The 114,237-nt window shown below is 70.2% G+C and carries 100 protein-coding genes, 1 tRNA gene and 1 pseudogene (2 of these 102 running past the window's edge); 45 read left to right on the forward strand and 57 right to left on the reverse strand.

The genetic code is table 11. The features are described 5' to 3' along the window. The 7 genes from gyrA to dnaA form a co-directional block, all read right to left on the reverse strand. On the reverse strand, positions 1-1,243 hold the 5' portion of the coding sequence (gyrA, locus tag ACZ5ID_RS06080; RefSeq protein ID WP_468893869.1) for a DNA gyrase subunit A. 1,370 nt of this gene lie to the left of the window's left edge; only the first 1,243 of its 2,613 coding nucleotides appear in the window; the start codon lies at positions 1,241-1,243; its stop codon lies off the left edge, out of view. Positions 1,244-1,287: 44 nt separating this feature from the next. Next, positions 1,288-3,351, reverse strand: a complete 2,064-nt coding sequence (gene gyrB, locus ACZ5ID_RS06085) for a DNA topoisomerase (ATP-hydrolyzing) subunit B (protein ID WP_468893871.1) — start codon at positions 3,349-3,351, stop codon at positions 1,288-1,290. Positions 3,352-3,850: 499 nt separating this feature from the next. Then, on the reverse strand, positions 3,851-4,402 hold the full coding sequence (locus ACZ5ID_RS06090; RefSeq protein ID WP_406551081.1) for a DciA family protein: 552 nt from the start codon (positions 4,400-4,402) through the stop codon (positions 3,851-3,853). After that, positions 4,399-5,520, reverse strand: a complete 1,122-nt coding sequence (recF, locus tag ACZ5ID_RS06095) for a DNA replication/repair protein RecF (RefSeq protein WP_468893874.1) — start codon at positions 5,518-5,520, stop codon at positions 4,399-4,401. The genes ACZ5ID_RS06090 and recF overlap by 4 nt, the downstream gene beginning before the upstream one ends. 43 nt (positions 5,521-5,563) lie before the next feature. Beyond that, complete coding sequence (gene gnd / locus ACZ5ID_RS06100) at positions 5,564-6,442, reverse strand: phosphogluconate dehydrogenase (NAD(+)-dependent, decarboxylating) (protein ID WP_067162137.1); 879 nt, start codon at positions 6,440-6,442, stop codon at positions 5,564-5,566. Positions 6,443-6,560: 118 nt separating this feature from the next. After that, the gene (dnaN, locus tag ACZ5ID_RS06105; RefSeq protein WP_101389151.1) at positions 6,561-7,691 is read right to left on the reverse strand and encodes a DNA polymerase III subunit beta; all 1,131 of its coding nucleotides are present in this window, start codon (positions 7,689-7,691) and stop codon (positions 6,561-6,563) included. An 894-nt stretch (positions 7,692-8,585) separates the two neighbouring features. Further along, positions 8,586-10,379, reverse strand: coding sequence for a chromosomal replication initiator protein DnaA (dnaA, locus tag ACZ5ID_RS06110; RefSeq protein ID WP_468893876.1), 1,794 nt, complete (start codon positions 10,377-10,379; stop codon positions 8,586-8,588). 385 nt (positions 10,380-10,764) lie between these two features. Here dnaA and rpmH point away from each other — a divergent pair, with 385 nt between their 5' ends. The 9 genes from rpmH to ACZ5ID_RS06155 all read left to right on the forward strand — a co-directional run bounded on the left by rpmH (position 10,765) and on the right by ACZ5ID_RS06155 (position 17,700). Beyond that, positions 10,765-10,902 (forward strand): 50S ribosomal protein L34, encoded by a 138-nt coding sequence (rpmH, locus tag ACZ5ID_RS06115; RefSeq protein ID WP_406551077.1) that lies wholly within the window; start codon positions 10,765-10,767, stop codon positions 10,900-10,902. Between the two features lie 18 nt (positions 10,903-10,920). After that, positions 10,921-11,292 carry a ribonuclease P protein component gene (rnpA, locus tag ACZ5ID_RS06120; RefSeq protein ID WP_468893878.1) on the forward strand — a complete coding sequence of 124 codons (372 nt, stop codon included), beginning with the start codon at positions 10,921-10,923 and terminating at the stop codon, positions 11,290-11,292. Further along, positions 11,289-11,624: a membrane protein insertion efficiency factor YidD gene (gene yidD / locus ACZ5ID_RS06125; RefSeq protein WP_358833464.1), complete on the forward strand. Its 336-nt coding sequence runs from the start codon at positions 11,289-11,291 to the stop codon at positions 11,622-11,624. The genes rnpA and yidD overlap by 4 nt, the downstream gene beginning before the upstream one ends. A 3-nt stretch (positions 11,625-11,627) precedes the next feature. Beyond that, complete coding sequence (gene yidC, locus ACZ5ID_RS06130; RefSeq protein WP_468893880.1) at positions 11,628-12,896, forward strand: membrane protein insertase YidC; 1,269 nt, start codon at positions 11,628-11,630, stop codon at positions 12,894-12,896. A gap of 14 nt (positions 12,897-12,910) precedes the next feature. After that, on the forward strand, positions 12,911-13,420 hold the full coding sequence (locus ACZ5ID_RS06135; RefSeq protein ID WP_406551075.1) for a Jag family protein: 510 nt from the start codon (positions 12,911-12,913) through the stop codon (positions 13,418-13,420). A gap of 151 nt (positions 13,421-13,571) precedes the next feature. Continuing rightward, positions 13,572-14,291: a 16S rRNA (guanine(527)-N(7))-methyltransferase RsmG gene (rsmG, locus tag ACZ5ID_RS06140; RefSeq protein WP_468893883.1), complete on the forward strand. Its 720-nt coding sequence runs from the start codon at positions 13,572-13,574 to the stop codon at positions 14,289-14,291. Positions 14,292-14,570: 279 nt separating this feature from the next. Beyond that, positions 14,571-15,650, forward strand: coding sequence for a ParA family protein (locus ACZ5ID_RS06145; protein WP_468894212.1), 1,080 nt, complete (start codon positions 14,571-14,573; stop codon positions 15,648-15,650). Next, the gene (locus ACZ5ID_RS06150) at positions 15,647-16,753 is read left to right on the forward strand and encodes a ParB/RepB/Spo0J family partition protein (RefSeq protein ID WP_468893885.1); all 1,107 of its coding nucleotides are present in this window, start codon (positions 15,647-15,649) and stop codon (positions 16,751-16,753) included. Before ACZ5ID_RS06145 ends, ACZ5ID_RS06150 begins: the two co-directional genes overlap by 4 nt. 329 nt (positions 16,754-17,082) lie before the next feature. Then, positions 17,083-17,700 (forward strand): GNAT family N-acetyltransferase, encoded by a 618-nt coding sequence (locus ACZ5ID_RS06155; RefSeq protein ID WP_406551071.1) that lies wholly within the window; start codon positions 17,083-17,085, stop codon positions 17,698-17,700. Positions 17,701-17,805: 105 nt separating this feature from the next. Here the strand turns inward: ACZ5ID_RS06155 and trxA are convergent, their stop codons facing one another. The 7 genes from trxA to ACZ5ID_RS06190 form a co-directional block, all read right to left on the reverse strand. Next, complete coding sequence (gene trxA, locus ACZ5ID_RS06160; protein WP_468893887.1) at positions 17,806-18,138, reverse strand: thioredoxin; 333 nt, start codon at positions 18,136-18,138, stop codon at positions 17,806-17,808. A 53-nt stretch (positions 18,139-18,191) separates the two neighbouring features. Then, positions 18,192-19,154, reverse strand: coding sequence for a thioredoxin-disulfide reductase (gene trxB / locus ACZ5ID_RS06165; RefSeq protein ID WP_468893889.1), 963 nt, complete (start codon positions 19,152-19,154; stop codon positions 18,192-18,194). Positions 19,155-19,259: 105 nt separating this feature from the next. Next, entirely contained in the window at positions 19,260-20,231 is a 972-nt protein-coding gene (locus ACZ5ID_RS06170; RefSeq protein ID WP_468893891.1) for an anti-sigma factor family protein, read from the reverse strand. After that, entirely contained in the window at positions 20,228-20,941 is a 714-nt protein-coding gene (gene sigM, locus ACZ5ID_RS06175) for an RNA polymerase sigma factor SigM (RefSeq protein WP_468893892.1), read from the reverse strand. The genes ACZ5ID_RS06170 and sigM overlap by 4 nt, the downstream gene beginning before the upstream one ends. 73 nt (positions 20,942-21,014) lie before the next feature. Beyond that, complete coding sequence (locus ACZ5ID_RS06180) at positions 21,015-22,742, reverse strand: serine/threonine protein kinase (protein WP_468893894.1); 1,728 nt, start codon at positions 22,740-22,742, stop codon at positions 21,015-21,017. Positions 22,743-22,871: 129 nt separating this feature from the next. Beyond that, on the reverse strand, positions 22,872-25,043 hold the full coding sequence (murJ, locus tag ACZ5ID_RS06185) for a murein biosynthesis integral membrane protein MurJ (RefSeq protein ID WP_468893896.1): 2,172 nt from the start codon (positions 25,041-25,043) through the stop codon (positions 22,872-22,874). A gap of 54 nt (positions 25,044-25,097) precedes the next feature. Beyond that, complete coding sequence (locus ACZ5ID_RS06190; RefSeq protein WP_468893898.1) at positions 25,098-27,431, reverse strand: DUF6049 family protein; 2,334 nt, start codon at positions 27,429-27,431, stop codon at positions 25,098-25,100. Between the two features lie 239 nt (positions 27,432-27,670). Here ACZ5ID_RS06190 and ACZ5ID_RS06195 point away from each other — a divergent pair, with 239 nt between their 5' ends. Continuing rightward, the gene (locus ACZ5ID_RS06195; protein WP_468893900.1) at positions 27,671-29,113 is read left to right on the forward strand and encodes a CCA tRNA nucleotidyltransferase; all 1,443 of its coding nucleotides are present in this window, start codon (positions 27,671-27,673) and stop codon (positions 29,111-29,113) included. Positions 29,114-29,270: 157 nt separating this feature from the next. On the opposite strand, the gene ACZ5ID_RS06200 is transcribed toward ACZ5ID_RS06195, so the two are convergent. From ACZ5ID_RS06200 to ACZ5ID_RS06215, 4 genes are all read right to left on the reverse strand, one after another. Beyond that, positions 29,271-29,789, reverse strand: a complete 519-nt coding sequence (locus ACZ5ID_RS06200; RefSeq protein ID WP_468893902.1) for an LppU/SCO3897 family protein — start codon at positions 29,787-29,789, stop codon at positions 29,271-29,273. Positions 29,790-29,897: 108 nt separating this feature from the next. Beyond that, positions 29,898-31,151 carry an MFS transporter gene (locus ACZ5ID_RS06205; protein ID WP_468893905.1) on the reverse strand — a complete coding sequence of 418 codons (1,254 nt, stop codon included), beginning with the start codon at positions 31,149-31,151 and terminating at the stop codon, positions 29,898-29,900. An 80-nt stretch (positions 31,152-31,231) separates the two neighbouring features. Next, the gene (locus ACZ5ID_RS06210) at positions 31,232-32,314 is read right to left on the reverse strand and encodes an inositol-3-phosphate synthase (protein ID WP_101389170.1); all 1,083 of its coding nucleotides are present in this window, start codon (positions 32,312-32,314) and stop codon (positions 31,232-31,234) included. A 50-nt stretch (positions 32,315-32,364) separates the two neighbouring features. Next, positions 32,365-33,048, reverse strand: a complete 684-nt coding sequence (locus ACZ5ID_RS06215) for a PadR family transcriptional regulator (RefSeq protein ID WP_188276669.1) — start codon at positions 33,046-33,048, stop codon at positions 32,365-32,367. 375 nt (positions 33,049-33,423) lie between these two features. Between ACZ5ID_RS06215 and ACZ5ID_RS06220 the strand changes: the two genes are divergently transcribed. Together ACZ5ID_RS06220 and ACZ5ID_RS06225 are read left to right on the forward strand one after the other, a co-directional pair. Beyond that, positions 33,424-36,117 carry a transglycosylase domain-containing protein gene (locus ACZ5ID_RS06220; RefSeq protein ID WP_468893908.1) on the forward strand — a complete coding sequence of 898 codons (2,694 nt, stop codon included), beginning with the start codon at positions 33,424-33,426 and terminating at the stop codon, positions 36,115-36,117. Positions 36,118-36,213: 96 nt separating this feature from the next. Then, on the forward strand, positions 36,214-37,743 hold the full coding sequence (locus ACZ5ID_RS06225; RefSeq protein WP_468893910.1) for a glycosyltransferase family 87 protein: 1,530 nt from the start codon (positions 36,214-36,216) through the stop codon (positions 37,741-37,743). A 61-nt stretch (positions 37,744-37,804) separates the two neighbouring features. Here ACZ5ID_RS06225 and ACZ5ID_RS06230 read toward each other — a convergent pair whose 3' ends face one another. The 3 genes from ACZ5ID_RS06230 to ACZ5ID_RS06240 all read right to left on the reverse strand — a co-directional run bounded on the left by ACZ5ID_RS06230 (position 37,805) and on the right by ACZ5ID_RS06240 (position 40,468). Beyond that, on the reverse strand, positions 37,805-38,836 hold the full coding sequence (locus ACZ5ID_RS06230; RefSeq protein ID WP_365102717.1) for an alanine racemase: 1,032 nt from the start codon (positions 38,834-38,836) through the stop codon (positions 37,805-37,807). A gap of 68 nt (positions 38,837-38,904) precedes the next feature. Continuing rightward, positions 38,905-40,023, reverse strand: coding sequence for a lipid II:glycine glycyltransferase FemX (locus ACZ5ID_RS06235; protein WP_406553128.1), 1,119 nt, complete (start codon positions 40,021-40,023; stop codon positions 38,905-38,907). 124 nt (positions 40,024-40,147) lie between these two features. After that, positions 40,148-40,468, reverse strand: coding sequence for a hypothetical protein (locus ACZ5ID_RS06240; RefSeq protein WP_406553129.1), 321 nt, complete (start codon positions 40,466-40,468; stop codon positions 40,148-40,150). A gap of 271 nt (positions 40,469-40,739) precedes the next feature. On the opposite strand from ACZ5ID_RS06240, the gene rpsF reads away from it, so the two are divergent. The 4 genes from rpsF to rplI all read left to right on the forward strand — a co-directional run bounded on the left by rpsF (position 40,740) and on the right by rplI (position 42,444). Continuing rightward, on the forward strand, positions 40,740-41,030 hold the full coding sequence (gene rpsF / locus ACZ5ID_RS06245) for a 30S ribosomal protein S6 (RefSeq protein WP_067162183.1): 291 nt from the start codon (positions 40,740-40,742) through the stop codon (positions 41,028-41,030). A gap of 75 nt (positions 41,031-41,105) precedes the next feature. After that, positions 41,106-41,699 carry a single-stranded DNA-binding protein gene (locus ACZ5ID_RS06250; protein ID WP_468893915.1) on the forward strand — a complete coding sequence of 198 codons (594 nt, stop codon included), beginning with the start codon at positions 41,106-41,108 and terminating at the stop codon, positions 41,697-41,699. A gap of 43 nt (positions 41,700-41,742) precedes the next feature. Then, complete coding sequence (gene rpsR / locus ACZ5ID_RS06255) at positions 41,743-41,979, forward strand: 30S ribosomal protein S18 (RefSeq protein WP_005315025.1); 237 nt, start codon at positions 41,743-41,745, stop codon at positions 41,977-41,979. Between the two features lie 18 nt (positions 41,980-41,997). Further along, positions 41,998-42,444: a 50S ribosomal protein L9 gene (rplI, locus tag ACZ5ID_RS06260; RefSeq protein WP_067162187.1), complete on the forward strand. Its 447-nt coding sequence runs from the start codon at positions 41,998-42,000 to the stop codon at positions 42,442-42,444. A 130-nt stretch (positions 42,445-42,574) separates the two neighbouring features. Here the strand turns inward: rplI and ACZ5ID_RS06265 are convergent, their stop codons facing one another. Beyond that, positions 42,575-43,912, reverse strand: a complete 1,338-nt coding sequence (locus ACZ5ID_RS06265) for an MATE family efflux transporter (protein ID WP_468893917.1) — start codon at positions 43,910-43,912, stop codon at positions 42,575-42,577. Between the two features lie 441 nt (positions 43,913-44,353). Here ACZ5ID_RS06265 and dnaB point away from each other — a divergent pair, with 441 nt between their 5' ends. Both dnaB and ACZ5ID_RS06275 read left to right on the forward strand, forming a co-directional pair. Further along, positions 44,354-45,823, forward strand: coding sequence for a replicative DNA helicase (dnaB, locus tag ACZ5ID_RS06270; RefSeq protein ID WP_406553136.1), 1,470 nt, complete (start codon positions 44,354-44,356; stop codon positions 45,821-45,823). Positions 45,824-45,974: 151 nt separating this feature from the next. After that, positions 45,975-47,348, forward strand: coding sequence for a serine hydrolase domain-containing protein (locus tag ACZ5ID_RS06275; protein WP_468894214.1), 1,374 nt, complete (start codon positions 45,975-45,977; stop codon positions 47,346-47,348). An 83-nt stretch (positions 47,349-47,431) separates the two neighbouring features. On the opposite strand, the gene ACZ5ID_RS06280 is transcribed toward ACZ5ID_RS06275, so the two are convergent. Together ACZ5ID_RS06280 and ACZ5ID_RS06285 are read right to left on the reverse strand one after the other, a co-directional pair. Beyond that, entirely contained in the window at positions 47,432-47,884 is a 453-nt protein-coding gene (locus ACZ5ID_RS06280) for a GNAT family N-acetyltransferase (protein ID WP_468893919.1), read from the reverse strand. 40 nt (positions 47,885-47,924) lie between these two features. Next, the gene (locus ACZ5ID_RS06285) at positions 47,925-48,383 is read right to left on the reverse strand and encodes a MarR family winged helix-turn-helix transcriptional regulator (RefSeq protein ID WP_406553133.1); all 459 of its coding nucleotides are present in this window, start codon (positions 48,381-48,383) and stop codon (positions 47,925-47,927) included. A gap of 141 nt (positions 48,384-48,524) precedes the next feature. On the opposite strand from ACZ5ID_RS06285, the gene ACZ5ID_RS06290 reads away from it, so the two are divergent. Together ACZ5ID_RS06290 and ACZ5ID_RS06295 are read left to right on the forward strand one after the other, a co-directional pair. Further along, positions 48,525-49,736 (forward strand): MFS transporter, encoded by a 1,212-nt coding sequence (locus ACZ5ID_RS06290; RefSeq protein WP_468893922.1) that lies wholly within the window; start codon positions 48,525-48,527, stop codon positions 49,734-49,736. Positions 49,737-49,795: 59 nt separating this feature from the next. Beyond that, positions 49,796-50,218: a GlcG/HbpS family heme-binding protein gene (locus ACZ5ID_RS06295; RefSeq protein ID WP_468893923.1), complete on the forward strand. Its 423-nt coding sequence runs from the start codon at positions 49,796-49,798 to the stop codon at positions 50,216-50,218. Between the two features lie 62 nt (positions 50,219-50,280). Here ACZ5ID_RS06295 and ACZ5ID_RS06300 read toward each other — a convergent pair whose 3' ends face one another. Then, positions 50,281-51,135 carry a GNAT family N-acetyltransferase gene (locus ACZ5ID_RS06300; protein WP_468893925.1) on the reverse strand — a complete coding sequence of 285 codons (855 nt, stop codon included), beginning with the start codon at positions 51,133-51,135 and terminating at the stop codon, positions 50,281-50,283. A 232-nt stretch (positions 51,136-51,367) separates the two neighbouring features. On the opposite strand from ACZ5ID_RS06300, the gene ACZ5ID_RS06305 reads away from it, so the two are divergent. Together ACZ5ID_RS06305 and ACZ5ID_RS06310 are read left to right on the forward strand one after the other, a co-directional pair. Beyond that, the gene (locus ACZ5ID_RS06305; RefSeq protein WP_468893927.1) at positions 51,368-51,997 is read left to right on the forward strand and encodes an HAD family hydrolase; all 630 of its coding nucleotides are present in this window, start codon (positions 51,368-51,370) and stop codon (positions 51,995-51,997) included. A gap of 159 nt (positions 51,998-52,156) precedes the next feature. Beyond that, positions 52,157-53,287, forward strand: a pseudogene (locus tag ACZ5ID_RS06310) (globin domain-containing protein); the annotation flags it as partial. A 67-nt stretch (positions 53,288-53,354) separates the two neighbouring features. Here the strand turns inward: ACZ5ID_RS06310 and ACZ5ID_RS06315 are convergent. The 4 genes from ACZ5ID_RS06315 to ACZ5ID_RS06330 form a co-directional block, all read right to left on the reverse strand. Then, complete coding sequence (locus ACZ5ID_RS06315) at positions 53,355-53,837, reverse strand: NUDIX domain-containing protein (RefSeq protein ID WP_190092022.1); 483 nt, start codon at positions 53,835-53,837, stop codon at positions 53,355-53,357. Between the two features lie 38 nt (positions 53,838-53,875). Beyond that, positions 53,876-54,772, reverse strand: a complete 897-nt coding sequence (locus tag ACZ5ID_RS06320) for a LysR family transcriptional regulator (protein WP_468893930.1) — start codon at positions 54,770-54,772, stop codon at positions 53,876-53,878. 187 nt (positions 54,773-54,959) lie between these two features. Continuing rightward, entirely contained in the window at positions 54,960-56,108 is a 1,149-nt protein-coding gene (locus tag ACZ5ID_RS06325; protein WP_468893932.1) for a cystathionine gamma-lyase, read from the reverse strand. A gap of 10 nt (positions 56,109-56,118) precedes the next feature. Beyond that, positions 56,119-56,499 (reverse strand): phage holin family protein, encoded by a 381-nt coding sequence (locus ACZ5ID_RS06330; RefSeq protein WP_468893934.1) that lies wholly within the window; start codon positions 56,497-56,499, stop codon positions 56,119-56,121. Positions 56,500-56,549: 50 nt separating this feature from the next. Here ACZ5ID_RS06330 and ACZ5ID_RS06335 point away from each other — a divergent pair, with 50 nt between their 5' ends. The 4 genes from ACZ5ID_RS06335 to ACZ5ID_RS06350 all read left to right on the forward strand — a co-directional run bounded on the left by ACZ5ID_RS06335 (position 56,550) and on the right by ACZ5ID_RS06350 (position 58,730). Continuing rightward, complete coding sequence (locus tag ACZ5ID_RS06335) at positions 56,550-56,867, forward strand: cupin domain-containing protein (RefSeq protein WP_406553415.1); 318 nt, start codon at positions 56,550-56,552, stop codon at positions 56,865-56,867. A 151-nt stretch (positions 56,868-57,018) separates the two neighbouring features. Further along, a complete protein-coding gene (locus tag ACZ5ID_RS06340; protein WP_406553407.1) occupies positions 57,019-57,237 on the forward strand; it encodes a DUF5326 family protein in 219 nt (72 codons plus the stop codon). Between the two features lie 188 nt (positions 57,238-57,425). Then, entirely contained in the window at positions 57,426-58,196 is a 771-nt protein-coding gene (locus ACZ5ID_RS06345) for an IclR family transcriptional regulator (protein WP_468893937.1), read from the forward strand. 96 nt (positions 58,197-58,292) lie between these two features. After that, the gene (locus tag ACZ5ID_RS06350) at positions 58,293-58,730 is read left to right on the forward strand and encodes an SsgA family sporulation/cell division regulator (protein ID WP_468893939.1); all 438 of its coding nucleotides are present in this window, start codon (positions 58,293-58,295) and stop codon (positions 58,728-58,730) included. A 59-nt stretch (positions 58,731-58,789) separates the two neighbouring features. On the opposite strand, the gene ACZ5ID_RS06355 is transcribed toward ACZ5ID_RS06350, so the two are convergent. Then, positions 58,790-60,124, reverse strand: a complete 1,335-nt coding sequence (locus ACZ5ID_RS06355) for a YibE/F family protein (protein ID WP_468893941.1) — start codon at positions 60,122-60,124, stop codon at positions 58,790-58,792. A gap of 198 nt (positions 60,125-60,322) precedes the next feature. Here ACZ5ID_RS06355 and thiC point away from each other — a divergent pair, with 198 nt between their 5' ends. Next, positions 60,323-62,101, forward strand: coding sequence for a phosphomethylpyrimidine synthase ThiC (gene thiC / locus ACZ5ID_RS06360; RefSeq protein WP_468893942.1), 1,779 nt, complete (start codon positions 60,323-60,325; stop codon positions 62,099-62,101). A gap of 198 nt (positions 62,102-62,299) precedes the next feature. Here thiC and ACZ5ID_RS06365 read toward each other — a convergent pair whose 3' ends face one another. The 3 genes from ACZ5ID_RS06365 to ACZ5ID_RS06375 form a co-directional block, all read right to left on the reverse strand. Beyond that, positions 62,300-63,145, reverse strand: a complete 846-nt coding sequence (locus ACZ5ID_RS06365) for a hypothetical protein (RefSeq protein ID WP_468893944.1) — start codon at positions 63,143-63,145, stop codon at positions 62,300-62,302. Positions 63,146-63,317: 172 nt separating this feature from the next. Then, on the reverse strand, positions 63,318-64,478 hold the full coding sequence (locus ACZ5ID_RS06370; protein WP_468894216.1) for a metallophosphoesterase: 1,161 nt from the start codon (positions 64,476-64,478) through the stop codon (positions 63,318-63,320). Positions 64,479-64,638: 160 nt separating this feature from the next. Next, on the reverse strand, positions 64,639-65,817 hold the full coding sequence (locus tag ACZ5ID_RS06375) for a LacI family DNA-binding transcriptional regulator (RefSeq protein WP_468893946.1): 1,179 nt from the start codon (positions 65,815-65,817) through the stop codon (positions 64,639-64,641). A 404-nt stretch (positions 65,818-66,221) separates the two neighbouring features. On the opposite strand from ACZ5ID_RS06375, the gene hisC reads away from it, so the two are divergent. The 6 genes from hisC to ACZ5ID_RS06405 all read left to right on the forward strand — a co-directional run bounded on the left by hisC (position 66,222) and on the right by ACZ5ID_RS06405 (position 76,949). After that, positions 66,222-67,301 (forward strand): histidinol-phosphate transaminase, encoded by a 1,080-nt coding sequence (gene hisC / locus ACZ5ID_RS06380; protein ID WP_468893948.1) that lies wholly within the window; start codon positions 66,222-66,224, stop codon positions 67,299-67,301. Positions 67,302-67,759: 458 nt separating this feature from the next. Then, positions 67,760-69,268, forward strand: a complete 1,509-nt coding sequence (locus tag ACZ5ID_RS06385; protein ID WP_468893950.1) for a cytochrome ubiquinol oxidase subunit I — start codon at positions 67,760-67,762, stop codon at positions 69,266-69,268. A gap of 18 nt (positions 69,269-69,286) precedes the next feature. Further along, positions 69,287-70,288 (forward strand): cytochrome d ubiquinol oxidase subunit II, encoded by a 1,002-nt coding sequence (gene cydB / locus ACZ5ID_RS06390; RefSeq protein ID WP_468893952.1) that lies wholly within the window; start codon positions 69,287-69,289, stop codon positions 70,286-70,288. Between the two features lie 76 nt (positions 70,289-70,364). Beyond that, positions 70,365-73,886, forward strand: coding sequence for a thiol reductant ABC exporter subunit CydD (gene cydD / locus ACZ5ID_RS06395; protein WP_468893954.1), 3,522 nt, complete (start codon positions 70,365-70,367; stop codon positions 73,884-73,886). A gap of 77 nt (positions 73,887-73,963) precedes the next feature. Next, on the forward strand, positions 73,964-75,703 hold the full coding sequence (locus ACZ5ID_RS06400) for a GAF domain-containing sensor histidine kinase (RefSeq protein WP_468893956.1): 1,740 nt from the start codon (positions 73,964-73,966) through the stop codon (positions 75,701-75,703). Positions 75,704-75,869: 166 nt separating this feature from the next. Beyond that, complete coding sequence (locus ACZ5ID_RS06405) at positions 75,870-76,949, forward strand: M23 family metallopeptidase (RefSeq protein WP_468893959.1); 1,080 nt, start codon at positions 75,870-75,872, stop codon at positions 76,947-76,949. Positions 76,950-76,956: 7 nt separating this feature from the next. On the opposite strand, the gene ACZ5ID_RS06410 is transcribed toward ACZ5ID_RS06405, so the two are convergent. Next, the gene (locus ACZ5ID_RS06410; protein ID WP_468893961.1) at positions 76,957-77,835 is read right to left on the reverse strand and encodes a Cof-type HAD-IIB family hydrolase; all 879 of its coding nucleotides are present in this window, start codon (positions 77,833-77,835) and stop codon (positions 76,957-76,959) included. A 271-nt stretch (positions 77,836-78,106) separates the two neighbouring features. On the opposite strand from ACZ5ID_RS06410, the gene ACZ5ID_RS06415 reads away from it, so the two are divergent. After that, entirely contained in the window at positions 78,107-79,003 is an 897-nt protein-coding gene (locus ACZ5ID_RS06415) for an LLM class flavin-dependent oxidoreductase (protein WP_468893963.1), read from the forward strand. A 66-nt stretch (positions 79,004-79,069) separates the two neighbouring features. Here the strand turns inward: ACZ5ID_RS06415 and ACZ5ID_RS06420 are convergent, their stop codons facing one another. From ACZ5ID_RS06420 to ACZ5ID_RS06430, 3 genes are all read right to left on the reverse strand, one after another. Continuing rightward, positions 79,070-79,531, reverse strand: coding sequence for a hypothetical protein (locus ACZ5ID_RS06420; protein WP_468893965.1), 462 nt, complete (start codon positions 79,529-79,531; stop codon positions 79,070-79,072). A 52-nt stretch (positions 79,532-79,583) separates the two neighbouring features. Further along, positions 79,584-80,138 (reverse strand): RNA 2'-phosphotransferase, encoded by a 555-nt coding sequence (locus ACZ5ID_RS06425; protein ID WP_468893967.1) that lies wholly within the window; start codon positions 80,136-80,138, stop codon positions 79,584-79,586. A gap of 102 nt (positions 80,139-80,240) precedes the next feature. After that, positions 80,241-80,756 carry a PadR family transcriptional regulator gene (locus ACZ5ID_RS06430; protein WP_468893969.1) on the reverse strand — a complete coding sequence of 172 codons (516 nt, stop codon included), beginning with the start codon at positions 80,754-80,756 and terminating at the stop codon, positions 80,241-80,243. Between the two features lie 109 nt (positions 80,757-80,865). On the opposite strand from ACZ5ID_RS06430, the gene ACZ5ID_RS06435 reads away from it, so the two are divergent. Continuing rightward, positions 80,866-81,438, forward strand: a complete 573-nt coding sequence (locus ACZ5ID_RS06435) for a hypothetical protein (protein ID WP_468893971.1) — start codon at positions 80,866-80,868, stop codon at positions 81,436-81,438. 56 nt (positions 81,439-81,494) lie between these two features. Here ACZ5ID_RS06435 and ACZ5ID_RS06440 read toward each other — a convergent pair whose 3' ends face one another. From ACZ5ID_RS06440 to ACZ5ID_RS06455, 4 genes are all read right to left on the reverse strand, one after another. Further along, positions 81,495-82,436 carry a MerR family transcriptional regulator gene (locus tag ACZ5ID_RS06440; RefSeq protein ID WP_468894219.1) on the reverse strand — a complete coding sequence of 314 codons (942 nt, stop codon included), beginning with the start codon at positions 82,434-82,436 and terminating at the stop codon, positions 81,495-81,497. 270 nt (positions 82,437-82,706) lie between these two features. After that, positions 82,707-83,636 carry a metal-dependent hydrolase gene (locus ACZ5ID_RS06445; RefSeq protein WP_468893973.1) on the reverse strand — a complete coding sequence of 310 codons (930 nt, stop codon included), beginning with the start codon at positions 83,634-83,636 and terminating at the stop codon, positions 82,707-82,709. Then, a complete protein-coding gene (locus ACZ5ID_RS06450) occupies positions 83,633-85,387 on the reverse strand; it encodes an SDR family oxidoreductase (protein WP_468894221.1) in 1,755 nt (584 codons plus the stop codon). Before ACZ5ID_RS06450 ends, ACZ5ID_RS06445 begins: the two co-directional genes overlap by 4 nt. Before the next feature lie 26 nt (positions 85,388-85,413). Further along, positions 85,414-86,262 carry a M24 family metallopeptidase gene (locus ACZ5ID_RS06455; RefSeq protein ID WP_468893975.1) on the reverse strand — a complete coding sequence of 283 codons (849 nt, stop codon included), beginning with the start codon at positions 86,260-86,262 and terminating at the stop codon, positions 85,414-85,416. Between the two features lie 269 nt (positions 86,263-86,531). Between ACZ5ID_RS06455 and ACZ5ID_RS06460 the strand changes: the two genes are divergently transcribed. The 5 genes from ACZ5ID_RS06460 (at position 86,532) to ACZ5ID_RS06480 (ending at position 90,965) form a co-directional block, all read left to right on the forward strand. Continuing rightward, positions 86,532-87,578, forward strand: coding sequence for an ABC transporter ATP-binding protein (locus tag ACZ5ID_RS06460; RefSeq protein WP_468894223.1), 1,047 nt, complete (start codon positions 86,532-86,534; stop codon positions 87,576-87,578). Positions 87,579-87,594: 16 nt separating this feature from the next. Beyond that, positions 87,595-88,515, forward strand: a complete 921-nt coding sequence (locus ACZ5ID_RS06465) for an ABC transporter permease (RefSeq protein WP_468894225.1) — start codon at positions 87,595-87,597, stop codon at positions 88,513-88,515. Next, positions 88,512-89,423 (forward strand): ABC transporter ATP-binding protein, encoded by a 912-nt coding sequence (locus tag ACZ5ID_RS06470; protein ID WP_406551710.1) that lies wholly within the window; start codon positions 88,512-88,514, stop codon positions 89,421-89,423. The genes ACZ5ID_RS06465 and ACZ5ID_RS06470 overlap by 4 nt, the downstream gene beginning before the upstream one ends. Before the next feature lie 17 nt (positions 89,424-89,440). Then, the gene (locus tag ACZ5ID_RS06475; RefSeq protein WP_468893978.1) at positions 89,441-90,160 is read left to right on the forward strand and encodes an ABC transporter permease; all 720 of its coding nucleotides are present in this window, start codon (positions 89,441-89,443) and stop codon (positions 90,158-90,160) included. Between the two features lie 130 nt (positions 90,161-90,290). Beyond that, entirely contained in the window at positions 90,291-90,965 is a 675-nt protein-coding gene (locus ACZ5ID_RS06480; RefSeq protein WP_468893980.1) for a rhomboid-like protein, read from the forward strand. 122 nt (positions 90,966-91,087) lie between these two features. On the opposite strand, the gene ACZ5ID_RS06485 is transcribed toward ACZ5ID_RS06480, so the two are convergent. The 9 genes from ACZ5ID_RS06485 to ACZ5ID_RS06525 form a co-directional block, all read right to left on the reverse strand. Next, positions 91,088-91,909: an HAD family hydrolase gene (locus ACZ5ID_RS06485; RefSeq protein WP_468893982.1), complete on the reverse strand. Its 822-nt coding sequence runs from the start codon at positions 91,907-91,909 to the stop codon at positions 91,088-91,090. Then, positions 91,906-93,195, reverse strand: coding sequence for a serine--tRNA ligase (gene serS / locus ACZ5ID_RS06490; RefSeq protein WP_468893984.1), 1,290 nt, complete (start codon positions 93,193-93,195; stop codon positions 91,906-91,908). The genes ACZ5ID_RS06485 and serS overlap by 4 nt, the downstream gene beginning before the upstream one ends. Before the next feature lie 549 nt (positions 93,196-93,744). Beyond that, positions 93,745-94,680 carry a prephenate dehydratase gene (gene pheA, locus ACZ5ID_RS06495; protein WP_468893987.1) on the reverse strand — a complete coding sequence of 312 codons (936 nt, stop codon included), beginning with the start codon at positions 94,678-94,680 and terminating at the stop codon, positions 93,745-93,747. A gap of 50 nt (positions 94,681-94,730) precedes the next feature. After that, a complete protein-coding gene (gene efeB / locus ACZ5ID_RS06500; RefSeq protein ID WP_468893989.1) occupies positions 94,731-96,014 on the reverse strand; it encodes an iron uptake transporter deferrochelatase/peroxidase subunit in 1,284 nt (427 codons plus the stop codon). A gap of 23 nt (positions 96,015-96,037) precedes the next feature. Beyond that, positions 96,038-97,957, reverse strand: coding sequence for a copper resistance CopC/CopD family protein (locus tag ACZ5ID_RS06505; protein ID WP_468893992.1), 1,920 nt, complete (start codon positions 97,955-97,957; stop codon positions 96,038-96,040). 22 nt (positions 97,958-97,979) lie between these two features. Next, positions 97,980-98,438 carry a copper chaperone PCu(A)C gene (locus ACZ5ID_RS06510; protein WP_468893994.1) on the reverse strand — a complete coding sequence of 153 codons (459 nt, stop codon included), beginning with the start codon at positions 98,436-98,438 and terminating at the stop codon, positions 97,980-97,982. Further along, the gene (locus ACZ5ID_RS06515; protein ID WP_468893997.1) at positions 98,435-99,091 is read right to left on the reverse strand and encodes an SCO family protein; all 657 of its coding nucleotides are present in this window, start codon (positions 99,089-99,091) and stop codon (positions 98,435-98,437) included. The genes ACZ5ID_RS06510 and ACZ5ID_RS06515 overlap by 4 nt, the downstream gene beginning before the upstream one ends. A gap of 38 nt (positions 99,092-99,129) precedes the next feature. After that, the gene (locus ACZ5ID_RS06520; RefSeq protein ID WP_468893999.1) at positions 99,130-99,864 is read right to left on the reverse strand and encodes a YcnI family copper-binding membrane protein; all 735 of its coding nucleotides are present in this window, start codon (positions 99,862-99,864) and stop codon (positions 99,130-99,132) included. Between the two features lie 117 nt (positions 99,865-99,981). Beyond that, complete coding sequence (locus tag ACZ5ID_RS06525) at positions 99,982-100,830, reverse strand: hypothetical protein (RefSeq protein ID WP_468894001.1); 849 nt, start codon at positions 100,828-100,830, stop codon at positions 99,982-99,984. A gap of 251 nt (positions 100,831-101,081) precedes the next feature. Between ACZ5ID_RS06525 and ACZ5ID_RS06530 the strand changes: the two genes are divergently transcribed. Next, positions 101,082-101,546, forward strand: a complete 465-nt coding sequence (locus ACZ5ID_RS06530; RefSeq protein ID WP_406551722.1) for an ATP-binding protein — start codon at positions 101,082-101,084, stop codon at positions 101,544-101,546. 141 nt (positions 101,547-101,687) lie between these two features. Here the strand turns inward: ACZ5ID_RS06530 and ACZ5ID_RS06535 are convergent, their stop codons facing one another. Continuing rightward, positions 101,688-103,154 (reverse strand): aminopeptidase P family protein, encoded by a 1,467-nt coding sequence (locus tag ACZ5ID_RS06535; RefSeq protein ID WP_468894004.1) that lies wholly within the window; start codon positions 103,152-103,154, stop codon positions 101,688-101,690. A 101-nt stretch (positions 103,155-103,255) separates the two neighbouring features. Further along, positions 103,256-104,752, reverse strand: a complete 1,497-nt coding sequence (locus ACZ5ID_RS06540; RefSeq protein ID WP_468894227.1) for a PP2C family protein-serine/threonine phosphatase — start codon at positions 104,750-104,752, stop codon at positions 103,256-103,258. Positions 104,753-105,175: 423 nt separating this feature from the next. On the opposite strand from ACZ5ID_RS06540, the gene ACZ5ID_RS06545 reads away from it, so the two are divergent. Next, the gene (locus tag ACZ5ID_RS06545; RefSeq protein WP_468894006.1) at positions 105,176-105,859 is read left to right on the forward strand and encodes a bifunctional DNA primase/polymerase; all 684 of its coding nucleotides are present in this window, start codon (positions 105,176-105,178) and stop codon (positions 105,857-105,859) included. A 192-nt stretch (positions 105,860-106,051) separates the two neighbouring features. Beyond that, positions 106,052-106,702, forward strand: coding sequence for a hypothetical protein (locus ACZ5ID_RS06550; protein WP_468894008.1), 651 nt, complete (start codon positions 106,052-106,054; stop codon positions 106,700-106,702). 218 nt (positions 106,703-106,920) lie between these two features. Here ACZ5ID_RS06550 and ACZ5ID_RS06555 read toward each other — a convergent pair whose 3' ends face one another. The 3 genes from ACZ5ID_RS06555 to ACZ5ID_RS06565 all read right to left on the reverse strand — a co-directional run bounded on the left by ACZ5ID_RS06555 (position 106,921) and on the right by ACZ5ID_RS06565 (position 109,763). After that, positions 106,921-107,919 carry a DUF5926 family protein gene (locus ACZ5ID_RS06555; RefSeq protein ID WP_468894010.1) on the reverse strand — a complete coding sequence of 333 codons (999 nt, stop codon included), beginning with the start codon at positions 107,917-107,919 and terminating at the stop codon, positions 106,921-106,923. Between the two features lie 251 nt (positions 107,920-108,170). Next, a complete protein-coding gene (locus ACZ5ID_RS06560; protein ID WP_468894012.1) occupies positions 108,171-108,806 on the reverse strand; it encodes an ATP-binding protein in 636 nt (211 codons plus the stop codon). 129 nt (positions 108,807-108,935) lie between these two features. After that, positions 108,936-109,763 carry a glycerophosphodiester phosphodiesterase gene (locus ACZ5ID_RS06565; RefSeq protein ID WP_406551732.1) on the reverse strand — a complete coding sequence of 276 codons (828 nt, stop codon included), beginning with the start codon at positions 109,761-109,763 and terminating at the stop codon, positions 108,936-108,938. A 236-nt stretch (positions 109,764-109,999) separates the two neighbouring features. On the opposite strand from ACZ5ID_RS06565, the gene ACZ5ID_RS06570 reads away from it, so the two are divergent. Together ACZ5ID_RS06570 and ACZ5ID_RS06575 are read left to right on the forward strand one after the other, a co-directional pair. Further along, on the forward strand, positions 110,000-111,601 hold the full coding sequence (locus tag ACZ5ID_RS06570) for a S1C family serine protease (protein WP_468894015.1): 1,602 nt from the start codon (positions 110,000-110,002) through the stop codon (positions 111,599-111,601). A 132-nt stretch (positions 111,602-111,733) separates the two neighbouring features. Next, a tRNA-Ser gene (locus ACZ5ID_RS06575) sits at positions 111,734-111,820 on the forward strand. 119 nt (positions 111,821-111,939) lie between these two features. Here ACZ5ID_RS06575 and ACZ5ID_RS06580 read toward each other — a convergent pair. Further along, positions 111,940-113,076 carry a hypothetical protein gene (locus ACZ5ID_RS06580; RefSeq protein ID WP_468894017.1) on the reverse strand — a complete coding sequence of 379 codons (1,137 nt, stop codon included), beginning with the start codon at positions 113,074-113,076 and terminating at the stop codon, positions 111,940-111,942. 354 nt (positions 113,077-113,430) lie between these two features. Further along, positions 113,431-114,237 carry the 3' portion of a bifunctional DNA primase/polymerase gene (locus ACZ5ID_RS06585; protein ID WP_468894019.1) on the reverse strand. It continues 282 nt past the right edge of the window, so 807 of the gene's 1,089 nt are visible here — the last part of the coding sequence; its start codon lies beyond the right edge, outside the window; it ends in the stop codon at positions 113,431-113,433.

The following is a 114,237-nucleotide window of genomic DNA, read 5'->3' on the forward strand; positions in this document are numbered from 1 at the left end:
GCCGGATCAGCGCGATGACCTCGTCGATCGAGTCGAGCGCCTTGAGCAGACCGCGCAGGATGTGGGCGCGCTCCTCGGCCTTGCGCAGCCGGAACCTGGTGCGCCGGACGATGACCTCGATCTGGTGCGTCACCCAGTGGCGGATGAACGCGTCCAACGAGAGGGTGCGCGGCACGCCGTCGACGAGCGCCAGCATGTTGGCGCCGAAGTTCGTCTGGAGGTCGGTGTGCTTGTACAGGTTGTTGAGGACGACCTTGGCGACCGCGTCGCGCTTGAGCACGATGACCAGGCGCTGGCCGGTACGGGAGCTGGTCTCGTCCCGCACGTCGGCGATGCCGCCGACCTTGCCGTCCTTCACCAGGTCGGCGATCTTCTGGGCCAGGTTGTCGGGGTTGACCTGGTACGGAAGCTCGGTGACCACCAGGCACTGGCGGTTCTGGATCTCCTCGACCGCGACCACGGCGCGCATGGTGATGGAGCCGCGCCCGGTGCGGTACGCCTCCTCGATGCCCTTGCGGCCGACCACGAGGGCGCCGGTCGGGAAGTCGGGGCCCTTGATGCGCTCGATGAGCGCGTCGAGGAGCTCCTCGTGCGAGGCGTCGGGGTGCGACAGGAACCACTGGGCGCCGTCCGCGACCTCGCGCAGGTTGTGCGGCGGGATGTTGGTGGCCATACCGACGGCGATGCCGGCGGAGCCGTTGACCAGCAGGTTCGGGAAGCGCGCCGGCAGGACCGTCGGCTCCTGGTTGCGGCCGTCGTAGTTGTCCTGGAAGTCGACGGTCTCCTCGTCGATGTCCCGGACCATCTCCATGGCCAGCGGCATCAGCTTGCACTCGGTGTACCGCATGGCGGCGGCCGGGTCGTTGCCCGGGGAGCCGAAGTTGCCGTTGGAGTCCACCAGCGGCATCCGCATCGACCAGTGCTGGGCGAGGCGGACGAGCGCGTCGTAGATCGAGGAGTCGCCGTGCGGGTGGTACGTGCCCATGACGTCGCCGACGACGCGGGCGCACTTGTAGAAGCCCTTCTCGGGCCGGTACCCGCCGTCGTACATCGCGTACAGCACACGGCGGTGGACGGGCTTCAGACCGTCCCGTACGTCCGGCAGCGCGCGCGAGACGATGACGGACATCGCGTAGTCGAGGTAGGAGCGCTGCATCTCCGTCTCGAGCCCGACGGGCTCGATGCGCAGGACAGGTTCTTCCTCGGTGGGTTCAGTGGTCGCGGGAGTGTTCTCGTCGGCCATTGCTGGTTCTCAAGTCCTTTCGAAGCGGTCAGCGACGGACCGACTCAGATGTCGAGGAAGCGGACGTCCTTGGCGTTGCGCTGGATGAACGAGCGCCGCGCCTCGACGTCCTCGCCCATCAGCACCGAGAACAGGTCGTCGGCCTGGGCCGCGTCGTCCAGGGTGACCTGGCCCAGGACGCGGTGGTCGACGTCCATGGTCGTGACGCGCAGTTCCTCGGCGTTCATCTCGCCCAGACCCTTGAAGCGCTGGATCGAGTCCTCGCGGATCCGCTTGCCCGACTGCTTGCCGAGCTCCACGAGCGCGTCGCGCTCACGGTCGGAGTACGCGTACTCGAAGTCGTCCCGGCCCCACTTGATCTTGTAGAGCGGCGGGCGCGACAGGTACACGTGCCCCGCCTCGACCAGCGGCCTCATGAAGCGGAAGAGGAAGGTCAGCAGCAGCGTGTTGATGTGCTGGCCGTCGACATCGGCGTCCGCCATCAGAATGATCTTGTGATAGCGGAGCTTCTCGATGTCGAAGTCCTCGTGGACTCCGGTGCCGAAGGCCGAGATCAGCGCCTGGACCTCGGTGTTCTGCAGGATCTTGTCGATACGGGCCTTCTCGACGTTCAGGATCTTGCCTCGGATCGGCAGGATGGCCTGGTACATCGGGTTGCGGCCGGACTTCGCCGAACCACCGGCGGAGTCACCCTCGACGATGAAGATCTCGCACTTCGTCGGGTCGTTGGACTGGCAGTCGGAGAGCTTGCCGGGCAGGGAGGCGCTCTCCAGCAGGCCCTTGCGTCGGGTCAGGTCGCGCGCCTTGCGGGCGGCGACACGGGCCGTCTGCGCCTGGATGGACTTGCGGACGATGTCCGCGGCCTCGTTGGGATTGCGGTCGAACCAGTCGGTCAGGTGCTCGTGCACGACCTTCTGGACGAACGTCTTCGCCTCGGTGTTGCCCAGCTTGGTCTTGGTCTGGCCCTCGAACTGCGGCTCACCCAGCTTGACGGAGATGATCGCCGTCAGACCCTCGCGGATATCCTCGCCGGAGAGGTTGTCGTCCTTCTCGCGCAGCAGCTTCTTGTCACGGGCGTACCGGTTGACCAGACCCGTGAGCGCGGCGCGGAATCCCTCCTCATGCGTACCCCCCTCGTGCGTGTGGATGGTGTTCGCAAAGGAGTAAACGCCCTCGGTGTACTGGGAGTTCCACTGCATCGCGATCTCGGCCGAGAGCATGCGCTCCTTGTCCTCGGCCTCCACGTCGATCACGGTCGGGTGGATCAGCTCACCCTTGCGCGAGTTCAGGTACTTCACGAAGTCGACGATGCCGCCCTCGTAGTGGTACGAGACCGAGAGCGCGCGCTCCTCCTCCGACTCCTCGGCCGAGTCCGCCCCGGAGACGGCCTTGGCCGACTCCCGCTCGTCCGTGAGCTTGATGGTGAGGCCCTTGTTGAGGAAGGCCATCTCCTGGAAGCGCCGCGCGAGCGTCTCGAAGGAGTACTCGGTGGTCTCGAAGACGTCCGGGTCGGCCCAGAACGTCACCGTGGTGCCGCTCTCCTCGACCGCCTCGTGCTTGGCGAGGGGGGCGGTGGGGACGCCGAGCTTGTAGTCCTGCGTCCAGCGGTAGCCGTCGCGCTTGATGTCGACCGCGAGCTTGGTGGAGAGGGCGTTCACCACGGAGACGCCGACACCGTGCAGACCACCGGAGACGGCGTAGCCACCGCCGCCGAACTTGCCGCCCGCGTGCAGCACGGTCAGGACGACCTCGACGGCCGGCTTCTTCTCCACGGGGTGCATGTCCACGGGGATGCCACGGCCGTTGTCGACGACGCGCACGCCGCCGTCGGCGAGGATCGTGACGTCGATCGTGTCCGCGTGGCCGGCGAGGGCCTCGTCGACGGAGTTGTCGACGACCTCTTGCACCAGGTGGTGCAGGCCGCGCTCGCCCGTCGAGCCGATGTACATGCCGGGTCGCTTGCGGACCGCGTCCAGACCTTCGAGGACGGTGATGGCGCTGGCGTCGTACGAGGCGGTGACCTCGCCGTTCTGGCCGGCGGCAGCGGACGGGGTGTTCTCGTTGGGGTTGCCGGAATCGGCCACGAAGCGCCCTTTCTGGCACAGCACAGCCTTCCCCTGGGCAGGCAGGAGCAGCTGCGTCGTTCAGCGATGGTCAGCGCCGGGCGGTGCCGTTGGGGGCATCACCCGACCGCGTCATTTCGGTGGGTCCCGCGAGGAGGGCGGGATTATTGACCAGTCTACCGGTAGCGCCGACATGAATGGGGGTTTGCCGGTACCTGAGTCCGCATGTGCCGCCCTGAGCGGGCGGCGTCCGACTCCCCATATCCGAGCAGGGGCTCTAAGAGCCTCACACGGGCATTCAGCGCTTCGGCCTGTCAACCTCCGGCTACCGTGAGGGACGCCTCACCCGTACCGCCCGGTTTCCCGCCGCGCGGGGGATGCTCGGAGGATGCCGACGGGGGCCTGCGGCTGCTGGTCCCCGCCTCGGCGACGGTCCGCCTGGGGCGGTGCTTCGCGCGGGCACGCGCGCGTAGGAGAAGGGCGGCGGCACAGGGCCGAGTGCGGGGACGACGGCCCGAGCAGGCACGGCCCCGAGGGCGGGCCCTCACCCGTACGTGTCGCCCGGTCCCGTGCTTCCCGGGGCCCGCAGGCGCCCGTACCGCGTCGGCGGCCCGCCAGGCCCCAGGACCTTGATCATCCGTACCGTGCCATGACCCAGATCGGCGTTGAGCCGGGCCACCAGCTGGGGCGCGAGCAGACGCAGCTGCGTCGCCCACGCCGTGGAGTCGCACTGCACCGTGAGGACCCGCTCGTCGGGGTCCTCGTCGTAGCGCAGCGGCACGCAGTGGTTGGCCAGGTCGTCGCCGACGATCTGCGGCCAGCGGCCCATCACGCCGCCGACCGCGGCCGGGGTCTCCCAGCCGCGCTCGGTGATCAGCCGGTTGATCGCGGCGCCCAGCGGCTGCGGGTCGCGCCCGTCGGCCCGGGCGCCCGAGCGCAGGCCGCCGCCCCGGCGGGCCTGCTTCTTCTGCTGGGCCGCGGCGCCCCGCGCCTTGGCCTGCTCCTTGGCCGCGCGCAGCGCCACGCGCGCGAGGTCGACGCCGGAGGACTCGGGAACCCTGGGCGCCGGCGTCTCGTTTCCGGAGTGCTCGCTCATACCCGCGCCACCTCTCCCGAGGAGACCTCGTACCGGGCCCCGGCGAGGACGGCCGGCACATCGTCGTCCACGGCCGCCGTGACCAGCACCTGCTCGCCCGGGGCCACCAGCTCCGCCAGCCGCTCGCGGCGCCGGACGTCCAGCTCCGCGAAGACGTCGTCCAGGACCAGCACCGGTTCGTTGCCCTCGGCCCGCAGCAGGTCGTAGGAGGCGAGCCGCAGCGCCAGGGCGTAGGACCAGGACTCGCCGTGGCTGGCGTACCCCTTGGCCGGGAGCCGGCCGAGCTTGAGCAGCAGGTCGTCGCGGTGCGGCCCGACCAGGGTCACCCCGCGCTCGATCTCCTGCTTGCGTACGTCGGCGAGCGCGGCGATCAGCTGCCCGTACAGCTCCTCGCGGCCGGTCGCCTCGCCCTGCGCCGACGGCCTGTACTCCAGCGCCACCGGGCCGCCGCCGGGCGCCAGCGCCTCGTACGCCTTGTCGGCGAGCGGCTGGAGCGTCGCGATCAGGTCGAGCCGCTGGGCGAGCAGCTCCGCCCCGACCCGGGCCAGGTGCTGGTCCCACACGTCGAGCGTGGACAGGTCCATGCCGCGGCCACCGTGGCGCCGGGCCATCGCCGCCGACTTCAGCAGGGTGTTGCGCTGCTTGAGGACGCGGTCGTAGTCGGAGCGGACGGCCGCCATGCGCGGGGAGCGCGCGGTGACCAGCTCGTCCAGGAAGCGGCGCCGCTCCCCGGGATCGCCCTTGACCAGCGCCAGGTCCTCCGGCGCGAAGAGGACGGTCCGTACTATCCCCAGCACGTCACGCGGTTTGACCTGCGAGGACCGGTTGATACGGGCCCTGTTCGCCCGGCCCGGGTTCAGTTCCAGCTCGATCAGCTGGGAGCGCTCGCCCTGGGTCACGGCCGCGCGGATGACCGCCCGTTCGGCGCCCATGCGCACCAGGGGAGCGTCCGAGGAGACCCGGTGGCTGCCCAGGGTCGCCAGATAGCCGACCGCCTCGACGAGGTTGGTCTTGCCCTGGCCGTTGGCCCCCACGAACGCGGTGACGCCCGGGTCGAGCGGAACCTCGACCCGGGCGTACGAGCGGAAGTCGGCCAGCGAGAGATGCGTGACGTGCATGGTGGTGCGCCGACCTCCCCCGGCCCTGCCAACAGCCTGTGGATTACTTCTTGGACTCGACCGCGTGGCCACCGAACTGGTTGCGCAGCGCCGCGATCATCTTCATCTGGGGGGAGTCATCCTGCCGGGACGCGAACCGCGCGAACAGCGACGCGGTGATGGCGGGCAGCGGAACGGCGTTGTCGATGGCCGCCTCCACGGTCCACCGGCCCTCGCCGGAGTCCGCCGCGAAACCGCGCAGCTGGTCGAGGTGCTCGTCCTCGTCGAGGGCGTTGACCGCCAGGTCCAGCAGCCAGGAACGGATGACCGTGCCCTCCTGCCAGCTGCGGAAGACCTCGCGGACGTCGGTGACGGAGTCGACCTTCTCCAGGAGCTCCCAGCCCTCGGCGTACGCCTGCATCATCGCGTACTCGATGCCGTTGTGGACCATCTTGGCGAAGTGGCCGGCGCCGACCTTGCCCGCGTGGACCGAGCCGAACTCGCCCTCGGGCTTGAGCGCGTCGAAGACCGGCTGGACCTTCGCCACGTTCTCGGCGTCGCCGCCGTACATCAGCGCGTAGCCGTTCTCCAGGCCCCAGACACCGCCGGAGACACCGCAGTCGACGAAGCCGATGCCCTTGAGGCCCAGCTCCACGGCGTGCTTCTCGTCGTCGGTCCAGCGCGAGTTGCCGCCGTCGACGACGACGTCGCCGGGAGAGAGCAGCTCCGCCAGCTCGTCGATGGTCGACTGGGTCGCGGCACCGGCCGGGACCATCACCCAGACCACCCGCGGACCCTTGAGCTTGCCCACAAGTTCTTCGAGGCTGTGGACATCGGCGACGTCCGGGTTGCGGTCGTAACCGATGACGGTGTGGCCTGCGCGGCGAATCCGCTCGCGCATGTTGCCGCCCATCTTGCCGAGGCCGACGAGACCGAGCTCCATCACATGATCCTTTGACGTTGTGGCGTTCGTACCCGTGTCCGAGACTACGCCCGGACCCGGGTACACACCTGTGGGGTCGGCCGCTCAGACGAACGCGGCTCCGCACCGGTCGGCCAGGTCAGCCGGAGAGGCGCACCGGCATGATCAGGTACTTGTACGCGTCGTCCGCCTCGGCGTCGAGCGCGGGCTTGCCGCTCAGCAGCGCCGGCTTGGTCGAGGTGGTGAAGGAGAGCTGCGCGACCGGGGAGTCGATGGCGCTCAGGCCGTCGAGCAGGAAGGTCGGGTTGAAGGCGATCGAGATGTCGTCGCCCTCCAGGTTGGCGTCGACCCTTTCCACAGCCTGTGCGTCGTCGCTGGAGCCGGCCTCCAGGATGAGCACGCCCTGCTCGAAGCTGAGCCGGACCGGCGTGTTGCGCTCGGCGACGAGGGAGACGCGCTTGACCGCCTCGACGAAGGGCGCGGTCTCGATCACCGCGACCGAGTTGAACTCGGTGGGGAACAGCGTCCGGTACTTCGGCAGGTCGCCTTCGAGCAGGCGGGTGGTGGTCCGCCGGCCAGCGCCCTCGAAGCCGATCAGGCCCTCACCGGCGCCCGAGCCCGACAGCGCGAGCGTGACCGTGTCCCCGCTGGTCAGGGCCTTGGCGGTGTCCAGGAGCGTCTTGGCGGGCACCAGGGCGACCGCGGAGGCGTCCGGGTTCTCCGGCTTCCACAGGAACTCGCGGACCGCGAAACGGTAGCGGTCGGTGGAGGCAAGGGTGACCGTGTCGCCCTCGATCTCGATCCGCACACCGGTCAGCACCGGCAGGGTGTCGTCGCGCCCGGCGGCGATGGCGACCTGGGCGGCGGCGGAGGCGAAGACCTCACCGGGAACGGTGCCGGTCGCGGTCGGCATCTGCGGCAGCGCCGGGTACTCCTCCACAGGCAGGGTGTGGAGGGTGAAGCGGGAGGAGCCGCAGACCACCGTCGCCCGTACACCGTCTGTGGAAATCTCCACCGGACGGTTGGGGAGGGCGCGGCAGATGTCGGCGAGCAGGCGGCCGGAGACGAGCACCGTGCCGTCCTCGTCGACCTCGGCCTCGACCGAGACCCGCGCCGAGACCTCGTAGTCGAAGCTGGAGAAGCTGAGGGCGCCGTCCTCCGCCTTCAGAAGAAGGCCCGCGAGGACCGGCGCGGGCGGACGGGCCGGGAGGCTGCGGGCCACCCACGCCACCGCCTCCGCGAGAACATCGCGCTCCACCCGGATCTTCACCGGAACCGCCTCCTGCTGTTGCTGGCTCGCCCTGCTGGCTTTCGTCGTCGGCTGTATCGCCGGGGACCAGTCTGACGTACGCCGCTGACACTCGGTGCGAGTCGGGGTCAAGTCGTGCCGAGAGGTCCGGGAGCCGCCGGGCCCGAGTTGTGCACAGCCCCCACTTCGAAGCGGAATCCGAGCTAACTCTAAGTGGCAGTAGTAGTAGGGCCTGTGGAAACGGTGGATAACCCCGTTTTCGCAGGTCAGACCCGGTTTTTTGTCCACCGTGCCTGTGGGTGGAGCCGGTGGACAACTCACCGGTTCTGTGGACACGCGAAAGTTCTGCACACCCGATGCACAGGCAGGGCCTACTTCTCCCCAGAGCCGTCCCCAGCTTTACCCCGGTTCCCCACAGGCCAACCCGGCTCGTTGGTGTGACGCCTTTCACTCGACCCGGTGACGGGGGGTGTCGCGTTGCCGAACAGTGGACAGCGCTGTGGAGAAGCTGTGGGCAACGTGCCCCAGCCTGTGGGCCGCCGGTGGACAACTTTGACCACAGGCTGTGGACAGAGATTTCGTCCACAGCCTGTGGAGCACGCTCGCGCACAAATCCACAAGCACTTGACCTGGGGTGATGGAGTATCAGGGCGACAGCCTGTGGAAGCAATCTGGACAACTGAACAGTCCCCAGGGTGTGGACGGGAAAAAGTCCCCGAATCTGTGGAGAACCCCCGCTGACCGGCAGGTATTCGAACACCGGCGGCCCCGGCGAGCCGTACGCAACGGCCGCGCCGACCGTCCACAGAGGTGGGGACGACCGCCCGCGCGCGCGTGGCGGGCCGTTTCCGGGCGACGAAAAGGGCGCCCGGGACGGTGTCCCGGGCGCCCTGAGAGGCTCTGTGAGCGGTCCGCTCAGCCGTTCTTGATGCGGTTGGTGAGCTCGGTGACCTGGTTGTAGATGGAGCGCCGTTCCGCCATCAGCGCGCGGATCTTGCGGTCGGCGTGCATCACCGTGGTGTGGTCGCGACCGCCGAACTGCGCGCCGATCTTCGGCAGCGACAGATCGGTGAGCTCACGGCACAGGTACATGGCGATCTGGCGGGCCGTCACCAGGACGCGGCTGCGCGAGGATCCGCACAGGTCCTCGACGGTGAGTCCGAAGTAGTCGGCGGTCGCCGCCATGATGGCGCCGGCCGTGATCTCGGGCGCCGAGTCCTCACCGCCGGGGATCAGGTCCTTCAGCACGATCTCGGTGAGCCCGAGGTCCACCGGCTGCCGGTTGAGCGACGCGAACGCCGTCACCCGGATCAGCGCGCCCTCCAGCTCCCGGATGTTCCGCGAGATGCGGGAGGCGATGAACTCCAGCACCTCCGGCGGGGCGTTGAGCTGCTCCTGCACCGCCTTCTTACGGAGGATCGCGATACGCGTCTCCAGCTCCGGCGGCTGCACATCGGTGGTCAGACCCCACTCGAAGCGGTTCCGCAGCCGGTCCTCCAGCGTCATCAGCTGCTTGGGCGGCCGGTCGGAGGAGAGCACGATCTGCTTGTTGGCGTTGTGCAGCGTGTTGAAGGTATGGAAGAACTCCTCCTGCGTCGACTCCTTGCTCGCCAGGAACTGGATGTCGTCGACCAGGAGGATGTCCACGTCCCGGTACCGCTTGCGGAAGGTGTCGCCCTTGCCGTCGCGGATGGAGTTGATGAACTCGTTGGTGAACTCCTCGGAGCTCACGTAGCGCACCCGTGTGCCGGGGTAGAGGCTGCGGGCGTAGTGCCCGATGGCGTGCAGCAGATGCGTTTTGCCAAGGCCCGACTCCCCGTAGATGAAGAGCGGGTTGTACGCCTTGGCGGGCGCCTCGGCGACGGCCACGGCCGCCGCGTGCGCGAACCGGTTCGAGGAACCGATGACGAACGTGTCGAAGAGGTACTTGGGGTTCAGCCGGGCGTGCGGCTCGCCGGGACCGCCCGGCTGGGGCGCCGAGGAGGACGGGGGCCCGCCCATCGGACGCGGGCCGCCGCCACCCTGCTGCGGACCGCCGTGGTGCTGCTGGGACGGCGGCTCGGGGAGCTCGTGGCGCTCCGGCTTGTACGGCTGCCGCTCCTGCTGCTCGTACTGCTGGTGCTGATGCTGTTGGTGCTGCTGCTCGTACTGCGAACGCTCGGGCATCTGCGGCTGCCGGTAGTCGTGCTGCGGCTGCTGCGGGCGGGCGGTCGCGTACGGGTCGCGCTCCTGGAAGCCGCCGAGGCGCTGCTGCTGCCAGGACAGGTCCTCCTGGGCACGCGGCCAGGCGCCGGGCTCGGGGCGCTGCTGCTGGTACTCCGGATAGGCGGGGCGGACCGTCGGCAGCCCGTCGTCGGCCGGGCGGCCGTAGGAGTCGTCCTGGTAGCGCGGGGGCTGCTGCTGCGCGGACTGGCCCCCGCCGCCGGGAGGCTCGCCCACGGAGTCGTCGACGGTGATCGCGATCCGGATGGTGCGCCCGCACTCACGGCTGAGCGTGTCGCTGATCAGCGGGGCCAGCCGGCCCTCCAGGACGCGCTTGCCCCATTCGTTGGGGACGGCGAGCAGCGCGGTGTCGGCGACCAGGGCGAGTGGCTGGCAGCGCTCGATCCACTGCTTGTCCTTGGGCTCGATGCCCTGCTGGCCCTCCCCGAGGAGCTGCTCCAGCACTCGTGGCCACACTGCGGCAAGATCGGCAGGTACGTCAGCCACAAGGCACGCTCTCTCGCAGGTCCCACGAATGTGTGGTTCTCGGGACGGGATGGAAGGACAGGCAAGGACAGAAAGGAAAAGAGTCGGGGTCGAGCCACGGTAGTCGGGGCGACTGACGTGGTTCAAGTTGTTGTCCACAGGCTGTGCACAGTGGCCCCCGTGAAGGGGCTGGTTTGACCGGATGGCGTAGCCGCGCGTACCGTAACCAGGTCGAGTTGTCGATGGCTGCTGCCGCCTGCCTCCGATGGGCAAAGATCACGGTCTGTGATCGTGAAGCGGTGCACTTGGGCGTTGTACGAGCTTCGTGTATTGCGAGCTTCTCGTGGGCGCACGGTGACAGCCAGGCGATGTCCCGCCACCACCGAATCATTTCTGGAGCCCCCGAGTGAGCAAGCGCACCTTCCAGCCGAACAACCGCCGTCGCGCCAAGACCCACGGCTTCCGCCTGCGGATGCGTACCCGTGCCGGCCGCGCCATCCTCTCGAACCGTCGTGGCAAGGGCCGCGCCAGCCTGTCCGCCTAATCGCATACAGGTCATGACGTGCTGCCTACCGAGAATCGGCTGAGGCGGCGCGAAGACTTCGCGACCGCGGTACGCCGAGGACGCCGGGCCGGTCGCCCGCTCCTCGTCGTCCATCTACGCAGCGGTGCAACGGACCCGCACGCGCCTGGGGAGAGCGCTCCCCCGACGCGTGCGGGTTTCGTCGTCAGCAAGGCCGTGGGTGTAGCGGTCGTGCGCAACCTGGTGAAGCGCAGGCTTCGCCATCTGATGCGCGATCGGCTGTCCCAGCTGCCCCCCGGTAGCCTGGTGGTCGTACGAGCATTGCCCGGCGCGGGTGATGCCGATCAAGCACATCTGGCCCGAGACCTGGACGCCGCCCTCCAGCGGCTGCTGGGAGGGGGTGCGCGATGAAGTACCCGCTGCTGGCCCTGATCAAGCTGTACCAGTGGACGATCAGCCCGCTGCTCGGGCCCGTCTGCAGGTACTACCCGTCGTGTTCCCACTACGGATTCACGGCCATTGACCGGCATGGCGCGGTGAAGGGCACGGCACTGACCGCCTGGCGCATTCTGCGGTGCAACCCGTGGTCGCCAGGCGGCGTGGACTACGTCCCCGAACGCAAGCGCCCTCGTTGGCACGAGGCGCTGCGCAACGCCTGGCGCGGCAGCAAGGGCGGGCACTCCGCCGCTGAGACCGAGCCCAGCCCGGCCGCAGAGACCTCGCCCAATGCTCAAGGAGCCTGATTAGTGGACACGATTGCCAGTCTGTTCAGCTTCATCACCTGGCCTGTTTCCTGGGTCATCGTCCAGTTCCACAAGTTGTACGGCGCGATCTTCGGGCCGGACACGGGCTGGGCCTGGGGACTGTCCATCGTGTCCCTGGTGGTGCTGATCCGGATCTGTCTGATCCCGCTCTTCGTGAAGCAGATCAAGTCGACCCGGAACATGCAGGCGCTCCAGCCGAAGATGAAGGCGATCCAGGAGCGCTACAAGAGCGACAAGCAGCGTCAGTCCGAAGAGATGATGAAGCTGTACAAGGAGACGGGCACCAACCCGCTCTCCTCGTGCCTTCCCATCCTGGCGCAGTCGCCGTTCTTCTTCGCCCTCTACCACGTGCTCTCGGGCATCGCGAGCGGCAAGACCATCGGCGTGATCAACCAGCCGCTGCTGGAGAGCGCCCAGAAGGCCCACATCTTCGGCGCCCCGCTGGCCGCTAAGTTCACGGACAGCGCCCACAAGGTCGAGAGCCTCGGCGCCACGCTCACCGACGTCCGCGTGATCACCGCGATCATGATCGTGCTGATGTCCGCGTCGCAGTTCTTCACCCAGCGCCAGCTGATGACGAAGAACGTCGACCTGTCGGTCAAGACGCCGTTCATGCAGCAGCAGAAGATGCTGATGTACGTCTTCCCGGTCATGTTCGCCGTGATGGGTATCAACTTCCCCGTCGGTGTCCTCGTCTACTGGCTCACCACCAACGTGTGGACCATGGGCCAGCAGATGTACGTGATCAACCAGAACCCGACGCCGGGTTCCAAGGCGCAGGCCAGCTACCTGGAGCGGCTGAGCAAGAGCGTTGCGACCCACAACGAGGTGCGGGGCAAGCGCCGCCGGGCCGTCGTGCAGGCGATCGTGGCCAAGGGCCCGGACCGCAACGACAACGAGCGCAAGTTCATCTCCGGCCTGGCCAAGCAGGGCTTCGCGGCCCAGGCTGACGGCACCGTGGTCAAGAGCGACCCCGCGGTGGCCGAGGCGGAGGCCGCCGGCGCCAGGCGCCAGCAGCCCAAGCGCCTGACCAAGGCCCAGCGCCAGGCCGGTGCGACCGCCGCGCAGGGTGGCGGCGACGGTGAGGAGCCGGCGAAGACCTCGCTGGACAAGGGCACGTCGGACGAGGACGCCGAGGCGAAGCAGGACACGCCGCAGGCGGGCAAGCCCGCCTCCGGTACCGCACGCAGCAAGGCCCAGTCCGGACAGCGCAAGGGTCAGCAGCGGCCCAAGCACCCGTCCAAGAAGTAAGAAGGAGTCCATCCGTGACGGAAGGCACCATCCCGGCCGCCGAGGGTGTCGACACCCTGTCCCGCCTGGAGCAGGAGGGGGAGATCGCCGCCGACTACCTGGAGGGCCTGCTCGACATCGCCGACCTGGACGGCGACATCGATATGGACGTCGAGGCGGACCGTGCCGCGGTCTCGATCGTCAGCGACGCCGGCAGCCGTGACCTGCAGAAGCTCGTGGGCCGTGACGGTGAGGTGCTGGAGGCGCTCCAGGAGCTGACGCGGCTGGCCGTGCACCGGGAGACCGGTGACCGCAGCCGTCTGATGCTCGACATCGCGGGCTTCCGGGCCAAGAAGCGCACGGAACTGGCCGAACTGGGTGCCAAGACCGCGGCCGAGGTCAAGAGCTCGGGCGAGCCGGTGAAGCTCCAGCCGATGACGCCGTTCGAGCGCAAGGTCGTGCACGACGCGGTCGCCGCGGCCGGTCTGCGCAGCGAGTCCGAGGGCGAGGAGCCGCAGCGCTTCGTCATCGTCCTCCCCGCCTGAGCGGTCTGTAGTTCTCTGCCGGGGATCCCGGGGGCCCGTCCCCCGGGATCCCCGGCCTCGGCCCCGTCTGTTCGCAGACGGGGCCGATCTTTGTCAGCCTGATAGTCAAGCCACCCAGCGCGGGAAGCGCGGTACGGAAGGACGGTCCCCCGTGACGGAGGCAGCAGCAGAGCTTCCCCAGGCGCCCGAAGAGGCGCGCGCGGTATTCGGCGAGTACTTCCCGGAAGCCGTCCGGTACGCCGAGCTGCTCGCGGACGCGGGAGTCAAGCGCGGCCTGATCGGCCCGCGTGAGGTGCCCCGTCTCTGGGAGCGCCACCTGCTCAATTGCGCCGTGCTCTCCGAGGTCGTTCCGGAAGGCGTCACGGTCTGCGATGTCGGCTCCGGCGCCGGTCTGCCCGGTATCCCGCTGGCGCTGGTGCGCCCGGACCTGAAGATCACGCTTCTTGAGCCGCTCCTGCGGCGTACCAACTTTCTCCAGGAGGTCGTGGAGCTGCTGGGACTGGACCATGTGACCGTGGTGCGCGGCCGGGCCGAGGAGATGCTGGGCAAGGTGACCCCGGTGCATGTGGTCACGGCCCGCGCGGTGGCTCCGCTGGACCGGTTGGCCGGGTGGGGCGTGCCGCTGCTGCGTCCCTACGGCGAGATGCTGGCACTCAAGGGGGATACCGCCGAGGAGGAGATCCAGGGTGCGCGGGCCGCGCTCAGCAAGCTCGGTGTGGTGAACACCTCAGTGCTGCATGTCGGTGAGGGCATCGTGGACCCGCTGTCCACGGTGGTGCGGGTCGAGGTCGGGGAGAGCCCCGGCGGTGTGCGGTTCGCCACCAAGCGGGCCAAGGCCGCCAGGACCAGCCGCACCAGGCGCCGACGCTGACCCGCGGGTCCCGCCAGGGGGCGGATGCTCCATAGAAGGCGCGATACGTACGCATTTCGGAGTGTCGTAACGATCTGACCGCAGGGCGCGTGCATCGTGTTTCACGTGAAACGTCGCTCTCTGCTGCATGGAATCATCAGCCGCGGCCGTAATGCCGCGCCGCGCGACCGCAAGCCCTTGGGCGGGGCCATGGAGTCCCCCTCACGAGCTACGGAGTTGTCCACAGAGGTGGATTCATCCACAGAAGAACGGGCCTCGCTGGTTCACGACCCCGAAAGCATGGCAGGCTCTGTGCATTGCGAGCCTGAAGTCGAGGAGAGTGAATCCTTGCGGTCCGACGCCAACATCGCGGGACCGATGACCGATCCGGTCCCCGGTCCCCGTACCGAATCGGCGGGGGAGGATGTTTCACGTGAAACACCGCCCCCGATGGACGACACCCCCATCGGTCGTGCTGCCCAGCTGGCGGTGGAAGCTCTCGGCCGTGCCGGCGAGGGCCTGCCCCGGCCGGAGCAGACACGCATCATGGTGGTCGCCAACCAGAAGGGCGGCGTCGGGAAGACCACGACCACGGTCAATCTCGCCGCTTCCCTGGCACTGCACGGTGCCCGGGTTCTGGTGGTCGACCTCGACCCGCAGGGCAACGCATCCACCGCGCTGGGGATAGACCATCACGCCGAGGTCCCCTCGATCTATGACGTGCTGGTGGAGAGCAGACCGCTTTCCGAGGTCGTCCAGCCCGTCCGGGACGTGGAGGGTCTCTTCTGCGCTCCGGCGACGATCGACCTGGCCGGTGCCGAGATCGAGCTGGTGTCCCTGGTGGCACGGGAGAGTCGGCTGCAGCGCGCCATCCAGGCGTACGAGCAGCCGCTGGATTACATCCTGATCGACTGCCCGCCTTCCCTGGGACTCCTCACCGTCAACGCTCTTGTTGCCGGTGCGGAGGTTCTCATTCCCATCCAGTGCGAGTACTACGCGCTGGAGGGACTGGGCCAGCTGCTGCGGAACGTCGACCTGGTGCGGGGGCATCTCAACCCCGCTCTGCATGTCTCGACGATCCTGCTCACCATGTACGACGGCAGGACCCGGCTTGCCTCCCAGGTGGCCGACGAGGTGCGCAGCCACTTCGGCCACGAGGTCCTGCGCACGAGCATCCCGCGCTCGGTACGAATCTCGGAGGCCCCGAGCTACGGCCAGACGGTGCTCACCTATGACCCGGGCTCCAGCGGCTCGCTCTCGTATCTCGAAGCCGCCCGCGAGATCGCACTGCGCGGGGTTGGCATCAACTACGACCCGACGACGCACATCCCCGTGGGCAGTCAGAACAACCAGCACAGCATGTCGGAGGGGATCCAGTGAGTGAGCGACGTAGAGGTCTGGGGCGGGGGCTCGGTGCGCTGATCCCGGCCGCCCCGCAGGAGAAGCAGACCGCACCTTCGGTGGGGACGGCGTCCACGTCCCCGGCGGCGGTGCCGGTACTGACCGCGGAGCGCGGGGTGGCGGCGGCGAAGGTGGCCACGCTCGCGGCGCCTTCTGTTTCACGTGAAACACCGGTGCCGGTCCAGGCGCCCGAGCCCGCGGCTCCGCAGCTGAAGGCGCCCGCAGGGGCGTACTTCGCGGAGCTGCCGCTGGACTCGATCACGCCGAACCCGCGCCAGCCGCGTGAGGTGTTCGACGAGGACGCCCTCGCCGAGCTCATTACCTCGATCAAGGAAGTCGGGCTTCTCCAGCCCGTCGTCGTCCGTCAGCTGTCGCCCGAGCGCTTCGAGCTCATCATGGGCGAGCGGCGCTGGCGGGCCTGCCGTGAGGCGGGTCTGGAGCGGATCCCCTCCATCGTGCGGGACACCGACGACGACAAGCTGCTCCTGGACGCCCTCCTGGAGAACCTGCACCGCTCCCAGCTCAACCCCCTGGAAGAGGCGGCGGCCTACGACCAGCTGCTGAGGGACTTCGAGTGCACCCATGACCAGCTGGCCGACCGCATCGGCCGCTCCCGTCCACAGGTCTCCAACACCCTGCGTCTGCTCCGGCTCTCCCCGCCGGTGCAGCGCCGGGTCGCGGCCGGGGTGCTCTCGGCGGGTCACGCGCGGGCGCTGCTCTCCGTCGACGACTCCGAGGAGCAGGACCGGCTGGCACACCGCATCGTGGCCGAGGGGCTCTCGGTGCGGGCGGTCGAAGAGATCGTCACCCTGCTGAACTCGGAGCCCAAGAGCGCTGGCAAGGCGAAGGGCCCGCGCGCCGGGACCCGGCTTTCGCCGGCGCTCTCCGATCTGGCCTCGCGGCTCTCGGACCGCTTCGAGACGCGGGTGAAGGTCGACCTGGGCCAGAAGAAGGGAAAGATCGTCGTCGAGTTCGCGTCGATAGACGATCTGGAGCGGATCCTCGGCACCCTCGCCCCGGGCGAGGGGCGGGTCCTCGACAAGAGCCTCGCCGAGGAGTCCGAGGAGGGCGACGAAGCCTGATCCGGTGGCCTTCTCGCCGCTGATCAGGACGGTTGTCGTCGAGGGCGGGCTGTGTTCCGATGCATACGGGAACACGGCCCGCCCTTTGCTGTTGCGCGGTATCCGCAGCGACGTTGGGTGGATACGATGCGTTCTGGTATGGCACATCCACCTTGGGCCACTTCGGAGGGAGGGCGGGGCGCCATGCGAACGGTGAGCCGTACCCGGCTGGTGACGGCTGGGCTGGGCCTCGGGGCGTTCGGCGGGTTCGTCGGCAGCCTCCTCCGGGAACGGAGTGCACTGGCAGCCGCCCAGGGGGCGGCAGGCGAGGGAAGCGAGGAACACCCTTCATGGGGCGTCGGCTTGTACCGCTCACGCTGGACAACCTTCCGGACCTTCCCAAGCGCTGCCGCGCCTGTGTCTTCTGGGAACTCGACCCGGTCAGCGGAGAGGCAGCGATAAAGGCCGGGAGACCGGAGCTGGAGAAGGAAGCCTGGATATCGGCGGTTCTCCTGGAGTGGGGCTCCTGCGGCCGGGTCGTCTATGTCGACGAGGTGCCGGTGGGCTACGTGCTCTATGCCCCGCCCGCGTACGTACCGCGTTCCACGGCCTTCCCCACCAGCCCGGTCTCTCCTGACGCCGTGCAGCTGATGACGGCGTGGATCATGCCGGAGTACCAGGGGCAGGGGCTGGGGCGCGTGATGGTGCAGACGGTCGCCAAGGACCTGTTGCGCCGGGGCTTCAAGGCCATCGAGGCGTTCGGGGATGCCCGCTGGAGCGAGCCCGCGTGTGTGCTGCCCGCCGACCATCTGCTGGCCGTGGGCTTCAAGACCGTACGGCCGCACCCCCGGCATCCCCGGCTGCGACTGGAGCTGAGGACGACGCTCTCCTGGAAGGAAGATGTCGAACTGGCCCTGGACCGGCTGCTGGGAGCCGTCCAGAAGGAACCGGCACTGCGACCCCTGTAGAACCCACGGTGCCGCGGAATGCCACCGCGTCCGGAAACGCGAACGGGCCCGACCCTCTGGGGGTCGGGCCCGTTGCGTTGTTTCACGTGAAACAGCGGGCGGGACTTACTCGCTGATGAAGGCGTCGAGGTCGCGCAGCAGCGCGGCCTTCGGCTTGGCACCCACGATGGTCTTGGCCACCTCGCCGCCGAGGTAGACGTTCAGCGTCGGGATGGACATGACGCCGTACTTGGCGGCGGTGGCCGGGTTCTCGTCGATGTTGAGCTTGACGATCTCGATCTGCTCGCCGTGCTCCGCCGCGATGTCCTCCAGGGACGGGGCGATCTGACGGCACGGGCCGCACCACGCCGCCCAGAAGTCGACGAGAACGGGCTTGTCGCTCTTGAGGACGACCTCGTCGAAGTCGGCGTCGGTCACGTTCTTCAGGGTGCCGGCCACGGCAGCCTCCTTGCGGGGTATGGGTGAGGGGGTGGGGAGGAAAGTCGGATGGTTCAGACGGCGGTCGCGGCGGCCTTCTCGCCGTCGGCGAGCGCGGCGAGGAAGCGCTCGGCGTCGAGAGCGGCGGAGCAGCCCGTACCGGCGGCGGTGATCGCCTGGCGGTAGGTGTGGTCCACCACGTCACCGGCGCCGAAGACACCCGTCAGATTGGTGCGGGTGGAGGGAGCGGCGACCTTGAGGTAGCCCTCGTCGTCCAGGTCGAGCTGGCCCTTGAAGAGCTCGGTGCGCGGGTCGTGGCCGACGGCGATGAAGAGGCCGGTCACCGCCAGCTCGGAGGTCTCGCCGGTCTTGGTGTTGCGCAGCGTCAGATGCGAGAGCTTCTGGTCGCCGTGGATCTCCGCGACCTCGCTGTCCCAGGCGAACTTGATCTTCGGGTCGGCGAAGGCCCGCTCCTGCATCGCCTTGGAGGCGCGCAGGCTGTCCCGGCGGTGGACGATGGTGACCGACTTGGCGAAGCGCGAGAGGAAGGTCGCCTCCTCCATCGCGGTGTCACCGCCGCCGATCACGGCGATGTCCTGGTCCTTGAAGAAGAACCCGTCACAGGTGGCGCACCACGAGACACCGCGGCCCGAGAGCTTGTCCTCGTTCGGCAGTCCGAGCTTGCGGTGCTGGGAGCCGGTGGTGACGATCACGGCCTTGGCGCGGTGGACGGTGCCGGCGGTGTCCGTGACGGTCTTGATCTCGCCGCTGAGGTCGACGGCCACGATGTCGTCCGGGACGAGCTCGGCGCCGAAGCGCTCGGCCTGCGCCCGCATGTTGTCCATGAGGTCCGGGCCCATGATCCCGTCACGGAAGCCGGGGAAGTTCTCCACCTCGGTGGTGTTCATCAGCGCGCCGCCGGCGGTGACGGCGCCCTCGAACACCAGCGGCTGAAGCGACGCACGCGCGGTGTAGAGCGCGGCCGTGTAGCCGGCCGGCCCGGAGCCAATGATGATCACGTTACGGACGTCGCTCACGGGTTTCTTCCTCGTCTCTGCGGACTGCCTACTGCCTACCGGGGCCCGGTCCAGGACTCTCACCCCACCCAACGGATCCTACGGGGCGAGCATTCCCGGAGCGTCTCACCGACGGGGATAGACGTGTGTCAGCAGCAGCTTGCCCTTGGCATCCGGGCCCGCGCTCTCGCAGGCCGCGTCGACGACGTACGCCTGGACCTGTGAGGCGTCCGTGGGGTGCGGGAAGACGACCAGGTACGCCCGGGTCCCCCGGTAGTCGCCGGTCTCCGCGGCGAGCGGAGCCTGCGCGGTGCGGCCGGTGCCCGCCTGGACACAGGGTGGCACGGAGACCTCGGAGGTGAGCTTCGGTGAGTCGGACGTCACCCCGAAACCGGACTTCTTGTCGGACGGAGAAGTTCCGGCGCTCTGACCGGCGGGCTGAGCGGCCAGCAGCGTCCGCACCTGCCCGTCGAGGGCGGCGCCGGAGAGATCGGGCCCCTGCGCCTGAGGAGAGCCGATGGAGGTCCTGTCGGGATGGGCACCGTCGGACTGCTGGAGCGTCTGTACGAGGAGGACGCTCACCCCGATCGCCGCGGCGCCGAAGACTGCTCCCAGCACGGCGTTGCGGCGACGCCGGGGAGCAGGCCGACGGCCCGGGCCGGTGGAGGCCCTGGGGTGTCCGGCCGGACGGTCCACGGCCGGGGTGCCGCCGGGGACGGTTGCGGGCGATGTTTCACGTGAAACACGCGCCGCGTCGCTCTCGGCCTCCGAGCCGGACGGCGCTTTCGCCGCAGTGGACACCGCGGTCGCCCCGACGGGCACGGGCGTCCCGGTGGGCGCCGTGGCGTCGAGGAGCGCCTCGGCGGCCAGCGCCGCGTCGATCCGCCCGGCGATGTCGGCGGGCATCCGCGGCGGCCCGGGCAGGGTGCCGAGCAGTTCGCGGATCTCCGTCAATGAGTCGTGGACGTCGGCGCAGAGAGCGCATCCGTCGAGATGCCGGCGTACGGCGGCGGTCCGGGAAGGGGGCAGCAGGCCCTCGTGGAGGTCGGAGATCTCCGAGACGTCTGGGTGCTGAGCCATGTCGGCCGTGGATGTCACGTGCGCCCACCTCCGCCCTTCACAGCTGCAGGATCATGCGGTCCTGCGTCCCTTGGTCCCGACGCAGGTGGGACGGATGTCCCCGGCGTCCGGTTCCTTCCCCCGCCGGCCTCTTGGCTATCCCCGGTGTCGTCCGTATCACCGCGCAGGTGATTGAGCAGGGGTTGCAGCCGGGCCCGGCCCCGGGCGCAGCGGCTCTTCACCGTGCCCACCGGCACGTCGAGGATCTCCGCCGCCTCCGCCACCGGATAGGCCTGCATGTCGACGAGGACCAGGGCGGCGCGCTGTTCCGCCGGGAGCGTCCCCAGCGCCTTCACCAGCTGCCGCTGGAGGTCCTGGCGCTCCGCGGGGGCCTCGGCCGACTCATGGGGCTCCAGAAGGAGCTCCAGGCGCTCGGCGTCGTCGACCGGGGAGGTCTTGCGGGAGGCGGCCTTGCGGGCCCGGTCGAGGCAGGCGTTCACGGTGATGCGGTGCAGCCATGTCGTGACGGCCGACTGGCCGCGGAAGGTGTGGGCGGCGCGGTAGGCCGACACCAGGGCGTCCTGCACGGCGTCGGCGGCCTCCTCGCGGTCGCCCAGCGTCCGCAGGGCGACCGCCCAGAGTCTGTCCCGGTGGCGCCGGACCAGCTCGCCGAAGGCGTCGGGGTCACCGTCGACATGGCGCGCCAGCAGGTCCTGGTCGCTCGTGTCGCCGTATATGGCGCCGTCCAACGATGAGCCCCCCTCCCGGCACTCTCGGATTTGCCGGTCGGCCCGGGGTTCGCCGAACCCCGGGCCGACCGGATCAGCCGGTGAACTTGACGTCCGTTATGGCCTGCTTGTAACCGGAACCACTGAACTCGTCGGTGGCCGCGTAGGGCGCCGCCGTGATCCACAGAAGGACATAGCGGGTCTTGACCGGCTTCTTCGCCTTGAGAGCGGCGGAGACGCCGCTCGTCGTCGTGGTGGCGATCTGCTTCATGTCACCGACCGGTGTGCTCGGCGACAGGGAGTCCGTCGCGTAGAGCGTCAGCGTCGTGTGGTCGCCCTCGTACCGGAGCCCTATCGAGGCCGTCGACACGTCCTTCTCGGACCCGAGGTCGTAGACGATCCCGACGCCCTGCTTGAAGGGGGCGAGCCTGGGGCCGTCGACGTAGCTCTTGGAGCGCCAGTACGTGGAGGTGGCACCGTCGTAGGTGTTGCCCACGTCCTTGGCGTTCTGCGGCTTGCCGTCCGGGGCGTACTCCTCCGCGCCCCGGATGCGCAGCGGCATCGGCGCCTTCGGCTTGTCGCCCTCGCTCTTGTTCGGCTGCTGGGTCGTCCCGGACTCGCCGGAGCCCTTCTCGTGGCCCAGGAGCGAGTCCGCGAGCTGCCAGCTGCCCAGACCGAGCGCGGCGATGAGCAGCGCCGAGACGGCCCACTTGATCGCCTTGCCGGTACGTCCCTGGAGCGCGGGCGGCGGAGCCGGCACGACCTGGGTGACGGCCGGGTGCGGGCCGGCGGGCGGACGGCCGTAGGTGCCCTGCTGGTAGGTGGTGCGCTGGTACTCGGGCGGCGCGGTGAACGCGGGCTCCGGCGGGCGGATGCGCGGCATCGCCGCGACGGCCTTGACCAGCTCGTCCGGCGTGGTGCAGGCCGGTTCCTGGCGCGACGCCGTGGCGCCGTCGTTGACCAGCGCCCGCATGGCGAGCTCGGACAGGCCCCGGTGGACCCCCGCGCGCACCTGGTCGGGAGCGATGAGACCGACGCCCTTGGGCAGCCCGTGCAGGCCGTAGGCATCGCTGTCGTACGGCCAGCGCTGGGTCAGCGAGGCGTACAGCAGGGCGCCGATCGCCTCGGTGTCGGTCCGCTGGGGCGTGTCGGAGGTGATGCCGCGCAGCGCGGCGTTCACCGCGAGCCCGCGGATGCGGTACTGGCCCGAGGAGGTCCGCAGGATCGCGCCGGGGGTGAGCCGCAGATGGGCGAGGCCCTCGCGGTGGGCCGCCGCCATGGCCTGGGACACCTGGGTGACCAGCTGGTAGGCGTCGTGCGGCTCCAGCGGGCCGGCGGCGAGGAGCGCTGTCAGCTCGGTGGCGTCGGGCAGCCACTCGTGGACCACGTAGACGAGGTCGTTCTCCTCCACCGCGTCCAGGACCTGGACGAAGCGCGGATCTCCCAGGAGCGCGGACGAACGGGCAGCCGCGAGGACGGAACGCGCCCGCGGATGGTCCGCCGGGAGCAGATGGACGCCGACGGCGCGGCGGAGCTTTTCGTCCACCGCCCTCCAACTGCTGAAACCGTCCAGACGGGTGACGCACTCTTCGAGCCGATAGCGTCTGGCGAGCTTGTGGCCGCTGTGCAGCTCCGGTGTGGCGATGGAGGGCTCGGCGGGCTTTCGTTCACCGCCCGTGTCGCCGGTGCCCTGCTCCGCTGTGTCTGCCGTGTCGATGGATTCCGCCACCCCGTCGGTCGTGGCCCCGTCCGCCTTGGCGGTCAGCGGGTTGTCGCCGCTGTTGTCGGCCACGTCGACGGCAGCCGTGCTACGTTCCGCCACCGTCGTTCCTGCCTCCCCATCCGTTGCGTGCTGTCGGCCAGCCATGCAAAGTCATGCCAATTGTGCCCACAGTCCGGCGCTATGCACGACACACGGCGGCGGACGATGGTTGTGCGCGGGTCACCGGACTCAGCGTCCGAGGCGCCCGCGCACCATTCCGACCATGGAGTTGAGCTCCTCGATCCGCATCTTCTTCGCCGCGGCGAAGAAGACCCCGAGCAGTGCTGCCCCGCCCACCACGAGCGCGACCAGTGAACCGAACGCCCCCTCGCCGATCCCCTTGAGGATGACGAAGCCGAGCGTGCCGCCGATCACCGCCGCCGGGACGGCCGCCAGGGAGAGCCTCGCGTACGTACGCAGCACGCGCGCCCCGTCCAGGTCGCCGCCCAGCCGGTTGCGCAGCCGACGCCAGGCGACTCCCACACCGACGGCGTAGGCCAGACCATAGGCGCCGGCCATGCCCACGACCGCCCACTGGGCGGGCAGGACCACGTAGCAGGCGGCCGACGCGGCGGCGTTGACCCCGGCCACGATGACCGTGTTGTAGAACGGCGTCCGCGTGTCCTCGTACGCGTAGAAGCCGCGCAGGACGACGTACTGGACCGAGTACGGGATCAGGCCCAGCGCGAACGCCATGAGGATGAAGCCCATGGACCTGCTGGCCTCGGCACCGCTGGTGGAGTACAGCAGGGTGCACATCGGGACGCCGAGTGCGAGGAACATGAACGCGACCGGGACGATCGCGACCGCCGAGTTGCGCAGGCCCTGCGAGATGTCGTCGCGGACCGCGCCCGGGTCGTCGTCGTGCGCGGCCCGGGAGATGCGCGGCAGCAGGGCCGCCATCACCGAGACCGTGATGATCGCCTGCGGCATGCCCCAGATCAGCTGGGCGTTGGAGTAGGCGAGGAAGCCCGCTCCGTGCTCGGCGGAGGCCTTGCCGGCCGCCGTGGCGAGCTGGGTCACGACGAGCACGCCGGCCTGGTTGGCGAGGACGAACAGCACGGTCCACTTGGCGAGGTGGACCGTCTTGCCGAGGCCGTGGCCCTTCCAGTCGAAGCGCGGCCGGAAGCGGAAGCCGGTCTCCCGCAGGTACGGGATCATCGCCAGCGACTGGACGACCAGGCCGAGCAGGGTGCCGATCCCCAGCAGGCGGATGCCCTCCGGAGGGATCGTCTGGACACCCATCCTGGTCTCGCCGAAGGTGCCGTACACCCCGATGAACAGGCCGAACGTGCCGATCATGACGATGTTGTTGAGGACCGGGGTCCACATCATCGCGCCGAACTTGCCGCGGGCGTTGAGGATCTGCCCCATCACCACGTGCACACCCATGAAGAAGATCGTGGGCAGGCAGTAGCGGGCGAAGGCCACGGCGACGCTGTTGGCGGCCGTGTCGTCGGAGATCGTCCCCGACATGAGTTTGATCAGCAGCGGTGCCGCGAAGACGACGATGGCGACGATGACGCCGAGCGCCACCATGACGAGGGTCAGCAGCCGGTTGGCGTACGCCTCGCCGCCGTCCTCGTCGTCCTTCATCGAACGCACCAGCTGCGGAACGAAGACCGAGTTGAGACCGCCGCCGACGGTGAGGATGTAGATCATCGTCGGCAGGGTGTAGGCGACGGTGTAGGTGTCGCCGAGCAGCGAGGTGCCCAGCGCGGCCGTGATCACCAGGCTGCGGACGAAGCCGGTGAGCCGCGACACGAGCGTGCCCGCGGCCATGACGGCGCTCGACTTGAGCAGTCCGGAGGCGCGGCCACCGGACTTCTGCTGCGGCGCGGCGGGCAGCGGCTCGGGCTCCGGGGCGGCCGGGGCCGGACCGGAGGCCTGCTGGTCGCGGTAGAGGTACGCGAAGGCGTCCTGCTCGGGCGGTTCCTCGGCCGCCTGGGTGACCAGGGCGTCGACGCCCACGAACTGCGTGGAGCCGGCCGTGTCGCCGTACGGCAGACGGCGCGAGGGGCCGTCCGGCTCCGGCGGCGGGGTCTGCGCCCAGATCCGGGGGTCCGGCGCGTACGGCTGCGCCGGCGGCTGCTGGTAGAGCGGCTGCGGCTCCGCGTAGGTGCCCGGGGGCGGCGGCGGGTGCGCGGCACGGTCGTACAGCGCCTCCGTCACCGGGTCCTGGGCGTACAGATCCTGCGCCCGGTACGGATCGTTTCCGTAGGCGTCCTGGAAGTACGGGTCGGGCGCGGGCTGCTGCGGCGGCACCTGCTCGGCGTAGGGAGGCACCGGGGGCGTGTTCCCGGAGGACGCGGAGCCGCCGCCCGCGCCCTGCCCGCGGTCACCGTCGTACGGCGCGTTCATGGTTACCCCACCTCGTCGTCCCCGGCCTGGCCGGCCACGGTGCATAGCGATAGCTCAATGCTCCACTTTCTCACCCGTGCCGGGCGAGGCCCCGCTTTCCGGACCGGTGTCCGGTGTCGGGTCACTCGGCTGCCCGGGATCGTCACCGTCCGCCGCCTCCGCCGCGTCGCTCCCGCCGGTCTCCTTCAGGGCCGTCGACCGCTTGCGGTGGGTGTACATCCTGATGCCCGCGAGGACGAGCAGCAGGACACCGCCCGCGATCACCAGCATCACGGTCGGGGTGATCTCGGAGACCTTGACCGTGAACTCCATCGGATCGCCGTACGGCGTGCCGTCCTGCGTGTAGAGGCGGGCGGTCACCTGAACGGGGCCGTTGGCGTTGGCCGTGGCGGTGAACTTCACCGACTGGCTGTGCCCGCCGTCGATCTTGACCGGCTGCCCGCCGTTCGTGTCCTCGTTGGTGGTCACCTTGAGGCGGGAGGGGTTGCTCGGCTCCAGTCGCAGCACCAGATTGCCCACGGGCTGGACCAGCTGGTTCTGCACGGTGACGGCGAGCGTGGCGCTGCGCCCCGACATGGTGGCCGTGGACTTCTGGATGAGCCGCACCTCGCCGGTGAGGCCGTCCAGATAGCTCTGTACGCCCGCCCGGTAGATCACCGCTCCTTCGCGGTCGTCGCGCCAGGAGGTCGACATCTCGCGGTTGATGGCGTTGCCGAAGGGCGTGACCACCCGGTCGGGGGCGGTCAGGACGACCTTGAACTTGTCCAGGGTGCCCTGGGTGCTCTTCATGTCCTGGAAGGCCTGGACCGGCAGTTCCTGCCTGCGCAGCGATCCGGGGTACGAGGAGGAGCCGGGCACCCGGGCGGTGGCTTGCGCGTCCGGCTTGACGGTGGCGGCGGCGGTGAGGTCGAGGGGCTGGGTCCAGCGCTGCGCGCTCAGGGCACGGACCGCGCTCGCCATCGTCTGGGCCTGGCTCGCGGTCGGCATCCGCTGCGGGGCGACGACGACGCTGCGCTGCTTCTCGGTGTCCTGGAGCGTGATCGCCAGAGTCTGGGCGAGGAACTCCTGGACGGCCAGGGTGGAATTGCCGGCCCTGGACATGTCGCCCTCGAACGCGGTGGAGAGACGGGCGTCGGAGACCACGGCCGTGGTTCCGCCGCCGATGGGCCGTGCGGCCGACGGCGAGTAGCTCAGCCCGCCGGTCTCGCGGAGGCTGTCGCTGCGTGCGATCACGTTGTGGGCGCCCGCCGAGGTGGCGACATCGACGATCGAGGGGTCGACCGCGCCCTGGACCGGCCAGGCGAAGTCGACCGAGGGCGTCACATGGAGGATGGTCTCCACGGTCTTCTCGGCCACCTCGGTGGCGCCCTGGAGATGGCTCAGCGACCCGGAGACGTCCTTGCCGCGATGGGCGAGCGAGGCGAGGTCCGGGTCGGCGAACGGCAGTGCGACGACCTTCTTGCCCTGTACCGCGTCCTCGAGCCTGCCCAGCCACTCCTTGGCGACGTCCTGGTTGGTGCCGGGCACATCGGTGTCGCCGGACTTGACCCGGTAGTTGCGGGTCATCGCGTCGACGGTGGCGAGCAGATCGGGGTCGATCACCCAGGTGACCGGCAGCTCGTCGCCCAGCGAGACCATCCGCTCCAGCCGTCCGCCGGGCGCGAGCTCCGCGGCCAGCTCCTCGTCGGCGAAGACCGGGGTCTGCTGCTCGTCCGAGCCCGTCTGCGCGGTGAGGTGGGTGGACGACATCAGCGGCCACAAGTAGGTGAGCTGCGACTTCTTGCCGTCGACGGCCTCGGGCTGCCACGGCAGGAAGGTCCGCTGGCTGCCCAGGATCTGGTCGTACGGCTGGTTCACCGTCTGCCCGGAGACCGAGACGCCCAGCGGATAGACGCCGTCGCCCTCCAGGCCCAGCTTGGCGACCGGCACGGAGAGCGTGAAGTCACGGCTGATCCCGGGGGCCAGCTTCGGGAACTTGACCGTGTACTTGTCACCGACCTCCGCCCCGTCCAGGCCCTGCGAGGAGCCGCCGCGCTGGGAGGCGTCGTCGATCCCGGTCCTGCCGTTGAGCCGCTGGCCCACCCGCAGACCCACATGGGCGCTGGTGACGGCCTGCCTGCCGGTGTTGGTGACCGTGCCGGAGATCGTCAGCGTGTCGCTCTTGACGGGGGCGCTGGGGGCCATCGAGTCGAGCGTCACCTGGACGGTGCGCGAGAGCGGCGCCTTGTGCGGCGCGGTGGTACCGGTGGCGTGGGCCGCCGTGGTGGCGGCCGTACCGGACAGCAGACCGGCGATCAGGGGAGCGCCGACGAGCAGCGCCGCTGTGCGGCGCAGCCATCGGCGGGCGGGAGAGGGGCCCATCCCCTGAGAAGCTGCCGCCTCGGCCACGCGTCGCCCGTCCCTCGTCGTCGTCAGCTGTGTCGGTGGTTGTCGATTCCTGCGTCCACGCATGGTAACGAGGTGGACTGTGGCGAAGTGCCGTGGACTGCTCCACATGATCGGAAGAGTGTGCCAGGGAGCCAGGTGGGGCGGCTTCCCGGGGCTGTGCGGACCCGCGAACACCTATGGACCGGGGCGGACGGAAACGGTGACGCCCCCGGTCGGCCGGGCACGTACCCTCTTTTGTTGTGCCGAACGCCAACGAAGACAATCCCAGCGCCCTGAACCAGGTGCAGCGCCGAGCGGTCAGCGAACTGCTGCGGGTGTCCCCGGTCGCCGACGATCTTGCCCGCCGCTTCCAGGAGGCCGGATTCTCGCTCGCCCTGGTCGGCGGCTCGGTGCGGGACGCACTGCTGGGCCGGCTCGGCAATGACCTGGACTTCACGACCGACGCCCGCCCCGAGGCGGTGCTGAAGATCGTCCGCCCGTGGGCGGACGCGGTCTGGGAGGTCGGGATCGCGTTCGGCACCGTCGGCTGCCAGAAGGACGGCTACCAGATCGAGGTGACGACGTACCGCTCCGAGGCGTACGACCGCACCTCGCGCAAGCCCGAGGTGTCCTACGGCGACTCCATCGAGCAGGACCTGGTCCGCCGTGACTTCACCGTCAACGCGATGGCCGTGGCGCTGCCCGAGAAGGAGTTCGTCGACCCCCACGGCGGTCTGGAGGACCTGGCGGAGCGCGTCCTGCGCACCCCCGGCACCCCGCAGGAGTCCTTCTCCGACGACCCGCTGCGCATGATGCGGGCCGCCCGCTTCGCGGCGCAGCTCGACTTCGAGGTGGCCCCCGAGGTCGTCGCCGCGATGTCGTCGATGGCCGAGCGGATCGAGATCGTCTCCGCCGAACGCGTCCGGGACGAGCTGAACAAGCTGCTGCTGTCGGCGCACCCCCGCAAGGGGCTGCGGCTGCTCGTGGAGACGGGGCTCGCCGACCATGTGCTGCCCGAGCTGCCCGCGCTGCGGCTGGAGAGCGACGAGCACCACCGGCACAAGGACGTGTACGAGCACTCGCTCACGGTCCTGGACCAGGCCATCGCCCTGGAGGAGGACGGGCCCGACCTGGTGCTGCGCCTAGCCGCGCTGCTGCACGACATCGGCAAGCCCAGGACGCGCCGGTTCGAGCAGGACGGCCGGGTCTCCTTCCACCACCACGAGGTGGTCGGCGCGAAGATGACCAAGAAGCGCATGACCGCGCTGAAGTACTCCAACGACATGGTCAAGGACGTCTCGCGCCTGGTGGAGCTGCATCTGCGCTTCCACGGCTACGGCACCGGCGAATGGACCGACTCGGCGGTGCGCCGTTACGTACGCGACGGCGGGCCGCTCCTGGACCGGCTGCACAAGCTGACCCGCTCGGACTGCACCACCCGCAACAAGCGCAAGGCGACCGCGCTGTCGCGGGCCTATGACGGCCTGGAGGAGCGGATCGCGCAGCTTCAGGAGCAGGAGGAGCTCGACTCGATCCGCCCGGACCTCGACGGCAACCAGATCCAGGAGATCCTGGGGATCGGGCCGGGCCCGGCGATCGGCCAGGCGTACAAGCATCTGCTGGAGCTGCGCCTGGAGAACGGGCCGATGGAGCACGACGCGGCCGTCGCGGCGCTCAAGGAGTGGTGGGCCGAGCAGGGCTGAGTCGGCCCGCGGGACGTTTCACGTGAAACATGCGTCGTGGTTTCACGGGGAACCCGCACGGTGTTTCACGTGAAACATCGCGCCCCAGATACGCCGAGGGGCGGTGTTTCACGTGAGGGGTTTCACGTGAAACACCGCCCCTCTCCCGCTGCCGGGACTACTTCTTGTAGTCCTTCAGGCAGAGGGTGAAGTCCTTGCTGCCGCCGGTCTGCGTGTACTCCGAGTACTTGGTGCGGTCGCAGCCGCTGTTGTCGTCCTTCTTCTGCACGACCTTGAACTTGGCCTTGGAGTCGCCGCAGTCCACGACCTTCAGGTCCGGGTTGGTCGTGGAGTCGGGGTTGCCGATGCTCATGCAGTCGCCGACCTTGGCGGTGTCGGCGTCATGACGGCTGGAGTACCAGGCCGCGAGCGCGGCGCTGAGGACACCCACCACGACGACGATCCGGACGATCTTCTTGACGTTGCGGCGACGCGGAGGGACGGGCGCCGGCGCGTGGGGTATCCCGTCCTGGTTGAAGTACGGCGACTGCTGCGGCGGGACACCCGGCTGGCCCGGCTGGCCGTACGGTGCGCCTCCCTGCGGCTGTCCGTACGGGGCTGCGCCCTGCGGCTGTCCGTAGGGAGCGTTGGGCTGCGGCGCGTACGGGTTCTGGCCCTGGGGCGGCGGAGTGGACACGTGGGGGTTCCCCCTTGGTGAAAACAGATGATGTAGGACGCCCGTAAGGTAGCGGGCCCGGCTGACATCCCCGCTACCGGAGGGCACTCTGTGGCCCTGATGTGACACTCAGCCGCGCTGAAAGCGGGTCATAAACACCGCTACCACTGCGTAGATCACCGAGACCGTGACCACCAGGGCCACCGACTTTCCGTCAGGCGGCAGCATCAGCGCGGCAACCGCGGCGGCGCCGACGAAGGCGACGTTGAAGAGCACGTCGTAGAGCGAGAAGATCCGGCCCCGGTAGGCGTCGTCCACCGAGGACTGCACCACGGTGTCCGTGGAGATCTTCGCGCCCTGGGTGACGAGTCCCAGGACGAACGCGGCCACCAGGACGGGCCCGGGGGCGAACGGAAGCCCCAGGGCGGGTTCAAGGACCGCCGCGGTCCCCGCGCACACCGCCATCCACCGGTAGGGCCCCACCCGTGCCACCGCCCCCGGTGTCACGACGGCCGCCGCGAAGAACCCCGCCCCCGAGACGCCCACGGCGAGCCCCAGCAGTGCCAGCCCGTCGGTGGTGCCGTCGGTCCAGGCGTACCGGCACAGCATCAGCACCAGGACGGTCAGCGCCCCGTAGCAGAAGCGCATCAGCGTCATCGCGGCCAGGACACCGGCGGCCGTCCGGCGCTGTCGCAAGTGGCGCAGCCCGTCGGCGAGTCCGCGCGCCGTCGTCCCGATCGCGGCGACGATCCCGGGCCGCACCTGGACCGGGTCGGGCCCCAGCAGCCCGGGCGGCAGCCGCAGCGACCACAGGGCCGCGCACAGATAGAGGAGCGAGCCGAACAGCACGGTGGCGGCGTCCACCGGCAGCACCAGCCGCAGACAGAAGGCCAGTCCACCGCCCGCCGTGGCGGCCAGTGTTCCCGCCGTCGGGGAGAGGGAGTTGGCCATCACCAGCCGTTCTTCGTCCACGACCCGGGGCAGCGCGGCCGAGAGCCCCGCCAGCACGAACCGGTTGACGGCCGTGACGCACAGGGCGGAGGCGTAGAAGAGCGCGTCCGGCGCCGAGGCGAGCAGCAGCAGTGCGGTGCATCCGGCCAGCAGGGCCCGCAGCAGATTGCCGTAGAGGAAGACCTGGCGCCGCTGCCAGCGGTCGAGCAGGACGCCCGCGAACGGGCCCACGACGGAGTAGGGCAGCAGCAGTACGGCCATGGCCGAGGCGATCGCGGCGGGCGAGGTCTGTTTCTCGGGGGAGAAGACGACATGGGTGGCGAGCGCGACCTGGTAGACGCCGTCCGACGCCTGGGAGAGCAGTCGTACGGCCAGCAGGCGCCGGAAATTCCTCAGGCGCAGGAGTACGCGCAGATCACGCACGACGGACATGGGTGCAAGCGTCACATACGCGGAGGGTCCCCGCGCCGGCACGGCACGGGGACCCTCAACAGTCGGGTGGGAGCCGGGACTTAGCGCTCGACCTCGCCCTTGATGAACTTCTCGACGTTCTCGTAGGCCTCGTCGTCGAAGTACTGGACCGGCGGGGACTTCATGAAGTACGAGGACGCGGAGAGGATCGGGCCGCCGATGCCGCGGTCCTTGGCGATCTTCGCGGCGCGGACGGCGTCGATGATGACACCCGCGGAGTTCGGGGAGTCCCACACCTCGAGCTTGTACTCGAGGTTCAGCGGAACGTCACCGAAGGCGCGGCCCTCGAGGCGCACGTACGCCCACTTGCGGTCGTCCAGCCACGCCACGTAGTCCGAGGGGCCGATGTGGACGTTGTTGTCGCCCAGCTCGCGGTCGCGGATCTGCGAGGTGACGGCCTGCGTCTTCGAGATCTTCTTGGACTCCAGGCGCTCGCGCTCGAGCATGTTCTTGAAGTCCATGTTGCCGCCGACGTTCAGCTGCATGGTGCGCTCCAGGCGGACACCGCGGTCCTCGAAGAGCTTCGCCATGACGCGGTGCGTGATGGTGGCGCCGACCTGGGACTTGATGTCGTCACCGACGATCGGGACGCCCGCCTCGGTGAACTTGTCCGCCCACTCCTTGGTACCGGCGATGAAGACCGGAAGGGCGTTGACGAACGCGACCTTGGCGTCGATGGCGCACTGCGCGTAGAACTTCGCAGCGACCTCGGAGCCGACGGGGAGGTAGCAGACCAGAACGTCGACCTGCTTGTCCTTGAGGACCTGGACCACGTCGACCGGGGCCTCGGAGGACTCCTCGATGGTCTGGCGGTAGTACTTGCCCAGGCCGTCGTGGGTGTGTCCACGCTGGACCGTGACGCCCTTGTTCGGGACGTCGCAGATCTTGATGGTGTTGTTCTCGCTGGCGCCGATGGCGTCCGCGAGGTCGAGGCCGACCTTCTTGGCGTCCACGTCGAACGCGGCCACGAACTCCACGTCCTTGACGTGGTAGTCGCCGAACTGGACGTGCATCAGACCCGGCACCTTGCCCGCCGGGTCGGCGTCCTTGTAGTACTCGACGCCCTGCACCAGCGAGGCGGCGCAGTTTCCTACACCGACGATGGCTACGCGAACCGAACCCATTCCGGTTGCTCCCTGTGTGTTCTCGACGAAGTCCTGCGGACGCAGGGCCTTCAGTTGGCGGTGTCCTCGGACGGATCCGGCCGGGTGCTGTCCCGATGCCGGGGCAGGCCGCCCGTCTCTCCTGATGTGTGGTCCTGCTGAGCGGAGCCGGTGGCCGGGCCGGATCGCTGATCCCGCCCCGCCCGCTCGCTCTCGATGAGCTCGTTCAGCCAGCGCACTTCGCGCTCCACGGACTCCATGCCGTGTCGCTGCAGCTCAAGCGTGTAGTCGTCCAGGCGCTCGCGCGTACGGGCCAGGGAGGCGCGCATCTTCTCGAGGCGCTCCTCCAGCCGGCTGCGACGACCTTCCAGCACGCGCATCCGCACCTCGCGCTCCGTCTGCCCGAAAAAGGCGAAACGTGCCGCGAAGTGCTCGTCCTCCCAGGTATCGGGGCCGGTGTGGGAGAGCAGTTCTTCGAAATGCTCCTTCCCCTCCGCCGTCAACCGGTAGACGATCTTGGCCCGGCGCCCTGCGAGTGAAGCGGCGAGAGCGTCCTCGGGAGCGCTGCCCGGTTCCTCGATCAACCAGCCGCTCGCGACCAGCGTCTTGAGGCAGGGGTAGAGGGTCCCGTAACTGAAGGCCCGGAAGATCCCCAGTGAGGTGTTGAGCCGCTTGCGCAGCTCGTACCCGTGCATCGGGGCCTCGCGAAGCAGGCCGAGTACGGCGAATTCGAGGATGCCGGAGCGTCTGCTCACCCTTCGCCTCCTCTGTCGCCGCGGACCTTTATGCCGTGCTGATGTATCGACTCGATACATCCTGACGATAGAACGACGGGGCCTCCGCGACAAGGGGGGCCATGGTGAACGGCGTCACATCGTCAATTCATGGGAAGCAAGTTGCCTGATTTGGGGTGAACTTCGGCCCTAGGCTGGTTTTGACCGTGCGTAGTCTGTGCGGCATGCAGATCACCGGGAGCCGAGTGACGTCAGGGGGCGTCGGCGCGTACCGCGCCATCGGCATACCGGGTGCACGGCGGACGGGCCCGGCGCAGGGCTGGTCCGTCTGTCGGGGGGACCGGAACTCACCAGTCGCTTCCAGGCGCTCTCGCCTGCCCGAGGAGTAGTCGTTCGATGAGCGAGCACCGTCGCAAACCGCCGGAGTCGCAAGGCGGGGGCCGCGCGGCGGCCCGACGTGCTGCCCAGCAGCCGTCCGGCCGCCGGGCGACCCCCGACCGGGACTCGGTCACAGGGTCCCCCTCCGGCTCGTACGGAGAGCAGCGGCAGGCCAATGGGCGCGCCGAGTCCCGAAGGGCCGCCCAGCGGAGCGGACGCAGACGGGCTGACGGTCCCGGCGGCGGTGGCCCGGCCGGCCCGGGCGGGCGCCGCGGCGGATCCGGCCCCGGCGACCGGAGGCCCGGAAAGAAGCGCTTCATCGACTACCCGCGCTACAACAAGCGCGGGTGGCGGCGCTGGATGCCCTCATGGAAGCTGGTCAGCGGGCTGTGCCTCGGTTTTCTCGGCACCCTGGTGATCGCGATCGGCATCGCCTACTGGACGGTGAGCGTCCCGAATGTGGCCCAGGCCGCCCAGGCCGAGAACAACGTCTACTACTGGGCCGACGGGTCCCAGATGGTCGCGACCGGCGGCGAGGTCAACCGCCAGATCATCGCCTACGAGAAGATCCCCGCCGCCATGCGGTACGCGGTGATCTCGGCGGAGAACAAGACCTTCGAGACCGACTCCGGTGTCGACCCCCAGGGCATCGCGCGCGCCCTGGTGAACATGGCCAAGGGCGGCCACACCCAGGGTGGCTCCACGATCACCCAGCAGTACGTGAAGAACGCCCGGCTCGACGACCAGTCGCAGACCCTGACCCGTAAGTTCAAAGAGCTCTTCATCTCCATCAAGGTCGGCGCGACCAAGAAGAAGAGCGAGATCATGGCGGGCTATCTGAACACCGCCTACTACGGACGCGGTGCCTACGGTCTGCAGGCCGCGGCACGCACGTACTACAGCAAGGACGCCAAGGACCTCGATCCCAGCCAGTGCGCGTTCCTCGCCTCGCTGCTCAAGGGCGCCACCTACTTCGACCCCGCCGGCGCCACCGAGATCGACCCGGCCGCCACCCCGCAGCAGAACACCAAGAACGCCATGAGCCGATGGGCCTGGATCCTCGACGAGGAAGTGAAGGACGGCCATCTGCCCGCGGCCGAGCGGGCGAAGTTCACGACCTTCCCGATGCCCGACAAGCCCAAGAAGAACGCGCAGCTCAGCGGGCAGATCGGCTATCTGGTCAGCCTCTCCAAGGCGTACTTCGTCAACAACAACACTCAGGGCATCACCGCCAGCGACCTGGACAAGGGTGGCTACGAGATCCACACGACCTTCGACAAGAAGAAGGTCCAGGCGCTCGAAGGGGTCGTGAAGAAGGTCCGCAAGGAGAACTTCGACGCGAAGAAGCGGCCCAAGCTCGACACCTTCGTCCAGTTCGGTGCCGCCTCCGTGGACAACAAGACCGGAGCCATCAAGGCGATCTACGGCGGTGAGGACGCGACGAAGCACTTCACCAACAACGCCGATCAGACCGGTGCGCAGGTCGGCTCGACCTTCAAGCCGTTCGTCCTGGCCGCCGCCATGGAGTACGGCAAGCGCGACCCGAAGGGTCCCAAGGACCAGGGCGAGTCGCAGCGCACCCCGGTCTCCCCGAAGAGCATCTACAGCGGCATGAACAAGCTGAAGATCAAGAACTACGACGGGAGCGTGTGGACCAACGAGAACGGCGATCCCTGGAGCCAGACCAACGACGGCAACCAGTCGTACAACCCGCCGAGCTACGCGATCGACCTGCGGTACGCGATGCAGGAGTCGGCGAACACGCCCTATGTCCAGCTCGGCATGGATGTCGGCACGGACAAGGTGAAGGACGTGGCCCTGGCGGTGGGGCTCCGTAAGGACAGCCTCGCGTCCTCGACCGTGCCCTCGTTCTCCATCGGCACCTCCTCCCCCAGCGCGATCCGGATGGCCGGTGCCTACGCCACCTTCGCCACCAGCGGGATGCACCACGACGCCTACTCGGTCGAGAAGGTCATGCGCCGGGGCGGCGTCATCTACAAGCACGAGGACAAGGCGTCCCGTGCCTTCTCCGCCGCGGTCGCCGACAATGTGACGGACGTCCTGAAGAACGTGGTCGAGAAGGGCACCGGCACCAACGCCAAGCTCAGCGGCCGTGACGTGGCGGGCAAGACCGGTACCACCGACGAGAACCGCTCCGCGTGGTTCGTGGGGTACACGCCGCAGCTGTCGACCGCGGTCAGCATGTACCGCCTCGACGACAACGAGAGCAGCAAGAAGCGCGAATTCCTGTCCATGTACGGGACCGGTGGCCAGAAGAAGATCCACGGTGCGTCCTTCCCGTCGACCATCTGGCACGACTACATGGAGCAGGCGCTGAACGGCACCCGGGCCGTCGACTTCCCGACGCCCGAGCCGATCGGCGAGAAGGTGTTCGGCGGCGGCATGTCGCCCAGCCCGAGCCCCTCCCCGTCGCCGTCGAACACGCCGTCTCCCTCCGCCAGCAGCCCCTCGCCCACCCCGTCGCTGACTCCGCGCCCCACCCCGAAGCCCAGCAAGACCTGCGGCAAGTGGGACTGGAACTGCGGCGGCCCCGGTGGCGGCCCCGGCGGCTCGGACGCGGGCGCCGACGCGGGTACCGACCAGGGCGCCACCAGCGGGGACATCAGCGGGCCCTCCGGCAGCCCGTCGCCCAGTAAGTCCAAACCGGGCAGCGGCCCCCAGGGAAGCATCTTCGGGGGACCCAACGGCTAGCGGGCCCGGCGCACGCGGCTGAACACCAGGGGCGATGTTTCACGTGAAACATCGCCCCTCGGCATTTCCACAGAGGTGTACGGCAGGATGTGCGGCATGACGAGCGAGACCAGTGCCCGCGCGTACGAGACCCGGCCGGCGAAGTCCACCGGACCCGTCGTGCGCCCCACGGAGCAGGACGAGGTCGCCGCGGCCGGCAGTGAGGTGCTGGGCGGCCCGATGGGCCGCTGGGCCTCGGGGGCGGGCCACTGGCTGACCCCGGTCCGGGTGATCGCCCTGGTCGCGATCGGGATGTTCGCCCTGGGGATGGCACAGAAGGCCCCCTGCTACGAGTGGGCGTGGTTCCGGGGCGTGAACTCCCAGTACACCCACGCCTGCTACTCCGACATCCCGCACCTCTACGTGGGCCGGGGCTTCGCCGACGGGAAGGTGCCCTACTTCGACCGGCTCTCCGGCGACATGGACTTCCTCGAATACCCGGTGCTGACCGGACTGTTCATGGAGGTGGCCTCCTGGCCGGTCTCATGGATGTCCGGCGGCACCATGCAGCACCGCGAGCAGATGTACTGGATGGTCAACGCGGGGATGCTGATGGCCTGCACGGCCGTCATCGCGGTCTGTGTGGCGCGCACGCACCGCCGCCGCCCCTGGGACGCGCTCCTGGTCGCCCTGGCGCCCGCCTTCGCCCTCACCGCGACGATCAACTGGGATCTCTTCGCCATCGCCCTGACCGCCGCCGCCATGCTGCTGTGGTCCCGCAGCCGCCCCCTCGCCTTCGGCATCCTGATCGGGCTCGCGACGGCCGCCAAGCTCTACCCCGTGCTCCTGCTAGGACCACTGCTGTTCCTGTGCTGGCGGGCCGGGAAGTGGCGGGAGTACGGGGCGGCCGTGCTCGGAGCGGCGGGCGCCTGGCTGGCGGTGAACGTGCCGGTGATGCTGCTCGCGCCCGAGGGCTGGAAGAAGTTCTACACGTTCAGCCAGGAGCGGTCCGTCGACTTCGGCTCGTTCTGGCTGATCATCTCCCAGCGCACCGGCAAGTCCCTGGACGTCCACATGGTGAACAACCTGGCGACGCTGCTGATGGTGCTGCTGTGCGCGGGCATCGCAGCGCTGACGCTCACCGCGCCCCGCCGTCCGCGCTTCGCCCAGCTCGCCTTCCTGGTCGTCGCCGCGTTCATCCTGACCAACAAGGTCTACTCCCCGCAGTACGTGCTGTGGCTGATCCCGCTGGCCGCGCTGGCCCGGCCCCGCTGGCGCGACTTCCTGATCTGGCAGGCGGGGGAGGTCGTCTACTTCCTCGGCATCTGGACGTACCTCGCGTACACGATGAGCGGCGAGAAGCACCAGGGCCTGCCGCCCGAGGGCTACCAACTGGCCATCGCCGCGCATCTGCTGACGACGCTCTACCTCTGCGCGATGATCGTGCGGGACATCCTGATGCCGGAGCGGGACGGCGTACGACGTGACGGCTCGGACGACCCCTCGGGAGGCGTGCTCGACGGGGCCCGGGACGTGTTCGTCCTGGGGCAGGCGGCCCACCCGCCCCGGCACGCGGCTCCCCTGGTGGAGGGGCCGCTGGTGGAGTGGGGCACGGGTCGGCCGGGCGCCCAGGACGGCTGGACGTGACGAGAAGGGCCCCCGCCGGTGGCGGGGGCCCTTCGTCCTGTCCGGTCGGTGACGCCGACGCCTAGCGGTCGACCATGCGGTCGAACTGCGTCGTGGTGTGCCGCAGATGGGCCACCAGCTCGTCGCCCACGCGCGGCTCCTGGGAGTCCGAGGGGACGAAGAGGATCGAGACCTGCATGTGCGGCGGCTCGGCGAACCAGCGCTGCTTGCCGTCCCAGACGAACGGCGACAGATTGCGGTTGACGGTCGCCAGACCGGCCCGGGCGACGCCCTTGGCACGCGGCATCACCCCGTGGAGCGCCTTGGGGGCCTCCAGGCCGACGCCGTGCGAGGTGCCGCCGGCGACCACGACCAGCCAGCCGTCGGAGGCCGCCTTCTGCTGGCGGTAGCCGAAACGATCCCCCTTCGCGACCCGGGTGACGTCCAGGACGGCACCGCGGTACTCGGTCGCCTCGTGGTCGCCGAGCCACAGCCGGGTGCCGATGCGGGCGCGGAAACGGGTCTGCGGGAACTGCTGCTGCAGCCGCGCCTGCTCCTCGGCCCGCAGATGGCTCACGAACATGGTGTGCAGCGGCAGCCGGGCCGCACGCAGCCGGTCCATCCAGCCGATGACCTCCTCGACGGCGTCGGAGCCGTCGGTGCGGTCCAGCGGGAGGTGCAGGGCGAAGCCCTCCAGGCGTACGTCCTCGATGGCGGAGTGGAGCATGCCGAGCTCCTCCTCCTTGATGCCGTGGCGCTTCATCGAGCTCATGCACTCGATGACCACGCGCGCGCCCACCAGGGCGTGCACCCCGTCCACGGACGACACCGAGCGGATCACGCGGTCCGGCAGCGGCACCGGCTCCTCGCTCCGGCGGAACGGCGTGAGCACCAGCAGGTCGCCGCCGAACCAGTCCTTGATACGGGCCGCCTCATAGGTGGTGCCGACCGCCAGGATGTCCGAGCCGAAGCGGTTCACCTCCTCGGCCAGGCGCTCGTGGCCGAAGCCGTAGCCGTTGCCCTTGCAGACCGGGACGATGCCCGGGAACTGGTCGACCACGGACTTCTGGTGCGCCCGCCAGCGCGCGGTGTCGACGTACAGGGAGAGCGCCATGGCCGGATCCGGGACCTTTCTCGTGGCTGCGGTGTGTCAGAGGTATGAGTTACGAGACTACGCACCCATCAGCGCCTCGACATGTAGATGTCGAGCGCCTTGTGCAGCAGCTTGTTCAGCGGGAAGTCCCACTCGCCGACGTACTCGACGGCCTCGCCGCCGGTGCCGACCTTGAACTGGATGAGACCGAAGAGGTGGTCGGTCTCGTCGAGCGAGTCGGAGATGCCGCGCAGGTCGTAGACGGTCGCGCCCATGGCGTACGCGTCGCGCAGCATCCGCCACTGCATCGCGTTCGAAGGCCGGACCTCACGGCCGATGTTGTCGGAGGCGCCGTAGGAGTACCAGACGTGGCCGCCCACGACGAGCATCGTCGCCGCCGACAGGTTCACACCGTTGTGGCGCGCGAAGTAGAGCCGCATCCGGTTGGGGTCCTCGTTGTTGAGCACCGTCCACATGCGCTGGAAGTACGAGAGCGGGCGCGGCCGGAAGTGGTCGCGGACGGCGGTGATCTCGTAAAGGCGCTGCCACTCGGCCAGGTCCTCGTAGCCGCCCTGGACGACCTCGACGCCCGCCTTCTCGGCCTTCTTGATGTTGCGGCGCCACAGCTGGTTGAAGCCCTTGAGGACGTCGTCCAGCGAACGGTTGGCCAGCGGCACCTGGAAGACGTAGCGCGGCTGCACATCGCCGAAGCCGGCGCCGCCGTCCTCGCCCTGCTGCCAGCCCATCTTCCGCAGCCGGTCTGCGACTTCGAAGGCGCGCGGCTCGATGTGGGTGGCCTCGACATCACGCAGACGCTTCACGTCCGGGTCCTGGATGCCGGACTTGATGGCGGCCGAGTCCCAGCGCCGGATGACGACCGGCGGCCCCATCTTCACCGAGAACGCGCCCTGGTTCTTCAGGTGCGCCAGCATCGGCTGCAGCCACTCGTCGAGGTTCGGCGCGTACCAGTTGATGACCGGGCCCTCGGGCAGATACGCCAGGTACCGCTTGATCTTCGGCAGCTGGCGGTAGAGCACCAGCCCGGCGCCGACCATCTGGCCCGTCTTGTCGAACCAGCCAAGGTTCTCCGAACGCCACTCGGTCTTCACATCAGCCCACGCCGGGACCTGGCAGTGGCTCGCCGCGGGCAGGCTCTGGATGTACGCCAGATGCTGCTCTCGGCTGATGGTCCTCAGGGTCAGGCTCATGCGGGGCGCTCCTCGGCAGGTGTGTCCCCATGGGTACAGGGGCTCCGGCTCTCGCGCCGAAGCCTACTGCGCCCGGGGAGCGCCCCGGATGGCTGTACGGGCCCTGGGTGGGTGCGGGGTGTCCTCAGCCGCCGACGACACCGCCGAAGAGGCCGCCGTGGGCCATGCCGAGGAAGAAGCCCACGGCGGAGGCGCCGAGCCCGAGGATCAGCAGGAACCGCTCGCGGGTCGTCACCGAGATGAACTGTCCGTACGCGCCCGTGAGGATCCCCACCAGGCCCGCCCAGGAGCTGAGCAGGTGCAGGTTGTGGAAGAACGCCGTGGTGAAGGCCAGTGCGCCGAGCACGACGGTCACCGCCATGAAGGCGTCCTGAAGGGGATGGGGCTTGCCGTCGGTGGCGAAGAGGGAGACGACGGACGAGTTCGATCGCATTGCCTGTGCCATGAGGCACCTCCTGGCGGAAGCGGAGCGCGGCGAAGGGTAGCGCCGCGCACACCCGATGTGTACAGATTGCGGCCCCTGACCGCCGGATTTCAACCGGAAGCCTGTGTGCAGGTACTCTGTACGGTCTGCACCGGTGTCTGCCCTGGCCAGGACGCGGTCCCCCTCTCTCGGAGCGGGATTGTCAGTGGCGGCGGATACCGTTGTTCACGCATCACGACCCTCCTGCCACGGAACGACCGTGGCCGCTGAGTCCAAAGGAGGTGGGTTTTACATGCGTCACTACGAGGTGATGGTCATCCTCGACCCCGATCTGGAGGAGCGCGCTGTCTCCCCCCTGATCGAGAACTTCCTCTCCGTCGTCCGTGAGGGCAACGGAAAGGTCGAGAAGGTCGACACCTGGGGCCGTCGTCGTCTCTCCTACGAGATCAAGAAGAAGCCCGAGGGCATCTACACGGTCATCGACCTCCAGGCCGAGCCTGCGGTCGTCAAGGAGCTCGACCGTCAGATGAACCTGAACGAGTCGGTCCTCCGGACCAAGGTCCTCCGCCCCGAGACCCACTGAGCTTCCGCTCAGAAGTCATCGGGTTCCGAGTAGCAACACAGCAGCCAGCAGCAATCCCCGCCGAGAGGTTCACCCATGGCAGGCGAGACCGTCATCACGGTCGTCGGCAATCTCGTCGACGACCCCGAGCTGCGCTTCACCCCGTCCGGTGCGGCCGTCGCGAAGTTCCGTGTCGCGTCGACTCCCCGCACCTTCGACCGTCAGACCAATGAGTGGAAGGACGGCGAAAGCCTCTTCCTGACCTGCTCGGTCTGGCGTCAGGCGGCGGAGAACGTCGCCGAGTCGCTTCAGCGAGGCATGCGCGTCATCGTGCAGGGCCGGCTGAAGCAGCGGTCCTACGAGGACCGCGAGGGCGTCAAGCGCACGGTCTACGAGCTGGACGTCGAGGAAGTCGGCCCCAGCCTCAAGAGCGCCACGGCCAAGGTCACCAAGACCACCGGTCGAGGCGGCCAGGGTGGTTACGGCGGCGGTGGCGGCCAGCAGCAGGGCGGCGGCAGCTGGGGTGGAGCCCCCAGTGGTGGCCCGCAGGGCGGCGGCGCTCCCGCCGACGACCCCTGGGCCTCCAGCACGCCGGCCAGTGGCGGCCAGCAGCAGGGTGGCGGCGGTGGCGGCTGGGGCGGAAGCTCCGGCAGCTCCGGCGGCGGCTACTCGGACGAGCCGCCCTTCTAGGGCAGCCCGTATCCCCACTTCTTGATCACACAGGAGAAACACCATGGCGAAGCCGCCTGTGCGCAAGCCTAAGAAGAAGGTCTGCGCTTTCTGCAAGGACAAGACCGCTTACGTGGACTACAAGGACACGAACATGCTGCGGAAGTTCATTTCCGACCGCGGCAAGATCCGTGCCCGCCGCGTGACCGGCAACTGCACGCAGCACCAGCGTGACGTCGCCACGGCCGTCAAGAACAGCCGTGAGATGGCGCTGCTGCCCTACACGTCCACCGCGCGATAAGGGAAGGGTGACCGAAAAATGAAGATCATCCTCACCCACGAGGTCTCTGGCCTCGGTGCCGCCGGCGATGTCGTCGACGTCAAGGACGGCTACGCTCGCAACTACCTGGTCCCGCGTGGTTTCGCGATCCGCTGGACCAAGGGCGGCGAGAAGGACGTCGAGCAGATCCGTCGTGCTCGCAAGATCCACGAGATCGCCACCATCGAGCAGGCCAACGAGATCAAGGCCCGCCTCGAAGGCGTGAAGGTGCGTCTGGCCGTTCGCTCCGGCGACGCCGGCCGTCTCTTCGGCTCCGTCACCCAGGCCGACGTCGCTGCGGCGATCAAGGCTGCCGGTGGCCCGGACGTGGACAAGCGTCGCGTCGAGCTCGGCTCGCCGATCAAGACCCTGGGCGCGCACCAGGTGTCCGTGCGTCTGCACGCCGAGGTTGCCGCGAAGGTTGGCGTCGAGGTCGTCGCCGCCTAAGGGCATCGCTCAGCAGAGCATAAGAAGGGCCGCACCCTCCGGGGTGCGGCCCTTCGCCGTTGTCGCCGCGTGGACGTTTCACGTGAAACATCACCCCCCGCCTCCTCGCCCGGCCGGTCGGCGGACGCCCTCAGCGCGTCGCGCCCGTCACCAGCCAGCGCCCCGAGCGGGCGCGGAGCCAGAGCGTCAGCATGCGGACGGACATCATCAGGGCCATCGCCCACCACAGGGCGGTGAGCCCGCCGCCGAGCGTCGGGACCAGCAGGGCCACCGGGGCGAAGCAGACGAGCGTCAGCAGCATCGCCCACGCCAGATAACGGCCGTCGCCCGCGCCCATGAGCACCCCGTCGAGGACGAAGACGACCCCCGACACCGGCTGGGAGAGGGCGACCACGAGGAGAGCGGGCAGCAGGGTGTCCCGGACCGTGTGGTCGCCGGTGAAGAGCGGGATGAACAGCGGCCGGGCCACTGCCACCAGCAGACCGAGCACCAGCCCGGCGGCGATGCCCCACTCGACCATGCGCCGGCACGCCTGACGGGCCCCCTCGGTGTCCTCGGCACCCAGATAGCGCCCGATGATGGCCTGCCCGGCGATGGCGATCGCGTCGAGGGCGAAGGCCAGCAGGCTCCACAGCGACAGGATGATCTGGTGGGCGGCGATCTCGGCGTCACCCAGCCGTGCGGCCACGGCCGTGGCGATCATCAGGACGGCTCGCAGCGAGAGGGTACGGACCAGCAGCGGAACCCCCGCCTGGGCGCTGGCGCGGATGCCCGCCACGTCCGGGCGCAGTGAGGCGCCGTACCGTCGGGCCCCTCGTACGACGACGCAGAGGTAGACCGCGGCCATCGCGAACTGGGCGATCACGGTGCCCCAGGCTGAGCCTGCGATCCCCAGGCCCGCCCCGTAGACGAGCCCGGCGTTCAGAGCCGCGTTGACGGCGAAGCCGCCGATGGCCACAGCGAGGGGCGTCCGGGTGTCCTGGAGGCCGCGCAGTATGCCGGTGGCGGCGAGCGCCATGAGCATGGCGGGGATACCGAGCGAGGAGATGCGCAGATAGGTGACGGCGTAGGGGGCTGCGGTGTCCGAGGCGCCGAAGAGGCCGATGAACCAGGGGGCCGCGGGCAGGACGACGGCGATGACGGCGGCGCCGAGCAGCAGGGCGAGCCAGACGCCGTCCATGCCCTGGCGGATGGCGGCCGGCAGGTCTCCGGCCCCGACGCGGCGTGCGACGGCGGCGGTGGTGGCGTAGGCGAGGAAGACGAAGACGCTCACGGCGGTGGTGAGGAGTGCCGCGGCGATGCCCAGACCGGCCAGTTGCGGGGTGCCGAGGTGGCCGACGATCGCGCTGTCGGCCATGACGAAGAGCGGCTCGGCGACCAGGGCGCCGAAGGCGGGGACGGCGAGCGAGACGATCTCGCGGTCGTTTCGGCGCCGGTTGTTCCCGGGTGCCGCGGGGGCCTGTGTCATGAACTCAATCTAATCTTCCACAGGTAAGAGATGCAACGCATTAGTGATCCTTACCATGGAACCGGAGTGCGGTTCGGCTGTGCGCCGTTTGTCGTGATCTTGGGCCAGCCGGGAAAGTTTTTCTCCCCCACAGCCGGTGGACGGAAAAGCCGCAGGTCAAACCCGTGGTGACGGGGTGGCTATGACTTTGTCCACAGTGCTGTCCCCCGGTCCGTGCACAGGTTCTGCGGGGTTCTCCACAGCATCTGGTCCGTCGTCCACATGGCCTGTGGATAACCAGATTGGCTGAAGGTGCCGACGGGCCTAACGTGGACCGGCGCCCGACGCGCCGGAACCGGAGTCGGGCTTCTCGTTTTGTCAGTGCCGTGCCGTAGAAAGAGTGGCACGGCTAGGTCCGCGGAGCGGACGGGAGGAGGTGGCCCGGTGAGCATTCCCGAGCCCTTGGACGACCCCTGGGCCGACAGCGGTCCGGGTGACCGTCTGCCCGTCTCCCGCCCCCGCCGCGCCGAAGGACGGGGCCGTGGCCGCGACGACCAGCACGACCGGGGACGCGAGAGCGAGTCCTGGGACGACGGCGGTTCGTCCGGCTTCGAGCGGGTCCCCCCGCAGGACATCGACGCCGAGCAGTCCGTTCTCGGCGGCATGCTGCTCTCCAAGGACGCCATCGCGGACGTCGTGGAGATCATCAAGGGCCATGACTTCTACCGGCCGGCCCATGAGACCGTCTACACCGCGATCCTCGACCTGTACGCGAAGGGCGAGCCGGCCGACCCGATCACCGTGGCGGCCGAGCTGGTCAAGCGGGGCGAGATCACCCGCGTCGGCGGCGCCTCGTATCTGCACACCCTGGTGCAGTCCGTCCCGACCGCGGCCAACGCCTCGTACTACGCGGAGATCGTCCACGAGCGGGCGGTGCTCCGCCGTCTCGTCGAGGCGGGCACCAAGATCACGCAGATGGGATACGCGGCGGACGGCGACGTCGACGAGATCGTCAACTCCGCCCAGGCCGAGATCTACGCGGTCACCGAGCAGCGCACCAGCGAGGACTACCTGCCGCTCGGCGACATCATGGAGGGCGCGCTCGACGAGATCGAGGCGATCGGCTCCCGCAGCGGTGAGATGACCGGTGTGCCGACCGGCTTCACCGACTTCGACTCGCTCACCAACGGTCTGCACCCGGGCCAGATGATCGTCATCGCGGCCCGCCCCGCCATGGGTAAGTCCACGCTGGCGCTGGACTTCGCCAGGGCCTGCTCGATCAAGCACAACCTGCCCAGCGTGATCTTCTCCCTCGAAATGGGCCGCAACGAGATCGCGATGCGCCTGTTGTCGGCCGAGGCCCGGGTCGCGCTGCACCACATGCGCTCCGGCACCATGACCGACGAGGACTGGACCCGCCTCGCCCGCCGGATGCCGGACGTCTCCCAGGCCCCGCTGTACATCGACGACTCCCCGAACCTGTCGATGATGGAGATCCGCGCCAAGTGCCGCCGGCTCAAGCAGCGCAACGACCTCAAGCTCGTCGTCATCGACTACCTCCAGCTGATGCAGTCCGGTGGCTCCAAGCGCGCCGAGAGCCGCCAGCAGGAGGTCTCGGACATGTCCCGTAACCTCAAGCTGCTGGCCAAGGAGCTGGAGCTCCCGGTCATCGCGCTCTCGCAGCTGAACCGTGGCCCCGAGCAGCGTACGGACAAGAAGCCGATGGTCTCCGACCTCCGTGAGTCCGGTTCCATCGAGCAGGACGCGGACATGGTCATCCTGTTGCACCGTGAGGACGCGTACGAGAAGGAGTCCCCGCGCGCGGGCGAGGCGGACCTGATCGTGGCCAAGCACCGTAACGGCCCGACGGCGACGATCACGGTGGCCTTCCAGGGCCACTATTCACGCTTCGTGGACATGGCACAGACCTGATCCGGGCTTCGTCCCCGGGGGCGTGGCGAACGGATGGACCGTACGACGCGTACGTCCGGTGCGTGTCGGGGGAAAACCGTTCGACGGCTGTGGAGTGCGGGGATACACCTGGGGCATGACCTCATCCCCGCATGTGCCGAGCGCCCCGCCGATGACCACGGCCCCTGCCGGCCTTCTGCCCGGTACCGAACGCGCGCTGATCCACCGCCTGGCCGTCGCCCAGTCCGAGGGGCGGCTGCCCTCGCTGGTCGCCGCCGTGGTGCGGGAGGGCCGGATCGTCTGGACGGGTTCGCGTACCTCGGTCGAAGGCCATGGGCCGGACGCCGATGTCCAGTACCGCATCGGCTCGATCACCAAGACCTTCACCGCCGTGCTGGTCATGCGGCTGCGGGACGAGGGACTGCTGGACCTCGGAGATCCGCTGGAGAAGCATCTGCCCGGCACCGGAGTCGGTGAGGTGACCATCGCCCAACTCCTCGCCCACAGCGCCGGGTTGGCGGCCGAGACGCCCGGCCTCTGGTGGGAGCGCAGCTCGGCCGCGCTGCGTCCGGAACTCTCCGACGTGCTGGGGGAGAGCCCGCTGCTGCATCCGGTGGGCAGGCTGCACCACTACTCCAACCCGGGTTACACGCTGCTCGGTTCGCTGATCGAGACCGTACGGGGAGTGTCCTGGGCAGAGGCGCTCCAGAGCGAGATCCTCGATCCGCTGGGGCTGACCAGGACGAGCACCCAGCCGGTGGCCCCGCACGCGGGCGGCTGGGCCGTGCACCCCTGGGCCGACGCCCTGCTTCCCGAGCCCTCCGAGGACCTGGGGCTCATGGCTCCGGCGGGCCAGCTCTGGTCGACGGCAGCGGACCTCTGCCGCTTCGCCGCCTTCCTCGCCGAGGGAGACGACCGGGTGCTGAGCGCCGCGAGCGTACGGGAGATGCGGACGCCGTCGGCTCCGCCCGAGGCGGCGGACTGGCAGGGCGGGTACGGACTGGGCGTCCAGTTGAGCCGCCAGGGCCGCCGCACCCTCGCCGGGCACACCGGCTCGCTGCCGGGGTTCGTCGCCGGGCTGTGGATCAGCGTGGAGGACGGTGTCGGTGCGGTCGCACTCACCAACTCCACTTCGGGGACAGCCCCGACGGTCGCCGCCGACCTCATCCGGATCGTCGTCGAGGCCGAACCGAAGCTCCCCGCGCCGTGGCGGCCCCTGTCCGAGGTCGATCCGGCCCTGCTGGAGCTCACCGGCCCTTGGTACTGGGGGACGTACACCTACGGCCTGCGCCTGAACGCCGACGGCACGGTGGCGCTGGAGCCGCTGCGCGGAAACGGTCGCGCGGCCCGATTCGCGGCCCGGGCGGACGGCAGCTGGGTCGGCCTCAACGGCTATTACCAGGGCGAGACCCTGCGAGCCGTCCGCCGACCGGACGGCTCGCTGAGCCATCTCGACCTCGGGTCGTTCGTCTTCACCCGGGAGCCGTACGGACCGGCCGAGGTGGTCCCGGGAGGGGCCGACCCCGAGGGCTGGCGCGGAGTCTGATGTTTCACGTGAAACGTGGCGACTCCCGTTTCACGTGAAACCTCCCACGGCCCCCGGGGCGACCGACCCTGCGTCCCCGGGGGTCAGAGGGCCTTCTTGAAGCCCAGATGGGACGCCTCGAAGCCCAGCCGCTCATAGAAGCGGTGGGCGTCGATCCGTGTGGCGTCCGACGTGAGCTGGACCAACTGGCAGCCCTGGCGCCCGGACTCCTCGACGGCCCACTCGATGAGCCGGGTGCCGAGGCCGCCGCCGCGCTCATCGGCGTGGATGCGTACGCCCTCGATGATCGAGCGGGTCGCTCCGCGCCGGGACAGCCCCGGAATCACGGTCAACTGGAGTGTGCCGACGACCCGGTCGTCGCGGACGGCCACGACCAGGTGCTGGTTGGGGTCTTCGGCCAGTCGCTCGAAGGCGGCCAGGTACGGAGTCAGGTCGCCCGGAGACTCCCGCTGGGCCCCCAGCGGGTCATCGGCGAGCATCGCCACGATCGCCGGGATGTCCTGGGCCGTCGCAGGCCTTATCTCAAGATCGCTCATGGCCCGGAGACTACGCCGGGACGGACCGCCCCGGGGAGGGCTACACGGGGACGCGGAGCTCCTCGACGGCCCTGACCAGCGGTGCGAGCTCCGGGTTCCGCGCGGCCTCGTCGAGCGCCTCGCGCAGGGCGCGGTCATTGGTGGGCCGGGCCGCCGCGAGCAGCTCCTGGCCGGCCTCCGTGACGTCCGTGTAGATCCCGCGCCGGTCGGTGTCGCAGAGATAGCGGGTCAGCAGCCCACGGTCCTCCAGGCGCGTGACCAGCCGGGTGGTGGCGGACTGGCTGAGGACGACGGCGTCGGCGACCTGCTTCATCTGCAGATGGCCGCCCGGCCCGCTGTGCTGGCGGCTGAGGACGTCCAGCAGCGAGTACTCGCGCACGCTCAGCTCGTGCCCGGACTGCAGGGCCCGCTCGATGTGGGCCTCGATCCTGCCGTGCAGCAGCGAGAGGGCGCACCAGCCCTGGGAGAGGGCGGTGAGTGCGGGGTCCGTCGCGGTCATGCGTCTGTCCTCCGTCCGGAGCGGCTTGACACCAGGATAGGCCACGAGTGCAATAGCCCGCGTTTGCAATTAACCCGCGGCTGCAATTATTGTGAACGCTTGTAAGGCGCTCGTGCAAGCTTCTGGAAGGGTAAGACTCCCATGCCACTCGCGCTCCTAGCCCTGGCCATCGGGGCGTTCGGTATCGGCACCACCGAGTTCGTGATCATGGGGCTGCTCCCGGAGGTGGCCGACACCTTCGACGTGACCATCCCCATGGCCGGCTACCTGGTGACCGGCTACGCGCTGGGCGTGGTCCTCGGCGCCCCGCTGATGACCGTCCTGGGCACCCGTATCTCCCGCAAGCGCATGCTGATGCTGCTGATGGGCTTCTTCATCGTCGGCAACGTGCTCTCCGCCGTCGCCCCCGTCTTCGGGCTGATGCTGGCCGGGCGGATCGTGGCCTCTCTGGCGCACGGCGCGTTCTTCGGCATCGGCTCGGTCGTCGCGGCCGACCTGGTCGCCCCCGAGAAGAAGGCCGGGGCCATCGCGATGATGTTCACCGGGCTGACCGTCGCCAACGTCATCGGTGTCCCGCTGGGCACCCTGGTGGGCCAGCAGATCGGCTGGCGCACCACGTTCTTCATCGTGGCCGCGCTCGGTGTCGTCGGACTCCTGGGCGTCGCCAAGCTCGTGCCCGACATGCCAAAGGCCGAAGGTGTCCGGCTGCGCCACGAGATCGCCGCGTTCCGCAACATCCAGGTCCTGCTCGCCATGGCGATGACCGTGCTCGGGTTCGGCGGCGTCTTCGCCGCGATCACCTACATCACGCCGATGATGACCCACGTCACCGGCTACGCCGACGGCTCCGTCACCTGGCTGCTCGTCCTCTTCGGCCTCGGCATGGTCGTCGGCAACCTGATCGGCGGCCGGTTCGCCGACCGGGCCCTGATGCCGATGCTCTACGCGTCGCTGAGCGGCCTGGCCGTCGTGCTGGCCCTGTTCACCCTCACCGCCCACGACAAGGCCGCTTCGGCCGTGACCGTCTTCTTGATCGGCGCGCTCGGCTTCGCGACCGTACCGCCGCTGCAGAAGCGGGTGCTCGACCAGGCCGCGGGCGCCCCCACCCTCGCCTCCGCCATGAACATCGGCGCCTTCAACCTCGGCAACGCACTCTCCGCCTGGCTCGGCGGGCTCGTGATCGCCGCCGGGCTCGGCTACACCGCCCCGAACTGGGTCGGCGCCGCGCTCGCCGCCTCGGCGCTCGTTCTCGCCCTCGTCTCCAGCGCGCTGGAACGACGGGCGCGGACCGGCGGCCGGATCGTCACGGGCAGCGCGCCCGAGCCGGTCCGCGCCACCGCGGCGCACCACTGACCACCCCCGCGCACCCGGTCCCTCGACCGGCCCTCCACCGCACCAAGGAGTCATCTCACATGAGCACCACCACTGCCGTCGCCCCGCTCACCATCCAGGACGCCGAAGCCCTCGTGGAGGCGGCCCGCGCCGCCGCCGAGCAGGCCGGCGCCACCGTCGCCGTCACCGTGCTGGACGCGGGCGGCCATCTGCTGGCCTTCCGCCGCGACGACCGCGCCGTACTGATCGCCGGGGAGACCAGCACCCGCAAGGCGTACACCGCCCTCCAGCTCGGCACCGCCACCGCCGACCTGGTCGACGCGGTCCAGCCGGGTGGGCTCTTCCACACCCTGCCCACCGCGCTCGACCGGCCGCTGCTCTTCATCGCGGGCGGTGTCCCCGTCCACCGGGACGGCCGGCTGATCGGGGCGGTCGGTGTGGGCGGCGGATCGCCCGAGCAGGACCACGGCTTCGCCACCGAGGCCCTCCAGCGGCTCGGCTGAGCACCTGGCGGCCCCACCGCCGTACGGCACGCGCGCGGGGCCCCGCCGTGGGCGAACCCGCCTCAGCCCGCGGCGACCGTCAGCGGAGCGAAGCGGCGGGTCCAGTCGCCGGGCAGGGCCGGGATGCCACGGGTCATGACCGCGTTGAAGAAGGGGACCGGCTCCAGCCCGTTCGCCTTCAGCCAGTCGAGCAGCTCCTCGTGGCGTACGTCGACATCCGTGCGCAGCGGGCGTTCCGTGCCCGCGGCGAGCGAGGCGACCAGCGCCTTCGCGGTCTCGGCGTCACGGGCCACCAGAGGGCCCACGACGTGGGTCTCCATGTTCGGCCAGAGCGCCGCGTAGCCGATGAGGCCCCCGGAGTCCTCGGCGACCCGCAGCTGGTCCGCGAAGGCGGGCAGCCTGGTGATCACATGCGTACGGTCGCGGCCGAAGACCTCGGCGTCCAGGCGCAGGATGGCGGGCAGATCCTCTGCGGTCGCCGGGCGTGTCGCGACCGTCGGGGCGGGGCCGGAGGGGCGGAAGTGGCCGCGGATCATTTCGGCGCGGCCGGTGGTCTCGAAGCCCAGCTGTTCGTAGAGCGGTTGTCCGTACGCCGTGGCGTGCAGCGTGACCGGCCGGTCGCCCAGCTCCCCCAGAACGTGCCGCATCAATCGCCGCCCCACGCCCTGCCGTGCGTACTTCTCGGCCACCAGCACCATTCCGATGGCGGCGAGATCCTCGTACGAGGTGACCACACAGGCGGTGACCAGCCCTTTCCCGTCCGGGTCGTCGATGCCGTAGCCGGTCCCCGCGGTGAGCAGCAGGCCCCATTTGTGTTCCTCGCGTTGCCAGCCGCGGTCCTCGGAGAGGTTGGCGCAGGAAACGAGGTCGTCAATGGTCAGGCGGCGGATCGGAAGTTCGTCGAGCGGTGAGGGCATGGAGATCAGGCTGTCCGATCAACCCACGCCCCGTCCACCGTTTTGCGCATACAGCACGTTGCTTTCGGCCACGCTCTGTCAGCCTTCGTCCGGGATGTTTCACGTGAAACATGGCTCGGGGAGCGGTGGACGCGTGGTTTCACGTGAAACACCGAGCCGCCGGACGGTCTCTCCGTACCCGTCCGGGTACCCCGGTGTGCGGGCGTGACCGGGGGTACTAGCCTCGGCGCACATGGCGAGACTTCATCTCTTCGATCTCGACGGGACCCTCATCCGGGGCTCCGCCGCGCCGGTGGAGATATCCCGGCAGCTCGGGCTGCTGGAGGAGGTCGGTGAGCTGGAGCGGGAGCTGTCCCGGGGGCTCATCGGACCGCCCGAGTACGCGGCCCGGGTGCACGCGCTCTGGTCGGGGCTGACACCGGAACATGTGACGGCCGCCTTCGACTCGGCGCCCTGGCTCGGGGGGATCCGAGAGGTGTGGCGGGAGATCCGGGAGTGCGGCGACTACTGCGCCGTGATCTCGCTCTCGCCGTCGTTCTTCGTCGAGCGGCTGCTGGAGTGGGGAGCGCACGCGGCGCACGGCTCGCTCTTCCCCGAGGTGCCCTTCACCCGGTCCGTGGACCCTGCGGGAATCCTCAGCGCGGCGGCGAAGGTGACGATCGCGGAGCGGCTGCGCGCCCGGTTCGCCGTGGATCCGGCGGACTGTGTCGCCTACGGCGACTCGATGTCGGACGTGGATCTCTTCGCCGCGGTGCCCGTGTCGGTCGCCGTCAACGCCGACCGCCACCTCGCCGGAAGGGCCACGCACACCTACTCCGGGGGCGACCTCCGTGAGGCCTACGCGCTGGCACAGATCCCATGAGCCTAACGGGAATGCCGGTTCGGATACCCGGCATTCCTGCTATTTGTCCCCGCGCCCTCCGTGAAGCTGACATGCTCCGGTACGGGAGTGACGGAACTCCCGGACGTCGGCAACTGCGGCCAGAGGTTCGAGGCGAGACACAGGATGAACGCTCCGACCAACACGTCGACCGACGCTGTGCTGATACGCCGCACTCTCGCGGAGATCGCACCCTTAGCGGACAAGGTCACGTCGTACTTCTACGCTCTGCTCTTCATAGGCGACCCGGAGCTGCGCACGCTCTTTCCGGCAGCGATGGACGCCCAGCGGGACCGGTTGCTCAAGGCGCTGCTCACGGCCGCCGAGCATCTGGAGAACACCGCCGCACTCACTGAATATCTTCGCCAACTGGGCCGGGGGCACCGTAAGTACGGCACCCGGCCCGAGCATTACCCGGCCGTCGGGGAGGCGCTGATCGGGGCGCTGGTCCGGTACGCCGGGAACACCTGGGACGAGGCGACCCAGGGCGCCTGGATCCGGGCGTACACGACGATGTCGCAGATCATGATCGACGCGGCGGACGAGGACGAGCGGCTCCAGCCGCCCTGGTGGTACGCCGAGGTCGTCTCGCACGACCTGAGGACCCCGGACATCGCGGTGGTCACCCTCCGCCCCGACCAGCCGTACCCCTTCCTGGCCGGGCAGTACACGACGCTGGAAACGCCCTGGTGGCCGCGGGTCTGGCGGCACTATTCGCTGGCCTCCGCGCCCCGCAGCGACGGGCTGCTGTCGCTGCACGTCAAAGCGGTGCCGGCGGGCTGGGTCTCCGGCGCGCTGGTCCACCGTGCCCGCCCCGGGGACACCCTGCGTCTGGGGGCGCCCGCCGGGTCGATGGTGGTCGACCACAGCACCGACAACGGCCTTCTCTGCCTCGGTGGCGGCACCGGCATAGCGCCCATCAAGGCGCTGGTCGAGGATGTCGCCCGGTGCGGTGAGCGGCGCCCCGTCGAGGTCTTCTACGGCGCCCGCAGCAACCACGACCTGTACGACATCGACACCCTCATGCGGCTCCAGCAGGCGCACTCGTGGCTGTCGGTGCGGCCGGTCGTCTCGGGCGGTCCGGGCCGGGGACTCGACGGGCGGCTCCCGGAGGCGGTGCGCGAGTACGGGCCGTGGACCTCGTACGACGCCTATGTCTCCGGACCGCCGGGGATGATCCGCAGCGGGGTGACCACGCTGCGGGACATCGGGATCCCCTCGGACCGCATCCGGCACGACTCCGTCGAGGAGCTGGTCGCGGCGAACCACTGAGGCGCGCCACGGTCCACGGCCGTGGCGCCCGGGGCGCGGCGCCGGGGGTGCCGCGCTCGGCGGGGGATCAGCCCAGGTCGGGCGCGTGCATCGCGCGGACGCCCTCGATGTTGCCGTCCAGGTAGTGGCGCAGCGACAGCGGCACGAGGTGGACGGAGGCGATGCCGACGCGGGTGAACGGGATCCGTACGATCTCGTACTCGCCGCAGGGCTCCTCCACCTCGGGGCCGTGCCGCAGGGATTCGTCCATGGAGTCGAGCCGGCAGACGAAGAAGTGCTGCACCTTCACACCGGTCGCGCCGCCGTCGGCGCCGATGTGTTCGACGGTGTCGACGAAGCAGGGCACCACGTCGGTGATCTTCGCGCCGAGTTCCTCGTGCACCTCGCGGTGCAGGGCCTCGACGACGGTGGAGTCCTCCGGCTCGACGCCGCCGCCGGGGGTGAGCCAGTAGGGATCCATGCCGGGCTTGGTGCGCTTGATCAGGATCAGGTCGTCGCCGTCCAGCAGGACGGCTCGTGCGGTGCGCTTGACCACGGGTCGGACGGTCATGGGAGAAATGTGGCCCATGACGGCGTCCGCGAAACTCCTCAGCTCCAGTCGACCGCGGCGCGCAGCAGCCACTCCTGTGCCCGCGCGATGTGCGGCAGGGCCAGCGTGCCGGTGCGCACCGCCAGGAAGTAGGTCCGCAGCGGTGGCACCGGCGGGTCGAGCAGGGCCACGAGTTCGCCGCGCTCCAGCGTTCCCTCGCACAGATAGCGCGGCAGTACGGCCAGGCCGGCGCCTGCTGTCACCGTCTCCATGACCGCCCGCAGGTCGGGCGCGATCACCGTGCCCGCCGCGGCCGGCTTGGTGTCGAAGACCGCGGCCCAGTAGCGCGAGACGAACGGGAGCGACTCGTGCACCTCCACCACCGGGATGTGCTCCAGTGCGCCGGGACCGCCGCGCCGTAGCGCCCCCGGCGCGACCCGGGAGGCCCAGCGCACCCCGGCGACCAGGACGTGCTCCTCGTCGCAGAGCGGGGTCGCGCAGAGCAGCCGGCCGCGGGGCCGGGCGGTGGCGATGGCCAGGTCGTGGTGGCCCGCGGCCAGGCCCTCCAGTGTCTCCTCGGCGTTGCCGAAGGAGGCCCGCAGGGCGATCCCCTGCGGGATGAGCGAGGTCAGGGTGGGCAGGGCGCGCAGCGAGGTGAACTCGGGGGGCCCGGCGAGGTGGAGGGTGCGTACACCCGAGTCCTCGTACGAGCCGGATTCCGCTATCTCGACCAGGGCGTCCAGATGCGGGGCGGCCCGCTGGGCGAGTTCGTCGCCGGCGGTCGTCGGCGTCACCCCGCGCGCCTGGCGCAGGAACAGCGGGCGCCCCAACTGCCGCTCCAGCGTACGGATCTGGCTGGTCACGGCGGGCTGGGAGAGACCGAGCAGGGCGGCGGCGCGGGTGAAGGAGCCCGCGCGGTGGACGGTGACGAACGTCCGCAGCAGGGCGAGGTCCATGAGTGCCCTCCCGTCCCGAACCTCCTCATGACGTCCCCCGCCGGACACAACTATAAATATGTCGATAGGTCTCTGTCGCTACCGTGATTGGACACTGACACAGAGTCAACTAGCCTTGTCCACACGGTTCTTCACACGAGGGCCGGGGCGGTCCGAACCACGAGGGGGGAGGCTCGGACCGCCCTTTTCATGCCCCGGCGGCCTCGTCCAGCGCCCGCAGTACGTCGGCCACGAGGTCGGCGGTGTCCTCGGCCCCGGCCGAGAAGCGGATGAAGCCCTCCGCGACCTTGTCACCGCCCCAGCGCCCGCGCCGCTCGGCCGTGGAGCGCACCCCGCCGAAGCTGGTGGCGTCGTCCACGAGCCGCAGCGCCGCCAGGAACCGTTCCGCGTGGGCGCGGTCGGGCAGGTCGAAGGAGACGACACAGCCGAAGCGGCGCATCTGCGCGCTCGCCTGCCGGTGCGCGGGGTCGGACGGCAGCCCGGGATGGCGTACCCCGCTCACCTCGGGGCGCCCCGACAGCGCCTCGGCGACGGCCAGCGCGTTCGCCGACTGCCTGTCCGCGCGCAGCTGGAGCGTGGCCAGCGAGCGGTGCGCCAGCCAGGCCTCCATCGGGCCGGGGATCGCCCCGACGACCTTGCGCCACCTGCGTACGCGCGCGGCCAGCTCGGGATCCCGGCAGACCACGTAGCCGAGCAGCAGATCGCCGTGGCCGGTGAGGCCCTTGGTGCCGCTGGCCACCGCGAAGTCCGCGCCGAGCTCCAGTGGGCGCTGACCGAGCGGGGTCGCCAGCGTGTTGTCGACCGCGACCAGCGCGCCCGTGTCATGGGCGGCCCGTGCCAGACGCCGGATGTCGCAGACGTCCAGGCCCGGGTTGGAGGGCGTCTCGATCCACAGGAGCGCCGCGCCGTCCAGGACGCCGAGCTGGGCGTCGCCGGCGGTCGGCGCGACCCGCACCTCGACCCCGTACGCCGTGAGCTGCTCGCGCACCAGGGGCAGCGCCTGGTAGCCGTCGTCCGGCAGGACCACGGCGTCGCCCACGCGCGCGTGGGAGAGCAGCACCGCCGAGATCGCGGCCATGCCGGAGGCGAAGACGACCGCCTCGGCGGGCACCTCGGGGGACTCCAGCTCGGCGAGGGCACGCTCCAGATGGGTCCACGTCGGATTGGTGTCGCGTCCGTAGGTGTAGGGGCCCGCCGCCTCTCCCGGCAGATGGAAGTGGGCGGCGAACACCGGCCCCGGCAGCGAGGGTTCGTACGCCACCGGGTCCGGCAGTCCGGCCCGCACCGCTCTGGTGCCGTCCCCCGGCGCCTGGGAAGGGTTCACACCGGAGGTCATCGCGCTCTCCTCAGTCCTCGTCGTCCGGCAGGGCGATGTGCAGCGCCCAGGACACGATCGAGATGATCAGGCCGCCCAGCAGAGCGGTCCAGAAGCCCTCGACGTGGAAGGTGAGGTCGAGCTTCCCGGCCAGCCACGAGGTGAGCAGCAGCATCAGCGCGTTGACCACAAAGGTGAACAGGCCGAGCGTGAGGATGAACAGCGGCAAGGAGAGGAGCTTCACCACCGGCTTGACGATGAAGTTGACCACGCCGAAGACCAGCGCCACCAGAATCAGCGTCAGGGCTTTCTTGCCGGTGCTGTCCCCGGTGAGCGTGATGTCGTGCAGCAGCCAGATGGCCACGGCCAGGGCCGCCGCGTTGGCGAGCGTCTTGACTACGAAATTCTTCATGTGTCTGATCGTGGCAGACATGATCGGTACCAGTGCAGGGGCGGATGGCGATGAAGCATTTCCGGCTTGACGAACTCGAGGCGGAGCGCGCCGCGAACGACGGCGCGTACCTGCAGTTTCTGCGGGAAAGGAACATGTCGGCAGGGCTGTACGCGCTGGACGCGGGCGACCACGACCCGCAGCAGCCGCACGCCCAGGACGAGATCTACTTCGTGGTGAGCGGCCGGGCGTCCGTCACGGTCGGTCTGGAGACCACCGAGGTGGCGCGGGGCAGCGTCGTCTATGTCCCGGCCGGAGTCGCCCACCGGTTCCATCACATCGCCGAGGACCTGCGGGTTCTGGTCGTGTTCTCTCCGCCTGAGAGCTGAGGGCGGCCCCTGGTTCTCCCTAGGGGGCCGGTCAGGGGAGAGCAAGGGCTGCGGCGCCCCCGTTCGGCACCCCCGCGCCCCTAGCATCGAGGGTGTCGAAGGCAGCAGCCCGAGACTCAGGAGATTCACGAGTACGGAAGAGGTAAGGACGATGGCGGCACGGGAGATATTCGCGGGGATGCCCTGGTGGGTGAAGTGGGTCGCCGTGCCCGTCATCGCCCTGGTCGTATTCGGCGGCCTGATCGCCAGCGTGGTCGGCTTCCTGTTCGGACTGCTCTTCAAGGTGCTGGTCTTCGTGGCCCTGGTCGGCGGTCTCATCTACGTCGTCAGGCGGTTCATGTCCTCCACGTCCTCGCGCGGCGACTGGTAGAAGACGGCGCGCCTTCGGTACGGGTGCGGTCCCGCGACGGCACAGCACTCGTACAGAACGACCCGGGATTAGCCCGGCTGAGGGACGCGGAAGCCAAACCCCTCATGGCGCCGGAGGCGGCCGTTAAGGTGAAAACCTCTGCTGCCTCGGGCGGGCTCCTTGCCCGTCAGCACGCCTGGGGGTGACCTGTGGCCACGGCTGCCAACGCCGGTGTCCCTACCCTGATCGGTTCGGTCCAGCGGGCGCTGCGCCTGCTGGAGGCCGTGGGAACCCATGCGGACGGCGCCCCCGCCAAACAGCTGGCCCGGGAGGCCGGGCTGCCGCTCCCCACCGCGTACCACCTGCTGCGCACCCTCACCCACGAGGGTTATCTGCGCCGGGAGCACGGCGTGTTCGTCTTCGGTGAGGCAGCCGAACGGCTGGCGAGAGGTGGCGCCATGCAGAATCGTCGCACCAAGATCAGTCGGTCTCTCGCGGAGTGGCGGGATGCCATCGGGGTCCCGGTGTACTTCGCGGTCTACCGCGAAGGTGAGATCGAGATCGCCGGCGTGGCCGACACGCCGTCGGCCCCGGCGGTGGAGGAGTGGGCTGACTTCCGGGAGACGGGGCACGCGCACGCCATCGGACAGTGCCTGCTGAGCCAGCTCGACGAGAAGGCCCGCGAGGACCACCTGGACCGACACCCGGTCCGCGCGATCACGCCCTATTCCGTACGGGACCGCCGGGCCCTGCTGGACCGCCTCGCGGCTACGGAGCGTATGCAACCGATGGTCGAAAGACAGGAGTATGCCCTCGGCACGGTCTGCGCCGCCATCCCCGTCGCGGCCGGGTCCGGAGCCGCGACGATGGCCATCTCCCTCCCGCTTCACCAGCAAGAACGCCTGATTCCGGCCATCGAGCAACTGCGTGGCGAAGTGGGCCGTCTGCTCAGCTCACTGGCCTTCTCTATCAGTATCTGAAAACTCACTCCTTGTGATCCGGTAGTGCTTCCAGCACGATGGCGTCAAGAGGGCCAGGATGGACCATTACTGGCCATTTCAGCTACAGCGGGGTAGATGATGCGTGAGGTCCTGGCAGAGGTCATGATGAGCTTTCTCGTCTCCGATGAGCTCTCCTTCAGGATCCCGGTGGAGCTCACCTACCGTGCCGACGATCCCTACGCGGTCCGGATGACCTTCTACCTCCCCGGCGACGAACCCGTGACCTGGACATTCGGACGGGAACTGCTGCTCGACGGCATCAACAGCCCCACCGGCGACGGCGATGTGCGCATCGAGCCCGCCGGAGCGGAGGAGCTCCGCGACGTCCACATCCACCTCCAGGTGGGCGGCGAGCGGGCGAACTTCCGGGCCGGAGCCGGTCCCCTGGTGGCGTTCCTCGACCGCACGGACAAGCTCGTCCCGCTCGGGCAGGAGCGCGCGACCGGCGACTTCGACGGACATCTGGACGAGGCGCTGGGACGGATCCTGGCCGAGGAGCAGAACGCGGGCTGAGAGCAGCCCAGTTGGCCGGGTCAGGCGCTCGGCTCTGGTCCGGGAGTCGGTGCCGGTGCCTACTTCTTGCGTCGCCGGCCCCGGCCGCCCCGCCCCGCCCCACGGGTCGCCACGGCCGGGCGGTCGGCGGAGACCACCAGCGCCGCGAGGGCCGTGGTGACCGGAACCGACGCCACCAGGCCGATCGAACCCACCAGCGTTCGGACGATCTCCTCGGCGACCAGCTCACTGTTGGCCACCGTCCCCACGCTGCTCTGCGCGATCGAGAACAGCAGCAACAGCGGGAGCGCCGCACCCGCGTACGCCAGGACCAGGGTGTTGACCACCGAGGCGATGTGATCGCGGCCGATCCGGATGGCGGCCCGGTACAGCCCGCGCGGGCCCATGCGCGGGTTGGCCTCGTGCAGCTCCCACACCGCCGACGTCTGGGTGACCGTCACATCGTCGAGCACCCCGAGCGAGCCGATGATCACGCCGGCCAGCAGCAGACCCGACATGTCGATGTCCGGGTAGAGCCCGTGGATCAGACCGGTGTTGTCGTCGGTGTTGCCGGTCAGCGAGGCCCAGCCGATGAAGAGCGACCCGAGCAGCCCGATCAGGACGAGCGAGACCAGCGTGCCGAGTACGGCGACCGAGGTACGCGCCGAGAGGCCGTGGCACATGTACAGCGCGATCAGCATGATCGCGCTCGACCCGACCACCGCGACCAGCAGCGGATTGGAGCCCTGGAGGATCGCCGGGAGGATGAACAGCGTCAGTACGGCGAACGAGACGACCAGCGCGACGAGAGCCATCACCCCGCGCAGCCGGCCCACGACCACCACCACGAGCGCGAAGATGCCCGCGAGCAGCGCCATCGGCAACCGCCGGTTCACATCGGTCACCGAGTACTGCAGATCGTGCGGGGCATCGGGGGCGTACGCGACGATCACGCCCTGCCCCTTGTGGAGTTGGCGCGGGGCGTCCGGCTGGACGATCTCGGTGAAGGTGCGGCCCTTCTCCTTGCCGCTGGTGACCTCGATGGTCGCCTTGGCGCACTGGCCCTGCCGGACATGCGAGCCCTCCTGGCCGCCGGGGGGCGAGGTGTCTCCGGCCGGCGGGGTCTGACCGGCGTTGACCGACTTGCAGTCGAGCTTCTGGAGGGCGACGACCTTGGCCTGTTGGGTCTGGCGGTCGAAGCCGACGCCGGTGCGCTGATGGGAAGGGGTACCGCCGGGCCACAACACCGCCAAACCCACGAGCACCGCGATGGAGAACGGAATCAGCACAGCGGCGATCACCTTGCGCAGGTGCTTGGAGACCGGCGTCGCGGGACCGTGGCTGTGCGTGTGCCCATGGGCGTGGCCGGGGGGATGGCCGGGGGAGCCTTCGGGGTGCTGCTCTGCTGACGTCACCACCCGATCATCGCAACAGCGGCGGGGCCCCTCTGTTCAGCGCGCTGGGGATGGCGCTAGCGTGGTGGCACCTTTGCACACGCGGGAGCTCGGAGCACCGGGCTGAGAGGGCGCTGAAAGCCGTACGAACCGTACGGAAGCGGCTGCGTCGACCGCCGAACCTGTTACCGGGTAATGCCGGCGTAGGGAGTAGGTCTCATGACCATTCAAGACGCACGCACGCCTGCCTCGAACCAGAACGAGGCCGGGAAGTCCATCGGCTGGCACAAGGGGTACGTCGAGGGCTCGCGCCCCGACCTCCGGGTGCCGGTGCGCCAGGTGCACCTCACCAACGGCAAGGACGTCACGCTGTACGACACGTCCGGGCCGTACACCGACCCGAACATCGAGACGGACGTCCGTCGCGGCCTCGCTCCCCTCCGGGAGAACTGGATCATCGCCCGCGGCGACACCGAGGAGTACGCGGGCCGGCCCGTCCGCCCCGAGGACGACGGCATCAAGCACACCTCCCCGCGCGGCGGACTGAAAAACCTCGACGCGGTGTTCCCGGGCCGCCCGCGCCAGCCGCGCCGGGGCCGCGACGGACAGGCCGTCACCCAGCTCGCGTACGCCCGCCGGGGCGAGATCACCCCGGAGATGGAGTACGTCGCGATCCGCGAGAACGTCTCCCCCGAGGTCGTCCGCGAGGAGATCGCGGCCGGACGGGCGGTGCTCCCCGCCAACATCAACCACCCCGAGATCGAGCCGATGATCATCGGCAAGCGGTTCCTGGTGAAGGTCAACGCCAACATCGGCAACTCCGCCGTCACCTCCTCCATCGAGGAGGAGGTGGACAAGATGACCTGGGCCACCCGCTGGGGCGCCGACACGGTCATGGACCTTTCCACCGGCCGCAACATCCACACCACCCGCGAGTGGGTGCTGCGCAACTCCCCTGTCCCGATCGGCACGGTGCCGCTCTACCAGGCGCTGGAGAAGGTCGACGGCCGCGCCGAGGAGCTGACCTGGGACATCTACAAGGACACGGTCATCGAGCAGGCCGAACAGGGCGTCGACTACATGACGGTCCACGCCGGGGTGCTCCTGCGTTACGTGCCGCTCACCGCGCGCCGCAAGACCGGCATCGTCTCGCGCGGCGGGTCGATCATGGCGGCATGGTGCCTGGCGCACCACAAGGAGTCGTTCCTGTACGAGAACTTCGAGGAGCTCTGCGAGATCCTCGCGGCCTACGACGTCACGTACTCCCTGGGCGACGGCCTGCGTCCGGGCTCCATCGCGGACGCCAACGACGAGGCGCAGTTCGCGGAGCTGCGCACGCTCGGTGAACTCAACACGATCGCCAAGCGCCACAACGTCCAGACGATGATCGAGGGTCCGGGCCATGTCCCGATGCACAAGATCAAGGAGAACATCGATCTCCAGCAGGAGATCTGCGAAGAGGCGCCGTTCTACACGCTCGGCCCCCTGACCACGGATGTCGCCCCCGCTTACGACCACATCACCTCGGGTATCGGCGCCGCGATGATCGCCTGGTGGGGCACCGCGATGCTCTGCTACGTCACGCCCAAGGAGCACCTGGGCCTGCCGAACCGCGACGACGTGAAGACGGGCGTCATCACCTACAAGATCGCGGCACACGCGGCCGACCTCGCCAAGGGTCACCCGGGCGCGCAGGACTGGGACGACGCGCTCTCCGACGCCCGCTTCGAGTTCCGCTGGGAGGACCAGTTCAATCTGGCCCTCGACCCGGACACCGCCCGGGAGTTCCACGACGAGACGCTGCCCGCGGAGCCTGCGAAGACCGCCCACTTCTGCTCGATGTGCGGGCCCAAGTTCTGCTCGATGAAGATCTCCCAGGACATCCGGCGTGAACACGGCGGAGATCTGGCGGCGGGGGACATCGAGGCCGGAATGGCGGAGAAGTCCGCGGAGTTCGCGGCGGCGGGCAACCGCGTCTATCTGCCGATCGCCGACTGACGTACGCACATACGTTTCACGTGAAACACGGGCCCGTTGGGGAGCTGTGTTTCACGTGAAACATGCGTAGGGGGATTCCAGCGCGGCCACGGCCATCTGCGCGATGAGAGTTCCGTGCGCGGGCCGTGGTTTCACGTGAAACGAACGGGGCGTCAGGACCCCGTTGGTTTCACGTGAAACACAGCGCCCTCAAACCGCTCACTCCGGCTGATGGTCGGAGCCCCCGAAGTCGGGACTGGTGAAGTCCGGGCTTGTGAAGCTGGGCCGGGTCCCCGTGGACGGATCGCCCGGACTGTCGAAATCGGGCCGGTCATAGCCGAGCGTGGGCATCCGGCCCGGTGTGCGGCGCGCCGGCGCACCCCGACCGGCGCCGGGGTCGGCCAGCGCCTCGCGCAGGAACGGGTAGATACCCCGCTCCACCAGGGCATGGCGCCATGCCTCCCGAGCCCGGGAGACCTCCTGGGCTCTCTCGTCGCCCACCTCGCTCTCCTCCGGCTCGGCGATGACCTGGGTGGACCCATTGCGTATCGCGGTCGTCAGAAGGCTGACCGCGGCGGCGAGAATCGCGGCTGCGGTGAGGGCGCCGAAGAACCAGCCCGCGGTGAGTAACGTGTCGGCGAAGGCGGGCTGCGGGTCGAGCATCTTGAGGATGTAACCCACCAGCAGGAAGATCGCGGCTGCGGTTCCGGCGAGGACCGGCGCGAGCACCGCGACGACCGCGCCGACGCCCGCTCCCGAGGTGGAATCCGGGCTGTCCACCACCGGAGGCGACATCACGGAGCCGCGTTCCGAGGTGAGCGCCGGCGTGGAGGGCGCACGTAGCTCCTCCCGCGCCCTGACGTAGTGGTCGTACTCGGCCGCCGCCGCGGCCGAGACGAGGGCACCCGCGTTGAGCACCATGGTGCGCAACTGCTCGGTGTTGAGCCGTACTCCTACACCGGCCAGCTCGGGCCGGTCGGGCGCGGTGCGCAGTGCGTCGTCGAGGATCCGCTCGAACTCCGGGCGGTCCTCGGTCAGCAGGTGCGGAGCGCTGTTCATGTGCATCCCCCGATGCTCCGTAGGGCCGGAAAGCCCGCCTGACGAACGGGCAATCGGGCGGAAACGGAGGAGAGCCTGCTACGGATAAGCCGATGGTAGAGCGGTTACGGCACGCGGTGACAGGGTGTTTCCGAAATCACCTTGCCACCGCACGAGCCGGTGCTTTCCCGATTACCCGTCAGTCATGCAGAGGCAACTGCACGACCAGCAGTTTTCCGGCCATGGTCACCCCACCGTCCATCGCGATGGCGAGACCGTCGGCGTACACATGCGGACCTTCCACGACCGGACGGGAGTCTTCCTCGCCGTCTTCGGTGCCCACTTCGCCCAGGAGGTAGGGGATCGGGCTGTGTCCGTGGACCACCCGCTGCCCGCCGTACGCCGAGAGCAGTTCGCGTGCGGCCTGGGGGCCGGACTCGTCGCGGAAGGCGAAGCGCTTGGTGAACTTGCGGAACAGATCCCAGCACTCGTCGGCGTCGTTGCGGGTCAGCAGCGCGTGCACGGTGTCGTTGACGGCCTCGATGGAGTCGCCGTAGTCCAGGTACGCGGTCGTGTCGGAGTGCATCAGCAGATGCCCGTCCTCCTGCTCGATGGCGTCGAGGCGGGACATCCACTGCAGATGGACGTCCTGGAGGCGGTCCATGTCGGCCTTCTGGCCGCCGTTGAGCAGCCAGGCGGCCTGGAAGGTGGCGGTGCCCGCGCCGGAGTTGACGGGGGTGTCGCCGAAGCGCTTGGCGCCGATCAGGAGCAGTTCGTGGTTGCCCATGAGGGCCTTGCAGTAGCCGCCGGCGGCTGCGGCCTCGGCGGACAGCCGCATCACCAGGTCGATGACGCCGATGCCGTCGGGGCCGCGGTCGGTGAAGTCGCCGAGGAACCAGAGACGGGCGTTGCCCGCGGCCCAGTTGCCGTCGACGTCGATCAGCCCCTGCTCGCGCAGGGCGGCCAGGAGTTCGTCGAGATAGCCGTGGACGTCACCCACGACGAAGAGCGGTCCCAGACCGTCCGGCAGGGGTGCCGGAGCGGGCTCGCTCTCCACCCGGACCTGCACGGTGTCCCCCCGGTTGATCACCGGGAGGTCGCGTGCGGTCGGGGTGTAGCCCTCGGGCGGCCCGTCATCCGGAAAGACGTTCCCCGGGTGGATCTCCGCGGGGTACGGCTCCGTCGGCTGCACGGGCACGGGCGGGTGCGGCGGTGGAGGCATCTCCACGGGTGGGGGCGGCGGGGGGACCGGCGCGGACTGCGCGGGAGCCTGCGCGTACGGAGGCACCCGGAAGTCACGCAACGTCTCCGTCCGCTCGGGTCCCTGACCGGCCCCCTGAGTCATCGACCCCTCCACCACCGTCGCGCCGCCGTACACCGTAGGACCCCCCTGGTCGGGCGGGGATCCGTGGTGTCGTGCGCCCATCATAGGAATGCGGCCCGTGCTGTGTGACGCACCAGGGGTGGTGAATCCCGGTGCGCCCTTGGTTCAACGGTGGTTATGTCCTCAATGTGATGGTCTAGTCCTGGTCCGCATCGCTGTCGGGGCTCCTGTCCGGCACGTTGGGGTCCTGGTTGAGTCCCCTGCGGGGTTCCGCGACGGGAGACCGCGGGGGACTGACCGTCGTCCGCGGCGACCGGCGTTGCGACGAGGTACGGACGATGAGTTCGGTCGGTATCACCTGCTCGATCGGGTGACCGTGGTCGATGCCTTCGATGGCGTCGATGAGCAGTTGGACGACGGCCGTGCCGATGCGCCGGGGCTTGAGGGAGAGCGTGGTGATGGGCGGTTCGGTGGTCGCGTACACGGTGGACTCGCTGCAGCAGACGAGCAGCAGGTCCTCGGGCACCCGCAGTCCGTATCTGCGGGCGGCTGCCAGCAGATCGGTGCCGTTGGGGTCGAACAGTCCGTACACGGCGTCGGGCCGGTCCGGGCGGGCGAGCAGCCGGTCGGCCGCGACGGCGCCCGCGCACGGATCGTGGGCGGGGTAGGACTCGTAGACGGGGTCCTGCCCGACCCTTTCGCACCAGCGCAGATAGGCCTCGGTGGAGAGACGGGTATAGGTGTCGGTGGTGGTGCCGGTGAGGAGGCCGATCCGGCGGGCGCCGGCGTCGGCGAGATGGTCGAGCAGTTCGAGGACGGCGGCCTCGTGGTCGTTGTCGACCCACGCGGTCACCGGCAGTGAACCCGCCGGACGGCCGTCGGAGACCACGGGAAGGCCCTGGCGGACCAGTTCGGTGACCAGGGGGTCCTGGTCGGAGGGGTCGATCACGACGGTGCCGTCGAGAGCGACGTTCGACCACACGTCCGCTGGGCTGCGGCGTGAGGTGGCGGGCAGGATGACGAGGGCGTACCCGCGCGCCAGTGCGGCGGATGTCGCGGCCCTCGCCATCTCGGCGAAGTAGGCGAACTCGGTGAAGGTGAAAGGTTCATCCCCGTAGGTCGTCACGGTCAGGCCGATGAGGCCCGACTTTCCGGTACGGAGCGTGCGGGCCGCTGCGGATGGGCGATAGCCCAGCCGGTCTGCGACCTCGCGGACGTGGCGGCGGGTGGCGTCGGGGAGCCGGCCCTTGCCGTTGAGCGCGTCTGAGACGGTCGTGATGGAGACACCGGCTGCGGCGGCCACGTCCCGAATGCCCGCCCGCCCCAGCCGGCGACCGGTTGACCGGCTCACCTGGTGCTTCCCTGCTGCTGTCATGGCGAGCCGATAGTAGGGCGAGGGGGGATGGTTGGACCGCGTGCATATGCACGCGTTGACAGGCACGTTTCTGCATGATCAATAGCGGCTAATGGCCTTGTATTCCAAGGGAGTTGGAGGCAGCGACGTTCCAGTGGCGGTTGTCGATCGGTGGGCAGCTGCCGAATGCCCGATGTTTCGAAGCGGTCTCAACTCACCTGCACGAGGGATGCGCGCCACGGCGCGAGCCACCGGCGCACGGCTTCGACGGGGGAGCGCTCCCCCTTTCGCGCGCTCACGTCCCCCCGGCCCCGACGAGCACGACCGCCCGCACCCGGAGGATGCCCACGGCTCTTCGCAGGGGCGCCGAATCCTCATAAGGTGAGCAGTATTCGTACGGACGGATTGGTCGAGGAGGACCTGCGGTGAGCGAGACGAGCCCCAAGCTGCGCGCCGAGCTGGACGGCATCCCCACCTACAAGCCAGGCAGGCCCGCCGCCGCCGGCGGTCCCGTCGCGTACAAGCTGTCCTCCAACGAGAACCCGTACCCGCCGCTGCCGGGCGTGATGGAGAGCGCCGTCGCCGCAGCCGGGAACTTCAACCGCTACCCCGACATGGCGTGCACCGGTCTGATGAACGAGCTGGCCGACCGCTTCGGCGTGCCGCTCACCCACCTCGCCACCGGCACCGGCTCGGTCGGGGTCGCGCAGCAGCTGCTCCAGGCCACCTCCGGCCCCGGTGACGAGGTCATCTACGCCTGGCGCTCCTTCGAGGCGTACCCGATCATCACCCAGGTCAGCGGCGCGACGTCCGTGCAGGTGCCGCTGACCCCGGGGGATGTGCACGACCTGGACGCCATGGCCGAGGCGGTCACCGACCGGACCCGGCTGATCTTCGTCTGCAACCCGAACAACCCGACCGGCACCGTGGTCCGCCGGGCGGAGCTGGAACGATTCCTCGACCGTGTGCCGTCCGATGTGCTGGTCGTCCTGGACGAGGCGTACAAGGAGTTCGTCCGCGACGCCGAGGTGCCGGACGGGCTGGAGATCTACCGCGACCGCCCGAACGTGGCGGTGCTGCGCACCTTCTCCAAGGCGTACGGGCTCGCCGGGCTGCGGATCGGTTTCGCCGTCGCCCATGAGCCGGTGGCCGCGGCGCTGCGCAAGACGGCCGTCCCCTTCGGCGTCAGCCAGGTCGCCCAGGACGCCGCGGTCGCCTCCCTGCGCGCCGAGGACGAACTGCTCGGCCGCGTGGGCGCGCTGGTCGGTGAGCGCGCCCGGGTGTACGAGGGTCTGCTCGGCCAGGGCTGGACCGTGCCGGAGACGCAGGCGAACTTCGTCTGGCTGCGCCTCGGCGAGCGGACGGCGGAGTTCGCGCAGGCCTGTGAGGCGGCGGGCGTGGTGGTCCGGCCGTTCGCGGGTGAGGGCGTGCGCGTCACGATCGGCGAGACCGAGGCCAACGACCTCTTCCTGAAGGTGGCCGAGGGCTTCCGCAAGGCGTACTAGGACTGCCCCGCGGGTCCGGTCGCGAGCGGGACGCCGTTCGCGCCGGACCCGGTCCGTGAGGTCTCCGAGCCCTGGGCCGGGCCCTGGAGGCCGGTGCGCCCGCACGCGGTCGCCGGTGCGGGCGGTGGTCGGCAGCCGGGCATCCCCGCCGCCCCGGCCCACGACCATGCCCGCGCTCCCCAGAGGGCATCCGTCACCGTGCGTGACCGGCCTCGAGCCCTGCGGGAGCGTCGGCGTGCCGCTCTCGGCCCTGAACGCGACCGTGCCGGGCGCTGGCCAGACGCCCCCGCGACCCTGGCGCATAGAGGTCCCCCCCGGATTGAAGCTCCGGAAGCATGTGCGACATAATGCTTGTGAATGTGAACGCGTTCACAAGCGTGTCCCGCTTCATCCCGTAATCGGTGGGATCAGAGGGGCAAAGCGCCGCTGTGATCACGGCGATGTAAGGAGATGACGTTGTGAATCTGGCTCTGGCGCCGGAAACACTGGCGCGATGGCAGTTCGGCATCACCACCGTCTACCACTTCCTCTTCGTCCCCCTCACGATCTCGCTGGCCGCGCTCACCGCGGGGCTGGAGACCGCGTGGGTGCGGACCGAGAACGAGAAGTACCTCAGGGCGACGAAGTTCTGGGGCAAGCTCTTCCTGATCAACATCGCGATGGGTGTCGTCACCGGCATCGTCCAGGAGTTCCAGTTCGGCATGAACTGGTCCGACTACTCGCGGTTCGTGGGTGACATCTTCGGCGCCCCGCTCGCCTTCGAGGCGCTCATCGCCTTCTTCTTCGAGTCGACCTTCATCGGTCTGTGGATCTTCGGCTGGGACAAGCTGCCGAAGAAGATCCACCTCGCCTGCATCTGGATGGTCTCGATCGGCACCATCCTTTCCTCGTACTTCATCCTGGCCGCCAACTCCTGGATGCAGCACCCGGTCGGCTACACGATCAACAAGGCCCGCGGGCGTGCCGAGCTCACCGACTTCTGGCAGGTGCTGACGCAGGACACCACCCTGGTCGTCGTCTTCCACACGCTCACCGCGGCCTTCCTCACCGGTGGCGCGTTCATGGTCGGCGTCTCCGCCATCCACCTCCGTCGCAAGAAGCACATCCCCGTGATGCGCACCTCGCTCCGGCTCGGCCTGGTCACGCTGGTCGTGGGCGGACTGCTCACAGCCGTCAGCGGCGACCAGCTCGGCAAGGTCATGTTCAAGCAGCAGCCCATGAAGATGGCGGCGGCCGAGGCACTCTGGGACGGCGAGAAGTCGGCGCCCTTCTCGATATTCGCCTACGGAGACGTGGCCAAGGGGCACAACAGCGTCGAGATCTCGGTCCCGGGCGTGCTCTCCTTCCTCGCCGACAACAACTTCTCCTCGTACGTCCCCGGCATCAACGACGTCAACAAGCAGGAGCAGCAGAAGTACGGGCCGGGCGACTACCGGCCCAACATCCCGGTCACCTTCTGGGGCTTCCGCTGGATGATCGGCTTCGGGATGGCGTCCTTCGCCATCGGAGCCGTCGGCCTCTGGCTCACACGTAAGAAGTTCCTGCTGGCACCCGGACTGCGGACCGGCGACGACGAGGTGCCGCATCTGGTCCTCTTCCGGAACAAGACGCTCAGCACCCGGCTGACCGGCTGGTACTGGTTCACCGCCATCTGGACCCTCGGTTTCCCGCTGATCGCCAACTCCTGGGGCTGGATCTTCACCGAGATGGGCCGTCAGCCCTGGGTCGTCTACGGCGTACTGCGCACCAGGGACGCGGTCTCCCCCGGTGTCTCGCAGGGCGAGGTCCTCACCTCGATGATCGTCTTCACCCTGCTCTACGCCGTGCTCGCGGTGATCGAGGTACGGCTGCTCGTGAAGTACGTCAAGGCCGGACCGCCCGAGCTCACCGAGTCCGACCTGAACCCGCCCACCAAGATCGGCGGGGACGACCGCGACCCCGACCGGCCGATGGCCTTCTCGTACTGAGGCTGAGGAGACAGAGGCATGGAACTCCACGACGTCTGGTTCGTACTCATCGCCGTCCTGTGGACCGGCTACTTCTTCCTGGAGGGCTTCGACTTCGGAGTCGGCATCCTCACGAAGCTGCTGGCCCGTGACCGCACGGAGAAGCGGGTCCTGATCAACACGATCGGGCCGGTCTGGGACGGCAACGAGGTGTGGCTGCTCACCGCCGGCGGCGCGACCTTCGCCGCCTTCCCCGAGTGGTACGCCACGCTCTTCTCCGGCTTCTATCTGCCGCTGCTGATCATCCTGGTCTGTTTGATCGTGCGCGGGGTGGGCTTCGAGTACCGCGCGAAGCGGCCCGAGGAGAAGTGGCAGCGCAACTGGGAGGAGGCCATCTTCTGGACCTCGCTCATCCCGGCGTTCCTGTGGGGTGTGGCCTTCGGCAACATCGTGCGCGGAGTGAAGATCGACGCGCACAAGGAGTACGTGGGCACCTTCTGGGACCTGCTCAACGGGTACTCGATCCTCGGCGGTCTGGTGACGCTGTTCCTGTTCACCTTCCACGGCTCGGTCTTCACGTCCCTGAAGACCGTCGGAGAGATCCGCGAGCGGTCGCGGGCGCTGGCGCTGAAGCTGGGACTGGCCACCGCCGTGCTGGCGCTCGCCTTCCTCATCTGGACGCAGACATCGCGCGGTGACACCAAGAGCCTGGTCGCGATGGTGATCGCGGTCGTCGCCCTGGTCGGCGCGATCGCGGCGATCAAGGTGGGCCGCGAAGGCTGGTCGTTCGCCCTGTCCGGCATCACGATCGCGGCGGCCGTGGCGATGCTCTTCCTGACGCTCTTCCCGAACGTCATGCCGTCCTCGCTGCACGAGGAGTGGAACCTCACGGTCTCCAACGCCTCCTCCAGCCCCTACACGCTGAAGATCATGACCTGGTGCGCGGGCATCGCGACCCCGGTGGTGCTCCTCTACCAGGGCTGGACGTACTGGGTCTTCCGCAAGCGGATCGGCACCCAGCACATCGCCGACGCGCACTGAGTCCGCCCGGAGGGTGTGTTTCACGTGAAACACACCCTCTCCCCGGGCCCCCTGACCCTTCGAGGGGATGTTTCACGTGAAACCGATCGACCCGCGACTGTTCCGATATGCCTCGGCCACCCGTCGCTTCCTCGCTGCCGTGGTCGCTCTCGGCCTGGTCGGCGCGGGACTGGTCATCGCCCAGGCGATGCTCATCGCCGAGATCGTGGTGGGGGCGTTCCAGGACGACCTGGGCGCCGGGGGACTGCGGACGCCTCTGCTGCTGCTCGGAGCGGTCGCGGCCGGACGGGGGCTGGTGTCCTGGCTGACCGAGCTGGCGGCCCACCGGGCGAGCGCGGCGGTCAAGTCGGAGCTGCGGGGCAGGTTGCTGGAGCGGGCCGCGCGGCTGGGACCGGAGTGGCTGAGCGGACAGCGGACCGGTTCGCTCGTTGCGCTCGCCACCCGCGGCGTGGACGCGCTCGACGACTACTTCTCGCGCTATCTGCCGCAGTTGGGGCTCGCCGTCGTGGTCCCCGTGGCGGTATTGGCCAGGATCGTGACCGAGGACTGGGTGTCGGCGGCGACCATTGTCGTCACCCTGCCGCTCATCCCGCTGTTCATGGCGCTCATCGGCTGGGCCACCCAGGCGCAGACGGACCGCCAGTGGCATCTCCTGTCCCGGTTGTCGGGGCACTTCCTGGACGTGGTCGCCGGGCTGCCGACGCTGAAGGTGTTCGGCCGGGCCAAGGCACAGGCCGAGTCCATCCGGAAGATCACCACCGAGTACCGCCGGGCCACGCTGAAGACCCTGCGGATCGCGTTCCTGTCGTCGTTCGCCCTGGAGCTCCTCGCCACGCTGTCGGTGGCGCTGGTGGCCGTCGGCATCGGTATGCGCCTGGTCCACGGCGATCTGGACCTCTACACCGGGCTGGTGATCCTGGTCCTCGCCCCTGAGGCGTATCTGCCGCTGCGGCAGGTGGGCGCGCAGTACCACGCGGCGGCCGAGGGGCTGTCGGCCGCCGAGGAGATCTTCGCGGTACTGGAGACTCCGGTGCCCGGGGGCGGGACGGGCGCGGTGCCGTCCGGTCCGGTCCGGATCGAGATCGACGGGGTGACAGTCCGCCACCCCGGACGCGGCGAACCGTCGCCAGCCGCTGCCTCCTTGACGGTGGAGCCCGGCCAGACCGTGGCGCTGACCGGGCCGAGCGGGGTCGGGAAGTCGACCCTCCTCGGCGCGGTGCTGGGGTTCGTGGCGCCGGACGAGGGGCGGATCCGGATCTCCGGCACCGATCTGAGCGAGCTCTCTCTGGAGCAGTGGCACGAGCGGGTCGCCTGGGTGCCGCAACGGCCTCATCTGTTCGCCGGGACGATCGCGGAGAACGTACGCCTCGCACGACCGGACGCGGACGACACGGCGGTACGCGACGCCCTGCGGGACGCGGGTGCCCTGGAGTTCGTCACCGCGCTGCCGGACGGCCCGGCCACCGAGCTCGGGGAGGGCGGAGCGGGCCTCTCGGCCGGGCAGCGCCAACGACTGGCACTGGCCAGGGCGTTCCTCGCGGACCGGCCGGTGCTGCTGCTCGACGAGCCCACGGCCGCGCTGGACGGCGCGACCGAGGCGGGCATCGTCGACGCGGTACGGAGACTGTCGGCGGGCCGCACCGTACTGCTGGTGGTCCACCGCCCCGCTCTCCTGGCGGTCGCGGACCGGGTGGTGGAGCTGCGGCCCGGCACAGAACGTGACGCCACGGCGCGGGAGGCGGCCGGAGAACGCGGTGACGTGGTCACCGCGACTTCCCCTGCCGCTGCTCCCGGCCCGGCCGATCGCACCCCCGGCCCCGCTTCTTCCGCTTCGGCCGCCTCCCACGACGTGCTCGCGCGCGTGCGCGGAGCCGCCGAGGGACTGCGCGGACGCCTCGCGCTGGCGCTGCTGCTGGGGGCCTTGGCGTTCGGGTCGGCCGTGGGCCTCATGGCGGTCTCCGGGTGGCTCATCTCGCGCGCCTCCGAGCAGCCGCCGGTGCTGTATCTGATGGTGGCCGTGACGGCGACCCGGGCGTTCGGTATCGGGCGGGCCGTCTTCCGGTACGCCGAGCGGCTGGTCTCCCACGACGCCGTCCTGCGAATGCTGGCGGAGGTACGCGTCGCGGTGTACCGCAGGCTGGAGCGGATCGCCCCGGCGGGGCTGCGCTCCACCCGGCGCGGTGATCTGCTGTCCCGGCTGGTCGCGGATGTGGACCAGCTCCAGGACTACTGGCTGCGCTGGGCGCTGCCCGCCGCCGTGGCCGTGCTGGTCTCCGTGGCCAGTGCCGGCTTCACCGCCTGGCTGCTGCCCGAGGCGGGATTGGTGCTCGCGATCGGGTTGCTGATCGCCGGGGTCGCCGTACCGATGGTCAGCGGCGCCTGCGCACGCCGCGCCGAACGGCAACTCGCCTCGGCGCGCGGACTCCTGGCCACCCGGGTGACCGACCTGCTCACCGGTACGGGGGAGCTGACGGTGGCCGGCGCGCTCGGCCGCCGTACCCGTGAGGTGAAGGACGCCGACTCGGTACTCACCAAGATCGCGTCGAGGACCGCCGCCGCCATCGCGCTCGGCGGCGGTCTCTCCGCGCTGACCTGCGGACTGACCGTCGTGGCCGCCGCTCTCGTCGGGGTACAGGCGGTCGCCGCCGGACGGCTGGACGGGGTGTGCCTCGCCGTCGTGGTCCTGGTGCCGCTGGCCGCCTTCGAAGCCGTCAACGGGCTGCCGCTTGCCGTACAGGCGCGTCAACGGGTCCGGCGGAGCGCGGAGCGGGTGTACGAGGTGCTCGACGCTCCCGTACCGGTACGGGAGCCGGAGCACCCGACCACCGCGCCCGCGTCGCCCTTCCCGCTGGAGCTGCGGGGACTGGCCGCCCGCCACGAAGGACAGAGCCGGGACGCGCTGGGCGACTTCTCGCTGACGCTCACCCCGGGCAGGCGGGTCGCCGTCGTCGGCACCTCGGGGTCCGGCAAGACCACCCTCGCCCAGGTGCTGCTGCGCTTCCTGGACGCGCGCGAGGGCACGTACCGCATCGGCGGGAAAGACGTTTCGGCGCTCGCGGGCGACGACGTCCGTGAGCTGGTCGGCCTCTGCGCCCAGGACGCCCACATCTTCGACAGCTCCGTACGCGAGAACCTTCGGCTCGCCCGTACCGGCGCGGACGATGACGCGCTGTGCGACGCGCTGGCGGCGGCGCGGCTGCTCGACTGGGTGGACTCCCTGCCCGACGGTCTCGACACACTCGTCGGGGAGCACGGCGCCCGCCTCTCGGGCGGCCAGCGCCAGCGTCTCGCCCTGGCCCGTGCGCTCCTCGCCGACTTCCCGGTGCTCGTCCTGGACGAGCCGGCCGAACACTTGGACCTGGCGACGGCCGACGCGCTCACGGCGGACCTGCTCCGGGCGACCGAGGGCCGGACGACCGTGCTGATCACCCACCGGCTGCGCGGCCTCGACGCCGTGGACGAGGTGGTGGTCCTCTCCGAGGGGCGGGTGGTGCAGCGCGGGACGTACGACGCGCTCGCCCTGGTCGACGGGGAGCTGCGGCGGATGCTGGAGCGTGAGCGGGCCAGCGATCTCCTTCAGGAGGCCCGCCCGGCCTGAGAACCCTTCAGGGATCCATGCCCCAAGTCACTAAGTTCGACTTTCCTCACCAAATGGGACTAATTAGGCTCAGGGGCATGTCAGTGCCGGACCCGAAGGACCCCCAGGACTCCAAGGACATCAAGGACCCCGACGCGCTCGAAGCGGCGGCCCTCGCCACCCGGAGCCTCCAGGGGCTGTCCACCGAGCTCACCGCGCGCGTACCGCAGCTGCTGGAGGCGATGCGTTCCGTCGGTACCGGCCTGGAACTGCACTCCACCCTCGACCGGATCTGTGAGACCGCCGCCGAGCTGGCCGGCGCCCGGTACGCGGCGATCGGGGTCGTCGCCGAGACGGGCACGGGACTCTCCGACTTCGTGACGTATGGCGTGAGCTTCGAGGAGGCCGCCGCCATCGGGCGCCGCCCGGACGGCCACCGGGGGCTGCTCGGCCGGCTGATCCGGCACGCCGAGCCACTGCGGCTCACCGACCTCTCCGCAGACCCGCACTTTGCCGGCCTCCCCGCCCACCATCCGCCGATGCGGACGTTCCTCGGAGTCCCCATCCAAGTGCAGGGTGAGATCTTCGGGAACCTGTATCTCACCGAGAAGAGGGGCGGGGCGGACTTCAACGACTACGACCTGCACATGCTCCGGGTGCTGGCCACCGAGGCGGGGATCGCCATCGGCAATGCCCGGCTGTACGAGGCGGCGCGACAGCGCGAGCGGTGGATCGACGGATCGGTCGCCGTCACCACCGCGCTGCTCTCGGGGGGCGACGCGGACGACGCCCTGGAGGTCGTTGCCGAACAGGCCCGCCACCTCGCGGACTCCGCCGCCGGAATCGTGCTGCTGCCCGCGGAGGAGGGCGGCCTGGAGATCGTCGCCGTCTCCACCGACGACCCCGGCTCGACGCTGGGCGTGGTGATCCCACCGGAGAGCCCGGTCGTCGCCACGCTGCTGGAGGGCGAGGCGGTCTTCATGGACGACGCGGCGACCGACGCCAGGATGATCACCAAACTCGCCGAGCGGTACGGCCCCAGCATGATGCTTCCCCTGCACAGCGGTGGCCGGGTGCTGGGCGCCCTCGCCACTCCGCGCGCGCGGGGAGGCCGCCCGTTCACCGAGGCGGAACGGACGTTGGCGACCCAGTTCGCCTCGCAGGCGGCGCTCGCCCTGATGATGGCGGAGGCACAGCGCGACCGGGAGCGCCTTGCCGTCTACGAGGACCGCGACCGGATCGCCCGGGACCTCCACGACCTGGTCATCCAACGGCTCTTCGCCACCGGGATGATGCTGGAGGGCGCCCAGCGCCAGTCCATCGTGCCCGAGGTGCAGCGGGGCGTCGGCAAGGCCGTCGACGAGCTGGACGTGACGATCCAGGAGATCCGCACCGCGATCTTCGCGCTCCAGCAGGAACCCGCCGAGGTGCCGTCCGGGCTCCGCACCCGGGTACTGCGGGAAATCAACATGGCGGCGGTGCCGCTCGGCTTCAAGCCCGCGCACCGTTTCGTCGGCCCGGTCGACGCACTGGTCGGCGAAGTGACCGGCAAGAACCTCATCGCGGCTCTGCGGGAGGCGCTGTCCAACGCTTTCCGGCACGCCGAGGCCTCGTCCATCGAGGTCGTCGTGGACGCCACCGTGCAGCTCCCGGACGGCAGTCAGGGCGTGCGGCTCACCGTCGCGGACAACGGCGTCGGCATCCCCGAGGGAGGCCGTCGCAGCGGACTGCGCAACCTACGGCGGCGGGCGGAGGCGCTGGGCGGCTCCAGTACGTACGGGCCCGGCACCGGGAAGGACGGCGGCGGGACGACAGTGGTGTGGGAGGCGCCCCTGTAAGGGCGGGAGCACGAGCGGGGGCAGGCGCGGATTCGGTTCACCGCCTGCTCCCGAAAGCGCCAGGAGTCGTCTCCTTCCCGCGTCTGTACGCCACTCGGGGGGAGCGGCCCCCGGGCCAGAGGTGTGTTTCACGTGAAACATGCCTCGGCCGCGCGACGATCCGGGGATGCGTCTCGGACATCCGTGCAGGGCTCTCGCTCTGGTCCTGTGTGTGCTCGCCGGGCCGCTCACGTCCGCCGCCAGAGCGGCCGACGACCCCGATGTGCCCCGCACCAGTGCGACGGTGGCACGGCTCCTTCGGGACGCCGCCCAGGCGACCACTGCGTATGAGCAGGGCAGACGCGCGGCGGAGACTCAGCGGGCGAAGGCGGAGTGGCTCGACCGGCTGCTTGCCGACCGCAGGCGTGACCTCGTACGGCTCCATGACGACCTGGGCCGGGTGGCCCGTGCGCAGTACCGGACCGGCGGGGACATCGCGTACACCGCGCAGTTGTTGCTCGCGGACGACCCCGATGAGCTGATGCGCGGTCAGCGTCTGGCGTGGCAGGCGGACATGGCTGTGACGCGGCTCTACAGGAAGGCGCGCCGGGCGGAAGGGGGGCTCACGTCCGCCCAGCGCAGGGCGCAGGACGCCTGGCGGGACCTCGCGGACCGCAGGGACCGACTGGAAGACCTCAGGAAGTCCCTCTCCGCCCGCCTGGAGGAGGCGCGCTGGGAGCTTCAGGGCGAGGCCGACCGGAGCGTCGCGGCGGGCCAGTGCCGCGGTGCCGTACGCCTGGAGGAGCCGCCGGGTTCCCGCCCCGCGAGTGCCTGGACGGCTCCCGTGGATACGTACCGGTTGTCGGCGGGCTTCGACAGCGCGGGCGAGCACTGGGCCCAGCGCCACACGGGTCAGGACTTCGCCGTGGACATCGGCACCCCGGTACGGGCGGTGGGCGCGGGCCGGGTCGTCTCCGTGTCGTGCGGCGGCGGCTTCGGGATCGAGGTCGTCATCGGGCACCCCGGCGGCTACTACTCGCAGTACGCGCATCTGGCGGCGGTCGCCGTGGACCAGGGTGAGCGGGTGAGCACCGGACAGTGGATCGGCCAGGCCGGCACCACCGGCAACTCGACCGGCCCGCACCTCCACTTCGAGATCCGGCTCACCCCCGAGATGGGCTCGGCGGTCGACCCGATGCGGTGGCTGAGCGAGCACGGGGTGGCACTGCGCGGCAACGCCGCCGAGCCGGAACCGGACGAGTCGTGACCGGTGTTCAGAGAGAGGCGAGGATCCGCTCGATGACGACCGCCACACCGTCGTCGTTGTTGGCGACCGTATGACCGGAGGCGGCTGCCACGACGTCGGGGTGGGCGTTGCCCATGGCGTACGAGGTGCCTGCCCAGGTGAGCATCTCGACGTCATTGGGCATGTCACCGAAGGCGACGACCTCGGAGGGGAGGATGCCGCGCTCGGCGCAGCACAGTTCGAGCGTGGACGCCTTGGAGACGCCGGGGCCGCTGATCTCCAGAAGGGCGGTCGGGCTGGACCGGGTGATCTCGGCGCGCGTCCCGACGGCCTTGCGGGCCAGCGCCAGGAAGTCGTCGGGCGGCAGCTCGGGGTGGTGGGCGAGCAGTTTGAGGATGGGCTCGGCGGCCGTGCCGGTGTCGGCGGCCAGCAGCTTCTCGGCGGGCGCGATACTGCTGGCGGCGTTCATCAGCATCGGCGGATAGGCCGACTCGTGGTGGAGCCCGCCGGTCTGCTCGACGGCGAAGGAGGTGCCTGGGACGGCTGCGCGCAGGATCGCGACGACGTCCATGGCGGCCGTGCGCTCCAGCGGGCGGACCTTGACGAACCGGTGCTCCGAAATGCCGTCGTGAAGATCGACCACGACAGCACCATTGCCGCAGATGGCCAGGCCGTGGCCCTGGACGTGATCGCTGACCACGTCCATCCAACGGACGGGGCGGCCCGTGACGAAGAAGACCTCGATGCCCGCCTTCTCGGCTGCGGCGAGCGCCGCGACCGTCCGCTCCGAGACGGATTTGTCGTCGCGCAGCAGCGTGCCGTCCAGGTCGGTCGCGATGAGCCGGGGGACGGCGGGGACTGGATGCTCGGCGGGGACGGGCTCGGTAGCTGAGGTCACAGATCCCATTGTCCCGTACACGGGTATACGAATGGGCGGGGTAGCGCACATGTGAGTGCGTGCTCTGAGGCGCACGGGGCGCAAGGGGCGCATGAGACGCCGACCGGCCCCCGGCCCCCGGCTCCCGGCTCCCGGCTCCCGGCTCCCGGCCCTCGGTTCTCTGCCGATCCTCTGTCGCCCCTGTGCCGGGTCCGCACGTGCCGCTCCCAGCGGGCCGTGTGACCAAGGGAGCAACCGCGGGACGCCGGGAGTGTCAGAGGCAGCCGTTAGTGTCGTAGCCATGCGTCTGAGCACTGTGATTCTCCCGGTACGCCGCTGGCACGACGGCGGTCGCGACGAGTGGCTGCGCGCCGAGGAGCTGGGCTTCCACACCGCGTACACCTACGACCACCTGTCCTGGCGGACCTTCCGCGACGGCCCGTGGTTCGGCGCGGTGCCGACGCTGACCGCCGCTGCCGCCGCCACCACGCGGATACGGCTCGGCACGCTGGTCACCTCGCCGAACTTCCGGCATCCGGTGACCCTCGCCAAGGACCTGATCACGCTCGACGACGTCTCGAACGGCCGGATCACCCTCGGGATCGGCGCCGGTGGCAACGGTTTCGACGCCACCGCTCTGGGCCAGCAGGCGTGGACGCCGCGCGAGCGGGCCGACCGCTTCGCGGAGTTCGTGCCGCTGCTCGACCGCCTGCTGACCGAGGACGCGGTGACGTCCGAGGGTGCCGCGTACTCGGCGGTCGAGGTGCGCAACATCCCCGGCTGTGTGCAGCGGCCCCGGCTGCCGTTCGCCGTGGCGGCGACCGGTCCGCGCGGCCTGAAGCTGGCGGCGCGGCACGGGCAGGCGTGGGTGACCACCGGCGACCCGAAGCTCTTCGAGACCGGCACGCCCGAGCAGTCGGTGGAGGCGATCCGCGGACAGATGAAGAAGCTCGGCGAGGCCTGTGACGACATCGGCCGCGACGTGGAGGAGCTGGACAAGATCCTGCTCACCGGCTTCACGCCGGAGCCCCGGCGGGTGCTGGAGTCGCTCGACGCCTTCGTGGACTTCGCGGGCAGGCACTTCGAGCTCGGAGTGACGGAGATCGTCCTGCACGCGCCGATCCCGGACTCGGACTTCGCCGCCGACCGGAAGGTGTTCGAGCAGATCGCGACGGAGGGACTGGCGCAGCTGCGCTGAGGCGGCGGTGGGGGGATCATGCCCCCGTTTCGCCTCCGCCGTCGTGCCCGTGTACGGCTCCTCGGTTCAGCTCTTGGGGCGTACGCGCCTGCTCAGCCAGGGCGAGAGCGTGCCGCCGAGGACCAGTTCCTTGTACGTCTCGTCACCGGGCAGCGGCACCACCAGCCACCACCCCGGCGGGAAGAAGCGGCCCTTGACGTACGCCAGGTCGCCGTAGACCGAGCGGAGAAACGCGGGCACGGCGTCGCGCGGCACGTCGTGGAACTCCACGCCGTCGACGGTGATCTTCGCGTCGTCCTCCGCGAAGAGCTGCACGGTGACCGCGGGCGAGCCGCCGAGCTCGACGAAGGCCTCGTGCGGAAGTGAGCCGTCCGGGTCCTGGACGGTGAACGCACCGGCCGACGTGCGCCGCGAGGACCGGTCGGCGCCTATGTCGTGGGTGACCTCGAAGGCGAGGTGGTGTGCGCGGGCGACCTCGTTGATCGCGGCGACGGCGCTCTCGGTGCTGGGAAGACGCGGGTGTGCCATGCCGTCGATCATCTCAGCCGAGGGCGCGGCCCGGCCGGTTCTTTCCGCACGCTCACTCGGGAAGGCGCAGGTACTCCGGCGGTACGGCGTCGGTCAGCCACACCCCGTTCGCGCTGATGTGGAAGACGTGGCCGTCGCGCCGCATCGCCGACGCGTCCACGCTCAGGACGACGGGACGGCCGCGCCGGGCGCCGACCCGTGTCGCCGTCTCGCGGTCGGCGGAGAGGTGCACATGGTGGCGGGCCATCGGCCGCAGCCCCTCGGCCCGGATCGCGTCCAGGCTGCGGGCCACGGTGCCGTGGTAGAGGTACGCGGGCGGTTCCGCGGCCGGGAGGCCCAGATCGACGGCGACGGTGTGGCCCTGACTGGCCCGAATACGGTCGCCCTCGATCGCGAAGCGGCGCTTGTCGTTGACGGCGACCACGTGGTCGAGCTCGGCGCGGGAGAGCGGGAAGTGGTGCGCAGCCGCCGCCCGCAGCAGGGCGTCGATGTCGACCCAGCCGTGCGGGTCGAGGGTGAGCCCGAGGCGTTCGGGCTGGTGGCGCAGGTGTTTCGACAGGTACTTGGACACCTTCACGGTGCGTCTGTCGTCCGGTGTTTCGGCCATGCCGTCAGGGTGCCGGGCGGCAAGCGGCCCGGCACCTCATTTTCTCCGCTTTCCGCGCTTCCCCTGCTGCGCACGATGCTGTTGTGACGCCAGCCCTCGCCGTCACGCCTTGAGTTGCTCCGCGGCCCAGCGTGCCCACTCCTCGTGCATCGCGCTGAGCCGCTTGCCGTATTCCAGGGCCAGTCGGCCGTGGACGGAGAGCGGGTCGTCGTCCCATTCGATCGAGGCCTCCGCCCGCTCCAGGCCGGCTCGCTGGCGGGAGGCCCGTTCGGCCTCGGTCAGGAGGTACGTCCGCGCCTCCAGCGGAGTGAGGAGGCCCAGGAAGAAGACGCGCAGGAGGGAGTCGCTGCGGCGGGTCCGCGACGGTTCGGTCTCGGTGAGCCAGTGGCGCAGCTCGGCCCGGCCCGGGTCGGTGATGGCGTACTCCTTGCGGCCCCGGGGGCCCTCGGCCGCCACCTCGACCAGACCGGAGTCGGAGAGCTTGCCCAGCTCGCCGTAGACCTGGCTCTGCGTCGCAGACCAGACGTGGGAGAGCGAGGTCTCGAACAGTTTCATCAGGTCGTAGCCGCTGGCGGGACGTTCGGCCAGCAGCCCCAGGACCGCGTGACGAAGGCTCATGTCCCTCACTCTACATTCCACTCTTGACACGTCAATCCAGGAACCTCTACCTTTGACATGTCGAAGTTGGAATGTGGAGCGGGCGAGAGCCCGATGAAGGGGGACTCCCATGAACTACCTGCGCGGATTCATTCCGTGGATCGTCTTCGCCGCCGTCGGCAGCGAGCACTGGCAGTGGGGCGCGGTCGCCGCTCTCGCCGTGGGCGCCTGGTTGTTCTCCGTCGACCGCAAGCGCGGCGCGACGGCCGACTCGCTGATCCTGGAGCAGTCGACCATCGCCTTCTTCGCGGTGCTGAGCGTGGTGGCCTTCGCGGCACCGGACAGCGGACTGCGGGAGTACGGCGGGGCGCTCGCCACCGGATGGCTGGCCCTGACCGCGTGGGCGACTCTGGCCGTCCGGCGGCCCTTCACCACCGGCATAGCCAAGCGGCAGGCGCCGCGCGAGCTGTGGAACAACCCGGTGTTCCTCCGTATCAACGTGGTGCTGACCGCCGCCTGGGCCGCCGCCTTCACCGTCACCGCCGTCGCGCTCGCCCTCGTCCATGTCGAGTCGCTGGGCAGCGCCGCCGCGATAGCCGTGCAGGTCGCCGGGTTCGCCGTGCCCGCCCTCTTCACCGCCAAGTACCCGGAGCGCGCCCGGCGCGCCGCGCAGGCCGCCAGAGTGAGCACGATCACCTCGTGATGACGGCCAGTGAGGTTTGATCCACAGACAAGTGCGGTTATCCACAGGGCCTGAGGCTAATCTGTGGACAAGTGGGCGCTCGCGAGAGCGTCCAACGTACGTGCCTGGACCTCCCGTTCTGTCGCCGCGGCGACGAAGGCGGCGACGTTCTCCGGACCGACCAGGGCCTGCACGGCCCGGACGGTGTGGGCGGGCAGGGTGACCGGCCCGGGATCGGGATCAACCGGGGCCGCCGGGGCCGTGGCACCGAGGTGGTGCTGCAGGTGCCGGGTGGCGAAGAGGCGCATGGCCCGCGCGAGTTCGGCGTCCACGGTCTGCTGGGCCAGCGGGCGCAGTCGGCGCACCAGACCTGCGGCCTCCGCCGCCTCCGCGTCGGTGGGTGGGCGGTGGCCCAGATAGCGGGCGAAGACGTGCTCGGTGGTGAAGTCGAGGAAGCGGGCCGCGATGTGTTCCACCTGGCCGCGCAGCTCCCGCAGATGCCCGGAGATGGCATCCAGGGGGACCCCGGCGGCGTGCAGCTCGGCGGCGACCGCCAGCTCCTGAGGGCTGGGGACCAGGAACTCGCGGTCATTGCCGGGGACGCGCTCCAGGATGCCCAGCTCGACCGCTTCGGCGACGGCCTCGTCGTCGGGCTCACCGCCGAAGGTGGCGTCGAGATCGTCCCGGGAGATCCGCACGGCCTCCTCGTCGGTCCAGGGCCCGCTGACCTCGGCGACCAGGCCGAGGACACCCCCGAGGCCGCGTCCCGCGTCCCAGGCCTCCAGAAGTTCCTTGATGGAGGCGAGGGTGTAACCGCGGTCGAGCAGATCGGCGATCTGGCGCAGCCGGGCCAGGTGGGTCTCGCCGTACACATTGGACCGGCCGCGCCGTTCGGGCCTGGGCAGCAGGCCCCGGTCCTGGTAGGCGCGGATCGTGCGGACCGTGGCGCCGCTCGCATGGGCCAGGTCCTCGATGCGGTACTCGCAGGAGGAAGGGGAGGGAAGGGGGTGCGGCGCCACCTGCTGCGGCGCGGGCTGAGCCGCCCGCTGGGCCGGCACCGCGGCCGGCCCCGGAGTGCCGGCCGACCCACCTGTCCCCGTCGACCCGCCCGACGCCTTGGACTCACGCGGCCCCGTGGACCCGCCCGGCCCCGTGGACCCGCCGCCCGGCCCCGTCACCCCGCCCGGCACCGTCACCCCGCCCGGCGATGTCGACCCATTCGACGCCGTCGCCGCACCCCGTGCGGCCGATGGCTGTGTTGCTGGCTGCCCGGACAAAACTGTCTCCCTCTACCCCAGGGCGGCGCGGCCCACCGCACCCGCTGCCGCACGGGCCGCCGGCGAGGTCGCGAGATATTCGACGGCCTTGCGCAGGGAGCCCTCCTGCGAGGGATGGTACGACCGCCGGAAGTAGCGGGGTATGGCCGCGCCGAGCTCCTTCCAACTGGGCAGCAGTCCGCGCCGTACGGCCCGGTTGTGCTCGCGCAGCGAGTAGCGAAGACGCCCGGCCAGCTGAGGATCGTGACGGATCAGATAGGAGGTGCCCCACGCCCACAGCCAGAGCAGCACCGGGGCGACCACCGCCATGCCCTCCAGTCGGCGGGCGTAGCGGGGCAGGCCCTCCCCGCCGCAGTGCTGGTACATGTCGAAGGCGACCGCGCGGTGCTCGACCTCCTCGGCGCCGTGCCAGCGCAGCAGGTCGAGCATGACCGGGTCCGAACCGGCCCGGTCGAGGGCCTCGGCGTGCAGCACCCAGTCCCCCAGCACCGCCGTGAACTGCTCGATCGCGGCGATCAGCGAGAGCCGGAAGCGCAGCCACTCCCCAGGCGGTATCGGCGCGCCGAAAGGAGGCCGCTCACCGAGGAGGACATCGAAGAGGAACTCGACACGGCGGGTGTAGGGCTCGGTGTCGAGGCGCTGCTCGGCGAGGTGGTCGAGGACATGGGCGTGCTGGACGCTGTGGGTGGCTTCCTGGCCCATGAAGCCCTTGACGTCCTTGAGCAGCACCGGGTCGGTGACCAGCGGCAGTGCTTCCTTGAAGACCTTCACGAACCAGCGCTCGCCCGCCGGAAGGAGCAGATGCAGGACGTTGATGACATGGGTGGCGGTGGGCTCGTCCGGTATCCAGTGCAGAGGGGTCCCGCGCCAGTCGAACGAGACGCGGCGCGGGGTGATCCCGTAGTGCTGCGGCTCCTTGTCCTCCAGGCGCTCGGTGCTCACAGCGGGGGCTCCAGCCGGGCGATCGCGCGCAGGGTGCGGGGCGCGAAGCGGGACATCAGGTGGGCGCCGCGCGCCTCGGGCGTCACCGGGACCACGGCCTGGTTCTTCACCACCGCGCGCAGGATCGCCGTGGCGACCTTCTCCGGCGGGTAGTTGCGCAGGCCGTACAGCCGGGCGGACTTCCTCTGGCGGCGCTTCTCCTCGGACTCGTCGGCCCCGACGAAGCGGGCGGTGGAGGTGATGTTGGTGTTGACGAAGCCGGGGCAGATGGCGCTGACACCGATGCCCTGGCCGGCGAGTTCGGCGCGCAGGCACTCGCTGAGCATCAGCACCGCCGCCTTCGTGGTGGAGTAGGCGGGCAGTGCCTTGGAGGGCTGGTAGGCGGCGGCCGAGGCGGTGTTGACGATATGGCCGCCCTGGCCTCGGTCGGCCATCTGCTTGCCGAAGATCCGGCAGCCGTGGATGACGCCCCACAGATTGACGTCGAGGACCTTCTTCCAGTCCTCGGTGGTGGTGTCGAAGAACGAGCCGGAGAGGCCGATGCCGGCGTTGTTCACCAGGACGTCGACGATGCCGTACTCGGCGGCGACCCGCTCGGCGAGCTTCTCCATCGCCTGCTCGTCGCTGACGTCGACCGTCTCGGCCCAGGCCTCGGGGGCGCCGATGAGCCGGGACATGTCGGCGGTCCGGGCCGCCCCCTCCGCGTCCCGGTCCACGGCGACGATCCGCGCCCCGGCCTCCGCGAACGCGAAGGCGGTGGCCCGGCCGATGCCGCTGGCCGCGCCGGTGACCAGGACCAGCTGCCCGCCGAAGCGGTCCGCGTACGGGCCGGTGGCGACGGTGTCCTTGGCCGGGACGCCGTCCTCGTTGGCGGTGACGAACTCGGTGATCCAGGCGGCCAGCCGGTCGGGGCGGGTGCGCGGGATCCAGTGCTTGGCGGGCAGGGTGCGGCGGACCAGTTGGGGAGCCCACAGCTCCAGGTCGTCGTAGAGCCGCTCGGAGAGGAAGGCGTCACCGGTCGGCGTGATCAGCTGCACCGGCACATGCGCGTACGCGTCGGCGCGGGGGTGGCGCAGCCGGGCCCGGATGTTGTCCCGGTAGAGCCAGGCGCCGTGTGCCGCGTCCTGGGGGAGGGAGGCCGTGGGGTAGTCGCCGCAGGGGACCTTCTCGACCCGTTCGAGGATCCTCGGCCACCGCTTGCCGAGCGGGCCGCGCCAGGCGAGCTCGGGGAGCACGGGCGTGTGCAGCATGTACACGTACCAGGACTTGGCTCCCTGGCCGAGGAGCTGGCCCACCCGGCGCGGGGTCGGCCGGGTCATCCGGTTCTTGATCCAGTGGCCGAAGTGGTCGAGGGACGGGCCGGACATCGAGGTGAAGGAGGCGATCCGGCCCTCGGTGCGCTTGACCGTGACGAACTCCCAGGCCTGGACGGACCCCCAGTCGTGGCCGACCAGGTGCACCGGACGGTCCGGGCTCACCGCGTCGGCGACCGCCAGGAAGTCGTCGGTGAGCTTCTCCAGGGTGAAGCCCCCGCGCAGCGGGACCGGAGCGGTCGAGCGGCCGTGGCCCCGTACGTCGTACAGCACGACGTGGAAGCGCTCGGCCAGCCGGACGGCGACCTGGGACCAGACCTCCTTGCTGTCCGGATACCCGTGGACGAGCACCACGGTCGGCTGCTCCGGGTCGCCGAGTTCGGCGACGCACAGCTCGATGCCTCCCGTGCGCACCCAGCGCTCGCGCGCGCCCTCCATGCCGTTGTCCGCCCGTTCTCCCACGCTCACGCCGCCTTCTCCTCGGCCCAGCGCCGCACATGCGGCAGGTCGTCGTCCAGCCAGAACGCGCTCTGTTCGGGGTCCTTGGAGTCGGTGACGACCAGGATCTCCTCGAACTTCGCGCCCGTACCCCGGAATCCGAGGTGCGGCTCGACCGCCCACAGCCCCGGCCGGGGCGGGTGGTCGGAGAACTTGTAGGGGCTCCACAGCGGCGACCAGCCGTCGCGGTGGCCGTGCAGGGCGTCGCTCGCCAGGCCCTTGAGGGCCTGGGTGCCGAACCCGAAGAGGTTCGGCGACCAGCGGCGCTCCTTGACCTGGCCGATCTTGTGGGCGATCACGCCGAACGGGTAGGCCCGATGGCGGTTGGCATAGCCCTGGCGGACCATGAGGCGGTCCACGTCCTCGTAGATCTCGCGCAGTGGCCGCCGTTCGCGGACCTCGCGCAGGATGAGCTCGCGGTGCGCCTCCAGATCGGCGAGGAGCCGGTCGTGCACCGGGTTGAGGCCCAGACAGCCCGAGTAGCCGATGTCGGCCGTGAAGCCCTTGTGGACCGGGGCCATGTCGAGGATGAACGGCATCCCAGCCTCCAGCCGCCGGTTGGTGGGGAAGAACTGGAGTGGGACACGGAAGTTCACGAACGCCGTGCGGTCCCCGAACCAGGCGAATGGCAGATGGAACCAGTCCCGCACCCCGCGCTCGCGCAGCCAGTCCCGCTGCATCCGGGCCGCCTCGCGCTCCGTCACACCCGGCTTGAGCTGCGCCGCGACGGCCTCCGCGCACTCGTAGGCGAGCCGCTGCACTTCCCTGAACCCGTCGAGCCGCGTGTCGGGCCCCGTACTGACCGCCGTTGGCATCGCGCCCACACCCCTGTCGCCGTACGCGTGCGTAACTTGACACTGATGAATGTGACAATGCCCGGCGGCTACGTCAAGGGTTCCGGCCCCGCCTGTGGATGACCGAGGCGTTGTGGACAACCCCGTGACCCGTTCGTCGGCGTGTCCCTGATGCCCGTCCCTCTTCCGTAGGGGGCACCTAGGGGCACGTACCTCTGGAGTCGGACACCGATCCAGCCGCCTGGTCTGACGATCGGTGTGGCCTGCGCCACTACCGTCGAAGTGTGAATGTGATCGCGACCGAAAGCCTGAGCAAGCGGTTCCCCCGGGTGACCGCGCTTGACCGGCTCTCCCTGGACATCGGGCCCGGTGTGACCGGCCTGGTGGGTGCCAACGGAGCCGGCAAGTCGACGTTGATCAAGATCCTCCTGGGCCTCTCCCCGGCCACGGAGGGCACCGCCGCGGTGCTCGGACTCGACGTGGCCACCAGCGGCGGGACGATCCGCGAACGCGTCGGATACATGCCGGAGCACGACTGCCTGCCGCCCGATGTCTCGGCCACCGAGTTCGTCGTGCACATGGCGCGGATGTCGGGCCTGCCGGTGACCGCCGCGCGCGAGCGCACCGCCGACACCCTGCGCCACGTGGGCCTCTACGAGGAGCGGTACCGGCCGATCGGCGGCTACTCGACCGGTATGAAGCAGCGCGTCAAGCTCGCGCAGGCGCTCGTCCACGACCCCCAGCTGGTCCTGCTGGACGAGCCGACCAACGGCCTCGACCCGGTCGGCCGCGACGAGATGCTCGGTCTGATCCGCCGTATCCACACCGACTTCGGCATCTCCGTCCTGGTCACCTCGCACCTCCTGGGCGAGCTGGAGCGCACCTGCGACCACGTGGTGGTCATCGACGGCGGCAAGCTGCTGCGGTCCAGCTCCACCAGCGACTTCACCCAGACCACCACCACCCTCGCCGTCGAGGTCACCGACTCCGACACCCACCCGGACGGCGCCGAGGCCGTGCGCGGCGCGCTCGTCGCGGCCGGTGTCACACTCCACGCGGGCGTGGAGGAGGGCCTGCCGGGTGCCGGGCACATCCTGCTCGTTGAGGCGGCTGGCGAGGAGACGTACGACGTGGTGCGCGACACCGTCGCCGGGCTCGGCCTCGGGCTCGTGCGGATGGAGCAGCGCCGGCACCACATCGCCGAGGTCTTCAAGACCCCGGCGCAGGCCGCGGCGCCGGCCTCCGAGCGCGCCGCCGCTGTGTTCGATCAGCGGCCTCCCGCCGCGGGGGCGACCGCCGCCGCACAGCAGAACGGAGGCGGCAGCCATGGCAGCTGAGACCGCAGGGACGCGGATGACACAGAACCAGCCGGGCCGGAACCACTCCAGCCCGAACCAGGCGGCCCAGACCCAGATCCACAACATCGGCTACCGCGGCTACGACGGCCCGCGCCTGGGCCGGGCGTACGCACGGCGCTCGCTCTTCTCGCAGTCGCTGCGCGGGGCGTACGGACTGGGCCGCAGCGCCAAGTCCAAGGTGCTGCCGATGCTGCTCTTCGCGGTGATGTGCCTGCCCGCGGCCATCATGGTCGCGGTCGCCGTCGCCACCAAGGCCAAGGACCTCCCGGTGGACTACACGCGCAACGCGATCCTGATGCAGGCCGTCATCGGCCTGTTCATCGCCGCGCAGGCCCCCCAGACCGTCTCGCGCGACCTGCGCTTCCGGACCGTGCCGCTGTACTTCTCGCGCCCCATCGAGCGCGTGGACTACGTACTGGCGAAGTTCGCGGCCATGGCCTCGGCGCTGTTCATCCTCACGGCGGCGCCGCTCGTCGTGCTCTACGTGGGCGCGCTGCTCGCCAAACTCGACTTCGCGGACCAGACCAAGGGGTTCGCACAAGGACTGGTCTCCGTGGCACTGCTTTCGCTGCTGTTCGCCGGCATCGGCCTGGTGGTCTCGGCGCTCACCCCGCGCCGCGGCTTCGGCGTCGCGGCCGTCATCGCGGTGCTGACCATCTCCTACGGGGCGGTCTCCGCGATCCAGGGCGTCGCCTTCGACCAGCAGTCCACGGGGGCCATCAAGTGGTTCGGGCTCTTCTCCCCCATCACGCTCATCGACGGGGTGCAGACCGCCTTCCTCGGCGCGACCTCGGCCTTCCCGGGGCGTGAGGGACCGGGCACCGGGGCAGGCGCGGTCTATCTACTCGTCGTCCTCGCGCTGATCGCCGGCTCCTGCGCCGTCCTGATGCGCCGTTACCGGAAGGTCGGGCTGTGACGACCATCGACATCGACCACACCTCCCGCTGGTTCGGCAACGTGGTGGCCGTCAACGACGTCACCATGTCGATCGGCCCCGGCGTGACCGGACTGCTCGGCCCCAACGGCGCAGGGAAGTCCACCCTCATCAACATGATGGGCGGCTTCCTCGCCCCCTCGACGGGAAGCGTGACGCTCGACGGGCGCCCCATCTGGCGCAACGAGGAGGTCTACCGGCAGATCGGCATCGTCCCCGAGCGGGAGGCGATGTACGACTTCCTGACCGGGCGCGAATTCGTCGTCGCCAACGCCGAACTGCACGGGCTGGGGGCGAAGGAGGCCCAGCGGGCGCTCGCCACGGTCGAGATGGAGTACGCGCAGGACCGCAAGATCCAGACGTACAGCAAGGGCATGCGCCAGCGCGTGAAGATGGCGTCCGCGCTGGTCCACGAGCCGTCGGTGCTGCTGCTCGACGAGCCGTTCAACGGCATGGACCCGCGTCAGCGCATGCAGCTGATGGATCTGCTGCGGCGGATGGGCGCCGAGGGCCGCACCGTCCTGTTCTCCTCGCACATCCTTGAGGAGGTCGAGCAGCTCGCCGCGCACATCGAGGTGATCGTGGCCGGGCGGCACGCGGCGAGCGGTGACTTCCGCAAGATCCGCCGGCTGATGACCGACCGGCCGCACCGCTATCTGATCCGCTCCAGCGACGACCGCGCGCTCGCCGCCGCGCTGATCGCCGACCCCTCGACGGCCGGGATCGAGGTCGACCTGAAGGAGGGCGCGCTGCGCGTCCAGGCCGTCGACTTCGGGCGGTTCACGACCCTGCTCCCGCAGGTCGCGAAGGCGCACGGCATCCGTCTGCTGACGGTCTCACCGTCCGACGAGTCGCTCGAATCCGTTTTCTCCTACCTCGTAGCGGCCTGAAAGGAGCTGTGAGCGTCATGTACAACCCCACAGTCGCCCGGCTCACCTACCGGGCCCTGCTCGGCCGCCGCCGGGCCGCCATCCTCTGCGTGCTGCCGGTGCTGCTGATCGTCATCGCGGCGGCGGTACGGTCCTTCAGCGGCGCCGACGACCAAGTGACCGCCAACCTCCTGGGCGGCTTCGCGCTGGCCACCATGGTCCCGTTGATCGGCGTCATCGCGGGCACCGGAGCCATCGGGCCGGAGATCGATGACGGCTCGATCGTCTATCTGCTGGCCAAGCCGGTGAAGCGGCCGACGATCATCTTCACCAAACTGATCGTGGCGATCGCGGTGACCATGGTCTTCTCGGCCGTTCCCACCTTCGTCGCCGGAATGATCCTCAACGGCAACGGCCAGCAGATCGCCGTCGCCTACACGGTCGCGGCCCTGGTCGCCTCGATCGCGTACGCCGCGGTCTTCCTGCTCCTGGGCACGGTCACCCGGCACGCGGTGGTCTTCGGCCTGGTCTACGCGCTGGTCTGGGAGAGCCTGTTCGGCAACCTGGTCCCGGGCGCGCGCACGCTCAGCGTCCAGCAGTGGTCGCTCGCCCTCGCCGAGCGGATCGGTACGAACGGCTTCATCACCTCGGACGTGGGCCTGCCCGCGGCGGTCGTCCTGCTGAGCGCGGTCACGGTCCTGGCGACCGGGTACGCGGGCCAGAAGCTGCGGACGCTGAAGCTCGCCGGGGAGGAGTGAGCCGCGGCGGCTGAGGTCCGGGCGCCGCCCGGCCGGACAGGACCCGCGGGTCTCCGGCCGGGCGCCGCCCGTTCGTCCACCCGCTCCGCCGCCCGTGCCCTCCCCGGCCGCTTCGGGCCATCATCGAGGGATGACGACGCTTCGCGGTCCGGGCACGCGACGGCCCCCCGAGCCGGCCCGGCCGGTGCGGGCCTGGGTGCGCTCCTCGCCGGGGACGCACATCTGGCTGCTGGTCATCGCGCTCACCAGCATCGTCATCGAGCTGTCCAGCCGGGACCTCGAGCGCTATCTGCTCCACCGCAACAGCAGCAACATCCACGAGCTCACCAAGCACCCCGCACAGTCGCTGTTCACCAGCGCCTTCTGGATCGAGAACCCGTCCTCGTTCCTGCTGTACCTGGTCCTCTTCGAGCTCGTGCACGCGCCCGTGGAGCGCTGGATCGGAACGGTGCGGTGGGTGCTCGCGGTCGCGGGCGCGCATGTCGCGGCCACGCTGGTCAGCCAGGAGGTGGTGCTGTGGAGCATCCGCAACCACGAGGTGCCCAAGCGGATGGTGCATGTCGTGGACATCGGGGTCAGCTACGGGCTCGCCGCCTCGGCGGGGCTGCTGGTGTACCGGCTGCCGCGGCCGTGGCGGTGGCTCTACCTCGCGTGCGTGGTCGCGTTCTTCGGCGTCCCGCTGCTGACCGGGGGCACTTTCACGGACATCGGGCACGCCGTCTCACTGGCCATCGGGCTGGCCTGCTGGCCGCTGACCAGAGGTAAATCACTGGCCTCGAACGGACGTGCGGTGCACAGTGGTTGAGGGCCCCAGGGCGACCGCTTCGAGCGCGCCACGGCGCGGGTCACCTTGGGGTACGGGGATCGGTAAGGGGCGTCCGCCTATGGCGGACGCCCCTTACATCTGCCCGAGACACCTGCCCGGGCTCACAGACCCAGCAACTGCTCCAGCACCACGGCGATCCCGTCGTCGTCATGGGACGCCGTGATCTCGTGGGCGACGGCCTTCAGCTCGTCGTGGGCGTTGGCCATGGCCACCCCGTGCTCGGCCCAGGCGAACATCGGGATGTCATTGGGCATGTCGCCGAACGCGATGGTGTCCGTCTTGCGGCAGCCCAGCCGGCGCGCCGCCAGCGACAGTCCCGTCGCCTTGCTCAGGCCCAGCGGAAGCAGCTCCACCACGCCCTCACCCGCCATGACCACGTCGACCAGACTGCCGACGACCTGGCGGGCGATCCGCGCCAGATCGTCGTCGCCGAGCTCCGGGTGCTGGATGTAGACCTTGTTCAGCGGCGCCGACCACAACTCGCCGACCTGGTCGAAGGCGACGACCGGCAGCGGCCCCTCATGGACCCGGTAGCCGGGGCCGACCAGCACCTCGCCGTCGAGCCCGTCCCGGCTCGCGGCCAGCGCCAGCGGGCCCACCTCGGCCTCTATCTTCGACAGCGCGAGCCCCGCCAGCTGGCGGTCCAGCGTCACCGAGGTGAGCAGCCGGTGCTCGCCCGCGTGGTAGACCTGCGCGCCCTGGCCGCACACCGCGAGGCCCCGGTAGTCCAGGTCGTCCAGGATGTGCCGGGTCCACGGCACCGCGCGGCCGGTCACCACGATGTGGGCCGCGCCCGCCGCGGTGGCCGCGGCGAGCGCCTCACGGGTGCGCTGGGAGACCGTCCCGTCGGAGCGCAGCAGCGTCCCGTCCAGATCGGTCGCGATCAGCTTGTACGGGAGGGGCTTTCCCGGGGCGGTACTCACTTGGCGAGGGGCTCCAGCACCTCGCGGCCACCCAGGTACGGGCGGAGCACGGCCGGGACCCGCACCGAGCCGTCGGCCTGCTGGTGGTTCTCCAGGATCGCCACGATCGTGCGCGGCACCGCGCAGAGCGTGCCGTTCAGCGTGGCCAGCGGCTGCACCTTGCTCTTGCCGTCGCTGTTGTCGCGCATCCGCACGGACAGCCGGCGGGCCTGGAAGCCGTCGCAGTTGGAGGCCGAGGTCAGCTCGCGGTACTTGCCCTGGGTGGGGATCCACGCCTCGCAGTCGTACTTGCGCGAGGCCGAGGCGCCGAGGTCACCGGTGGCCACGTCGATCACCTGGAAGGGCAGTTCGAGGCCGGTCAGCCACTGCTTCTCCCAGTCCAGCAGCCGCTTGTGCTCGTTCTCGGCGTCGTCCGGGTGGACGTACGAGAACATCTCGACCTTGTCGAACTGGTGGACGCGGAAGATGCCCCGGGTGTCCTTGCCGTACGTACCGGCCTCGCGGCGGAAGCACGGCGAGAAGCCCGCGTAGCGCAGCGGCAGCTTCTCCGCGTCGATGATCTCGTCCATGTGGTACGCGGCGAGCGGGACCTCGGAGGTGCCGACCAGGTAGTAGTCGTCCTTCTCCAGGTGGTACACGTTCTCCGCGGCCTGGCCGAGGAAGCCGGTGCCCTCCATGGCGCGCGGGCGGACCAGCGCGGGGGTGAGCATCGGGATGAAGCCGGCCTCGGTGGCCTGCGCGATCGCCGCGTTGACGAGGGCGAGCTCCAGGAGCGCGCCGACACCCGTCAGGTAGTAGAAGCGCGAGCCGGAGACCTTGGCGCCGCGCTCGACGTCGATGGCGCCGAGCGCCTCGCCGAGTTCGAGGTGGTCCCGGGGGGCGAAGCCCTCGGCCGCGAAGTCGCGGATGGTGCCGTGCGTCTCCAGGACGACGAAGTCCTCCTCGCCGCCGACCGGCACGTCCTGGTGGACGATGTTGCCGAGCTGGAGCAGGAGCTGCTTGGCCGCCTCGTCCGCCTCGTTCTGCTCGGCCTCGGCGCTCTTGACGTCGGTCTTGAGCTGCTCGGCCTTCTGCAGGAGCTCGGCGCGCTCCTCGGGCGAGGCCTTGGGGATGAGCTTGCCGAGCGCCTTCTGCTCGGAGCGCAGCTCGTCGAAGCGGACGCCGGACGACCTGCGCCGCTCGTCGGCTGAGAGCAGGGCGTCGACGAGCGCGACGTCCTCTCCACGGGCGCGCTGGGAGGCGCGAACACGGTCGGGGTCCTCACGGAGCAGGCGAAGGTCAATCACCCCTCAAGGCTACCGGTGCGGATCCCTGGCACCCCACCGGATATCCCCGCCACACCCGTTCCGCGTGTCGGTTTGCCCGAATTGACCGTATTGGGAAATCTGGTGGAGAAATTCAGGGGCGGGCGTCAATGAGCTCGCCCTTTTCCCTGAAAAGGGGTGCTTTCCGGACTTCGGTTGACCGGATTCCCTTGCCTCCCAAGGAACTTGTCCACAGAGGCATGGGGGTCGGAAAAGTTATCCACAGGCTGTGGGGAGTAGCTGTGGATCGGCGGCAAAGATCTATTCCCTGCCGCGTGAGGGCCCAAGGATTCCCCGTTCGATCCTTCTCCACACACTCTTTCGGGTGGGAATTGCTCGCTCTAAAGAGTTGATCAATGGAATTGAGGTGACATCGCCCGCCCTGGACTTCTGTGGGCGGATGGGTCATCGCTAGAGGTATTTGTCGACTCTGTCCGGTTGTGTTGTCGACTTACCCACAGGTCGAGAAGACAGCCTGTGGATAACTCTGTGGACAGTGAAAATCAGCAGGTAGGACCGGCCGGGCAGAGCTCAGGCCCGGCCGTCCTGGCTGCGCGCCAGCCACTCCGCCGCCGCCACGAACTCGGCGTCCGAGGTCCCCGGCCGCAGGGTCCGCACCTTGTCCACGGTCACCCCCGCGCGCGGGTAGGAGCCGAGGAAGCGCACCTTCGGGCAGATCCGCTTCAGCCCCATCAGCGCCTCACCCACGCGCCGGTCCGAGATATGACCCTCGGCGTCCACCGCGAAGCAGTAGTTGCCGATGCCCGCGCCGGTCGGCCGGGACTGGATGAGCATCAGGTTGACCCCGCGTACGGCGAACTCCTGGAGCAGTTCGAGCAGCGCGCCCGGACGGTCGTCGCCCAGCCAGATCACCACCGACGTCTTGTCCGCCCCGGTCGGCGCCGCGGGCCGGGCCGGGCGGCCCACCAGGACGAACCGGGTCTCGGCGTTCTCCGCGTCGTGGATCTCGGTGACCAGCGGCTCCAGACCGTATGTCGCCGCCGCGAACTCGCCCGCGAACGCCGCGTCGAACCGGCCCTCCTGGACCAGACGGGCGCCGTCCGCGTTGGAGGCGGCCGACTCCCACAGCGCCTCGGGCAGATGCGTGCGCAGCCAGTTGCGCACCTGCGGCTGGGCCACCGGGTGCCCGGTCACCGTCTTGATGTCGGACAGCTTCGTCCCGGGCCGCACCAGCAGCGCGAACGCGATCGGCAGCAGCACCTCGCGGTAGATCATCAGCGGCTCGCCCGAGGCCAGCTCGTCCAGGGTCGCGGTGACCCCGCCCTCCACCGAGTTCTCGATCGGCACGAGCGCGGCGGCGGCCTCCCCGTTGCGTACCGCGTCGAGCGCGGCGGGCACGGACACCATCGGGACCAGCTCACGGGTCGCCGCCTCCGGCAGCGTGCGCAGGGCGGCCTCGGTGAAGGTGCCTTCGGGACCCAGATAGGTGTATCGCGTGGCGGACATACTCGTCACCCTAATGGCCCGCCGCCACCGGCGAGGGCCCTCCGATGGGGTCAGGACTCCAGCAGCAGCTGGCCCACGTACTCACCCGCGCGCGGTCCGCCGGGCACCGCGAACAGGCCGCTCGCCTCGTGCCGGATGAACGCCGACAGCGCGTCGCCCCGGTCGAGCTTGCGCTGCACGGGGACGAAGCCGCGCAGCGGATCGGCCTGCCAGGCGATGAACAGCAGGCCCGCGTCCGGTACGCCGTCCGCCGAGATCCCGTCGTGGTACGAAAAGGCGCGCCGCAGCATCGCCGCGCCGCCGTTCTGCTCAGGGGCGGAGATACGGGCGTGCGCATTGTCCGGGATGACGAGCTTGCCGTCCGGGCCGAACTTGTCGAGCTGCATCGCGGTGGTCTCGGTACCCCCCGAAAGAGGGGCGCCGTCCGCCTTCCTGCGGCCGATCACCTGCTCCTGCTGGGCGAGCGGCACCTTCTCCCAGTCGTCGAGCAGCATCCTGATCCGGCGCACCACCGCGTACGAGCCGTTCGCCATCCAGGCCGGCTTACCGCTGTCCGGGACGAAGATCCGCTTCTCGAAGTCGGGGTCGGAGGGCTTCGGGTTGCCGGTGCCGTCGATCTGGCCCATCAGATTGCGGGCCGTCATCGGCTTCGCCGTGGCGCCGGGCGTCCGGTTGAAGCCGTTCATCTGCCAGCGCACCCGGGCCGCCGCGCCCGCGTCCTTCTGGAGCGCGCGCAGTGCGTGGAAGGCCACCAGGGGGTCGTCCGCGCCGATCTGCACCCACAGATCTCCGTTGGAGCGCCTGGCGTCCAGCCGGTCGGAGGAGAAGTCCGGCAGCGGGTCCAGCTCGGCCGGGCGCTGCGCCACCAGGCCCGTACGGTCGAAGAAGGTACGGCCGAAGCCGAAGGTGACGGTGAGCGAGGAAGGGCCGGCGTCCAGCGCGATCCCGGTGTCCGATCCTGTCGGCTCCCCGGCCATCAGCGCCTTCGCCGTCGCCGACCAGCGCCGCAGCAGCGCCGCCGCCTCCTTGCGTCCGGCGCCGGGGGCGAGATCGAAGGCGATCAGATGGCCGCACGCCTGAACCGGAGTGGCGATCCCCGCTTGATGTTTCACGTGAAACGCGACCTCGGCGGCACCGACCGAGGACAGTGCGGGGCCCTGGGACCCGTCCGACTCGACCGCGGCGTGGACGAGCGCGCCGCCCGTCGCGCCCAGCGCGACACCGGCCGCACCCGCTGCCCCCACCGTGCCGAGGAGGCGCCGGCGGGTCAGCTCCGCGGGGGCGTCGGCGCTCCGGGCGCGGTCGTCGATCTGGTCCGACACGGAGTCGGTCATGTGGTCGGTCATGTGTTCCGTACTCAGCCGATCTTGATGTTCTTGTCGACGGTGACCTGGTCGATGTCGGAGGTCCGCACGGTCACGGACACCTTCCAGTCACCCGCCATCGGGAGCTGCACAGCGCTCGCGCTCCAGTGTCCCCGGGTGATGCGTTCGGGCGCGACGGGCAGCGGGCCGATCGCCTTGGCGGTCAGGGTGAACGCGACCTTCACCTCGGCCGCGTCCAGCGGCTTGGCCTCGGCGTCGTCCGTCCACACATGCAGCTCGTTGGCACCGGTGCGGCCCGGGTCCAGGGTGAGGCGGACCGTGCCCTTGCCGTTCTTGCCGCCGGTGTCGAAGGGGATGCGGACGCTGATCGGCCGGTCCGGCACGGCCACCTGGCTCGTCGTCTGGGCGGCGGCAGCGGCCTCCTGTGTCCGCCCCGGCTCGGTCGACGACAGGATCGTCGCCACGGCGAGCACCGCCACCGCGACCCCGGCCTCGGTGAGCACCGAGCGCCGCAGCCCCGAGCGCTGCGGGTCGGCGTCGCGGATGCGCTTCTCGCGCGCCACCGTGATGGCCGCCCGCTGGCGGGCCAGCTGCTGGGCGCGCTTGCGGTCGGCCGGGCCGGTGGCGTCGTCCGGCACGCTCACCGGCTCGGGCTCCTCGGCGGACCCGGCCAGCTCCTCGACGACCGTGGCCGCCTCGGCCTCGGGGGCCGCGTGCTCGGTGAGCTGCCCCGTCCAGCGGCGCGAGACGTACGCGGCGGACAGCAGTACGGCGATCAGCCCGCCCTTGACGAGCAGCAGCTGGCCATAGCCGGTCCCGGTCAGCGCGGACCAGGAGCCGACCTGCCGCCACGCCTGGTAGAGGCCGGTCGCCACCAGGACGCACACGCTCCAGAACGCGATCCGGGAGAACCGCCGCACCGCCGCACGCTCCACCGCGGGCGTCAGGTGCAGCGCCACCAGCAGGGTCGCGAGCCCGCCCAGCCAGGTCGCCATGGACAGCAGGTGCACCACCGCGACGGGCATCGCCAGCGCGGTCTGGATGCCGGTCGAGGCGTGCTCGGCGAGCGCCCAGGTGGCGGCGATGCCGGCGGCCACCACGAACCCGCCGACGGCGAGCCCGTAGGTGAGGTCCTTCTTCTCCTCGTCCTCGCGCTTGGCGAAGGCCCCGAACAGTACGGAGATGAAGAGCGCGGCGGCGCTCAGCAGCAGCAGCCGGGAGCTGAGCGCGGCACCCGACTTGGTCTGCAGGACCGCCTTGAGCCCGTCGAGGTCGAAGGCGTCCGAGAGCTGCCCGGAGCCGGTGTAGGGGGTGCGCAGGAGCAGCAGCGCGATGGTGGCGGCGGTCATCGTCAGCCAGCCGCCGACGACGAGGCGCTGCACCGGGCGCACCGAGGCGCCGCGCTGCCAGCAGGCGAGGACGAAGGCGCCGCCGCCGGTGAAGAGGATGAAGCCGGCGTACGCGGCGTAGCGCATGGTGTCGTACAGCGTGCCCACCAGACCGCCGCCGACGTCCGGGGATGACAGCGAGACGCTGGTCGCGGAGGGGGCGCCGATGGAGAACGTGAAGGCGCCCGCGACCGGGTGGCTGTCGGCCGAGACGGCCTGCCAGGCCACCGTGTAGGTGCCCTTGGGCACCCCGTCGCGCAGGGTCACTCCGTACTTCACGACGGAGCCGCTGCACAGGTTGAGCAGTTCGCCGGTGTCGGCGCGCTTGCCGGTCGGGTCGAGGACCCGGATGGACTTGTCGTCCATGGCGACCTGCTCGGAGAACGTGATGTCGACGTCCTTGGGGGCGGTGGCGACCACCGACCCGTCCTTCGGGTTGGTCGCGGTGACCGCGGCGTGCGCCGAGGCGGGGGCCGCGGTCGCGAACACCGCGCCGAGCAGGGCTGCGGCTACGAGCAGCAGCCGGGCCAGGGCGGTTCCGAAGCGTGGGGCGGTGGCCGTCATCGTCTGTTCAGTCCCTCATCCCTCAGTGGTGCTTCGGGTTGTAGGTGGTTTCCTTGACCGGCAGTTCGGCCTTGACCAGGCCGGCCTTCTCGAAGTGCAGCTCGATGGAGACCTTCTCGCCCTGCTTGGGCTTCTTCTTCAGACCCATGAACATGATGTGGCTGCCACCGCGTTCGAGGTCCAGCTCGCCGCCGGCCGGGATGTCGAAGGACTTCACCTCCCGCATCTTCTGGTTCTTCGTCTCGTGGATCGTGACGTCGTCGGCGAGGGGGCTGGTGACCTTGGTGAGCTTGTCGGCGGCCTTGCCCTCGTTCTTCACGACGAGGAAGCCGCCGGCCATGTCCGCGTTGACCGGCTCGGGCATGAACGCCTGGCCGATCTTCAGGTCGGACCCGGCGTCGGAGCTGCTCGACGAGCAGCCCGCCAGTGCGAGGCCCGCGGTCAGGGCTATCGCGGCGGCGAGGGTGGTGCGGCGGTTCACGGGTTCTCTCCAAGAATGATCTTCGGCAGGTCCTTGGTGTAGTCCTCCGCGGTGGCGGTGTCGCCGTACAGGACGTACCCCTGGTCGGTCTTCGGCGAGAAGGCGATGACCTGGGCGCCGTGCATGGACACGACCTTCCCGTTCTTGTCCTTCGTCGCCGGGTCGATACCGATGCCGATCGAGCGGGCCCCGGCCTGGATGGTCGGGAAGTCACCGGTCAGACCGATGAACGACGGGTCCTGCGCCCTGAGCCACTTGCCGAGGGAGTCGGGGGTGTCCCGCTCGGGGTCGGTGGTCACGAAGACGACCTGGAGCTTGTCCTGGTCGGCCTTGGGCAGGCGCTTCTTGGCGATGGCGATGTTGCTCATCGTCAGCGGGCACACGTCGGGGCAGTTGGTGTAGCCGAAGTAGATGAGGGTCGGCCTGCCCTTGGTCCGCTCACGGAAGTCGAACTTCTTGCCCTGGGTGTCGGTCAGGACGAAGTCCGGCTTGGTGAACGGCCGGTCGAGCACGGTGCCGGCCTTGTTGCTGGTGTCGGCGGAGACATCGGTGACGGGGCTCTTGGCCTTGTCGTCGCTGCCGCCGCACGCGGTCAGGGTCAGTGCCGCCGCCACCGCGAACGCGATGGCGGCCGGCACGTACTTGGTGCGCATGGGGGAAGTTTCCGGTCGCAGGGAGGGGCGTGGCGGGATTACGCGGCCCGGCGGCGCACCGCGAACGCGGCGAAGGCCACCCCGAGCACGCCGATGGCGATGCCCACGATGCCCAGGGCGCGCGCGGTGTTGTCGCTGTCCTTGGAGTCCGAGGAGGCCTCGGCCTTCTTGTCGTCGTGCCCGGCCATGTCGTCCTTCTTGTCGTCGGACGCGGGCGCGGCACCGCCGTGGTGGTCGGCGGAGGCGGCGGAGAGCGTGAGCACCGGCGCCGGGTTCGCCGGCTCCTCGGCGCCCTCCTTCTGATCCTCGATCCAGCGGACGGTCTCGCCGTTGCTGTACGTCTGGACGGCCTTGAAGACGAGCTTGTCGGTGTCGGTGGGCAGCGGTCCGACGGAGAGCGGGAACTTCTGGAAGTAGCCGGACTCGATCTTGCCGCCGCTCCAGGTCACCTTGGTGACGGCCTCGTTGATCTGCTTGCCGTGCACGGTCAGCGGCTTGTCGAGCTTGGACTTGGTGACCTCGACGGTCCAGCCCGGCAGGGCCTCGGGCTGCACGGACGCCAGCGGGTGGTCGGCCGGGAAGCTGACCTCCAGCTTCACAGTCTGGGCGTTGTCGCGCTCGTTGGGCACCTTGAAGTCGACGACGGCGTAGCCGCCCTTCGAGGCCGCGCCCTCGGGCTGCACGCTGACGTGCGCGAAGGCCGGACCGGCCAGCATCAGTACGGACGAGGCGGCGACGGCACCGGCGACGGCGACACGGCGGGAGACGTTCATGGCTGGGAGACTCCAGTCAGCAGGAAGGTGGGTGACGACGGTCCGGGGCGCGGATGCGCGCGGACCCCGCGGACCACTCCTGGGACGGGTGTCGTCTCCGTGACGAAGTGGGCCGCGTCAGACTGCGAGGGCGTACGCCGAGGGCGGCCCGCGCCTGATCACCGAGTGCTGGAGTGCCTCCCCGGCCGGCGGCAGGGGGGCGGCGAAACGGGCCGGCGCAAGGGCGGGGCCGTGGCCGGGAGCCCCGGGCAGACCGGCCAGCAGGGCCCGTACGAAGGCGACCGCGGCGCGCAGCGAGCGGGCGCAGGCCCCTTCGGCCGCCGAGGTGGCGGCCTGGGCCGAGAGCCGGACCAGTGCGAAGAGCGCGGCCTCGCCGCGCCGCAGCAGCCAGCCCGTCAGCAGCGCGGCCAGCAGATGGCCGAGCAGCATGGGAAGCGAGGGGAGCAGTCCGGCCAGGACGCCATGCGCCGAGACAGAACCGGTCATCCCGGGCATTTGGGTCATGCCCGTCATGGACTCGTGCGGGGTGGGGGCGGCCCCCGAAGGCGGGCGCAGGCCCGCCTCGGTGACGATCCGTCGCGCGTCCGAGGCCGTCAGCCGGGCCGTCGCGGCCGGGCCGCAGACCAGCTTGGCGGCGAGCCGCAGCAGGGAGACGTCCCCGGTGGGACCGGCGCCGGAGGCGGCGGCCGTGTGCTGGCCGATGCCGAACAGCGAGTGCAGGGCGAGCTGTCCGGCGGCCAGGGCGCCCGCGATGGACGGCAGCGCGCGCTCCCGGCCGGCGAGTGACGCGGCGACCGCGAAGACCCCGAGGAACCCGGCGAGCAGCGTCCACCAGGGGACGGTCGCGCAGGCGGCCAGGGTGTGCCCGAGCGCGGACAGCACGACGCAGACCGCGGCGAAGAGCGCGGCCCTCAGCAGCCGGAGACCGGCGCCTGCGTCGGTGTGTCGGGTGTGTCGGGCAGACATGGCGGGGCCATCATCGCACCAGCCCTGCCCGCCCCGTACGGCAGGTCCACAAGGTGCCGTATTCCTGTGATGATCACATCCGTCCCCGGGTGTCCGGAAACCGGACGGGTGAGCGAGTGCCGCGTCCATACACCGGCGACGGGAGCGCACACATCCGCCGAATGAGCGCTATCCCGTCAAGTCCGTGCTTACGGAGCGGGGGTTGCGGCAATACGTAGGGGTATGTCGAGCCGCAACCAGGAGGCCGGAGCATGAGCATCTGGTGGTCACTCCATTTGCGGCGCGAGGCCGCGAGCGTCCCGCTCGCACGTCGTCTACTGCTCGGCACCATGGAGACCGCGGGCGTCGATCCGGACATCTCCTACGACCTCTCGGTCGCACTCGGCGAAGCGTGTGCGAACGCGGTCGAACATGGAGGGGACGAAGGATCCGGCACCTCGGCGGCGTACCGGGTGACCGCGTATCTGGATGGCGAGAAATGCCGTATCGAGGTCGCCGACTCGGGGCCGGGCTTTCCCGTACGACGAGGCCGTCGCACCGCAGCACGGATGAACAGCACGTTGGGCGCCACCATGGCGGAGCACGGCAGAGGGCTCTGCCTGATCGAACAGCTCGCCGACCACGTCCACTTCGGCAACCGGCCGGGCAGAGGCGCCGTGGTGAGCTTCGACAAGATCCTGAAATGGCGTGAAGGTGCCCTCCTCCACGCCTCGTGACGTCGCCCCGGCGGCGGTGGACGCGGTCCGGCCGCTCCCCGCGCACGGGGAGCGGCCGGACCGGCCGCGACACGCACGTATACGCGGGACCGGCGCGGGAGCGCGCTCGCGCGTACTACGTACGTAGTGAGGCTCCGGGCGTCAGCCCTGCTTGACGCGGGCCATCCACGCCTCGACCTCGTCGGACCGGCGGGGCAGCGAGGCGGACAGGTTCTCGTTGCCGTCCTCGGTCACGAGGATGTCGTCCTCGATCCGCACGCCGATGCCGCGGTACTCCTCGGGCACGGTCAGGTCGTCGGCCTGGAAGTAGAGCCCCGGCTCGACGGTCAGGCACATACCGGGCTCCAGGTCGCCCGCGACGTAACTCTCGGTGCGCGCGGCGGCGCAGTCGTGGACGTCCATCCCGAGCATGTGGCCGGTGCCGTGCAGGGTCCAGCGGCGCTGGAGGCCGAGCTCCAGGACCTTCTCCACGTCCAGGTCGCCGCAGAGGCCCCACTCGACGAGCTTCTCGGCCAGGACGCGCTGGGCGGCGTCGTGGAAGGCGCGGTAGGGGGCGCCCGGCCGGACCGCGGCGATACCGGCCTCCTGGGCCTCGTACACCGCGTCGTAGATCTTCCGCTGGAGCGGCGAGAACGTGCCGTTGATCGGCAGCGTGCGCGTCACGTCGGCGGTGTACAGCTCGTTGGTCTCGACACCGGCGTCGAGCAGGAGCAGCTCGCCCGCGCGCACGGCGCCGTCGTTGCGCACCCAGTGCAGGGTGGTGGCGTGCGGTCCGGCCGCGCAGATCGAGCCGTAGCCGATGTCGTTGCCCTCGACGCGGGCGCGCAGGAAGAACGTTCCCTCGATGTAGCGCTCGCTGGTCGCCTCGGCCTTGTCGAGCACCTTGACGACGTCCTCGAAGCCGCGCGCGGTGGCCTCGCAGGCCTTGCGCAGCTCGGCGACCTCGAAGGCGTCCTTCACCAGACGCGCCTCCGACAGGTACACCCGCAGTTCCTCGTCGCGCTCGGCGGTGACCTTGTCGGCGAGCGCCGCCTCGATGCCGGCGTCGTGGCCGCGGACGGCGCGGACCGGCCCGGTGGCCTCCTTGAGCGCGGCGGCCAGCTCGCGGACGTCCTTGGCCGGAATGCCGAGCAGCTGCTCGGCCTCGCTCAGCGAGTGGCGCCGGCCGACCCACAGCTCGCCCTGGCCGTCCAGCCAGAACTCCCCGTTCTCCCGGTCGGAGCGCGGCAGCAGATAGACGGTCGCCTCGTGCCCGTCACCCCTGGGCTCCAGGACCAGCACACCGTCCTGGGTCTGGTCGCCGGTGAGGTACGCGTACTCGGTGGAGGCCCGGAAGCTGTACTCGGTGTCGTTCGAGCGGGTCTTCAGGTTGCCCGCGGGGATCACCAGGCGCTCGCCGGGGAAGCGCGCGGAGAGCGCGGCGCGCCGGTCGGCGGTGTGCGCGGCCTGGGCGATCGGCTCCAGTCCGTGGAGCTCGGTGTCGGCCCAGCCGGACTTCATGTTCTCGGCCAGCTCGTCGGACACGCCCGGGTACAGGCCGTTCTTGCGCTGCTTGATCGGCTGCTCTTCCGACTCTTCCGGGGTCTCCGGGGTGAGCTGCTCGGCCACGGTCTGCCTCCACTTAGTACGACACTGGACCTCCGTCCATCGTACGGGCGGGTGGAAAAGGGTCCAGGGCCCTAGGACCTGTTACACCCCGTAGGCGACCGCTACGCGAAACGGGCCGCGAGCAGCACCACGTCCTCGGCGCCGCCCGAGGCGTCGAGCCCGTCCGGCAGCACGGTCCGCAGCACATGGTCGGCGATCGCGCCCGGGTCCTCGCGGGCGGCCCTGGGAACGCTCGCGGCGGCGGCGTGGAGGCGGGCGAAGGCCCGGTCCATCGGGTCGCCGGTGCGGTGGAGCAGCCCGTCGGTGTACAGCAGCACCGTTTCTCCGGGCGCGGGCTCGATCTCCACGCTCGGTGCCTCCCAGCACGCGAGCATCCCCAGCGGCGCGGAGAGCGAGGTCTCCACGTACTCGGTGCGGCGCTCGCCGACGATCAGCGGCGGCGTGTGCCCGGCCCCGGCGAGCACGATCTTGCGGCACGCGGGCTCGCAGTACGCGAAGAGGGCGGTCGCCGAGCGGGCCGGCTCGGTCAGCCGCAGCAGCAGTTCCAGGTCGGAGAGGACGGCGACCGGGTCCTCGCCCTCCATCACCGCGTACGCCCGCAGGCTGGCCCGCAGCCGGCCCATGGCGGCGACGGCGCTCGGACCGGACCCGGTGACGGAGCCGACCGCGAGGCCGAGCGCGCCCTCGGGCAGCGGCAGCGCGTCGTACCAGTCGCCGCCGCCGTGCGGCCCGGTGCGGTGGCGGGCGGCGAGCTGCACCCGGGTCACCCGGGGGAGCCTGCTCGGCAGCAGCTCCTCGGTGACGGTGGCCAGCCGGGTGCGCGCACGGTCCAGCTCGACCAATCGGTCGACGTGCTCGGCGGCCTGGCCCAGATAGAGCCCGATGAGATGGCGGCGGCGCTCGGCCGGCTCGGCGGGCTCGTCGTAGAGCCACACCACCGCGCCGAGGCGGACGCCCGCGTCGGTGGTGAGGGGGAGCGTGTAACTGGCCGCGTAGCCGAGCCGGGCGGCCACCTCGCGGTGGCGGAGGTCGGGGCCGCAGCCCGCCTCGCCGACCAGGTCCGAGCCGCCGTCGGCGCCGGGGAGGCCGTCGAGGATCCTGCCGTACGGGGTGGCGCTGCGCGGGACGGTCTCGATGTGGCCGAGGTCGGCGTGGGCGAGACCGAGGCCGGTGGTGACGGCCGGGCCGAGTCCGTCGGCGGGCTCCAGGACGACCAGGCCGCGGCGTGCGCCGACCAGCGCGGCACCGGCACGCAGCAGTTCGTCGAGGGCGTCGTCGAGCAGCGAGGTGCGGGCGAGGCGCTCGGTCAGCTCGTGCAGCGTGGTCAGGTCGGAGACCCACCCGGCCAGCCGGTCCTGGATCACTGCGCCAGGGGCTGCGGTGGTGACGGGGGCGGATGTGGGCAGAGGCGCGGAAGTGTGCGCGGGAGGCGGAACTGATGGATCGATTCCAGCCACTTTCGGCAGGTGCGGGGCGCTCATGGCAGTCGGCTTTCCGACCGGTCGGTTTCGCTCAATAGCATCGCAAACCCCCATGTCAATCTGCGCCGCCATCAATGCATCCAGATGTACACGCACAAGTAAGGGGATGTCCAGCATTGTCATGGCGAGATTATTGGTGTCCAAGGGGTGTTCAACTTGGCGGAAAATTGCCCCCCATGGCGCATCTCTGGGGTCGACTGAGGACGTTCAAGAGCGCGTCATATCGAGCGGGTTGGGTACGTACTCGGTGATGGCCAGGGGCAGTTGACGGTGTCCCGGAACCTGCCGGCGGGCCAGGGCGTCTTAGCAACCGACGGCCGCGCCCCCTCCCCGAGTGGCGGGGTTTTTTGCACAAGGGACGGCAAGCGCCACGCGCACGCCACCCCTCGCCATGCTTTTAATGGTCACAGCCCCCGCTCGGTCCTGACGGGTTACCCGTACCGCAGGCTCGCAGAGCTCAAAGATCATGTACGCGCAGTGAAGTGATGCACACATGGTGTGATGTGGACCTCGGCGTTCAACGGAAAGGAACGAGCGCTCATGCGCGAGATCCTCGGAAGGCGACGCAGGCTCCGGTTCCGGCGCAGTGAAACGGCTGCTCGGCTTGGCGCCGCGCTGACCTGCGCGACCGAGTGGAAATGGCCCGTACTCCCAGGTGTGGGACTCACGACGGCCAAAGGCCGCGGCGACCGGGCCCGCGGCTGCGCCTGTCCCGACCCCGAATGCGCCGTCCCGGGGGCGCACCCCTTCGACCCCGGTCTCCTGGCGGCCTCGACCGATGAACGCCTGGTGCGCTGGTGGTGGACCAACCGCCCGGCCGCACCGGTGCTCCTCGCCACGGGCGGCACGGCGCCGTGCGCGGTGAGCCTCCCGGCCGTCGCCGGGGCGCGGGCGCTCTCGGTCTTCGACGAGATGGGCATCCGGCTCGGCCCGGTGGTGGCGACGCCCACCCGGTGGTCGCTGCTGGTCGCTCCGTACTCGCTGGAACGGCTGGGGGACCTCCTCTACTCCAAGGACTGGGTGCCCAGTTCGCTCCGCTTCCACGGAGAGGGCGGATATCTGGTGCTGCCCCCGTCCGAGACGGGCAAGGGGCAGGTGCGCTGGGAGCGGGCCCCGCTGCCGGGATCGGCGAGGCCCTGGCTGCCGGATGTGGAGGCGGTGGTGGACGCGCTGGTCACGGCGGCGACCAGCGCACCGGACGGCGGGTCCCGGCTCGCGTACTGAGCCGGTCGCCCGGTCCGCGTACCAGGACAGCGAACAGGACGGCCGCCGAGTTCCCGTCGGGACCCGGTGTCACTCGTTCGGGTGCGAGAGCGCCCCAGATGTACGGGAAACGGGCGTGCGGGCGACCGGGCGCCCGCTTTCCGTCGCTATCTTCGGCCCACCGCAAGAATTACATGGGATGGGTGGGCCGCCGTGAACCTCCGCATGATCGGTATCGGGGCCGTGGTGGTGTTCGCGGTGCTGCTGCCGCTGGCGGCTTCGGCCGGTCCGGTCGAAGAGCCGGAACCTGCGGGCGCCGGGTCGGCGGGCGGCGATCCCGCCCCGTCCGACGCCACCCATGCCGATCCTGGCGTCCGCGACGAGGCGGCGCCCGGCTCCACGGGTTCCGAGCCCGAGTCCGGCGCCGGCCCCAGGTCCGTGCCGGAGGACGCGAAACAGGCGCCCCACGCGCGCGTGGCACGCGGACCCGCCGAGCCGGCCGCCCACTGCGGGCCGGAACTCGTCTCGCCCGACGGCATCGAGGCGCAGACCTGTGTGCTGACCGAGGCGCGCGACGCCTGGGCCCGCACCTACTACCGCAACGCCACGGGCGGACGGTTGCGCTCAGTGCTCACCCTGATGGGTCCGGGCGGCCACACCGTACAGATGAACTGTCCGGTCGGTACGGGAGATCAGCCGGAAGTATGCGAGACCCCGAGGGAGCCGGCGAGGGGAAAACCTGGCGCGTACTCGGCGGTCGCGGAGTTCGCCGGAACAAGCGAGGACGCGCCTCTTCTGCTGCGCTCCGGGTCCAATGCGCCCGACGGCGAGGCGGTCAACTCGGCGGGGGCCACGGCTCGTTGAGCGGCAGACGGCCACGTGGGCGCGTGCGGCGAACCGTAAGAGGAAATGGAAGGGCCCGGTCGCTGGCGACGGGGGATGCACCAGCGACCGGGCTCTTAGAACGGTAACAAGAGATCTGTCATTCGCAAATTCGATCTCGGTTATTCGGACACCGATTTATCTGCGACTACCGGGAGTTGTGACGCGAGTCACCCGTCCCGTGACAGTGACCGTCACGCTCAGCTCAGGGTCACCTGGCGGTTGGTGAGCCCGCCCCGCGCCCGGCGCTCCTCCGGGGTGAGCGGAGTCTCGTCCGCCAGCGCCGCCGCCAGCCGCTCGGCGAACGCGGCGGCCGGCTTCTCGCACTCCTCCGCCGTCATCGCGCTCGGCAGGTCCCAGACCGGAACCGTCAGACCGTGCGCGCGGAAGGAGCCCACCAGCCGGGTGCCCTCGCCGAGCGAGGAGGTGCCGGCCGCGTGCAGCCGGGCGAGCGCGTCCAGAAGGCGCTCCTCCGGGTGCGGCATGACCCACCGCAGGTGGTTCTTCTCCGGCGTCTCGCACCAGTAGGACGAGTCGACCGACGTGAGCCGTACGGTCGGGATGGCGGCGGCGTTGGCGCGCTCCAGGGAGGCGGTCACCTCGGGGGTGATGTTCTCCGTGCCTTCTTCGTCCCGCACCCAGAACTCGAAGCCGCTGTGCACGGCGGGCTCGAACGCGGCGGCCGGGTCCAGCAGGTCCTGGAGCCGGGGGCCCTGCGGGTCGACGCGCTGGGCGGCGACCGGCGTACCCGGCTCCGCCGTCAACGCGCGCGTGAGCGTGTCCGCGAGGTCGCGGCTGATGTCGCCGGACGGCGTGTCGTTCTGCAGGCCGAGCAGCACCGAGCCGTCGTCGCGGCGCAGCGCGGGCCACGCCATGGGCAGCACGGTCGCGAGCGTCACCGACGGAACGCCCTCGGGCAGCCCGTCCTTCAGGGTGAGTTCGACGGTCGCGGCCGGCACCAGCTCGCGCAGCGCGACCCAGTCGCACTCGCCCGCCAGGCCCTCGAACGGGCGCTGGACCAGCTCGGTCACGGCGTGCGAGGCGGCCCGGCCGTGGCAGGCCTTGTAGCGGCGGCCCGAGCCGCACGGGCAGGGCTCGCGGGCTCCGACGACCGGAACCTCGACATCGGTGCCTGCGGCGCCGGCCCCGTTCCTGCGCTGTGGCGCTGCGGCCTTCGTCTGGGGGCGCTTCTTGGCCATGGTGTGGCTCTCCCGACTGCGGTGGTGCGGTGTCGCTGTGTCGGGCGCGAGCCTAGTCGTACCGGTCGGGATACGGCGTACGGCTCGGTGCAAGTCGCGGGGAGCGGCGTGGGAGCGGTGCGGGAGCGGTGCGGGGATCAGGGAGCCCCGCACGGCTCCGTCCCGGTCCGGATCGCCCACGGGACCCGGGGACCTCCCCTCGATCCAGCCGCCGGACGACGGCACTCGGCCCGCCCCCCCGGCCGGAGTGCTCAGTCCAGTTCGTCGAAGACGTCCGCGAACTCCAGGCTCGGCAGCGCCACGCGCGCGACGAAGTCCTCCGGGGAGGGGCCGCGGCCGGTGTCGCACCCCTGCACACGGTCGTACCCGGCGGTGATGATCACCCACACGGTGACCTCGCCGGACGCGCTGTCGCGTACGCCCCAGTCCTGGGCGAGCGCGCTGATGATGTTCAGACCGCGGCCCCCGCGCGCGGTGACGGAAGGCGTGGCCGGAATCGGACGGGTCGGGCCGCCGCCGTCGGTCACCTCGACCGTCAGCCGCCCCGCCTTGTCGACCTGCCAGGCGGCCCGGACGTCCCCGTCGCCCACGTCCGCGCGCCCCAGCGGTCTGCCGTGCCGGCAGGCGTTGCTGAGCAGTTCGGAAAGGACCAGAACGGCATCGTCCACCACCGGCTCGGACACTCCGCTGCCGAGCAGCTGCTCGCGCATCCGGTGTCGTGCCTTGCCCACGCCCGCAGGACCGTGGGGCACGGCCATGCTCGACGACGTGGGCACCTCCTGTGCCACCACCAACGCCACCCCCGAGACCTCCTTCACCCCACGCCACGGTGTGAATGCCCCAATGGACTGGACCGGAAACCGGCCAACCGGCGTCCGGTGACGCACTCGTCACGCCCGAACACGGACCGAACGCGCCGGTGCACTCCCTGTCACCGGTGTGACTGGTGACACGGGTGGGGAGGCAGGCCACGGAAGTGGCGCTTCCAGAAGCCTCAGTGGCCTCCGGCGACTGCCTCAGAGGCGGCCCAGCTGGTGCAGGACCTGCTTCGGACGGTTGGTGATGATGGCCTCCACCCCGAGGCGTACGCACAGTTCGACGTCCTCCGGATCGTTCACCGTCCAGACGTGGACCTGGTGGCCGGCCGCGTGCAACCGGTCGATGTAGCCCGGGTGGTTGCGGACGATCCGCATGCCGGGACCCGCGATCCGCGCGCCCGCGGGCAGCCGTCCGTCCCGCAGCCGGGGCGAGAGGAACTGCATCAGGTAGACGGTCGGGATGTCCGGCGAGGCGGCGGCGACACGGTGCAGGGAGCGCGCGGAGAAGCTCATGATCCGTACCGGCGAGGTCTCGCCGTCGGGCGGCGGGTCCGCCAGCCCGAACCGCTTGAGCAGGTGGAGCAGCCGCTCCTCGACCTGCCCGGCCCAGCGGGTGGGGTGCTTGGTCTCGATGGCCAGCTCGACTCGCCGGCCCGCGTCGGCGACCAGCGAGAGGAGCCGTTCCAGGGTCAGGACGGAGGTGAAGGACGGGTCGCCCCAGTCCGGGCTCTCCTCGCTGTCCTTCCAGGAGCCGAAGTCGAGGGCCGAGAGCTCGGAGAGCTCCAGCGCGGAGACGGCGCCGCGGCCGTTGGAGGTCCGGTTGACGCGGCGGTCGTGGACGCAGACGAGGTGGCCGTCGGCGGTGAGCCGGACGTCGCACTCAAGGGCGTCCGCGCCGTCCTCGATCGCCTTCATGTACGCGGCGAGGGTGTGCTCGGGCGCGTCCTCGGAGGCGCCGCGGTGGGCGACCACCTGGATCGAGGCCCGGTGGGGCGTATGACTGTCGTGCTGCCGTGCTTGGGTCACCGCGTCATCGTGCCACTGCGGCGGGGTGCGGGGGCGGCTTGCGGGTGGGAGCACGAATACACAGCTCCTGCTTACAGTGGCCTGACAGCTTGTGGGAAAAGCTGAGCGCTGACATGTGCACACGTCCGCACCGTGCGATACGCGATTGTCGGACCCCTGACGCACCATGGTCGGTGTCGCGTCCCCAGCCGAACCATACCGACCCCGAGACTGAGTGGAACCGAGGAGAGAGAGCTGTGAGCACCGAGAACGAGGGCACCGCGGTCCCGGCCGTCCCGCCTGCCCCGTCATCAGCACCGCCCGCGCCTCCCGCCCCTCCCGTGATGTCCGAGGGGGCCGCGGCGCCGTCCCACAGGGCCGAGCACGACATGCCGCAGGCCCCGTCGGCGCCGCCCGCCGCCGAACCGGCCGCCACGCACGCGATGGCGGAGTCCGGTGCCGCGTACGCCGGGTCCCCGTCCCCGCACGCGACGCCGGAGCCGAAGGCCGCGCCGGAGGCGGCGAGCGGGCAGGACCCGGCCGCCGCGCACGGGGCGGCGCCCGGTCCGGCCACCGCGCAACTGCCCGGCCCGGTCCCGGCCGAGCCGCCGCACGGCGGGGCGCCCGCCGCTCACCCGCAGGGCGCCGACGGCTGGCCCACGCCCCCGCCCGCGCTGCCCGCGTACGGCGGCGGAGGCGGCGGCCCGGTCTGGGGCGCGCCCGCACCCGAGCCGCAGCGTCCGCGCCGCCGCGGCGGCCTGATCGCCGCCGTCCTGGTGGCCGCGCTGGTCGCGGGTGGCGTCGGCGGCGCCATCGGTTACTGGGCGGCGGACCGCGAGGACGGCTCCGACGGGTCGACCACGGTCTCGGCGTCCGACACCCCCAAGGACTTCAAGCGCGAACCGGGCACGGTCGCGGCGGTCGCCGCCAAGGCGCTGCCGAGCGTCGTGACGATCGAGGCGCAGGGCGGTGACGGCGAGGGCGGCACCGGCACGGGCTTCGTCTACGACAGGGAAGGCCACATCGTCACCAACAACCACGTGGTGGCGTCGGCCGCCAGCAGCGGCAAGCTGACGGCGACCTTCTCCAACGGCAAGAAGTACGACGCCGAGGTGGTCGGCCGCGCGCAGGGCTACGACGTAGCGGTCATCAAGCTCAAGAACGCCCCTTCCAACCTGGTCCCGCTCGCTCTCGGCAACTCCGACCAGGTCGCCGTCGGCGATTCGACGATCGCGATCGGCGCGCCCTTCGGCCTCTCCAACACGGTCACCACGGGCATCATCAGCGCCAAGAACCGGCCGGTGTCCTCCAGCGACGGCGCCAACTCCAAGGCGTCGTACATGAGCGCCCTGCAGACCGACGCCTCGATCAACCCGGGCAACTCGGGCGGCCCGCTGCTCGACGCGCGCGGTGCGGTCATCGGCATCAACTCGGCCATCCAGTCGGCCGGCAGCGGCGGTTTCGGCCAGTCGCAGGCGGGCTCCATCGGCCTGGGCTTCGCGATCCCGGTCAACCAGGCGAAGAACGTGGCGGAGCAGCTCATCAAGACGGGCAAGCCGGTCTACCCGGTTATCGGCGCGACCGTCGCCATGGACCAGAAGGGCCAGGGCGCCAAGATCTCCCCGCAGGCGTCCGGCGGCAGCGCGGCCGTGGTGTCCGGCGGCCCGGCCGACAAGGCGGGCCTCAAGCCCGGCGACGTCATCACCAAGTTCGGCGACACGGTGATCGACAGCGGCCCGACGCTGATCAGCGAGATCTGGACGCACAAGCCGGGCGACCAGGTCCAGCTGACGTACCAGCGCGACGGCAAGGAGGCGACGGTCACGGTCACCCTGGGCGAGCGCATGGGCGACAGCTGACCGCGCCGCCCACCCGGCGAACTCGGCCCCGGCGACGGAGGCCTGTCCATCCCCCGGCAGGCCTCCGCACCACGATGACGCCTCCGCTAGGCTGTAGCAGCCCCGCCGCCGGTCGCTCCGGGACGGGGCGAGGGTGGGTTGCCCGAGCGGCCTAAGGGAACGGTCTTGAAAACCGTCGTGGCAGCGATGTCACCGTGGGTTCAAATCCCACACCCACCGCGTGCGCGGGTCGTACGACCCGTCACCCCGTGAAAAAGAGGTGCCCCCGGAAATCCGGGGGCACCTCTTTTTCGTTCCGGGGCGCCCCGTCAGGTTGAGGCGCCCCGAGCCGTGCGGGTTCAGATACGGCCGGCGGTGCGGCGGCGGCGCAGCAGGGCGAAGCCGGCGGCGCCGAGGGCGGCGATGCCCGTGCCGGCCGCGTACAGCGCGGTCCTGTCGGTGCCCTCGTCCTTGATCTCGGCACCGGCGGCGACCGCGCCCTTGGGCATGGTCCGGTTCCCCGCCGCCTGGGCGGACGCGGCCGGGGCGGGCGTGGTGGCGGTCGAGGCCGGGGTCGTCGTCTTCGCTGTCGTGCAGCCCTTGGGCAGGGGCGGGAACGCGGTCATGACGTAGGGGACGTTGACGCCGCCCTGGGTGCGCTGGCCCAGCGTCGGCGTCGCGGTGCGCGCACCGACGATCTTGATGCCGGAGCCGCCGTCGTTCGGGTGCGCGCGGTCCACGCTGCTGACGACCTTGAGGCCGCCGTCGCGCAGCTGGGCCTTCGGTCCCGCCGGGCCGTTGGTCAGCTTCACCGAGAGGCCCCGGCCGAAGACGCTGGGGACGATCCGGGTCACGGTGCAACCGGAGCGCGTGGCGCTGAACTCCGAGAGGAGCTTGCCGGTGGAGCTGTTGAGGACCACGTGCATCCCGTGTACGTACGCGTCGACGTCGTCGCCCACCGCCACGGTCTCCAGGATCTTGTCCGCATGCCCCTTGGAGACGAACTCGGCCCGGTAGTGCCCGCTGGAGAACTTGTGGACGGCGACCTTCTCGCCGTTGACCATCGTGTACGAGGCGTCGCCGCCCAGGTCGGCGCCGCAGCCCGCGGGAAGCTTGGGGAACGGGGTGTTCTTCGCCGCGTGCTCACCGCCCTCGACCCACTGGGAGAACGTCGGAACGACCGTGCTGGTTCCCATGATGGCGATACCGGCCGTCATGTCCTTCGTACGGGACTTGTCGACCGTGGCGACGATCTTGCCTTTGCCGTCCTTGAGTTCGGCCTTCGGCCCCGACTGGACGCGGTTGGTGAGCGTGACCGACAGGCCCTTACGTACCGAGGGGATGGTCGCGACCGACGTGCACTTCTCGGGGGCGGTCGCCGCCGAGCCGTTCGGAGTGGCGGCCGACGCGGCGGACGGGGTGAGGAGGGCCCCGGCGAGTGCGGCGGTGGCGATCGCGGCGTGGATGGTGACGCGACGGGAGGTGTAGGTCGACATGAACGACTCCATGCTGCTGATCGGCCATCTGGGCCGGAGTGAGTGAGGAGGGTGGAGAGTCGCAATGCCGCCCCCTCTGTCGGGTGGGGCCGTTGAGGCTGGGCGGTGGCTGCAGAAGGAAATCTATGCAGGGGCTGTGCGGGAATCGTCCATGCCCTGTCACGGGAGTGTGACAGGGGATCAGTTTGCTGCCGGGGGCCGGTGGTGGGCGCCGGTGGCCGAGTCATCGATGGTGTGCGGTGTGTGGCGGGGGCGGATACGGGTCGCCGGGGCCCTCAGGAAGGCAGCCGTGTAAGGGGCCCTGGTCCATGGGCAGCGCCCCTTACGCATACGTACGTTGCCGCCGCCGCGCCCTCAGTACGCCGTCGTCAGCCGTGCCGCGGACGCGATCGTCGCCCGGGCCTCCCTCTCCGTGAGGCCGGTCCGGACCGCGGCGGCGGTGAGGCGGTCGGCCAGGGCGTCGCCGATGCCGTTCTCGTAGGCGCGGCAGGCCGCCCAGAAGAGGCGGGTGTTCCGCTGGCCCTCATGGGCGGCGAGGACGAACTGCACCAGTCCATGGCCGCGGTCCGTGCCGTGCGCCCGGTGATGACGGGCGCGCGCCGGGGGCGTGAGCAGATCGAGGAGTGCGCCGGGGCAGGGGGCGGGCGCCAGATGGGCCGTGCCCGGGGCGAGCCGGTAGACGCCGTGGCTGGTCAGCGAGCCGGGCCCGACCAGATAGCCGCCCGCGCCGCGCACATCGATGCCGGGCGCGAGTCGGCTCGCGGAGTTGGGGACGACCCGGTCGGGCGGGCCCGTGAGCCAGATGTGCCGTCCCCCGCTCGGTGTGATCACGACGACGGTCTCGGGGATCGTGAACAGGTGCCGGAGCGCCAGGTGTTGGAGGGCCGCGACGGACTCGGGCGGTGGATCGGCCGTGAGCGGTGTGAAGGACGACGGCGGTGATGGCCGCACCGCCCCCGGGACGCGCTGGGGCGGGACCGCCGCCCCTCTCGTCGCCCCTGCGCGCGCGTCCACGGCGTCTGCCGAACCCGGGCCCACCGCCGTCCCCATCCGCCCGTCGGCCCGCCCCGGCTCGGCCCGCTTCGGTTCGGCCCGCCCCGGCTCGGCCCCCTCCGGCTCGGTCTGACCCGGCTTCATCGTGTCCAGGTCGATGCCGATGAG

Source organism: Streptomyces sp. NPDC031670 (assembly GCF_055580545.1).

Excerpts from the sequence above, each read along its gene's own strand:
- ACZ5ID_RS06250 (WP_468893915.1), top strand. The coding sequence starts at position 41,106 with ATGGCAGGCGAGACCGTCATCACGGTCGTCGGCAATCTCGTCGACGAC.
- ACZ5ID_RS06555 (WP_468894010.1), bottom strand. The coding sequence starts at position 107,919 with ATGGCCAAGAAGCGCCCCCAGACGAAGGCCGCAGCGCCACAGCGCAGG.
- ACZ5ID_RS06515 (WP_468893997.1), bottom strand. The coding sequence starts at position 99,091 with ATGCGCACCAAGTACGTGCCGGCCGCCATCGCGTTCGCGGTGGCGGCG.
- ACZ5ID_RS06375 (WP_468893946.1), bottom strand. The coding sequence starts at position 65,817 with ATGACAGCAGCAGGGAAGCACCAGGTGAGCCGGTCAACCGGTCGCCGG.
- rpsF (WP_067162183.1), top strand. The coding sequence starts at position 40,740 with ATGCGTCACTACGAGGTGATGGTCATCCTCGACCCCGATCTGGAGGAG.
- ACZ5ID_RS06290 (WP_468893922.1), top strand. The coding sequence starts at position 48,525 with ATGCCACTCGCGCTCCTAGCCCTGGCCATCGGGGCGTTCGGTATCGGC.
- ACZ5ID_RS06410 (WP_468893961.1), bottom strand. The coding sequence starts at position 77,835 with ATGGGATCTGTGACCTCAGCTACCGAGCCCGTCCCCGCCGAGCATCCA.
- ACZ5ID_RS06530 (WP_406551722.1), top strand. The coding sequence starts at position 101,082 with ATGAGCATCTGGTGGTCACTCCATTTGCGGCGCGAGGCCGCGAGCGTC.
- ACZ5ID_RS06325 (WP_468893932.1), bottom strand. The coding sequence starts at position 56,108 with ATGACCTCCGGTGTGAACCCTTCCCAGGCGCCGGGGGACGGCACCAGA.
- pheA (WP_468893987.1), bottom strand. The coding sequence starts at position 94,680 with ATGTCCGCCACGCGATACACCTATCTGGGTCCCGAAGGCACCTTCACC.
- ACZ5ID_RS06340 (WP_406553407.1), top strand. The coding sequence starts at position 57,019 with ATGGCGGCACGGGAGATATTCGCGGGGATGCCCTGGTGGGTGAAGTGG.
- ACZ5ID_RS06330 (WP_468893934.1), bottom strand. The coding sequence starts at position 56,499 with ATGAAGAATTTCGTAGTCAAGACGCTCGCCAACGCGGCGGCCCTGGCC.
- ACZ5ID_RS06525 (WP_468894001.1), bottom strand. The coding sequence starts at position 100,830 with ATGTCTGCCCGACACACCCGACACACCGACGCAGGCGCCGGTCTCCGG.
- ACZ5ID_RS06240 (WP_406553129.1), bottom strand. The coding sequence starts at position 40,468 with ATGGCACAGGCAATGCGATCGAACTCGTCCGTCGTCTCCCTCTTCGCC.
- rpsR (WP_005315025.1), top strand. The coding sequence starts at position 41,743 with ATGGCGAAGCCGCCTGTGCGCAAGCCTAAGAAGAAGGTCTGCGCTTTC.
- yidD (WP_358833464.1), top strand. The coding sequence starts at position 11,289 with ATGAAGTACCCGCTGCTGGCCCTGATCAAGCTGTACCAGTGGACGATC.
- ACZ5ID_RS06230 (WP_365102717.1), bottom strand. The coding sequence starts at position 38,836 with ATGGCGCTCTCCCTGTACGTCGACACCGCGCGCTGGCGGGCGCACCAG.
- ACZ5ID_RS06265 (WP_468893917.1), bottom strand. The coding sequence starts at position 43,912 with ATGACACAGGCCCCCGCGGCACCCGGGAACAACCGGCGCCGAAACGAC.
- ACZ5ID_RS06545 (WP_468894006.1), top strand. The coding sequence starts at position 105,176 with ATGCGCGAGATCCTCGGAAGGCGACGCAGGCTCCGGTTCCGGCGCAGT.
- ACZ5ID_RS06365 (WP_468893944.1), bottom strand. The coding sequence starts at position 63,145 with ATGCACATGAACAGCGCTCCGCACCTGCTGACCGAGGACCGCCCGGAG.
- ACZ5ID_RS06420 (WP_468893965.1), bottom strand. The coding sequence starts at position 79,531 with ATGGCACACCCGCGTCTTCCCAGCACCGAGAGCGCCGTCGCCGCGATC.
- ACZ5ID_RS06335 (WP_406553415.1), top strand. The coding sequence starts at position 56,550 with ATGAAGCATTTCCGGCTTGACGAACTCGAGGCGGAGCGCGCCGCGAAC.
- ACZ5ID_RS06305 (WP_468893927.1), top strand. The coding sequence starts at position 51,368 with ATGGCGAGACTTCATCTCTTCGATCTCGACGGGACCCTCATCCGGGGC.
- thiC (WP_468893942.1), top strand. The coding sequence starts at position 60,323 with ATGACCATTCAAGACGCACGCACGCCTGCCTCGAACCAGAACGAGGCC.
- ACZ5ID_RS06145 (WP_468894212.1), top strand. The coding sequence starts at position 14,571 with ATGGCAGGCTCTGTGCATTGCGAGCCTGAAGTCGAGGAGAGTGAATCC.
- ACZ5ID_RS06520 (WP_468893999.1), bottom strand. The coding sequence starts at position 99,864 with ATGAACGTCTCCCGCCGTGTCGCCGTCGCCGGTGCCGTCGCCGCCTCG.
- ACZ5ID_RS06455 (WP_468893975.1), bottom strand. The coding sequence starts at position 86,262 with ATGCCAACGGCGGTCAGTACGGGGCCCGACACGCGGCTCGACGGGTTC.
- ACZ5ID_RS06475 (WP_468893978.1), top strand. The coding sequence starts at position 89,441 with ATGTACAACCCCACAGTCGCCCGGCTCACCTACCGGGCCCTGCTCGGC.
- ACZ5ID_RS06580 (WP_468894017.1), bottom strand. The coding sequence starts at position 113,076 with ATGTCGACCTACACCTCCCGTCGCGTCACCATCCACGCCGCGATCGCC.
- ACZ5ID_RS06295 (WP_468893923.1), top strand. The coding sequence starts at position 49,796 with ATGAGCACCACCACTGCCGTCGCCCCGCTCACCATCCAGGACGCCGAA.
- ACZ5ID_RS06400 (WP_468893956.1), top strand. The coding sequence starts at position 73,964 with ATGTCAGTGCCGGACCCGAAGGACCCCCAGGACTCCAAGGACATCAAG.
- ACZ5ID_RS06505 (WP_468893992.1), bottom strand. The coding sequence starts at position 97,957 with ATGACGGCCACCGCCCCACGCTTCGGAACCGCCCTGGCCCGGCTGCTG.
- ACZ5ID_RS06205 (WP_468893905.1), bottom strand. The coding sequence starts at position 31,151 with ATGTCCGTCGTGCGTGATCTGCGCGTACTCCTGCGCCTGAGGAATTTC.
- cydB (WP_468893952.1), top strand. The coding sequence starts at position 69,287 with ATGGAACTCCACGACGTCTGGTTCGTACTCATCGCCGTCCTGTGGACC.
- ACZ5ID_RS06435 (WP_468893971.1), top strand. The coding sequence starts at position 80,866 with ATGAACTACCTGCGCGGATTCATTCCGTGGATCGTCTTCGCCGCCGTC.
- ACZ5ID_RS06540 (WP_468894227.1), bottom strand. The coding sequence starts at position 104,752 with ATGCTGGACATCCCCTTACTTGTGCGTGTACATCTGGATGCATTGATG.
- ACZ5ID_RS06425 (WP_468893967.1), bottom strand. The coding sequence starts at position 80,138 with ATGGCCGAAACACCGGACGACAGACGCACCGTGAAGGTGTCCAAGTAC.
- ACZ5ID_RS06430 (WP_468893969.1), bottom strand. The coding sequence starts at position 80,756 with ATGAGCCTTCGTCACGCGGTCCTGGGGCTGCTGGCCGAACGTCCCGCC.
- ACZ5ID_RS06300 (WP_468893925.1), bottom strand. The coding sequence starts at position 51,135 with ATGCCCTCACCGCTCGACGAACTTCCGATCCGCCGCCTGACCATTGAC.
- ACZ5ID_RS06285 (WP_406553133.1), bottom strand. The coding sequence starts at position 48,383 with ATGACCGCGACGGACCCCGCACTCACCGCCCTCTCCCAGGGCTGGTGC.
- ACZ5ID_RS06225 (WP_468893910.1), top strand. The coding sequence starts at position 36,214 with ATGACGAGCGAGACCAGTGCCCGCGCGTACGAGACCCGGCCGGCGAAG.
- ACZ5ID_RS06155 (WP_406551071.1), top strand. The coding sequence starts at position 17,083 with ATGGGGCGTCGGCTTGTACCGCTCACGCTGGACAACCTTCCGGACCTT.
- ACZ5ID_RS06320 (WP_468893930.1), bottom strand. The coding sequence starts at position 54,772 with ATGGACCTCGCCCTGCTGCGGACGTTCGTCACCGTCCACCGCGCGGGC.
- ACZ5ID_RS06465 (WP_468894225.1), top strand. The coding sequence starts at position 87,595 with ATGACACAGAACCAGCCGGGCCGGAACCACTCCAGCCCGAACCAGGCG.
- ACZ5ID_RS06220 (WP_468893908.1), top strand. The coding sequence starts at position 33,424 with ATGAGCGAGCACCGTCGCAAACCGCCGGAGTCGCAAGGCGGGGGCCGC.
- ACZ5ID_RS06280 (WP_468893919.1), bottom strand. The coding sequence starts at position 47,884 with ATGAGCGATCTTGAGATAAGGCCTGCGACGGCCCAGGACATCCCGGCG.
- recF (WP_468893874.1), bottom strand. The coding sequence starts at position 5,520 with ATGCACGTCACGCATCTCTCGCTGGCCGACTTCCGCTCGTACGCCCGG.
- ACZ5ID_RS06315 (WP_190092022.1), bottom strand. The coding sequence starts at position 53,837 with ATGACCGTCCGACCCGTGGTCAAGCGCACCGCACGAGCCGTCCTGCTG.
- ACZ5ID_RS06210 (WP_101389170.1), bottom strand. The coding sequence starts at position 32,314 with ATGGGTTCGGTTCGCGTAGCCATCGTCGGTGTAGGAAACTGCGCCGCC.
- ACZ5ID_RS06480 (WP_468893980.1), top strand. The coding sequence starts at position 90,291 with ATGACGACGCTTCGCGGTCCGGGCACGCGACGGCCCCCCGAGCCGGCC.
- ACZ5ID_RS06350 (WP_468893939.1), top strand. The coding sequence starts at position 58,293 with ATGATGCGTGAGGTCCTGGCAGAGGTCATGATGAGCTTTCTCGTCTCC.
- gnd (WP_067162137.1), bottom strand. The coding sequence starts at position 6,442 with ATGGAGCTCGGTCTCGTCGGCCTCGGCAAGATGGGCGGCAACATGCGC.
- ACZ5ID_RS06235 (WP_406553128.1), bottom strand. The coding sequence starts at position 40,023 with ATGAGCCTGACCCTGAGGACCATCAGCCGAGAGCAGCATCTGGCGTAC.
- ACZ5ID_RS06090 (WP_406551081.1), bottom strand. The coding sequence starts at position 4,402 with ATGAGCGAGCACTCCGGAAACGAGACGCCGGCGCCCAGGGTTCCCGAG.
- ACZ5ID_RS06275 (WP_468894214.1), top strand. The coding sequence starts at position 45,975 with ATGACCACGGCCCCTGCCGGCCTTCTGCCCGGTACCGAACGCGCGCTG.
- ACZ5ID_RS06415 (WP_468893963.1), top strand. The coding sequence starts at position 78,107 with ATGCGTCTGAGCACTGTGATTCTCCCGGTACGCCGCTGGCACGACGGC.
- murJ (WP_468893896.1), bottom strand. The coding sequence starts at position 25,043 with ATGAACGCGCCGTACGACGGTGACCGCGGGCAGGGCGCGGGCGGCGGC.
- efeB (WP_468893989.1), bottom strand. The coding sequence starts at position 96,014 with ATGACCGACTCCGTGTCGGACCAGATCGACGACCGCGCCCGGAGCGCC.
- ACZ5ID_RS06450 (WP_468894221.1), bottom strand. The coding sequence starts at position 85,387 with ATGGAGGGCGCGCGCGAGCGCTGGGTGCGCACGGGAGGCATCGAGCTG.
- rplI (WP_067162187.1), top strand. The coding sequence starts at position 41,998 with ATGAAGATCATCCTCACCCACGAGGTCTCTGGCCTCGGTGCCGCCGGC.
- ACZ5ID_RS06405 (WP_468893959.1), top strand. The coding sequence starts at position 75,870 with ATGCGTCTCGGACATCCGTGCAGGGCTCTCGCTCTGGTCCTGTGTGTG.